At 45.0% G+C, this 115,343-nt stretch carries 104 protein-coding genes and 5 tRNA genes; 62 read left to right on the forward strand and 47 right to left on the reverse strand.

The features are described from left to right. A partial coding sequence (locus DN599_RS12215; RefSeq protein WP_162599204.1) for an IS3 family transposase occupies positions 1 to 352 on the forward strand: 352 nt, incomplete at its 5' end. Between the two features lie 110 nt (positions 353 to 462). Further along, positions 463 to 606, forward strand: a complete 144-nt coding sequence (locus DN599_RS18645) for a hypothetical protein (protein WP_162599205.1) — start codon at positions 463 to 465, stop codon at positions 604 to 606. A gap of 26 nt (positions 607 to 632) precedes the next feature. Here the strand turns inward: DN599_RS18645 and DN599_RS12220 are convergent, their stop codons facing one another. Then, positions 633 to 884: a hypothetical protein gene (locus tag DN599_RS12220; RefSeq protein ID WP_110457877.1), complete on the reverse strand. Its 252-nt coding sequence runs from the start codon at positions 882 to 884 to the stop codon at positions 633 to 635. A 144-nt stretch (positions 885 to 1,028) separates the two neighbouring features. Between DN599_RS12220 and DN599_RS12225 the strand changes: the two genes are divergently transcribed. Further along, positions 1,029 to 1,571 carry a hypothetical protein gene (locus DN599_RS12225; protein ID WP_110457878.1) on the forward strand — a complete coding sequence of 181 codons (543 nt, stop codon included), beginning with the start codon at positions 1,029 to 1,031 and terminating at the stop codon, positions 1,569 to 1,571. A gap of 151 nt (positions 1,572 to 1,722) precedes the next feature. Here the strand turns inward: DN599_RS12225 and DN599_RS12230 are convergent, their stop codons facing one another. From DN599_RS12230 to DN599_RS18940, 3 genes are all read right to left on the reverse strand, one after another. After that, positions 1,723 to 2,142, reverse strand: a complete 420-nt coding sequence (locus tag DN599_RS12230) for a hypothetical protein (protein WP_110457879.1) — start codon at positions 2,140 to 2,142, stop codon at positions 1,723 to 1,725. A gap of 1,850 nt (positions 2,143 to 3,992) precedes the next feature. Next, a complete protein-coding gene (locus tag DN599_RS12235; RefSeq protein WP_110457880.1) occupies positions 3,993 to 5,312 on the reverse strand; it encodes a tyrosine-type recombinase/integrase in 1,320 nt (439 codons plus the stop codon). A 275-nt stretch (positions 5,313 to 5,587) separates the two neighbouring features. Then, positions 5,588 to 5,869 carry a hypothetical protein gene (locus DN599_RS18940; RefSeq protein ID WP_239473301.1) on the reverse strand — a complete coding sequence of 94 codons (282 nt, stop codon included), beginning with the start codon at positions 5,867 to 5,869 and terminating at the stop codon, positions 5,588 to 5,590. A gap of 488 nt (positions 5,870 to 6,357) precedes the next feature. Between DN599_RS18940 and ccoN the strand changes: the two genes are divergently transcribed. The 11 genes from ccoN (at position 6,358) to ttcA (ending at position 16,291) form a co-directional block, all read left to right on the forward strand. Next, positions 6,358 to 7,785: a cytochrome-c oxidase, cbb3-type subunit I gene (gene ccoN, locus DN599_RS12245; protein WP_110457882.1), complete on the forward strand. Its 1,428-nt coding sequence runs from the start codon at positions 6,358 to 6,360 to the stop codon at positions 7,783 to 7,785. Positions 7,786 to 7,797: 12 nt separating this feature from the next. Continuing rightward, the gene (ccoO, locus tag DN599_RS12250) at positions 7,798 to 8,403 is read left to right on the forward strand and encodes a cytochrome-c oxidase, cbb3-type subunit II (protein WP_110457883.1); all 606 of its coding nucleotides are present in this window, start codon (positions 7,798 to 7,800) and stop codon (positions 8,401 to 8,403) included. A gap of 15 nt (positions 8,404 to 8,418) precedes the next feature. Further along, positions 8,419 to 8,586, forward strand: a complete 168-nt coding sequence (locus DN599_RS12255; protein ID WP_110457884.1) for a cbb3-type cytochrome oxidase subunit 3 — start codon at positions 8,419 to 8,421, stop codon at positions 8,584 to 8,586. Between the two features lie 2 nt (positions 8,587 to 8,588). After that, the gene (ccoP, locus tag DN599_RS12260; protein WP_110458172.1) at positions 8,589 to 9,557 is read left to right on the forward strand and encodes a cytochrome-c oxidase, cbb3-type subunit III; all 969 of its coding nucleotides are present in this window, start codon (positions 8,589 to 8,591) and stop codon (positions 9,555 to 9,557) included. 109 nt (positions 9,558 to 9,666) lie between these two features. After that, positions 9,667 to 10,146, forward strand: coding sequence for a FixH family protein (locus DN599_RS12265; RefSeq protein WP_110457885.1), 480 nt, complete (start codon positions 9,667 to 9,669; stop codon positions 10,144 to 10,146). Between the two features lie 7 nt (positions 10,147 to 10,153). Next, entirely contained in the window at positions 10,154 to 12,553 is a 2,400-nt protein-coding gene (locus tag DN599_RS12270) for a heavy metal translocating P-type ATPase (RefSeq protein ID WP_110457886.1), read from the forward strand. Beyond that, positions 12,550 to 12,732 carry a cbb3-type cytochrome oxidase assembly protein CcoS gene (ccoS, locus tag DN599_RS12275; RefSeq protein ID WP_110457887.1) on the forward strand — a complete coding sequence of 61 codons (183 nt, stop codon included), beginning with the start codon at positions 12,550 to 12,552 and terminating at the stop codon, positions 12,730 to 12,732. Before DN599_RS12270 ends, ccoS begins: the two co-directional genes overlap by 4 nt. After that, entirely contained in the window at positions 12,729 to 13,421 is a 693-nt protein-coding gene (locus DN599_RS12280) for a sulfite exporter TauE/SafE family protein (RefSeq protein WP_110457888.1), read from the forward strand. The genes ccoS and DN599_RS12280 overlap by 4 nt, the downstream gene beginning before the upstream one ends. A 55-nt stretch (positions 13,422 to 13,476) precedes the next feature. Continuing rightward, entirely contained in the window at positions 13,477 to 14,226 is a 750-nt protein-coding gene (gene etrA / locus DN599_RS12285) for an electron transport transcriptional regulator EtrA (protein ID WP_110457889.1), read from the forward strand. A gap of 94 nt (positions 14,227 to 14,320) precedes the next feature. Continuing rightward, on the forward strand, positions 14,321 to 15,253 hold the full coding sequence (uspE, locus tag DN599_RS12290) for a universal stress protein UspE (protein WP_110457890.1): 933 nt from the start codon (positions 14,321 to 14,323) through the stop codon (positions 15,251 to 15,253). Positions 15,254 to 15,337: 84 nt separating this feature from the next. Then, positions 15,338 to 16,291, forward strand: coding sequence for a tRNA 2-thiocytidine(32) synthetase TtcA (gene ttcA / locus DN599_RS12295; protein ID WP_110457891.1), 954 nt, complete (start codon positions 15,338 to 15,340; stop codon positions 16,289 to 16,291). Positions 16,292 to 16,420: 129 nt separating this feature from the next. On the opposite strand, the gene DN599_RS12300 is transcribed toward ttcA, so the two are convergent. Both DN599_RS12300 and DN599_RS12305 read right to left on the reverse strand, forming a co-directional pair. Further along, on the reverse strand, positions 16,421 to 17,050 hold the full coding sequence (locus DN599_RS12300) for a DUF2987 domain-containing protein (RefSeq protein WP_110457892.1): 630 nt from the start codon (positions 17,048 to 17,050) through the stop codon (positions 16,421 to 16,423). After that, positions 17,028 to 17,855 carry a glucosaminidase domain-containing protein gene (locus DN599_RS12305; protein ID WP_110457893.1) on the reverse strand — a complete coding sequence of 276 codons (828 nt, stop codon included), beginning with the start codon at positions 17,853 to 17,855 and terminating at the stop codon, positions 17,028 to 17,030. Before DN599_RS12305 ends, DN599_RS12300 begins: the two co-directional genes overlap by 23 nt. Before the next feature lie 133 nt (positions 17,856 to 17,988). Here DN599_RS12305 and yvcK point away from each other — a divergent pair, with 133 nt between their 5' ends. Continuing rightward, positions 17,989 to 18,894, forward strand: coding sequence for a uridine diphosphate-N-acetylglucosamine-binding protein YvcK (gene yvcK / locus DN599_RS12310; protein WP_110457894.1), 906 nt, complete (start codon positions 17,989 to 17,991; stop codon positions 18,892 to 18,894). A 124-nt stretch (positions 18,895 to 19,018) separates the two neighbouring features. On the opposite strand, the gene DN599_RS12315 is transcribed toward yvcK, so the two are convergent. From DN599_RS12315 to DN599_RS12335, 5 genes are all read right to left on the reverse strand, one after another. Then, positions 19,019 to 20,212, reverse strand: a complete 1,194-nt coding sequence (locus DN599_RS12315) for an amino acid aminotransferase (protein WP_110457895.1) — start codon at positions 20,210 to 20,212, stop codon at positions 19,019 to 19,021. Between the two features lie 297 nt (positions 20,213 to 20,509). Continuing rightward, positions 20,510 to 20,595: transfer RNA gene (locus DN599_RS12320), tRNA-Leu, on the reverse strand. 39 nt (positions 20,596 to 20,634) lie between these two features. Continuing rightward, a tRNA-Cys gene (locus DN599_RS12325) sits at positions 20,635 to 20,708 on the reverse strand. A 34-nt stretch (positions 20,709 to 20,742) separates the two neighbouring features. Beyond that, positions 20,743 to 20,818 (reverse strand) — tRNA-Gly (locus DN599_RS12330). A gap of 242 nt (positions 20,819 to 21,060) precedes the next feature. After that, complete coding sequence (locus DN599_RS12335) at positions 21,061 to 22,497, reverse strand: glyceraldehyde-3-phosphate dehydrogenase (protein WP_110457896.1); 1,437 nt, start codon at positions 22,495 to 22,497, stop codon at positions 21,061 to 21,063. A gap of 204 nt (positions 22,498 to 22,701) precedes the next feature. Here DN599_RS12335 and DN599_RS12340 point away from each other — a divergent pair, with 204 nt between their 5' ends. Together DN599_RS12340 and gap are read left to right on the forward strand one after the other, a co-directional pair. Further along, a complete protein-coding gene (locus tag DN599_RS12340; RefSeq protein WP_239473302.1) occupies positions 22,702 to 23,544 on the forward strand; it encodes a DUF2989 domain-containing protein in 843 nt (280 codons plus the stop codon). Between the two features lie 230 nt (positions 23,545 to 23,774). Then, the gene (gene gap, locus DN599_RS12345; RefSeq protein WP_110457897.1) at positions 23,775 to 24,785 is read left to right on the forward strand and encodes a type I glyceraldehyde-3-phosphate dehydrogenase; all 1,011 of its coding nucleotides are present in this window, start codon (positions 23,775 to 23,777) and stop codon (positions 24,783 to 24,785) included. A gap of 462 nt (positions 24,786 to 25,247) precedes the next feature. On the opposite strand, the gene DN599_RS12350 is transcribed toward gap, so the two are convergent. Together DN599_RS12350 and DN599_RS12355 are read right to left on the reverse strand one after the other, a co-directional pair. Further along, positions 25,248 to 25,523: a hypothetical protein gene (locus tag DN599_RS12350; RefSeq protein ID WP_110457898.1), complete on the reverse strand. Its 276-nt coding sequence runs from the start codon at positions 25,521 to 25,523 to the stop codon at positions 25,248 to 25,250. A 248-nt stretch (positions 25,524 to 25,771) separates the two neighbouring features. Then, the gene (locus tag DN599_RS12355) at positions 25,772 to 26,467 is read right to left on the reverse strand and encodes an SDR family oxidoreductase (RefSeq protein ID WP_110457899.1); all 696 of its coding nucleotides are present in this window, start codon (positions 26,465 to 26,467) and stop codon (positions 25,772 to 25,774) included. A gap of 167 nt (positions 26,468 to 26,634) precedes the next feature. On the opposite strand from DN599_RS12355, the gene DN599_RS12360 reads away from it, so the two are divergent. Both DN599_RS12360 and DN599_RS12365 read left to right on the forward strand, forming a co-directional pair. After that, entirely contained in the window at positions 26,635 to 27,657 is a 1,023-nt protein-coding gene (locus tag DN599_RS12360; RefSeq protein ID WP_110457900.1) for an oxidoreductase family protein, read from the forward strand. 221 nt (positions 27,658 to 27,878) lie between these two features. Next, complete coding sequence (locus DN599_RS12365) at positions 27,879 to 30,686, forward strand: efflux RND transporter permease subunit (RefSeq protein WP_420820866.1); 2,808 nt, start codon at positions 27,879 to 27,881, stop codon at positions 30,684 to 30,686. A 109-nt stretch (positions 30,687 to 30,795) separates the two neighbouring features. Here DN599_RS12365 and pgm read toward each other — a convergent pair whose 3' ends face one another. Together pgm and seqA are read right to left on the reverse strand one after the other, a co-directional pair. Beyond that, positions 30,796 to 32,463 (reverse strand): phosphoglucomutase (alpha-D-glucose-1,6-bisphosphate-dependent), encoded by a 1,668-nt coding sequence (gene pgm, locus DN599_RS12370; protein ID WP_110457901.1) that lies wholly within the window; start codon positions 32,461 to 32,463, stop codon positions 30,796 to 30,798. A gap of 210 nt (positions 32,464 to 32,673) precedes the next feature. Beyond that, a complete protein-coding gene (gene seqA / locus DN599_RS12375) occupies positions 32,674 to 33,258 on the reverse strand; it encodes a replication initiation negative regulator SeqA (protein ID WP_110457902.1) in 585 nt (194 codons plus the stop codon). 276 nt (positions 33,259 to 33,534) lie between these two features. Here seqA and DN599_RS12380 point away from each other — a divergent pair, with 276 nt between their 5' ends. The 9 genes from DN599_RS12380 to DN599_RS12420 all read left to right on the forward strand — a co-directional run bounded on the left by DN599_RS12380 (position 33,535) and on the right by DN599_RS12420 (position 41,127). Continuing rightward, a complete protein-coding gene (locus DN599_RS12380; protein ID WP_110457903.1) occupies positions 33,535 to 34,329 on the forward strand; it encodes an alpha/beta fold hydrolase in 795 nt (264 codons plus the stop codon). 147 nt (positions 34,330 to 34,476) lie between these two features. Then, positions 34,477 to 34,698, forward strand: coding sequence for a DUF2788 domain-containing protein (locus DN599_RS12385; protein ID WP_110457904.1), 222 nt, complete (start codon positions 34,477 to 34,479; stop codon positions 34,696 to 34,698). 12 nt (positions 34,699 to 34,710) lie between these two features. Next, a complete protein-coding gene (gene ybfE, locus DN599_RS12390; RefSeq protein ID WP_110457905.1) occupies positions 34,711 to 34,983 on the forward strand; it encodes a LexA regulated protein in 273 nt (90 codons plus the stop codon). Positions 34,984 to 35,035: 52 nt separating this feature from the next. After that, positions 35,036 to 35,563: a flavodoxin FldA gene (gene fldA / locus DN599_RS12395; RefSeq protein ID WP_110457906.1), complete on the forward strand. Its 528-nt coding sequence runs from the start codon at positions 35,036 to 35,038 to the stop codon at positions 35,561 to 35,563. A 132-nt stretch (positions 35,564 to 35,695) separates the two neighbouring features. Then, entirely contained in the window at positions 35,696 to 36,871 is a 1,176-nt protein-coding gene (gene earP, locus DN599_RS12400; RefSeq protein ID WP_110457907.1) for an elongation factor P maturation arginine rhamnosyltransferase EarP, read from the forward strand. A 44-nt stretch (positions 36,872 to 36,915) separates the two neighbouring features. Next, positions 36,916 to 37,476 (forward strand): elongation factor P, encoded by a 561-nt coding sequence (gene efp / locus DN599_RS12405; protein ID WP_110457908.1) that lies wholly within the window; start codon positions 36,916 to 36,918, stop codon positions 37,474 to 37,476. Positions 37,477 to 37,749: 273 nt separating this feature from the next. After that, on the forward strand, positions 37,750 to 38,964 hold the full coding sequence (locus DN599_RS12410; RefSeq protein ID WP_110457909.1) for a pyridoxal phosphate-dependent aminotransferase: 1,215 nt from the start codon (positions 37,750 to 37,752) through the stop codon (positions 38,962 to 38,964). 203 nt (positions 38,965 to 39,167) lie between these two features. After that, complete coding sequence (gene yfbR / locus DN599_RS12415; RefSeq protein WP_110457910.1) at positions 39,168 to 39,755, forward strand: 5'-deoxynucleotidase; 588 nt, start codon at positions 39,168 to 39,170, stop codon at positions 39,753 to 39,755. Between the two features lie 46 nt (positions 39,756 to 39,801). Continuing rightward, positions 39,802 to 41,127, forward strand: coding sequence for an anti-phage deoxyguanosine triphosphatase (locus DN599_RS12420; RefSeq protein ID WP_110457911.1), 1,326 nt, complete (start codon positions 39,802 to 39,804; stop codon positions 41,125 to 41,127). A gap of 205 nt (positions 41,128 to 41,332) precedes the next feature. Here DN599_RS12420 and DN599_RS12425 read toward each other — a convergent pair whose 3' ends face one another. Continuing rightward, positions 41,333 to 41,965 carry a YchE family NAAT transporter gene (locus DN599_RS12425; RefSeq protein WP_110458174.1) on the reverse strand — a complete coding sequence of 211 codons (633 nt, stop codon included), beginning with the start codon at positions 41,963 to 41,965 and terminating at the stop codon, positions 41,333 to 41,335. A 564-nt stretch (positions 41,966 to 42,529) separates the two neighbouring features. On the opposite strand from DN599_RS12425, the gene adhE reads away from it, so the two are divergent. Together adhE and DN599_RS12435 are read left to right on the forward strand one after the other, a co-directional pair. After that, on the forward strand, positions 42,530 to 45,130 hold the full coding sequence (gene adhE / locus DN599_RS12430) for a bifunctional acetaldehyde-CoA/alcohol dehydrogenase (protein WP_110457912.1): 2,601 nt from the start codon (positions 42,530 to 42,532) through the stop codon (positions 45,128 to 45,130). A 217-nt stretch (positions 45,131 to 45,347) separates the two neighbouring features. Further along, positions 45,348 to 45,968 carry a 2OG-Fe(II) oxygenase gene (locus DN599_RS12435; RefSeq protein ID WP_110457913.1) on the forward strand — a complete coding sequence of 207 codons (621 nt, stop codon included), beginning with the start codon at positions 45,348 to 45,350 and terminating at the stop codon, positions 45,966 to 45,968. Positions 45,969 to 46,183: 215 nt separating this feature from the next. Here the strand turns inward: DN599_RS12435 and DN599_RS12440 are convergent, their stop codons facing one another. The 5 genes from DN599_RS12440 to DN599_RS12460 form a co-directional block, all read right to left on the reverse strand. After that, the gene (locus tag DN599_RS12440; RefSeq protein ID WP_110457914.1) at positions 46,184 to 46,696 is read right to left on the reverse strand and encodes a GDYXXLXY domain-containing protein; all 513 of its coding nucleotides are present in this window, start codon (positions 46,694 to 46,696) and stop codon (positions 46,184 to 46,186) included. Then, positions 46,693 to 47,790: a DUF4401 domain-containing protein gene (locus DN599_RS12445; protein WP_110457915.1), complete on the reverse strand. Its 1,098-nt coding sequence runs from the start codon at positions 47,788 to 47,790 to the stop codon at positions 46,693 to 46,695. The genes DN599_RS12440 and DN599_RS12445 overlap by 4 nt, the downstream gene beginning before the upstream one ends. 2 nt (positions 47,791 to 47,792) lie before the next feature. Then, positions 47,793 to 48,815 (reverse strand): DUF2157 domain-containing protein, encoded by a 1,023-nt coding sequence (locus DN599_RS12450; protein ID WP_110457916.1) that lies wholly within the window; start codon positions 48,813 to 48,815, stop codon positions 47,793 to 47,795. 343 nt (positions 48,816 to 49,158) lie between these two features. Next, positions 49,159 to 51,207 (reverse strand): S9 family peptidase, encoded by a 2,049-nt coding sequence (locus DN599_RS12455; protein WP_162599206.1) that lies wholly within the window; start codon positions 51,205 to 51,207, stop codon positions 49,159 to 49,161. A gap of 270 nt (positions 51,208 to 51,477) precedes the next feature. Then, complete coding sequence (locus tag DN599_RS12460) at positions 51,478 to 52,995, reverse strand: fumarate hydratase (RefSeq protein ID WP_110457918.1); 1,518 nt, start codon at positions 52,993 to 52,995, stop codon at positions 51,478 to 51,480. Positions 52,996 to 53,125: 130 nt separating this feature from the next. Here DN599_RS12460 and pabB point away from each other — a divergent pair, with 130 nt between their 5' ends. Beyond that, positions 53,126 to 54,568 (forward strand): aminodeoxychorismate synthase component I, encoded by a 1,443-nt coding sequence (pabB, locus tag DN599_RS12465; RefSeq protein WP_110457919.1) that lies wholly within the window; start codon positions 53,126 to 53,128, stop codon positions 54,566 to 54,568. Continuing rightward, positions 54,549 to 55,133, forward strand: coding sequence for a CoA pyrophosphatase (locus tag DN599_RS12470; RefSeq protein ID WP_110457920.1), 585 nt, complete (start codon positions 54,549 to 54,551; stop codon positions 55,131 to 55,133). The genes pabB and DN599_RS12470 overlap by 20 nt, the downstream gene beginning before the upstream one ends. Positions 55,134 to 55,285: 152 nt before the next feature. On the opposite strand, the gene DN599_RS12475 is transcribed toward DN599_RS12470, so the two are convergent. Then, the gene (locus DN599_RS12475; protein ID WP_110457921.1) at positions 55,286 to 55,621 is read right to left on the reverse strand and encodes a hypothetical protein; all 336 of its coding nucleotides are present in this window, start codon (positions 55,619 to 55,621) and stop codon (positions 55,286 to 55,288) included. A gap of 384 nt (positions 55,622 to 56,005) precedes the next feature. On the opposite strand from DN599_RS12475, the gene asnS reads away from it, so the two are divergent. Next, positions 56,006 to 57,406, forward strand: a complete 1,401-nt coding sequence (asnS, locus tag DN599_RS12480; protein WP_110457922.1) for an asparagine--tRNA ligase — start codon at positions 56,006 to 56,008, stop codon at positions 57,404 to 57,406. A gap of 225 nt (positions 57,407 to 57,631) precedes the next feature. Beyond that, a complete protein-coding gene (locus tag DN599_RS12485; protein WP_110457923.1) occupies positions 57,632 to 58,051 on the forward strand; it encodes a secondary thiamine-phosphate synthase enzyme YjbQ in 420 nt (139 codons plus the stop codon). 108 nt (positions 58,052 to 58,159) lie between these two features. On the opposite strand, the gene DN599_RS12490 is transcribed toward DN599_RS12485, so the two are convergent. The 4 genes from DN599_RS12490 to DN599_RS12505 all read right to left on the reverse strand — a co-directional run bounded on the left by DN599_RS12490 (position 58,160) and on the right by DN599_RS12505 (position 65,274). Next, the gene (locus DN599_RS12490) at positions 58,160 to 61,372 is read right to left on the reverse strand and encodes a DEAD/DEAH box helicase (RefSeq protein ID WP_162599207.1); all 3,213 of its coding nucleotides are present in this window, start codon (positions 61,370 to 61,372) and stop codon (positions 58,160 to 58,162) included. A 339-nt stretch (positions 61,373 to 61,711) separates the two neighbouring features. Then, positions 61,712 to 62,926, reverse strand: coding sequence for an RsmB/NOP family class I SAM-dependent RNA methyltransferase (locus DN599_RS12495; protein ID WP_110457925.1), 1,215 nt, complete (start codon positions 62,924 to 62,926; stop codon positions 61,712 to 61,714). A gap of 327 nt (positions 62,927 to 63,253) precedes the next feature. Next, on the reverse strand, positions 63,254 to 64,669 hold the full coding sequence (locus DN599_RS12500) for a DEAD/DEAH box helicase (protein ID WP_110458175.1): 1,416 nt from the start codon (positions 64,667 to 64,669) through the stop codon (positions 63,254 to 63,256). A gap of 236 nt (positions 64,670 to 64,905) precedes the next feature. Further along, on the reverse strand, positions 64,906 to 65,274 hold the full coding sequence (locus DN599_RS12505; RefSeq protein WP_110457926.1) for a hypothetical protein: 369 nt from the start codon (positions 65,272 to 65,274) through the stop codon (positions 64,906 to 64,908). 388 nt (positions 65,275 to 65,662) lie between these two features. Here DN599_RS12505 and fusA point away from each other — a divergent pair, with 388 nt between their 5' ends. After that, positions 65,663 to 67,747, forward strand: a complete 2,085-nt coding sequence (fusA, locus tag DN599_RS12510) for an elongation factor G (RefSeq protein ID WP_110457927.1) — start codon at positions 65,663 to 65,665, stop codon at positions 67,745 to 67,747. Positions 67,748 to 67,835: 88 nt separating this feature from the next. Continuing rightward, complete coding sequence (locus DN599_RS12515; RefSeq protein ID WP_110457928.1) at positions 67,836 to 68,465, forward strand: 3'-5' exonuclease; 630 nt, start codon at positions 67,836 to 67,838, stop codon at positions 68,463 to 68,465. 214 nt (positions 68,466 to 68,679) lie between these two features. Here the strand turns inward: DN599_RS12515 and DN599_RS12520 are convergent, their stop codons facing one another. After that, entirely contained in the window at positions 68,680 to 69,369 is a 690-nt protein-coding gene (locus DN599_RS12520) for a DUF3334 family protein (protein WP_110457929.1), read from the reverse strand. A gap of 337 nt (positions 69,370 to 69,706) precedes the next feature. Here DN599_RS12520 and DN599_RS12525 point away from each other — a divergent pair, with 337 nt between their 5' ends. From DN599_RS12525 to DN599_RS12590, 14 genes are all read left to right on the forward strand, one after another. Continuing rightward, a complete protein-coding gene (locus DN599_RS12525; RefSeq protein ID WP_110457930.1) occupies positions 69,707 to 71,335 on the forward strand; it encodes a methyl-accepting chemotaxis protein in 1,629 nt (542 codons plus the stop codon). Positions 71,336 to 71,445: 110 nt separating this feature from the next. Continuing rightward, positions 71,446 to 71,835, forward strand: a complete 390-nt coding sequence (locus DN599_RS12530) for an ACT domain-containing protein (protein ID WP_110457931.1) — start codon at positions 71,446 to 71,448, stop codon at positions 71,833 to 71,835. 36 nt (positions 71,836 to 71,871) lie between these two features. Then, a complete protein-coding gene (locus DN599_RS12535; protein ID WP_110457932.1) occupies positions 71,872 to 72,129 on the forward strand; it encodes an HPr family phosphocarrier protein in 258 nt (85 codons plus the stop codon). Positions 72,130 to 72,142: 13 nt separating this feature from the next. Next, positions 72,143 to 73,849: a phosphoenolpyruvate--protein phosphotransferase gene (ptsP, locus tag DN599_RS12540; RefSeq protein ID WP_110457933.1), complete on the forward strand. Its 1,707-nt coding sequence runs from the start codon at positions 72,143 to 72,145 to the stop codon at positions 73,847 to 73,849. A gap of 67 nt (positions 73,850 to 73,916) precedes the next feature. After that, a complete protein-coding gene (crr, locus tag DN599_RS12545; protein WP_110457934.1) occupies positions 73,917 to 74,426 on the forward strand; it encodes a PTS glucose transporter subunit IIA in 510 nt (169 codons plus the stop codon). A gap of 280 nt (positions 74,427 to 74,706) precedes the next feature. Next, on the forward strand, positions 74,707 to 75,048 hold the full coding sequence (locus tag DN599_RS12550) for an ArsC family reductase (RefSeq protein ID WP_110457935.1): 342 nt from the start codon (positions 74,707 to 74,709) through the stop codon (positions 75,046 to 75,048). After that, the gene (gene dapE / locus DN599_RS12555) at positions 75,048 to 76,178 is read left to right on the forward strand and encodes a succinyl-diaminopimelate desuccinylase (RefSeq protein WP_110457936.1); all 1,131 of its coding nucleotides are present in this window, start codon (positions 75,048 to 75,050) and stop codon (positions 76,176 to 76,178) included. The genes DN599_RS12550 and dapE overlap by 1 nt, the downstream gene beginning before the upstream one ends. Next, a complete protein-coding gene (locus tag DN599_RS12560; protein ID WP_110457937.1) occupies positions 76,172 to 76,849 on the forward strand; it encodes a M15 family metallopeptidase in 678 nt (225 codons plus the stop codon). Before dapE ends, DN599_RS12560 begins: the two co-directional genes overlap by 7 nt. A 25-nt stretch (positions 76,850 to 76,874) precedes the next feature. After that, positions 76,875 to 77,711, forward strand: coding sequence for an alpha/beta fold hydrolase (locus tag DN599_RS12565; protein ID WP_110457938.1), 837 nt, complete (start codon positions 76,875 to 76,877; stop codon positions 77,709 to 77,711). Positions 77,712 to 77,825: 114 nt separating this feature from the next. Further along, positions 77,826 to 78,437, forward strand: coding sequence for a carbonate dehydratase (gene can, locus DN599_RS12570; protein WP_110457939.1), 612 nt, complete (start codon positions 77,826 to 77,828; stop codon positions 78,435 to 78,437). A 205-nt stretch (positions 78,438 to 78,642) separates the two neighbouring features. Continuing rightward, positions 78,643 to 79,827 carry an 8-amino-3,8-dideoxy-alpha-D-manno-octulosonate transaminase KdnA gene (gene kdnA / locus DN599_RS12575; protein WP_110457940.1) on the forward strand — a complete coding sequence of 395 codons (1,185 nt, stop codon included), beginning with the start codon at positions 78,643 to 78,645 and terminating at the stop codon, positions 79,825 to 79,827. A gap of 87 nt (positions 79,828 to 79,914) precedes the next feature. Continuing rightward, positions 79,915 to 80,985 carry a 3-deoxy-alpha-D-manno-octulosonate 8-oxidase KdnB gene (gene kdnB / locus DN599_RS12580; RefSeq protein ID WP_110457941.1) on the forward strand — a complete coding sequence of 357 codons (1,071 nt, stop codon included), beginning with the start codon at positions 79,915 to 79,917 and terminating at the stop codon, positions 80,983 to 80,985. 77 nt (positions 80,986 to 81,062) lie between these two features. Beyond that, positions 81,063 to 81,800: an 8-amino-3,8-dideoxy-manno-octulosonate cytidylyltransferase KdsB gene (gene kdsB, locus DN599_RS12585; RefSeq protein ID WP_110457942.1), complete on the forward strand. Its 738-nt coding sequence runs from the start codon at positions 81,063 to 81,065 to the stop codon at positions 81,798 to 81,800. A gap of 19 nt (positions 81,801 to 81,819) precedes the next feature. Next, a complete protein-coding gene (locus DN599_RS12590) occupies positions 81,820 to 82,050 on the forward strand; it encodes a DUF2897 family protein (protein ID WP_110457943.1) in 231 nt (76 codons plus the stop codon). A 67-nt stretch (positions 82,051 to 82,117) separates the two neighbouring features. Here the strand turns inward: DN599_RS12590 and DN599_RS12595 are convergent, their stop codons facing one another. The 5 genes from DN599_RS12595 to dapA all read right to left on the reverse strand — a co-directional run bounded on the left by DN599_RS12595 (position 82,118) and on the right by dapA (position 89,007). Then, the gene (locus DN599_RS12595; protein ID WP_110457944.1) at positions 82,118 to 82,444 is read right to left on the reverse strand and encodes a hypothetical protein; all 327 of its coding nucleotides are present in this window, start codon (positions 82,442 to 82,444) and stop codon (positions 82,118 to 82,120) included. 150 nt (positions 82,445 to 82,594) lie between these two features. Beyond that, entirely contained in the window at positions 82,595 to 85,693 is a 3,099-nt protein-coding gene (locus DN599_RS12600; RefSeq protein WP_110457945.1) for an efflux RND transporter permease subunit, read from the reverse strand. Then, the gene (locus DN599_RS12605; RefSeq protein ID WP_110457946.1) at positions 85,690 to 86,775 is read right to left on the reverse strand and encodes an efflux RND transporter periplasmic adaptor subunit; all 1,086 of its coding nucleotides are present in this window, start codon (positions 86,773 to 86,775) and stop codon (positions 85,690 to 85,692) included. The genes DN599_RS12600 and DN599_RS12605 overlap by 4 nt, the downstream gene beginning before the upstream one ends. A 228-nt stretch (positions 86,776 to 87,003) precedes the next feature. After that, entirely contained in the window at positions 87,004 to 88,119 is a 1,116-nt protein-coding gene (bamC, locus tag DN599_RS12610) for an outer membrane protein assembly factor BamC (protein WP_110457947.1), read from the reverse strand. 3 nt (positions 88,120 to 88,122) lie between these two features. Continuing rightward, a complete protein-coding gene (gene dapA / locus DN599_RS12615) occupies positions 88,123 to 89,007 on the reverse strand; it encodes a 4-hydroxy-tetrahydrodipicolinate synthase (protein ID WP_110457948.1) in 885 nt (294 codons plus the stop codon). A gap of 239 nt (positions 89,008 to 89,246) precedes the next feature. Between dapA and DN599_RS12620 the strand changes: the two genes are divergently transcribed. Both DN599_RS12620 and bcp read left to right on the forward strand, forming a co-directional pair. Next, a complete protein-coding gene (locus DN599_RS12620) occupies positions 89,247 to 89,801 on the forward strand; it encodes a glycine cleavage system transcriptional repressor (RefSeq protein ID WP_110457949.1) in 555 nt (184 codons plus the stop codon). Continuing rightward, positions 89,798 to 90,268, forward strand: a complete 471-nt coding sequence (gene bcp / locus DN599_RS12625; RefSeq protein WP_110457950.1) for a thioredoxin-dependent thiol peroxidase — start codon at positions 89,798 to 89,800, stop codon at positions 90,266 to 90,268. The genes DN599_RS12620 and bcp overlap by 4 nt, the downstream gene beginning before the upstream one ends. A 183-nt stretch (positions 90,269 to 90,451) precedes the next feature. Here the strand turns inward: bcp and DN599_RS12630 are convergent, their stop codons facing one another. Together DN599_RS12630 and DN599_RS12635 are read right to left on the reverse strand one after the other, a co-directional pair. Further along, positions 90,452 to 91,576, reverse strand: a complete 1,125-nt coding sequence (locus tag DN599_RS12630) for an AI-2E family transporter (RefSeq protein WP_110457951.1) — start codon at positions 91,574 to 91,576, stop codon at positions 90,452 to 90,454. A gap of 30 nt (positions 91,577 to 91,606) precedes the next feature. Continuing rightward, positions 91,607 to 91,834 (reverse strand): sulfurtransferase TusA family protein, encoded by a 228-nt coding sequence (locus DN599_RS12635; protein WP_110457952.1) that lies wholly within the window; start codon positions 91,832 to 91,834, stop codon positions 91,607 to 91,609. Positions 91,835 to 92,017: 183 nt separating this feature from the next. Here DN599_RS12635 and bepA point away from each other — a divergent pair, with 183 nt between their 5' ends. The 3 genes from bepA (at position 92,018) to DN599_RS12650 (ending at position 94,295) form a co-directional block, all read left to right on the forward strand. After that, positions 92,018 to 93,475 carry a beta-barrel assembly-enhancing protease gene (gene bepA / locus DN599_RS12640; RefSeq protein WP_110457953.1) on the forward strand — a complete coding sequence of 486 codons (1,458 nt, stop codon included), beginning with the start codon at positions 92,018 to 92,020 and terminating at the stop codon, positions 93,473 to 93,475. An 83-nt stretch (positions 93,476 to 93,558) separates the two neighbouring features. Continuing rightward, positions 93,559 to 93,906, forward strand: coding sequence for an arsenate reductase (glutaredoxin) (arsC, locus tag DN599_RS12645; protein ID WP_110457954.1), 348 nt, complete (start codon positions 93,559 to 93,561; stop codon positions 93,904 to 93,906). Positions 93,907 to 93,920: 14 nt separating this feature from the next. After that, complete coding sequence (locus DN599_RS12650) at positions 93,921 to 94,295, forward strand: DUF2069 domain-containing protein (RefSeq protein WP_110457955.1); 375 nt, start codon at positions 93,921 to 93,923, stop codon at positions 94,293 to 94,295. Positions 94,296 to 94,406: 111 nt separating this feature from the next. On the opposite strand, the gene DN599_RS12655 is transcribed toward DN599_RS12650, so the two are convergent. From DN599_RS12655 to dnaQ, 6 genes are all read right to left on the reverse strand, one after another. Further along, a complete protein-coding gene (locus DN599_RS12655; protein WP_110457956.1) occupies positions 94,407 to 95,294 on the reverse strand; it encodes an IS982 family transposase in 888 nt (295 codons plus the stop codon). A gap of 219 nt (positions 95,295 to 95,513) precedes the next feature. Next, positions 95,514 to 97,388 (reverse strand): cation:proton antiporter, encoded by a 1,875-nt coding sequence (locus DN599_RS12660; RefSeq protein ID WP_110457957.1) that lies wholly within the window; start codon positions 97,386 to 97,388, stop codon positions 95,514 to 95,516. 289 nt (positions 97,389 to 97,677) lie between these two features. Further along, positions 97,678 to 97,754, reverse strand: a tRNA-Asp gene (locus tag DN599_RS12665). Positions 97,755 to 97,811: 57 nt separating this feature from the next. Next, positions 97,812 to 97,888, reverse strand: a tRNA-Asp gene (locus DN599_RS12670). 110 nt (positions 97,889 to 97,998) lie between these two features. After that, a complete protein-coding gene (locus DN599_RS12675) occupies positions 97,999 to 99,270 on the reverse strand; it encodes a TIGR03503 family protein (protein ID WP_420820871.1) in 1,272 nt (423 codons plus the stop codon). Positions 99,271 to 99,316: 46 nt separating this feature from the next. Continuing rightward, on the reverse strand, positions 99,317 to 100,045 hold the full coding sequence (dnaQ, locus tag DN599_RS12680) for a DNA polymerase III subunit epsilon (protein ID WP_110457959.1): 729 nt from the start codon (positions 100,043 to 100,045) through the stop codon (positions 99,317 to 99,319). A 68-nt stretch (positions 100,046 to 100,113) separates the two neighbouring features. Between dnaQ and rnhA the strand changes: the two genes are divergently transcribed. Further along, the gene (rnhA, locus tag DN599_RS12685) at positions 100,114 to 100,593 is read left to right on the forward strand and encodes a ribonuclease HI (RefSeq protein WP_110457960.1); all 480 of its coding nucleotides are present in this window, start codon (positions 100,114 to 100,116) and stop codon (positions 100,591 to 100,593) included. Between the two features lie 13 nt (positions 100,594 to 100,606). On the opposite strand, the gene DN599_RS12690 is transcribed toward rnhA, so the two are convergent. Together DN599_RS12690 and DN599_RS12695 are read right to left on the reverse strand one after the other, a co-directional pair. Further along, positions 100,607 to 101,503 carry a LysR substrate-binding domain-containing protein gene (locus DN599_RS12690; RefSeq protein WP_110457961.1) on the reverse strand — a complete coding sequence of 299 codons (897 nt, stop codon included), beginning with the start codon at positions 101,501 to 101,503 and terminating at the stop codon, positions 100,607 to 100,609. Between the two features lie 4 nt (positions 101,504 to 101,507). Then, entirely contained in the window at positions 101,508 to 102,245 is a 738-nt protein-coding gene (locus DN599_RS12695) for a methyltransferase domain-containing protein (protein WP_110457962.1), read from the reverse strand. A gap of 172 nt (positions 102,246 to 102,417) precedes the next feature. Between DN599_RS12695 and gloB the strand changes: the two genes are divergently transcribed. Then, positions 102,418 to 103,197, forward strand: coding sequence for a hydroxyacylglutathione hydrolase (gene gloB, locus DN599_RS12700; protein WP_110457963.1), 780 nt, complete (start codon positions 102,418 to 102,420; stop codon positions 103,195 to 103,197). A gap of 89 nt (positions 103,198 to 103,286) precedes the next feature. Then, positions 103,287 to 104,825, forward strand: a complete 1,539-nt coding sequence (locus DN599_RS12705) for a LysM peptidoglycan-binding domain-containing protein (RefSeq protein WP_110457964.1) — start codon at positions 103,287 to 103,289, stop codon at positions 104,823 to 104,825. 200 nt (positions 104,826 to 105,025) lie between these two features. Here the strand turns inward: DN599_RS12705 and DN599_RS12710 are convergent, their stop codons facing one another. From DN599_RS12710 to DN599_RS12720, 3 genes are read right to left on the reverse strand one after another with little or no spacing between them, the layout of a single operon-like run. Next, positions 105,026 to 105,625, reverse strand: a complete 600-nt coding sequence (locus DN599_RS12710; protein WP_110457965.1) for a BsuPI-related putative proteinase inhibitor — start codon at positions 105,623 to 105,625, stop codon at positions 105,026 to 105,028. Further along, positions 105,625 to 107,451, reverse strand: coding sequence for an AsmA family protein (locus DN599_RS12715; RefSeq protein ID WP_110457966.1), 1,827 nt, complete (start codon positions 107,449 to 107,451; stop codon positions 105,625 to 105,627). Before DN599_RS12715 ends, DN599_RS12710 begins: the two co-directional genes overlap by 1 nt. 39 nt (positions 107,452 to 107,490) lie before the next feature. Further along, a complete protein-coding gene (locus DN599_RS12720; protein WP_110457967.1) occupies positions 107,491 to 107,985 on the reverse strand; it encodes a putative 4-hydroxy-4-methyl-2-oxoglutarate aldolase in 495 nt (164 codons plus the stop codon). Between the two features lie 203 nt (positions 107,986 to 108,188). Here DN599_RS12720 and DN599_RS12725 point away from each other — a divergent pair, with 203 nt between their 5' ends. The 3 genes from DN599_RS12725 (at position 108,189) to DN599_RS12735 (ending at position 111,751) form a co-directional block, all read left to right on the forward strand. Then, positions 108,189 to 108,503: a hypothetical protein gene (locus tag DN599_RS12725; protein ID WP_110457968.1), complete on the forward strand. Its 315-nt coding sequence runs from the start codon at positions 108,189 to 108,191 to the stop codon at positions 108,501 to 108,503. 904 nt (positions 108,504 to 109,407) lie between these two features. Beyond that, a complete protein-coding gene (locus tag DN599_RS12730; RefSeq protein WP_110457969.1) occupies positions 109,408 to 110,385 on the forward strand; it encodes an ABC transporter substrate-binding protein in 978 nt (325 codons plus the stop codon). A gap of 16 nt (positions 110,386 to 110,401) precedes the next feature. After that, positions 110,402 to 111,751: a sensor domain-containing diguanylate cyclase gene (locus DN599_RS12735; RefSeq protein WP_110457970.1), complete on the forward strand. Its 1,350-nt coding sequence runs from the start codon at positions 110,402 to 110,404 to the stop codon at positions 111,749 to 111,751. A gap of 38 nt (positions 111,752 to 111,789) precedes the next feature. Here the strand turns inward: DN599_RS12735 and msrQ are convergent, their stop codons facing one another. Further along, the gene (msrQ, locus tag DN599_RS12740) at positions 111,790 to 112,407 is read right to left on the reverse strand and encodes a protein-methionine-sulfoxide reductase heme-binding subunit MsrQ (RefSeq protein ID WP_110457971.1); all 618 of its coding nucleotides are present in this window, start codon (positions 112,405 to 112,407) and stop codon (positions 111,790 to 111,792) included. Positions 112,408 to 112,546: 139 nt separating this feature from the next. After that, complete coding sequence (gene msrP, locus DN599_RS12745) at positions 112,547 to 113,578, reverse strand: protein-methionine-sulfoxide reductase catalytic subunit MsrP (protein WP_420820867.1); 1,032 nt, start codon at positions 113,576 to 113,578, stop codon at positions 112,547 to 112,549. A 169-nt stretch (positions 113,579 to 113,747) separates the two neighbouring features. On the opposite strand from msrP, the gene rmuC reads away from it, so the two are divergent. Next, positions 113,748 to 115,253 carry a DNA recombination protein RmuC gene (rmuC, locus tag DN599_RS12750; RefSeq protein ID WP_110457973.1) on the forward strand — a complete coding sequence of 502 codons (1,506 nt, stop codon included), beginning with the start codon at positions 113,748 to 113,750 and terminating at the stop codon, positions 115,251 to 115,253. Positions 115,254 to 115,343 lie beyond the last annotated feature (90 nt).

The raw sequence follows: 115,343 nt of genomic DNA on the forward strand, positions 1-115,343 counted from the left end.
ATTAATGGCCATCTGGCGACGTTCACCGAAATCTAAAGTGCTGATACATTCCGACCAGGGAGTGCAATATACCTGCTCTGATTGGCGTAGCTTCTTAAAAGAGCACAATTTAGAAGCCAGTATGAGTCGACGAGGAAACTGTCATGATAATGCCGTCGCGGAAAGCTTTTTCTCGTTGCTGAAGAAAGATAGAGTTAAGAGAAAAATCTATAAAAACAGAGATGAAGCTCGCTCAGAAATATTTAACTATATCGAATATTTCTATAATCCAGTGCGTCGTCATGGTAGTAATAATGGACTGTCTCCTGTGCAGTTCGAAAAGCAGTACTTTGAGAAACAGTTAAGTGTCTAAGATATTAGGGGCTTACCAGTCAGGCCAAAAAGAGAGCCTAACCAAGCTCATCACCGACATTGATAAACGCGTAGTAGCGTTAGAAGTCAAAGAACGCGAGGGGGAACGCTATGTTCGACAATCTGCCCACTAACTTTGCCGTCGATGTAAGGACGCCCGACCCCGTAGTCGTTAAAGTACAGCCAAGCTCAGCGTTATTATTTATTCTGGGCGCACTGGTACTTGTTGCAGCTGGTTGGGTAAAGCGCCGTTAAAAATAAGCCCCAGAGGGGCTTTATAATTAAACAATTTCAATTATACATTTTTCAGTAAATGGGTTGAAATCATGAGTCATAGTCCAACCCATTGCTTTGATTCTACTATTAACAAGCGCCAAAACTTTTTCTCCCGCCGCTCCTGTAGATTCCAATGTTAAATCCATTCTTGCACAGCCAGACTGTTCAAGCTGCGGAGATAGTAGGTTAATGACTTCTTCTACTTCGCGTTCGATTAGCGGCTTGTGTGTCATAACAAAATCTGTCTTTCTGATCATTTTGATTTTTCCTATTTAAATTTGATTAACGTCATAATTAGATCTTGGGGCTTGGTGAAGATTTTCAAGGTATAACAAGCAATTATTACTTTTTTTGCTTTTACTAATTTGCTAAATTGACCACTTCTACTAGTAAGGACGCTTATGAATTTAGATTTCATTTTTGAAGAGTTGGATGGGGTTACTGAGGGCGTGGGTTCCGCAGCGTATGAAGCTGATGGGTATATGGTTATACCTTTCAAAGTTCACAACGAAAAGTTTATTTGCTACTTTCACGCTGTAAATTCTGAGTCAATCCCAGAAAATACACCTGAAGTAATAGAACAATTAACTGGTAGGGTACCCGATGAAAATGCCGTTGTAGTTAAGTTTTCTGCTTATATACCGATAAATGAAGATGACGAAGCAGAGCAAGAACATGCAATGCTTAAAGCTATAATTCCGCCAGAGCTGGCAAATGCGACAAATCCAGCCTTTAGAGCGGTAAAAGCAGTATTTGACTGTATCGTATTACACGAAAAAATAGCCGATGATCCTGTTTACATTTTTACCCCGATGACAGAAAAACATGGTAGCCTGTATTCCAGAGTTGCTGATCGTTATGCGGCTAAGTTAAACTATGTTAGAATTGTAGTTAATGAAGAAGAGTTAGGAGGGTGTTTGTATGTCTACGAAAAAGCAAATTGAAAACACTGAGACTCGACAAAATCTTAAGTTAAAAAAAGCTCATAAGCTAATTGACGCGAATAAAGCGTTATATCGAGCCGCAAAGAACGGCACGCTAAAAAAGATACAACCAGTCCAGATTTAGAAAAGCCGCCATTGTGCGGCTTTTTTATTACTTCCCAGAATGAAACCGCTTAACAAAATCGGGTTCTCTATCGCGCCAGGGCTTAAAGTTTCTCGGCTTAGCGATCAGTTTATCAGCAGCAGGCACACGATCTAACGTCTCGCACATTACATCAAGTTCCCATGCCTGGACCACATAACCCCCGGGCGTAACTAACGACCCCCCAAAGATAAAAAAGCCGTCCCAATGGTTATTGCATGGCATAAAACCGCTAGCGGCAATATCAAGCAACCGTAGCGCAGTGCTATTAGAGGGCTGTCCCGCCGCAATCCAGCGGTAAGCCGTGGCCTTTGTCACTGAAAAGTAATCACAAATTAAGTGCGGATCATCTTTGAATAACACTTTAAATTTGAGGCTATGAGAGTAGGTATATAAATAATTGTGCGCGTTCCTGAAATTAAACAGCATAAAAACTTCCTTTTATTATAATAATTTCACATAACAAATATCTTTTTGTTACGTTCTGGTTATAACAGAAAAGGACAGTAAAAATGAGATAATTAACGACTAGAGATGCTTTATTGTGAATAGTTTGCGATTTAACAACTAATGGTTTTAAATGCGCATTGTGACAGGGGTTTATATTTGGTCTATGTAAGTTACTGAAAGTCAATATCATTTCGATACTGTATTTAACATAATATACATTGTGCGCATCTAAGTGTAAGGCTGTAGAAATGGAATTGTGTAGTGGTAATTGGCATTACATTTTAAAAAAAGTCCATAAGTCATGGTTTAAATCATGAGTCGATAGATAGCGCCTTACCATATATAAACATCGGTCAGGCATAATTACCTTAACGCTATCGAGTCAAACAACTTTTATTGGTTTGGTTGTTGGGCTGCCAAGCGACGCAACATTGAGTGTTTAGATAGATCAATGCTACCGATAATTGTCTGTGACCATGACCATTAACCGAATCACTCAGTAGTAATCCGCTGGAATCACATTAGTTGAATACCGCAAATGAGCTATGAACACATCTAATGTCTAAGGCGTTTGGTCAATTAATTTCGTTTAACAGCATTTCTTGTCATCAACACTGTGGAGAACGTTAATCTGTTGGCCATCAACTGAGTGCCAAGACACATTTTCAACGCGTCGCTACGCGAAATCTAGCGTAGGTTTACCCACACAGATTTGTTTTATGCACGTAGCGACGCCTTAATTTTAAGCTATTACACTTATTTTTAAGCCACCAAATACGTTAACCTGTACTGAGCGATTAATGAGTGTTATCGTTTGACTATGACACTGGTAACACAATTAAGCTGATTTTATAAAAGGAATAAATAAAAATTTATTCATGCTTATATTACGATTTAAAATGTGATCGTTGAATCAATCATCATTTTTCACTGATATAGTAATAGCCACAATTTAATATTTTTAGGTTGATACATTGCAAACTAATATCAAAAATCATCTGTAATGTATTTCATTAATTATGACACTAATGTTCACAACTAAAGTGATTAATACAGATAACGTAATTAACGCTTACACATAGCCACCTTTACATTAGTAGTAAATATATTAGCAGTAAGTTTCTGACTTTTATTATTTGTTTTAATGAAAGATAGCTAAGTAGATTGAGACAACCACGGGATAATAGTGTTCCAATAAAGCCCCCTTAAATATTAACCTTTAGTGCCGATAATGATACTTATCGGCATTAAAACATCAGTTTGAATATTGAGTTAACTATTCTTACAACAAGTCCTAACTCTTGTATATCACTGATTAAAATGGCTGAATGAAAAAGAGATATACGATTTTTATGGCTTTATTTATTAATGTTTTATAAAGCAACCATTTTTAACAGCAATGCTGAATCTTGGCGTATAAAAGCAATACTTAATCCATAATAACATTTATATTTATGTATTTCAGTGCATACTCTCCTGCTCGCTATTATTTGCAAGCAGCCTTCATTTCTCGTGAAGGATAATAAGACTCTAAAGATAAACTCGGAAAGGTTAGACCGTTTTGGTTTGATGCGTTTTAATAACCTTAGTTGTTATTTATGACTAATAAGGCATACAAACGTATCATTGGACTGCCCTAGCCCTCTTTTGTAAAAATGAAATAAAGTTGGACTTTATTCGATGATAATCAAATTAATGGATGAAACAGCTCTCGCAATGTGCTCTAGATTACTACTCAAAATATCGGTGCCTATCAACCATAAGTGAAATAGCTGACTATGTTGATTAGGCCGTCTAACCTAACAACGCAGCTCCCCTCCTCATTTAGCTTATTTTATTCCCGATAAGGTATCTATCGGTTTATTCGCTGCACTTTGATGGCGATCCGATTGACTGGTGTGTAAATATTGCGATGTGGTATCAATACTTTCATGTCCGGCATCGGCTTGCACATGTGATAACGGTCTGCCGTGTAAATTAATATCGTGCGTGATCCCGGTATGACGTATGTTGTGCACACTTAATAATCGCATCGCTTTGGCATCTTCTATCATACCATCAGCTTCGGCGCAGTCGGCACTATACTCGATGATTTTTTGCACTTCCTCCCTCACCTGGCGAATACCAAGATTAGCGTTGATCAGTCCGCTTTCTCTACCTCGGCCAGCAGCGCGATGACGTACAAATAGTGGCGTTTGTTCATTAGAACTTGGTAGATCGCTTAAACCTAAATATTGCCTGTATTGGATTAATGCTGCGAGTAATGCATTGGATAAAGGCACCGAACGCTGTTTGCCCCCTTTGCTCTGCGGAATATTAAAGCGCCAAATACCCGTTTGTTTATTCTGAGTAAATTGCCCCATGATGGGGCTGTATCCAGCTCTTGCGCTGACATCTGATACTCGTAAATAACAGGAATAGATGAGTTTTATTAAAAATAAACTGCGTTGATGAGTCTCTGGTGAGGTTTGGGCAAGCCCTTCCACACTGCTAATGACATATGACCATTGCAGTTCGGTAAAAGCCAAGCTGTCGATATCGTCATGATTGACTAAAAATTTATGTTTTTTGGCAAATCGCGAGTGATTCAACCAAGCTTGTGCAGGATTACGCTCACAATAATCTTCGGCCATTAAAAAACCATAGTAGGATGATAAAATTGCCATTTTGGTTTTTAAAGCATTGTCACTCAACTCATAATTTTGTTCGACGCCAAGTTGCTTTTTACCGACAAAGGGTCGCCAAAGCGGATTAGGTAGACGCTGTCCCGTTGCTTTATCAAGTTTAAATTGCGCCACATTATAATAGCCAATAAGCGCTTTAGGTGGCTGTTGGCAATAGGCGACAAATTTGTCAATATCTCGGCGTGAAATCTGCGCGGGTGATTGTTTAACGACATCAAAACACCAATGTAAAAAGCAGCTGAGTTCACTACGATAGCTTTTATAGCTGTTTTCATTGTCACGTAGAGAAAATAATAGATCGCAAGAGAGCTCATAAATAAAGCCCGCATCTTCAATGCCATTAATACTCAATGCCGTGATATGTTGATTAATAATGGGATTGCCTTGTTCGAGAAAGTCTTTTGACTCAAATAAAGGCAATACGGTTGGCAATGATGTGATTGATTGAGCGTGATTATTTGGCATTAACAAATTACTTGAAGAGTGTAGCAAGTGTTACCGCTGATTTTATCATGAGTCATGCATTTAATATGCTTAATTTAATTAATCAATTAGAGTATTTAGATTAAACGGAAAACATCGAATCAAAGCTTTACACAGGACAATAAGCTTATCGTGCTTTACTTACCCAATATTAAATCCCAACAGCAAATTAGTACGCTGCTTACAGCGAACAAGGCCTGAGCTTATGTTTCGTCGTTAGCCGTACTCATGATAATGGTCAATCTACGAAACATGGCTTAGCGTGCATTATCGACAGGGTGATTGTCGGCCAAAAAGTCGAACATTACATGCTGTTGTTGTCCCTTAACGTTAAAGCTAACAAACATCCGCCAAACCATGTAATTACTACTACACGAGCCATAGACTAAGGTACCATTATAGCGACTTTCTGCGGTTTCAGTTAAATTTAACGGAATAACCCCCATAAACATGTCTCTACCTTCGACTCGAGCGCCCAATAATTGCACCGGTTCAGAAAAGGTTAATGATACCGTTAACGGTTTTTCACTGGGGGTCATCTCAGGTGTGATACTTAGGCTTATATCAATACCATTTATTGTTTGTTGACAAGGCGCTTGTGCGAATTGACACAAGCTATCGTCTATTGAAAATACTGAGTTTTTAGCAGCATTTTGAGCAATAACAGTACTATTGTCACCTTCAGAGCATGCCGTTAGTAGGACGATATTTAGCATGGATATAGTTGAGATAAAAATGCGAGTTATTTGCTTGTTTAGCACAATTTTTAACCTTCTGAATCATAGTGTTTACATTCTATACGGGGACTTTGATCTGGATCAATGTTGCATGCCGCATAATTCCTATCTTTTTTGATATTGCTCAAGTATCATTGCGATACTTAACATTAATTTGCATTAATGTTGAGCAACACGTTGACTCAATCAAGTTTGTTTCGTAGGAAACAGGCTTGTTAACGTCATTTTCTAACGGGTAAAGTGTCGCTTTACTCTAACAATAAGTACAAGTAATAAGCAGTGGAAGCAATATGATGAATCATTCCCAGCCTCAAGGCGCTGATTACAATTACACCGTTGTCCGCCAATTTGCATTAACCACAGTTTTGTGGGGAATCGTTGGTATGTCAATCGGTGTATTGATCGCGGCCCAGTTAATATGGCCACAACTGAACTTTGATACTCCATGGCTAACGTACAGTCGTCTTCGACCTCTGCACACAAACGCTGTGATTTTCGCGTTCGGTACTTCAGCACTTTTTGCAACATCTTACTATGTCGTTCAGCGCACCTGTCAAACCCGTTTATTTGCACCTAAATTAGCTGCATTTACCTTCTGGGGGTGGCAAGCCATCATTTTATCAGCCGTGATTACTCTGCCACTGGGCTTAACCAGTACTAAAGAGTATGCAGAATTAGAATGGCCTATCGATATCGCTATTGCCATCGTTTGGGTAACATATGCGATTGTATTCTTTGGCACCATCGTAAAAAGAACAACCTCACACATTTATGTCGCGAACTGGTTCTTTGGTGCCTTCATTATTACGGTAGCCGTGCTGCATATAGTTAACTCTATGGCGATACCAGTGAGCATGTTCAAATCATATTCACTCTACTCTGGCGCAGTTGATGCCATGGTTCAGTGGTGGTATGGACATAACGCGGTAGGTTTCCTACTGACAGCTGGTTTCTTAGGTATGATGTACTACTTCGTGCCTAAGCAAGCAGGTCGTCCTGTTTACTCATACCGTTTATCTATTGTTCACTTTTGGGCATTGATTGCATTGTATATTTGGGCAGGTCCTCACCACCTTCACTACACTGCGCTGCCTGATTGGACACAATCACTGGGTATGGTGATGTCGCTTATTCTATTCGCGCCTTCTTGGGGTGGTATGATCAACGGTATCATGACGCTATCAGGTGCTTGGCATAAGTTAAGAACCGATCCTATCCTACGCTTCCTTGTGGTTTCATTGTCTTTCTATGGTATGTCTACCTTTGAAGGTCCAATGATGGCGATTAAGACAGTTAACGCCCTTTCTCACTACACTGACTGGACTATTGGTCACGTTCACTCTGGTGCACTGGGTTGGGTAGCAATGGTCTCTATTGGGTCGTTATATCACTTGATTCCTTCTGTTTATGGTCACGGCCGTATGTACAGCACTCAGTTGATCAACGTGCATTTCTGGTTGGCAACTATCGGTACCGTACTTTACATCGTATCTATGTGGATCTCGGGTGTGATGCAAGGTCTTATGTGGCGTGCAGTTAACTCTGACGGTACCTTGACCTACAGCTTTGTTGAAGGTTTGGAAGCATCGTATCCATTCTACTTTGTTCGTTTCTTAGGTGGCGTGTTCTTTGTAACTGGTATGCTGTTAATGGCATATAACGTGTTCAAGACCGTAAAAGCACCGAAAGAATCTTTGCCAGCACTTGCTGAAGCATAAGGGGTAGATTAGATGAAATTTAATCATGAGATAGTTGAGAAAAACATCGGTCTGCTAGGCATCTTTACCGTTATTGCAATTAGTTTCGGTGGCTTGGTACAGATCACTCCTCTACTTTTTCAAAAAGATACCACTGAACCTGTTGATGGATTACGCCCTTACACAGCGCTAGAGCTTGAAGGCCGTGATATTTATATCCGCGAAGGTTGTGTTGGTTGTCACAGTCAAATGATCCGTCCATTACGTGCAGAAACTGAACGTTATGGGCACTACTCTGTAGCGGGTGAGTCAGTGTGGGAACACCCATTCCTTTGGGGTTCTAAACGTACTGGCCCTGATCTTGCTCGTGTAGGCGGACGTTACAGTGACAAGTGGCACGAAGTGCACTTAATCGATCCTCGTGCCGTGGTACCTCAGTCAAATATGCCTGGGTTCCCATGGTTAGCTGAAAACGTACTTGACGGTAAGTTAACGGCTAAAAAGATGGAAGTGTTCCGTGGTTTCGGTGTGCCTTACACTCAAGAAGATGTCGACAATGCTCAAAAAGCGGTTGAAGGCAAGACAGAGATGCAAGCACTGATCGCATACCTACAGTCGTTAGGTCACGCACTGAAATAAATTGGAGGCATAAATATGGATTACGGCACAATACAAGGGATTATCACCATTGTTGTTATGTTGACGTTTGTCGGTATTTTTGCGTGGGCTTATAGCGGTCGTCGTAAGAATCAATTTGACGAAGCCGCTAACCTTGTTTTCTCGGATGACGAGAAAAGCAAGGACTCAGGAGAGCATAAGTGATGATGAGTAGCTTCTGGAGTATTTGGATTACCGTACTCACAATCGTGGTAATCGCAGGATGTTTTATCCTATTAAGACTCGTCTCTAAAAACACCACGGGTGTTGAAGAAGGCAAGTCAATGGGCCATGCCTTTGACGGTATTGAAGAGCTCAATAACCCACTACCAAAGTGGTGGAGTTATATGTTTTATCTGACTATCGTCATTAGTGTGATTTACCTTGCCCTCTATCCAGGTCTTGGTAACTATAAAGGGTTACTCGGTTGGTCAAGCTCAAACCAAAGTATTGGTACAGAGAATGGCATTAAAGCTGATTCTGCAGCCGCGATTGAACTAGCAGTGAAAGAAGGCCGTTGGGTACAGTATGACCAAGAAGTGAAGCAAGCTGACGAAAAGTTTGGCCCTATCTTCGCTGCATACCTTGCAACCCCATTGGAAGAGTTGGTTAAAGATGAAGATGCATTGAAAGTCGGTGGTCGCCTCTTCCTACAAAACTGCGCACAATGTCATGGTAGTGATGCCCGTGGTAGTACTGGTTTTCCTAACCTAACAGATAATGCTTGGTTATACGGTGGTGATTTAGCCACTATCAAAACGACACTGATGAATGGTCGTCACGGTATGATGCCGCCTAAAGGGGGGTTACCTATCGATGATAGTGAACTTGAAGGATTAGCTGAGTATGTGGTTAAGCTTTCTGGTCGTGAACACGACGCCGCACTTGCAGCTCAAGGTCAAGGCTCATTCATGAAAGGCTGTTTTGCTTGCCATGGCATGGACGGTACCGGTAACAAGTTTATGGGTGCCCCTAACCTGACTGACTCTGCTTGGTTATATGGTGGTAGTCGTGGTGTGATAGTCGAAAGCATCAAAAACGGCCGTTCTGGTGTAATGCCAGCATGGAAAGACGTTTTAGGTGAAGAGAAAGTTCACGTGATCACAGCTTACGTTTATAGCTTGTCAAACAAGTAGTTACATATAGGTAACATCAAGGCCTCGAGATGCTCGAGGCCTTTTTTTTAGCTGTGCTTTTACTCAATTATCGGTAAAATGAGCTCAACAAATTAAACAGGTAGTTTTCATGAATACACCGCAAGTTTGGTATAAACAATTTTGGCCTTGGTTTCTTATTATTTTGCCCTTGTGCGCCGTCATTGCCAGCGTTAATTTGCTGATGGTCGCCATCGATACGCAAGACTCACTCGTCTCAGAGGATTACTATAAAGATGGTAAAGCCATCAATATGGATCTGCGTAAAATTAAGCACGCTAAACAATTAGGTTTGCAGTTTGAGATGTTAGTAAATGACGATGAAATCCGTATTGTACAACACGGTGGTGAGGCTTATTTGGCAGCATTAAGCATATCGTTTTTCCACCCAACCTTAAAACAACACGATTTTAGTCAAGTGGCAACAGCCGATGGCAATCAGGTTTACCGTATTAAGTTGGCAGAACCTATTTCTGGTGCATGGGAAGTCAGACTCGAAGGATTCGATCAAACCTGGCGTATTCAACAACGCCTTGACCTTAAAGACGATGCCCAATACTGGTTAAATTAGCTTTATCATGAATACCCCTGAGTGTTTTCATTGCGGTGAGCCAGTATTAACTGGCTCACAATTTATCTCTATGATAGATAATATGCCGCAACCTATGTGCTGCCCTGGTTGCCAAGCGGTATCAAAGGCTATCATCGATGCGGGATTGAGCAATTATTATCGCTATCGCACCGAACCGGGTAACAAACAAACGGCACTGGTGCCGGAAGAGTTAAACGTCAATTCAGCTTTTGATCTTAAAGAAGTGCAGCAAGACTTTGTCCACCATCAGGACAATATCAGTCAGGTTTCGTTAACCATAGACGGTATCACCTGCGCGGCTTGTGCATGGCTAATAGAGCATAAGTTAAAATCGGTCGATGGGATTGTAAGCATCGCGGTCAACACCACCACCGAACGCGCTTTTGTTTCATGGGATGATAACCGCATTAAACTCAGTAATATCCTTAATTTAATCAGTAATATCGGCTATCAAGCAGCCCCTTACCAAGTCGATGATGAAGAGATCCAAACCAAAAAAAATAGCCGTAAGTTTTTATTAAGACTCGGGCTAGCTGGCTTTGCCACCATGCAGGTGATGATGTTCGCCCTCGCCCTGTATTCAGAATACTTTACCGATCTCGATGTCGAATACCGTGACTATTTCCGCTGGGTAAGCATGATGTTTGCCGCGCCAGTGGTGTTTTACTCGGCGCAACCTTTCTATTTTAGTGCCATTCGGTCTATGTTATCGGGGCGGCTAAATATGGACGTGTCGGTGTCGATTGCTATTTGCGGTGCCTATATTGCCAGTTGTATTGCGACCGTCAGTGGTCAAGGAGAGGTCTATTTTGAATCGGTCAGCATGTTCACCTTCTTCTTGCTGTTGGGGCGCTACCTTGAACAAAACGCGCGACAAAAAGCGTCCGTCAGCTCCAACAACTTACACAAACTAATCCCCTTAACTGCGCATTTAGTGGATGTGGACGGCCAGCACAAGGAAGTCCCGGCGAAACGTTTACGCATTGGCGACATTATCCTCATTAAACCGGGGGAAGCCATCAGTGCCGATGGTGATATTATTGAAGGAAGCAGTAGTGTAAACGAAGCTATGTTAACTGGCGAGCAGATGCCTGTGACTAAACGTGTATCGAGCCAAGTATTTGCTGGCACAATCAATATAGACCACCCTATTAAGGTGCGTGTCACCGCCATCGGACAAGATCAATTAGTCGCTGAGATCATTCGACTGCAAGAAGCCGCATCCAATAATAAACCCACAGTCGCGCTACACGTTGATACCATCTCAAATTATTTTACCTGGACGATTTTAATCATCGCCTTGTTAACCTATTTAGTGTGGAAGGCCTATTGGCCTGAAGATGCTTTTTGGGTCACTTTATCAGTACTGGTAGCAACTTGTCCCTGCGCGCTTGCGCTCGCAACGCCTACCGCGATCACTTGTGCTACAGGATTATTTACCCGAATGGGAGTTGTGGCACGTAAACCTGGAGTGTTTGAAAAGCTGCCGCTAATTAATCATGTAGTGTTTGATAAAACCGGTACCCTCACCTGTGGCAGTCTGACGGTGGCTAACACTCGGTTACACAGTGACATTACCCAAACGCAAGCATTAGCGTTAGCGGCGGCCCTAGAGTCCACGTCACTGCACCCCATTGCCCGAGCCTTTGAACCTTATCGCGCCGATGATGTTCGGGTCGATAATGGGCGTAATTTTGCAGGGTGTGGCATCGAAGGGGCGATAAATCAACAGCACTTTATTATTGGCAGTGCTGATTTCATACACCAGCGTCTTGGTATTGACTGTCCCCCTAGCACACAGCAATGCGTATACCTTAGCCGCGATAATCAGCTCATAGCCAGTTTCGAATTGATTGATAACATTCGCCCCGATGCCTTGGTAACCGTTAACAAGCTACGTGGATCGGGCTGCAATGTGAGCATTGCCAGTGGCGATAGCTCGGCTCATGTTGATGAAATTGCTCAAGCCATGGGCATAACCAATGTGCATAAAGCGCTGAAGCCGCAGGATAAACTGCGCCTAATTCAACACTTGCAACAAACACAACAAGTGGCCATGTTTGGCGATGGCATTAACGATGCACCTGTATTGGCTGGCGCCAACTTATCAGTTGCCATGGGCAGCGGCGCAGCCATAACCAAAAACAGTGCCGATCTGATTTTATTAAGCGATCAACTCGCCCGCTTTACCGATGCGATGGCGATTGCCAAATTAACAGACAAAATCATTAAACAAAATCTCCTTTGGGCCTTGGGCTACAACTTGTTTATTATTCCGTTAGCGGTTACGGGTCACGTTTTGCCCTATATTGCAGCCATTGGCATGTCAGCCAGTTCACTTATTGTCGTGGCGAACAGCCTTAGACTATTGAAGGTACGAGTATGAGTATTATCTATGTGTTAATTCCCATTGCGATGTTGTTTGTGCTTATTGCCGTGGGGATTTTTTTCTGGGCAGTAAAATCTGAGCAGTTTGATGATCTTGATCGCCAAAGCGTATCGATTTTATTTGATGATGACGTAAAACCGTCAACGCCAAAAGACGATGAGAGCAAACCGCAGTGATCGATTTTACTGTTACTGGTGCCTTTTTGGTCGGGTTAATGGGCGCAGGTCATTGTATCGGTATGTGTGGTGGACTCGTGGGGGCGATATCACAGCAGATGCCCACGCAAACTAAAGGCAATGTACTGGTTGGTAAACTGCAATTTATTGTCAGTTATAATGCCGGACGTATCCTCAGTTATACCCTAGCTGGCGCCTTAATTGGTGGCTCGGCCAGCTTACTCAGTACCCTGTTTAGTTTAGATATCTATTTGCTGAGTATGCGTATTTTAGCCGGAGTCATGATGATTGCTACCGGATTATATATCGCCAAAATCTGGTCTGGCGTTGTGCAAGTCGAGCGGCTCGGAAAACGGGTTTGGCAAGTATTAGGCCCCATAGCTAATCGCTTACTGCCCATTAAAAGTTTAAAACAAGCTTTTGTGGCCGGCTTAATCTGGGGATGGTTACCTTGTGGTTTGGTTTACAGCACCTTGACCTGGGCAGTCGCGGCAAATTCGGCGCAACAAGGGGCGCTGATCATGGCAGCATTTGGACTAGGTACCCTGCCAGCGCTATTCAGTGCTGGTGTCGCGGCGCAAGTATTTGCCCAATTCGTGTTACGAAACTCGGTGCGTATGATCAGCGGCTTTTTGTTAGTTGGCTTTGGTATACACACTTTGTATATTGCAATTGCGCAGCTAAACTAGCTCACACTATTAAATTAGTTTAACATGGGCATAACTGTGAAATTCGAGAGACATTATGACGGATACCATTAAAAATCGTCGTTCGGCAGCCCCGGGATGCGCTATACATTGTCATGACTGTAGTATGGGTAGCCTTTGCATACCTTTCACATTAAATAACAATGAATTAGATCAGCTCGACGATATCATTGAGCGTAAAAAGCCTATCCAAAAAGGTGAGCAGATTTTTAAATCTGGCGACGCACTAAAATCTCTCTATGCCATTCGCTCAGGTACCATTAAAAGTTTCACCATTACCGAGCAAGGCGATGAGCAGATCACTGGTTTTCATTTGGCTGGCGACGTGATTGGTTTTGACGGTATTCACTCACAAATTCATCAGAGTTTCGCCCAAGCATTAGAAACCTCAATGGTGTGTGAAATCCCCTATGAAACCCTTGACGATTTATCTGGCACCATGCCTAAATTACGTCAGCAGATCATGCGCTTAATGAGTAATGAAATTCAAAGCGACCAAGAGATGATCTTACTATTGAGTAAGAAAAATGCCGAAGAGCGCCTCGCCGCTTTTATCAGTAATCTCGCAAACCGTTTTGGTAACCGTGGGTTCTCTCCTAAAGAGTTTCGCTTAACCATGACCCGCGGTGATATCGGCAACTATCTCGGCTTGACTGTCGAAACTATTAGCCGACTACTGGGTCGTTTTCAAAAATCAGAATTGATTGAAGTAAAAGGAAAATATATTACTATCATCGATTTTGAATCCCTTAATAAGCTAGCCGGTAACAATAGAATCGGTCGCTAAATAAGCGTTTTAATGGGTAAAGTTGATCTAAGACAAGGCAATTTACCCGTTATCGACCATTATTAAATTACAACGTCAGATAAAGGAATGATCTATGAAGGACTATCATAAAATCCTTGTTGTAGTGGACCCTACAAACGATGAACAACCTGCACTCGCAAGAGCGGTTAAACTTGCCATAAAAAACAAGGCCGCCATTACGGTATTCTTGTCTATTTTCGATTTTTCCTACGAGATGACCTCCATCTTATCGGGCCAAGAACGTGAAGCCATGCGTCAAGGCGTGATAGCTCAACGACAAGCCTGGTTAGCCGATATTTTGTTGCAATACAAAGACAGTGGTATCGACATTCAGAGTGAGGTTGTGTGGCATAACCGCCCGTTCGAAAGCATCATCCTGCACTCAATCGAAGGTAAGTTTGACTTAATCGTCAAAGGTACGCATCAGCATGATAAGCTTAAATCGGTGATCTTTACCCCAACCGACTGGCACTTAATGCGTAAAGCGCCCGTGCCCGTGCTGCTCGTTAAAGAACATGACTGGCCAGTGGCTGGTAAGATACTGTGTGCCATCAACGTGGCATCAGAAGATGACGATCATCAAACCCTTAACGGCAAGATAATCGAACACGCCCAAGACTTAGCCAAGAAGTTTGACGCTAAAGTGCACCTCGTTAATGGTTATCCCGGCACACCGGTAAACTTAGCGATTGAACTGCCCGACTTTGATGCACATACCTATAGCGAAACCATTCGCATGCAGCATGAACAACGAGTTTGGCACTTGGCCAGCCAATATGGCATCTCAACCGATTTCTGTCATGTTAAAGAAGGGTTACCTGAAGATGTGATCCCTGAGCTGGCTGAGCAACTCGATGCGGAACTGGTGATCCTTGGCACCGTTGGTCGTACTGGATTTTCGGCCGCATTAATTGGTAATACCGCGGAGCATGTAATCGACAGCATTAATTGTGATCTATTAGCTGTCAAACCAGATGGTTACAAGTCGCCGCTTGAAGATGAGTAACAACTAACGCACCGCTTCTTTAGACAATTGATTTAAGCTATACTACGCGCCCAGAATTTGATGATACTAGGCGCGTTTTTTATTATGTCTGATGATACTCTCTTAAAAAAACAGACCACACGGTTAAATAAGCTACAGAAGCGTCTTAGACGTGAAGTGGGTAGCGCTATCGCTGATTACAATATGATTGAAGACGGTGATACTGTCATGTGCTGTCTTTCGGGTGGCAAAGACAGTTACGCCATGCTCGACATTTTACTTAATCTACAGCAGCGTGCGCCGATCTCTTTTAAACTGGTCGCGGTCAACCTTGATCAAAAGCAACCGGGTTTCCCTGAAGATATTTTGCCAGCGTATCTCGATACGTTGAATGTGCCGTATCATATTCTTGAAAAAGACACCTTCTCTATCGTTAAAGATAAGATCCCTGAAGGTAAAACTACCTGCTCTTTGTGCAGTCGCTTACGCCGAGGCACCTTATACGGCTTCGCGCAGCAGATAGGTGCCAATAAAATTGCCCTTGGCCACCACCGCGACGACATTATCGAAACCCTGTTTTTAAACATGTTTTATGCGGGCAAACTAAAAGCCATGCCACCTAAATTACTCTCAGATGATGGCGCTAACGTGGTTATTCGTCCCTTGGCGTACAGTCGAGAGAAAGACATTGCCGAGTACGCAGGCTTAAAAGGGTTTCCTATCATCCCTTGTAACTTGTGTGGTTCACAAGAAAACCTTAAACGCGCGGCGGTAAAAGAGATGCTCAGCACCTGGGACAAACAGTTTCCTGGCCGTATCGAAACTATTTTTACCGCTATGCAAAATACCAGCCCATCACAGGGTGTCGACAGAGCACAGTTCGACTTTAGCTCGCTGACACGTGATCCAGACGCTCCGATGAAAGGCGATGTGGCCGAGTCAGATCTGCCCGCCTTTGATTTTCTCGATATTGCCAATAACGGTCATATCGACTTAGATGCGGCGAAGCGCAATACCGATGCTTTAAAAATTGAGGTTGTCAGTACATATACGCCTTAGCATTTAATGGTCAGAGCGTGACATAAAAAAACCTCCGATGGAGGTTTTTTTATGTCTGTCATTTTGAGCTGTTATCGAGGGTGAACTCTCTATAAAACAGCCAGTAAAGGGATGAATAACACCTATCTGTTATTTATCGCTAGAGCTTACCCAAGGGCTTACGACATCTGGGCGTCGATCGAAGCTAATGCTATCTAGCTGATTGATACGCTCTCGAGACAAACGAAAAACACCATCAAAGCCAATGGTTTCGCCATTAATCTTTACCGTCGCAGCTTGATCAAATTCAAAATTAAGTCCGCGAATATCGTCAGTAAAATAACGCATAGGGAAGCCTTGCATGGTATGCAGTAGATCATCCATTTGTGCTTGCAACATGACTAAGTCAGCTTGTTGATATTGCGGCTGCGTTTGCTTGGCGCGTATTTGCATGGCAATACCACATTGGCTAGCGTCATTTTCCATCTCTAAATGCACTAATGCCCTGTCCGATTTAAGCCTGTCATCATAAGGAAGAAAAATGCGCTGCGAGTCAGTAATGGTTAATGGGAACTGCTCTTTTTCGGTTGCAATATAGCCATTTTTTATCACACAGCCTTGTGCTTTAGGTACTGAAAAAGTTAACTCAATCAGCGGATAATGGCCTTTATTCACCTGTTTAAGACGTTGATAAAAACCCTGATATTCCAGCGATATCGGCGTTGCTTGGGCAGTCATACTGCCAAGTAATAGGCAACTAAACAGCAGAGCCTTGTTCATAATTTTCCACCAAAAATTGATTATTGTGACGTAACATATCGAGTAATTCTTCGATATAAGCTTCTTGCCGTTCAGAATAATTGAGCAAACCATACACTAATTTGTCAGCCCTAATGGGCTCCCCTTGTGCACGCAGATCGGCTCGGATAGATCGTAATAGCGAATAAGCAGCGTTCGAATTTAAATTACGCATGTAAGATCCAACAGAGTCATCGACACTGTTAAAAACGGCGACTTCATGGCTCATTCCTTCACTGCGTGATTGTGGCACTAGACCACAACCTTTTCTAAAGCACCATTGACCAAAAAAGTTGAGCCCTTCTTTGGCAAAGCGGCTACTGCCCCAACCTGTTTCATTGGCAGCCTGAATTAATACCAAGTCTTCGGGGATAATGTCGACCCGTCTAAGTAACTGATTAAGATTATTAACAGTCACGCTGCGCATACTGTATTGGTATTTACTGGCTAATTGCTGAATACGAAACAGCTCCGCTTCAGAAAGCACTTCACCATCTACGAGATGTTGTAGTGAGGCGAGCAGAAACTTGCGCTCTTCTGCAATAATATTGTTGTGGTGCTGTACTGCAGGGCGTAAGAAATCAAAGAAGGCTTTTTTCTTTTCAGCCACATCGGCAATCGCTTCAAAATCCGGGATCTGGCTGTATTGACGCTTATTTTTTAACAGCTGGCCTTGGCTGCCCTCTTCGCTTGGTTGCAGATCAACCAACAAGAGCTTAACCGCCAATAGGGACGCCACCACAACAGCCAACGCTATGATAACTTTATTCACACTACCTGTTTTCAAATTGCTAACTCTTTTAAGGGTTTAGGAGGTGATTATATGCGATCTATGCCACGAAACAAAACCACTATGCCCCAAGACATTATTCGCTATAATATGTGGCGATATATTGGGGATTCAGGAAGGAAAAACCCGCATGCACAACTATGCACTTAATCAATTTACAAATGTGGTTGCCATTGGTGGCGGTCATGGGTTGGGACGAGTGCTATCTGCATTATCATTTTTAGGCCCTAGGCTGACAGGCATTGTGGCCACCACTGATAATGGTGGCTCAACGGGACGATTAAGACAGCAGCAAGATTGCATTGCATGGGGAGATTTACGCAATTGTTTATCACAACTGGCATCGCGGCCATCTGTAGGCTCGCTATTATTTGAATACCGCTTCAGTAGCCAGCATGAGTTGAACAACCATAACCTTGGCAACCTAATTTTATTGGCGCTCGATGAACTTTGTGTCCGCCCTCTCGATGCGGTTAACTTGATCCGTAAGCTGCTCAATATCGAAACCCAAGTGATCCCAATGTCTGAAGAGCCCACCCATTTAGTCGCCATACAATCTTGTGGTACTAAGATTCTGGGCGAAGTGGAGGTCGATGGCATGCAGGAGTCGCCTATCGCTTTATCACTTGAACCAATGGTTGAAGCAACCGCCGAAGCCTGTGATGCGATAAAAGCCGCCGATTTGATTATTTTAGGCCCTGGTAGTTTTCTCACCAGTATCATGCCGCCATTATTACTGCCTATCTTAAGCGAAGCTTTGGCAAACAGTAACGCCAAGGTGATTTTTATCGATAACTTAACTGCCGAGCCGTCATCAACGGTGAATTTTAATCTCGAAAAGCGCTTACATTGGTGCGAACAAGTGCTAGGCAATAAAGTCGTCAATCATGTGTTATGTCATGGTGAACAGTGCCATACTGACGGTAATATCACCTATTTCCCGCTACGCAGTAAGCATCATGTAGGCCTACATGATCGCAGCGCCTTAGCTGAAGCTATCTCCTTTATCACTCAGCTTCCTGCGCTCGAATCTTAAGGGGTTAGCACCACACTCTCATATTCGCAAAAAACACCATACTGACGATAAAAAACGGTTAACGCATAAGGCGATAACCGTTTTATGAAGAGCACATGGGATCAGTACTTAGCCTTGCGCTAATTTACACCACTTGCGCGATAGCGTGACAAATTGCAGGCATATTGTCACGGGTCATCCCCGCCACACTGATACGGCCAGAGCCCACAATATAAATACCAAACTCCTCTCGTAAACGTTCGACTTGTGCTTTGTTCAGTCCCGAGAAGCTAAACATCCCATTTTGCGTCGAAATAAAGCTGAAATCTTGGCTAACGCCCACGCTTTTTAGGGTATCAACAAACAGAACCCTCATCTGGGCGATACGTTCACGCATCTGTTGTAGTTCAGCTTCCCACATCGCTCTTAATTCATTGTCACCTAAAATGGTGGCCACGATCAGCGCGCCATGAGCCGGAGGATTGGAATAATTACCTCGAATAGTGCTCTTCACCTGACTAAATGCCGTTTTAGCTGTGTCTTGATCTTTCGCTACTAACGTAACAGCACCGATACGCTCGTTATAGAGGCCGAAGTTTTTAGAAAATGAGTTAGCCACAATCAGTTCAGGAACGATATCGGCCACCAAACGTAACCCTTGGGCATCTTCTTCAACACCATCACCAAACCCTTGGTAGGCGAAATCAAATAAGGGTACTAATTCTTTTTGTAAACATAACTCAGCAACGGCTTGCCATTGGCTCTGATTAAGATCGATACCCGTTGGGTTATGACAACAGCCATGCAACAGCACTAAGTCCCCTGCTTTTGCGGTGGCTAAATCAGCCAGCATAGCGTCAAAATCCATGCTATGAGATGGCGCATCATAATAGCGATACTGTTTCACTTGCAGCTGCGCAGATTGAAAAATATTGTTGTGGTTCGCCCATGTAGGATTACTGACCCAAATGGTATTTGAGTCAGTATTACGTGCCACAAATTCAGCAGCCACTCGTAGAGAACCTGTACCGCCTGGCGCCTGCGCGGTCACGGTACGTTGTTGTTGCAATACTTGATGTTGCTCACCAAAAAGCAATGTTTGTACCGCGCTGTTATAAGCCTGTACGCCATCGATACCTAGGTAACTTTTACTTGTTTCATTATCAAGCAGTTTTTGCTCTGCTAATTTAACCGACTTAAGAATAGGAGTTTGACCTGACTCATCCTTATAGATCCCTACTCCCAAATTAACTTTATCTGAACGTGGGTCGGCTTTAAAAGCATCGGTAAGGCCAAGAATGGGATCGGCAGGAGCCAGTTCTACCTGGTTAAATATCATGACAGCATTCCTAAAAATTAGAGTAAATGTAGGGAGTTCGCCGCCATTTATACCATTGTCGACGACGGCTTCATAGCGGATTTTCATCAGCATCTGTTTTTTTGCGTTGCGATAAGGTTTATCTCATTTTTTTGGCTAATAACTATCGATATTTCAGTATATAGCCAAAATTTTTACGATCGGTTAATTGCCTAGCGATGACACTCTATCACTGTTTTCCATGGCATTTTATGGCTAAGCAGATTGACGCAAACAAAAAAGCCTCAACTAAGTTGAGGCTTTTTTGTCATCTTAAGATGGTACCCGTGGCCAGACTTGAACTGGCACGCTTATTCAGCGAGGGATTTTAAATCCCTTGTGTCTACCGATTCCACCACACGGGCAATGTGTGCGTTTTACCGCTATTGCGCTAAAACTTAAAGTGGAGGCGCGACCCGGAGTCGAACCGAGATCGACGGATTTGCAATCCGCAGCATAGCCATTCTGCCATCGCGCCTTATATCGAAGGCGTTAAGGCCAATCGTTAAGATTGGAGCGACATATCGGGTTCGAACCGATGACCTATACCTTGGCAAGGTATCGCTCTACCAACTGAGCTAATGTCGCAGGTCTTAATGCTTTCAATCTCAATCAAGTTCTAGTTAAGAAGCTTTCCCCTGACTGCGGAATGGCATTCTACCGATTTAAGCCCAAGAGTCAACGCTAAATTTTGCAATAATCGAGATTAATTAATTGGTTGCTGCAATATTGGTCGCTGTGGTTTTTTGTTAACCAACCCAAGTTAATAACCGCATAAAAAAACGCCTGAATCAAAGACTCAGGCGTTTTTATGATGCTTAACTAATGAGTTAAAGGTTAGGCAATGACTGATATTGTAAGCCCAACATCTTTTGCATTACGCCTACAACCTGACAGCTGTAGCCAAATTCATTGTCGTACCATACATATAAGATAGTACGGTTACCTTCGGCAATCGTGGCTTGTGAATCAACGACACCCGCGTAACGAGAACCAACCAAGTCTGACGACACAATTTCAGTTGACTCGGTAAAATCAACTTGGTTTTGTAATTCAGACGATAAGGCAACTTTACGAAGATACTCGTTCATATCTTCTTTGTTAGTTTCGCCATTAAGGTTTAGGCTGATGATCGCCATAGAGACATTAGGCGTAGGCACACGAATAGCGTTGCCCGTAAGCTTACCAGCTAAAACCGGGAGCGCTTTAGCCACCGCTTTGGCGGCACCTGTTTCGGTGATCACCATATTTAATGGTGCGCTGCGGCCACGACGGTCTGCTTTATGATAGTTATCAATTAAGTTTTGGTCGTTAGTATACGAATGGATCGTTTCAACGTGACCATTAACAATGCCGTACTTGTCATTGACCGCTTTGAGTACTGGCGTTATCGCATTAGTCGTGCAACTTGCCGCCGATACGATAGTGTCCTCATCTAAAATATCATTCTCATTGACGCCATAAACGATATTCTTAATGGCCCCCTTCGCGGGAGCGGTAAGCAATACTTTTGCCGCACCTTTCGATTTAAGATGAAGGCCTAAACCGTCTTCATCTTTCCAAATCCCGGTGTTGTCGACCACTAGCGCATTATTAATGCCATATTGAGTGTAATCAATTTCATCGGGAGAGTTAGCGTAGATGACTTGAATATAAGTACCGTTGGCAATAATGGCATTGTTATCTTCATCGACTTCTACCGATCCATTAAAAGGTCCATGAACTGAGTCACGACGCAATAAGCTGGCACGTTTTTCTAAATCGCCCTTACGACCACCGCGAAGCACAATAGCACGTAAACATAATTTGTTGCTCACACCCGTTCTTTCAATCAATAGACGCGCTAATAGGCGTCCTATACGACCAAAACCATACAACACCACATCACGCGCTTGCTGTGTATCTTCATGATCGATGGCACTTGCCAATTCTTGGCTCATATAGGCTTCAATCTGGCTTGCATCTTGGTGTTCACGCCAGTAGTTGACCGCTAATTTACCGATATCAACTTTGCATTGCTTTACAGCAAGCTTGCTAAGTGCTTCTACAAACGGGAAGCTTTCACGCAATCTGAGTTTTTCGCCAACATGACGGCGTACTAAACGATGGGATTTAATGATTTCGATAGTCGAAGCATTAAGAAGGGGTTTACCGTATAGAACGACTTCTACACCTTGATTACGGTACAGCTTACCCAACAGAGGCTGCATCGCCTCTGCCATTTCAAAACGTTCTTGCCAACTTTGTAGGTGTTTATCAGCGGTCATTTACAGATCCTTTATCTCACTTTAACTACTTTATTTGTAGAAATATTTGAGTAACAAAGAGAAAAGCCCAATAATCTAGTCTTATCAGTACAAAATCCCCCTTGTTGGTCGGCGCTATTGTAATGAAAACACGGCTTTCGATCTAGTAAGATATTTTCCGTAAACGTGTAATAATATTAGATAAAATCACCAAAGGAACTCGAATTGCGTATAAAATTTGTAATCATTACACCATTATTGTCGGTTTTAAGCGTTTTCACCCTTTTCGGCTGTGATAATGGTGTTAATACCACCACCATTTGTAAAAATAATCCTGAGCTTTGTGACGATTTACATCGCGATAGTTGGTGTAAATATGAAAAAGCAGACTTGATCAAGCAACGCTATGTCTTAAAAAACAGCCCGTCGCCCTCTGGTGAGCAAGTTTATCAACAGCTGATCAACCTAGAAAATTACAACAAATGCATCGAACTGGCTGCAGGTGTTCAACATATTTTGCATCCAGAGCGTACAAATGATCGCGCCAAAGCCTTTGGTGTCAGCGCGCAAAATCTCTCGCAACTGCAAGCCACAACCAAAAATAATCCCGACATCTATTTGTCGTTTTACCACTGGACCCGTTTAAGCGATGTACAGGCACAGGCACGAGTGATTCAGGCTGAGCGCGCAGGCAAAATAAGCGATCCACTGATTTTGGCGCAATTGGCCGCCTACTATCAAAAATCAGATAACCAAAAGGCAATGACGCTGTATTTTAATTTGTTAGAGACCACCAGCCCTGAGCAGTTTAATCCTGACTGGCTATTGGGACTCGCTAGCCTTTATCAGCAGCAAGGCGATTTAGAAAAAACCTACCTGTTTTCTAAGGCCAACGTCTTAATGACCGACAATACCGCCTCGGCGCAAAAAATGAGTGCCTTAGTTAATGGTAATAAACAGCTTGAGGCCGTCTTAACAGAGCAAGCACAAACCCTAGTTGTGCATCTTAACCGAGGCGACTACGCTTCTAGTGATATTCGACAGCAATTGCACCCTAATGCGCAATGAAAGGTGATAAAGTGACTTGTCGACCCGTTTTGTTGACAATATATTCGTAATATATAGTATTTTTTTTACAGGTTAAGCCCATTTTTCTGTAAAAAACCTGATCTTTGTATAGAAAACTGCGAAATTGTTACGCTATTTAACCGATATCAGCCGATATCGCTTGACGATAGCTGTCATTTTGGTAATTTTACTACCAGATTACTTTTATACATTTACTTGAGGGATATGAGATGACTATCCGCGTTGCAATTAACGGCTATGGCCGTATCGGTAGAAACATACTTCGCGCGCTTTATGAAAGCGAAAAAGACTATCCAATCCAAATCGTTGCCATTAACGATTTAGGCGATGCTTCTATTAATGCTCACCTCACCAAGTACGATTCTGTACATGGCCGTTTTAATGCCAAGGTCGAGCATGATGATGAGGCTATCTATGTAAACCAAGATAAAATCCTCACCTTCTCTGAACGTGATCCAGGCAAGCTACCATGGGCAGAGTTAAATATCGATGTAGTATTTGAATGTACAGGTATTTTTACGTCTAAAGAAGCGGTGCAACCGCATCTAACTGCGGGCGCGAAGAAAGTGATTATTTCTGCCCCAGGTAAAAATGTCGATGCGACTGTCGTATACGGCGTCAATAATGACATTATTACTCCAGATATGACGGTAATTTCCAATGCGTCTTGCACCACAAACTGCCTAGCACCTTTTGCTAAGCCGTTAAATGACGAAATTGGTATCGAGTCGGGTCTGATGACCACAATTCACGCTTATACCAATGATCAACGTTTATCAGACGTGTATCACACTGATTTACGCCGTGCCCGTGCTGCGGCTATGTCGATGATCCCAACAAAAACGGGGGCAGCGGCGGCTGTTGGCCTTGTAGTACCAGAATTAGCAGGCAAATTTGATGGACTCGCAGTGCGCGTACCTACGGTAAACGTATCATTGGTCGATCTGTCTTTCATCGCAGCCCGTGATACCACGGTTGAAGAGATCAATGCCATCATCGAAAAAGCAGCCAGTGTTGCACCAATGAGTGAAGTATTAGCGGTTAATCATGAGCCACTGGTTTCTATCGATTTTAACCATAACCCTTACTCATCTAATTTTGATGCAACGCAGACTCGCGTAAATGGTCGCCTAGTCAAGGTAATGGCTTGGTACGATAACGAGTGGGGCTTTAGCAACCGCATGTTAGATAACGCCGTTGCCCTGATGAATGCCAAGTGATAAGTAAGCCTCACTAACCGCTATTGGGATTAAATAAGTTAGGGGTTAGATAAGTTAATAAACATATAAAAGGAGCCATTAGGCTCCTTTTTCATTTCATGCATTCTGACAACCGATCCACCAGCCAAGCGTTTCGCAAAGAGTCACTGCTCATCATTTGATGAAGCTACTTAATATCAGTTACCTAGCAGATCGTTACTTTAGTGGCGAAGAGACAGATGAGTGTATGGCTTTTGTAAACGTTATTCAGCCAGTATAGATGAGGCAATATATAGAGTTACTGTAACGATTGAGCATACATTGAATTTAGATAAAAATTGCACTCGAAAATAAACCGGCCGAGGGGGAAATGGGGGCCGATATCCCCGTTGATCAACCTGCGCCTCACAATCTTATCGGTAGCGATTAACCAATAATAATTTAAAAGTCATGACCTTAGCAGTTGATAAGGTTTAAATGTATTTAAAAGCGTTTTATCCGCACGACTTTCATCACCTCAAATTCCAGCCCAGCAACTGTTTCAACCTCAGGGTAGTAGGTCATATTCACCTTCTGTCCTTGTAAACTACGGTATTTTTTAGTGCGCTTAAATTTAAACGGTGCATCGCAGCCTTCAATCATTACCGTATGTTGTACCCACTCGTCGGTTTCTCTTTGAGTATGAGAAAGAATTTTCACTCCTTCTGAATGCACTAAACCATCATGTTTATCGAGCATTTTATCTACAACATGTTTCATAACCAGACCTTTTTACGATGAGAAAATGTAAACCTACGAAAATGACAATAAAAAATTATATAACATCTCATCCAAATTGCATGCGGTCCTAAATTGTACCAAATCTAGAGCGTTAACAATACCTCTACCGCCCAAGACTTAACAAGCGAAGCTTTCAATGCCCTACATTGACTCGCATATTGAATGTATGGGTTGATGCCCGGCTGAGCTTTACAGCATCGCCATCTCAGCTCGTGTGTATAACTTGCTTACCAAGGCAGTGGATTACCATCATAATTATAAAAGCCACCACTACCAGTTAATACTAACTTGTCGATACAATGGCTTAAGCCCGCGACAGAGTCCTTTACACTGATAAGCGCATTAGGGCCTCCCATAGCGGTTTGTACCCAGCCAGGATGATATACAGCACAGGCGATACCATCAGCATGCAAATCAATGGCGAGACTTTTTACAGCGGCATTAAGCGCCGCCTTAGATGAGCGATACAGGTATGCCCCGCCACTATTATTATCGGCAATACTGCCCATTTTAGAGGAGATGAAAATCACTTTACTCTGCCTGCTTTGCTTTAATAACGGATAACAGGCTTGTGTCAGCATGATGGGGGCGATGGCATTAACTTGCATCACCTTAAGCCACTCTTGCTCGTCACAATGGCCAAATGTGACCCCTTTAGGACCATAGTCACCGGCATTATTAATCAGCAGATCGATTGGTTCTCCAACAAGGCTATCAATAAACGCATTCATCTCGGCTTTAACGGTAATATCCAGTCTCACCAAGCTTAATTGTGAATACTGTTGACTTAAACGCTGCAATGCATCGGCGTGTTGCGGCGCACGGCAACACGCGGTGACACGCATGCCTTGTTTGAGGTAATGGTTAACAAATCCTAATCCAATGCCTCGATTGGCGCCGGTGATCACTATATGTTGACTCATATGCCCTTCCTTATGCTGTCTACTTTTTCACGTTGTGGGTTTCAAAAAAACGCCTTATGACATTTGGTATTTACCAAGATGCTATCTAATTTAGCGTTAACGCCTCTGTTAACCTAAAGATGTTTTTGCCACAATAAGCCTCTTATTTTTTTAGATGGTCCTCTGTTTTGGATATTTGCCAATATTTAGCATCGACATTAGATGCCACTCAAGTGGTAAAAGTGGCGAGTCTACAAACCTTATGGAGTGGTTATGGTGAAATCGCCCGTTATCAACTGCAGATCAACGCAAAACCACGCAGTGTCATTGTAAAGTATATTAGTCCCCCGCTTGACGTTGACCATACCTATCAGTGGCATAATGCGATCGCTCACCAACGTAAGATGCACTCCTATCAAGTTGAAGCAGATTGGTATCGACACTGGGCGCACTTGTGTGGGCCAGCCACGCCAATGCCAACTTATATTGCCCACTACCAAGGTCATAATACTAACGAGTCGGTTATGGTCCTCAGTGATTTGGATAGCAGTAATATAAGGACTGCCGGCTATCCACTGCGTTATCAGTCATTAACGGTTACACAAACCAAGGCGGTGTTAAGTTGGCTCGCGGCGTTCCATGGTCAATTTATTATCCATAACCCCACAAAGGAGTGGCCAGCAGGGTTATGGCCTCAAGGCACCTACTGGTATCTGGCCACACGTATGCAAGAATATGCCGCTATGGATGACGGCGCGCTTAAACAAGCAGCGCACGCCATTGATGTTCGGCTCAACCAAGCTCAATTTCACACTTTAGTGCATGGCGATGCCAAAGTGGCTAACTTTTGCTTTCGCAATGATGCCGCTGAACACGGTGCAAACGTGAGTGTTGCCGCCTTAGACTTTCAATATGTCGGTAAAGGTTGCGGGGTTAAAGATGTTATCTACCTCTTAGGCAGCTGCTTGGACGAAGCCATGCTCTTTACACATTATGACGAGCTCATGGAACATTACTTTAGTCAATTTCGCAAGTCAGCTAGTGCTACCTTAACGGGGGCAGTGATCGATGCAGCTATCTGTGAATGGCAACAACTATTGCCTTTTGCTTGGGCTGATTTTGAACGATTTTTAGCAGGCTGGGCACCATCACACCATAAGCGACATCGTTTTAGTGACATGATGACCCGCCAAGCGCTGGCTCTGTTGTAACCATTCTTGTCAAGCTGAGGCTATTGATCACAATAATCTAGTTCTTACTCTGCATCGTTAAGCCGCCACATATTGAGCCAGCTGAACTGCTCAGTCATAGTTGCCAACTTGTTACACACCTGTTTACATTATTAGACTTTATCAATTACGCCATTAGGCTAACATTCCAACCTTAAAGTTAATACGTCCGTATCATTGTCTTCTTATGGAGACAAGATGGCATGGAGCGCCCACGTGTTGAGCGCATCAAGTTAAGGCAAGAGGTGTTTTACATCAGCTTGTATGGTGACGTTTCACCTAAACAATTAAAAGAGCTTGGTGAAAAAATTCACGATGAGCTGATGCAATTGCCGCTGGTTAATATCACTGATTTTTATGGTGGTTTAGGCTATGAAGTTGCCATCGAGGTCAGCAAAGATAGGCTGCGTGAATATAACCTGACCTTTAACGATGTCGCAAGCGCAGTGCGCGGTTATTCGCGCAATATGTCCGCTGGGCAAATTAAAGCGGAAAACGGTTATATCAATCTCAGGGTACAAAATCAGGCGTATGTGGGCTATGAATTTGAAAACCTGCCGCTGATCACCTTAGAAGATGGCACTAATGTGTTGCTTGGGGATGTGGCCACCGTTATCGACGGTTTTGAAGAAGGGATCCAATACTCAAAATTTAACGGCAAAAACTCGGTCACTTTCTTTATTGGCGCATCAAACGATCAGAGCATGACCGATGTGGCCAAAGTCGTTAAGCAATATGTTAACGATAAACAGCAAACCTTGCCAGGAGGGCTCAAGTTAGAAACTTGGGTCGATATGACCTACTACCTTGAGGGCCGGCTCGACCTGATGCTCGACAGCATGAAGAGTGGCGCCGTCTTGGTATTTATCATGCTGGCGCTGTTTTTACGGGTACGTTTAGCGTTTTGGGTCATGATGGGGCTGCCGGTGTGTTTCCTTGGCACTTTACTATTTATGCCCATGGCGATGATCGATGTCACCATTAATGTCATTAGCCTCTTTGCCTTTATCTTAGTGCTGGGGATTGTGGTCGATGATGCCATTGTGATGGGAGAAAGTGCCCATACTGAATGTGAAAAACATGGGCAAAATATCGACAATGTGATCCGCGGAGTGAAACGGGTCGCCATGCCTGCAACCTTTGGCGTATTGACCACCATTGCGGCATTTTTGCCTATTACGCTCGATGATGGCCCCTCCTCCGCATTTGGCCAATCTATTGGCTATGTGGTGATCTTGTGTCTGCTATTCTCTCTGGTGGAGTCTAAGCTCATTTTACCCGCACACTTAGCCCGCATGAAACCTAAAACCATTGTTAACCCCGGCTCTAAAAAGCCGCTCGACTTGCTTAGATTGGCGGTCAACGCGCTGCAATCCCGAGTCGATAACGGCTTACAATATGTGATACGCCATTGGTATCATCCATCATTAACCTTAGCAGTAAAGTATCGCTACGCCGTCATCATGCTGTTTATCAGTTTTATCTTAATCTGCGCTGGGCTCTACTCTGGTGGCATTATCCGCTATGTAGGTCAGCCTAAGATCCCCCATGATTTCCCGCGGGTCAATGTTGAGATGAATGTTGATGCCTCGGAGAAAGCAACTCTGGCGGCCGCGCTCGCTATCGAACAAGCCTTATATGATGTGGATAAAGCCATAGAAGCCGAATATGGGCAAAGAATGATAGCCGATATGCAGGTTGATCTTGAAGGCCGTACCAGTGCCAATATCATGACCAAGTTGGTCGACCCTGAACTGAGGCCAATGGATACCTTTGCCCTTGCCGAGCGTTGGCGACAAGCCATGCCCACCATTGCCGGGGTCAAGTCCTTTACCATACAAGATAATTTATTTGGTGGCGGCCGTGATGACGGTGACATTAGCTTTCGTTTAGAGGGGAAAGATGACGCGCAGCTCGTCGCAGCGGCCTTGGCGTTAAAAGCGAAATTGAACACCTTAAAAGGGGTCGGCGATGTGAATGATAGCCGCCAATCCAGTGCTAAAGAGGTGCAGTTTAAGCTTAAACCCCTCGCTAACAGTGTCGGCTTAACGTTAGCTGATATTGCCGCCCAAGTGAGTGCCAGTTTTTATGGGATGGAGGCACAGCGGATTTTACGTAACGGCGAGGAGATAAAGGTGATGCTGCGCTATCCAGAGGCGCAACGTAATGCGATAACCCATGTGACAGAGGTGATGATCCAGACGCCCCAAGGCGCAGAGATCCCGCTATCAGAGCTGGCTGAAATCGAAATCACTCAAGGGGTGAATGGCATTCGCCGCGAAAACGGTAATCGCACCATCAATGTGTGGGCTACCGTCGATGCTGCGCAGGCTGAACCCTTTAAATTAGCGCAAGATATTCGTGATAACTTTATTCCTGACTTATTGAAGCAATACCCAAGAGTGAAGAGTGAAGTGTCAGGTAATATTCAAGAGCAGATGGAAAGCGCCAGTACTCAGCAACGCGACTTTGTCATTTCGCTCTTGGTGATCTACAGCTTGCTTGCCGTGCCGTTAAAGTCGTACTTGCAACCCTTTATGATCATGTCGGTGATCCCGTTTGGGGTAATTGGCTCAGTTCTGGGGCATATGATCTTAGGGATAGATTTAAGTGCCTTGTCACTGTTTGGGATTATTGCCGCCGCTGGGGTGGTGGTTAACGACTCTTTGGTGATGGTGGATTACATCAACCGCTCACGCCAAAACGGCGTGGCGATGAAAGTCGCGGTGATCAATGCTGGCTGTCGCCGCTTTAGGGCGATTTTACTGACCTCGCTGACCACCTTTATCGGCTTAGTGCCTATCATGACAGAGACCAGCATGCAGGCGCAGATGGTGATCCCTATGGCGGTATCCTTAGCCTTTGGGGTGTTATTTGCGACCGTAGTCACCTTGATATTGATCCCCTGCCTTTATCTGATGATTGAAGATATTAAGGCGTTATTTCAGCCAAAATCGACAGGAGATACTGCAATGTCACCCACAGTTCTACAGCCTGAGCCACAATCTTAAAGGATTTAGGCAAGTCGATGACGGTTTAACGACGCAACAAAAAAGCCAGCGAGATGCTGGCTTTTTTTATGTTGACCGCCTTTTATGTGACCGTCTTAAGCAATGGCCGTTATGCCGACAGCATAGTCTCTATCATCAGCTGCGCTTGCGCTAATAGTTGCTCAAGATGCTCGGCCGATACAAAGCTCTCACCATAGAGCTTAAACAAGGCTTCGGTACCCGAGGGGCGCGCAGCAAACCAGCCATTCGCCGTCACCACCTTTACCCCCCCAATTGGCGCCTGATTGCCTGGAGCATAAGTTAAGATAGCGGTAATGGCATCGCCCGCCAAGGTATCACTTCCCAATAACTCACAAGTGACACTTTGGGTGATTAATTGATTAAATTTGGCTTTGCGTTTGGGCGTTACTGGCGAATCGATGCGCTGATAAAAACTCTCGCCGTGACGCTCAACCATCTGCTGATAACGCTGCGCAGGTGTCTGCCCCGTTACCGCTACGATCTCTGCCGCCAGCAAGGCCATAATAAAACCATCTTTATCACTACACCAAGTGCGGCCATCACGTTGCAAAAATGCCGCGCCAGCACTCTCTTCACCGCCAAAGGCCAATGTGGACTCACTCAGGCCATCAACAAACCACTTAAAGCCCACCGGTACTTCACACAATGGTCGACCTAGCTCAAGGCATACCTTATCGATCATCGCGCTGGAGACCAAGGTTTTGCCGATGGCTAAGCTGTCAGCCCACTGCGGACGATGGGTGAGTAAATATTCGATTGCCACCGCGAGGAAGTGATTAGGGTTCATTAAGCCGGTGCTCGGGCACACAATACCGTGACGATCATAATCGGGATCATTACCTACACAGATATCAAACTCATGTTGATGGGCCAGCAAGCCTGCCATGGCATAGGGGGATGAGCAGTCCATACGGATCTTGCCATCTTTATCTAGCGGCATAAAGCTAAAGCTGGGATCGACCTTGTCATTGACCAAGGTAATATCGAGTTGATAGCGCTTAGCAATTTTGTCCCAGTAATGAATCCCTGCCCCCCCTAATGGATCGACACCAATTCTAACTCCTGCACGGCTGATGGCCTGCATATCGATAACATCGTCAAGGCTATCCACATAAGCCGTCATAAAGTCGACAGGCTGAATTAAACTGGTGTTGGTCGCCAATGCATAGGTGAGCCGTTTAACGCCCTCAAGCTGTTTAGCCAGATACTGATTCGCGCGCGCTTCAATCCAGGCGGTTATCTCACCTTCTGCAGGCCCCCCATGGGGAGGATTATATTTAATACCGCCATCTTGTGGCGGGTTATGGGATGGGGTGATGATTAAGCCATCGGTTAATGCCGCGCCCGGTTTTGATTTAGCGCGGTTCGCCCGAACAATCCCATGGGATATCACCGGCGTTGGCGTAAATTCATCATGGGCTGCCACTCGTGCGGTTACCGCGTTGCCGCTTAACACTTCTAAGGTGGTCACAAACGCCGCTTGTGATAACGCATGGGTATCGATGCCAACTAACATGGGGCCTGTTATCTCAGCTTGTTGACGATAATCGACCACAGCTTGAACTATGGCCAAAATATGCTTTTCATTAAAACTCTTAGCAAAGGCGCAACCACGATGGCCTGAGGTACCAAAACTAACCCGTTGTGAGTCGATATTGACGTCGGGAGACAATCGATAATAATGGCTCATCAATTTAGGGATATTAACCAAGTCCATTTGTGCTGCAGCAAGTCCTGCCCGTTTATCTATCGCCAAAATTGAATCCTGTTTCTGATCTTTGAGGGTGAAAATACGATGCCAAGCTTCAAGCTCACTATCTGTATTGCTATGGCAATTCACTGAATTAATAAGATATTAATTTACAAACGGTAATACACAAGCTTGAGCCAACTAAATATATCCGATGATTTTAAATGCTTTACGATGTTATCGCAGATAAGCTGTCAAACGTGTAAAGTGTAGCGCTTAAATTTGGTTCACAATCAGTTCAACTTGCTCTGGGTCAACCCCGAACTGAGTTAATACTTCACTTAAAATAGTGCGTTTTTTAGCAGTATTATTATTGGTGGTTACCCAAAAACCGCTTTGGCCGATCTCTTTCGGGTTGGCTGACTTACTGGCTTTAAGCAATGACGCCTTAGAAGTGGCAAAATAGAGACGGTCGCGGCCTTGAATTTGCAACACTTGATCAAATTGCTGTGGCATTGCTTTATAAACGGTTTCTAAACTAAATAAGAAGCGACCCACAGCACCTTTTTGTTGCGCTAACGCCTCAGTATCCGTTAGTTGGTTAACCAAGGTTGATAATGAGATAGCCGGTACCGTGGTTTCATCAACACGCGCGGTAGCAGAGCTGGCCATTTCTTGTTGTCTGTCCATGCCAGGTTGACTGATCTTTTCAGGTGGCGGCGTAGCAACGGCTTCAACATTGACGCGCTCAATATCTAAGCCCAGTAGTCGACGGAGGATCTCTGAAGCACTCTCCCCTATGCGCTCAGTTTTGCTTGCGATATGGCGATACAACTCTTCATCAATCTCAATATATTTCATGACCAAAATCTTCCTTAAACAGTGAAAATTAACCCATTATTATTGTTTGCTTATCGATCCATACACCCATTTGTCAGATCCTCTCAAGTGTATGCTATCTGCCCTCAGGGAATAAAGGCCTGTGTGGCTAAATTTGATCTATATAGCCAGTTACACTGCAAATTGTCGCCCAATCGGTGAAAAACCATGCAGCTAAGCCAAGCATCACGGGATAGTGCTGTTATTTAACCCCGTTTGCAGGCACAATTTGGTGCAAATTTTCAACACCGCACACTTATGTCTACTGTCAATTATGTCGTCACTGGCCAAGGGTCTCCAGTCATCCTTATTCATGGCCTGTTTGGTAACCTCGATAACCTCAAAGCATTGGGGACAGCCTTAGCTAATCATCAAGTGATCCGCCTTGATGTGCCGAATCATGGCCTCAGCCCCCATTGGCAGCAGATGGATTACCTCAGCTTGGCTAAGGCGATAGTTGACCTATTGGATGAACTATCTATTGAAGCGGCTCATTTTGTTGGCCACTCGATGGGCGGTAAAATTGCCATGGCAACCGCACTGCGTTATCCCGAACGCGTTATCAGTATGACCGCGGCCGACATTGCCCCTGTGGCCTATCAACCTCGACATCAGAGCGTGTTTGCCGGCTTAACAAGCCTAGATGTAAGCCAATTAACCAATCGGGCCCAGGCGTTGGGGCAATTGACAGAGGCTGGCATTGACGAAGGTACCGCACTGTTTTTACTGAAAAACTTACAAAAGTCTGATGTTGGATTTAGTTGGAAGATGAACCTTGCCGGACTGCAAGCCTGTTACGCGGAGCTTATTGGCTGGCCCTTTAATGATTCTGCATCAGCAAATACTCTGCCCGTCCCCTACACAGGGCCAAGTCTGTGTATTCGCGGCGCAGATTCAGATTATGTTTTAGCCGAACACAGGCAAGCCTTTCTCAATCAGTTCCCTGCAATTCAAGCCAAAACTATCGCGGGGACGGGGCATTGGTTACATGCACAAAAACCGGCCATTTTTAACCGTATTGTTAGTGAGTTTATTGCTCAAAATGATCACTAATCATAAGAGCATTAACCACATAACTGCGATGATTGTAAATTAAGAAGTCAGTAATAATTTTCAAATGGCGTTGCGTAAATCGTATAGCAGGCCGTCATTAACTATGGTATATTCGCGCCTCTTTTTTTAACCTGAGGGAACGCAGCAATGTTATCTCAGTATATGGAACAGATAGAGGCTTTAGGCTTAAATCTGTTCTTTGCAGCGATATTTTTCTTCATAGGTATGGCGATACATGATGTGCTAAAACAGGGAAAGGTCCCGAAGTTTGGCCGTTATATTGTATGGCTGGTTTTGTTTCTCGGCTGCGCCGGATTTATAGCAAAAGGATTAATACAGATGTCCTGGGAAGGCTCAGGCATTGGTTAACATGTAGTTTCAATGGCAAAAGAATCATCTGACAGAACAACGATAGACCTGTTTGCTACTGAAAAGCGTCGAGGTCGTCCTCGCAGTAATCCGTTATCCAGAGAGCAACAGTTAAAGGTCAATAAGCGCAATCAAATTCAGCGCGACAGGGCTAATGGTTTAAAACGTATAGAGTTAAAGGTGTCACAAGATTTGTATGACGCCTTGAATGAAAAGGCATTGGCCAGTAACATCAGCCGCAGCCAGTTAATCGAGTCAATTTTGCAGCAGCAGGTTGATCGCTGAATACATTGCAAATTTGCATCAATAAATTAATGAACTAGATAAAGGAAAGACAATGGCAACTGTAGGTCTTTTTTTCGGCAGTGACACAGGTAACACCGAAGCCGTCGCCAAAATGATCCAGAAGAAACTGGGTAAAAAAATGGTCGATGTTAAAGATATCGCCAAGAGTACTAAAGAGCAGATCGCCGATTACGATCTCCTCATTTTTGGTATTCCCACTTGGTATTACGGCGAAGCACAATGTGATTGGGATGATTTTTTCCCTGAATTAGAGCAAATTGACTTTGACGGTAAGCTGGTGGCCATTTTTGGTTGTGGCGATCAAGAAGACTACGCCGAATATTTCCTTGATGCGATGGGCATGGTTAACGACATTGTTGAAGCGCGTGGCGCAGTGGTGATTGGTCATTGGCCAACCGACAGCTATAACTTTGAAGCCTCTAAAGGCTTAGCCGATGATAAACATTTTGTGGGTCTTGGCATCGATGAAGACCGTCAACCTGAATTAACCGAAGAGCGTGTTGATGCTTGGGTTAAGCTGATTTACGAAGAGATGTGCCTGGCTGAATTAGAAGATTAATCCTGCCTTAGCGGGATAACGGTAGATATGTAAAAAGCGGCTTATAGCCGCTTTTTTGTGCATGACTATTGATAACAACAACTGCAATTTCAACCGACACATTTTCTGGTAGATAGCTAAGACAACGGTAAGATGGATAACAATAGCACACCTCAACATTGGGATATCTTTTGCGCTGTAGTCGATAACTATGGTGACATAGGTGTCACTTGGCGCCTTGCTAAGCAATTGGCGGCAGAATATCAACTTGAAATTAATTTGTGGGTCGATGATCTGCACAGTTTTTCGCATATTTTACCCAGTCTAAACCCAACTCTGGCGATACAATCTTTTAATGGCGTCACCATCAAGCAATGGCATCAACCCTTGGATCTTGAGTATCGCTGCGGCGCAGTACTGATTGAAGCCTTTGCCTGCGAGCTGCCCGATACGGTGATTGATACGATCACAGCTTGCCATCGCAGTAGCCAACAAAGCCCGCCAGTTTGGCTTAATCTTGAATACTTAAGCGCAGAAGATTGGGTCGAAGGCTGTCATGGGCTGCCATCTCTGCAACATAGTGGTTTAAAAAAGTATTTCTACTTCCCAGGCTTTACCGCTAAAACTGGTGGGCTCATCTGTGAGCGCAGCTTATTCACACAAAGAGATGAGTGGCAGGCAGATCCACAAAATAAACTGGATTTGTTTAACCAACTGGGACTCAGCGGCATTGCAGCCCAAGACACTGTGGTGAGTATCTTTAGCTACGAGACACCCTGCCTCAATGCCTTATGCAAGTTATGGCAGACATCGGCACAAAAGATCCATGCGCTTATCCCCCTAGGGCGCAGTTTAAACAGTCTTAGTCAATTGTTACCTGCATTGGCAAACGCCCGTGCTGGCCAGCAATTTGAATTAGGTGATCTAACGCTGCATATCCTGCCGATGACTGAGCAAACTGGCTTCGATCGATTGTTATGGAGCTGCGACATCAACATCGTTCGCGGCGAAGACTCGTTTTTGCGGGCTCAATGGGCGGCAAAACCCTTTATATGGCATATTTATGCCCAAGAAGATGATTATCACCTAATAAAATTACGAGCCTTTTTGCAACTTTATTGTCATAATCTGCCCCCTGAAATAGCCAAGGGCTATACAGCATTGAATTTGGCCTTCAATCAAGACGACACCACCACATTGATTGAACAGTGGCAAACACTTAATTTAGCCAATAGGCCGATGATGCGACACGCAAAACAATGGCCTATTGACGCATTAAATGACACAGATCTTGCTTCGCGACTAGTTCAGTTCGTTAAAAATAGCTAAGATACTGCGTTGAAAATAGAAAAACCTAAAATAGGAAAAGTAAAATGAAAACTGCTCATGAAATCCGTCCTGGTAACGTGATCATGTTAGATGGCAGCCCATGGGTTGTGCAGAAAACTGAAACAACTCGTTCTGGCCGTAACGCGGCTATCGTTAAGATGAAGTTGAAGAACGTGTTGCAAGATTCTACAACCGAAACCACCTTCAAAGGTGAAGACAAGATGGACGATATCATTCTAGATCGTCTAGATTGCACCTACTCTTACTATGCTGATCCTATGTATGTATTCATGGACTCTGAATACAACCAGTACGATGTTGAAGCGGATAACCTAGGTGACGCAGCAGCTTATATCGTCGACGGCATGGAAGATATTTGCCAAGTGACCTTCTACGAAGGCAAAGCGATCTCTGTTGAACTACCAACGACTATCGTACGTGAAGTAACTTACACTGAGCCTTCTGCTCGTGGTGACACATCAGGTAAAGTGATGAAGCCTGCAACTATCGCTGGCGGCGCGACACTGAGCGTAGCTGACTTCGTTAAGACTGGCGATTTAATTGAAATCGATACTCGTACTAACGAATTCAAAAAACGCGCTTAATCTTATTTAAACGTGTAGCAATTAAGCCAGCATAATATGCTGGCTTTTTTATTATATGCTCGCCACAAACTAGATAAAAACTCCACTATTTACCACCAACCAGTACAATCATCTAAATGATCTATTCAAAAATCGCATAAACAGCAGTGTGTGCTGAGTTTTGCGTGTCTTTTTGCTTTTAGCCCCTTTCAAATCAGTGATTTTTTCGTTATTGTTCGCAGACTTAAGCTAGTACCACATTTTTAATACGCTGTTAGCATTGACGAGGTTTAGATGCGCCCAATCATTAAGTCCAACAAACTCGATACCGTCTGTTATGACATTAGAGGACCGGTACACAAAGAGGCTCGTCGCCTTGAAGATGAAGGTCATAGGATCTTAAAACTTAATATCGGCAACCCAGCCTCATTTGGTTTCGACGCCCCAGAAGAGATCGTCCGCGACGTGATCCTCAATTTACCCAGTGCTCAAGGCTATAGCGAATCTAAAGGGTTATTTTCAGCCCGTAAAGCGATCGTCCAACATTACCAAAGCCAAGGCTTATTCGGCGTCGACATCGAAGATATCTACATAGGCAATGGTGTGTCGGAACTGATTGTTATGGCCATGCAAGGCTTGCTTAATAGCGACGATGAAGTGTTAGTGCCCTCACCCGATTACCCATTATGGACCGCCGCGGTGCATCTGTCTGGCGGCAAGGCGCAGCATTATCGATGTGATGAAGAGTCCGATTGGTTTCCCGATCTTGATGATATCAAGGCCAAGATCACGAGTCGCACCCGCGGCATAGTGTTAATCAATCCCAACAACCCAACGGGCGCTGTGTATTCAAAAGCCTTGCTACTCGAGGTGATTGAGTTGTGTCGTCAGCACGACATCATTTTATTTGCCGATGAGATATACGACAAAATTTTATATGATGGTGCGGTGCATATTCCAGCATCCACTCTCTCTGATGATATCCTCACAGTGACCTTCAATGGCTTGTCAAAATCGTATCGCGCAGCCGGTTTTCGAGTGGGTTGGATGATGTTATCGGGTAACCTTAAAGCGGCGAAAAGCTATATTGAAGGCTTAGATATGCTCGCTTCGATGCGCTTATGCTCTAACGTACCCAATCAGCATGCGATTCAGACCGCGCTAGGGGGCTATCAAAGCATAAACGAATTAGTGGCGCCTCAAGGGCGACTGGCTGTGCAACGTGACATCTGTTACGAAATGCTAAATCAGATCCCTGGTGTGAGCTGTAAAAAGCCCCGCGGTGCCCTGTATGCCTTTGCAAAATTAGATGCGAAAAAGTTTAATCTACGCGACGATGAACGCTTGGTATTAGATTTACTGAGAGAGAAAAAAATTCTGCTGGTACAAGGTAGCGCCTTCAATTGGCCTGAGCCTGATCATCTCAGAGTGGTCTTCTTGCCCCACAAAGAAGATTTAAGTAAAGCCATTACTGAACTGGGTGATTTTTTAGCGAACTACCGCCAATGATCACTCCATACTCAGCTAATAACTCTAACAAGCCTAAGTGAGATCTCTAAGCGCATAGACTATGCTAAACAATACCTTACTTGGCTGAGTCCATCACTTAAAAAGCGATCGATATGATCGCTTTTTTTATCACCTTCCCTCTACGTTTTAATCCATTGGGTGTGTTAATGTAATCATCCAAGTCGTAGAAAATAGATTGAAGTATGAGCCATTTATTTGCCCATTTAGCCAGAATGAAATTAATACAGCGTTGGCCGCTGATGTATAACGTCCGTTCAGAGAACGTGCAGGAGCACTCGTTGCAGGTTGCCATGGTGGCACATGCCTTGGTCGTTATCAGCAATAATAAATTTGCCACAGACTTAAGCCCAGATCGCGCCGCCACCGTGGCGATATTTCATGATGCCAGCGAAATATTAACCGGTGACTTACCAACACCAGTTAAGTATTTCAATAAAGAAATTGAAGCTGAATACAAAAAAATTGAAGCCATTGCTGAACATCGACTGTTAGAGATGGTGCCCGATGATTTTAAAGATGACTATCGTGATCTACTCACAAGCGACAACATAGACCAGCAATATAAACAGATAGTTAAGTCGGCAGACACCTTATGTGCTTACCTCAAGTGTTTAGAAGAGCAACGAGCAGGTAATCACGAGTTTAACACAGCCAAACGGCGTTTATCTGAGTCACTTGCGCAAAATAACGACCCTGCTGTGAAATATTTTATCGATACTTATATACCCAGTTTTGAACTGAACCTAGACGATATCAATCGCCTATTGTAGTGATTGCGCTAAAGCGTGAATAACACCGGCTTAATAAGGAACCAGTATGACGTCAGGCCTTTGGCATGAGCGACGTTTAGGCGAGGATAAACAGCGCCGTAACGATCACCGCAGCCCATATCAACGCGATAGAGCCCGTATATTGCATTCGGCGGCATTTAGGCGTCTGCAAGCCAAGACTCAAGTATTGGGGGTTGGCATGAATGATTTTTATCGAACCCGACTCACGCACTCTTTAGAAGTGTCGCAAATCGGCACCGGGATCTGCGCCCAGCTAAAACAAAAATACCCTGAACTACTCTCGCTACTCGACTCTATGAGCCTGATAGAATCTTTGTGTTTGGCGCATGATTTGGGCCATCCGCCCTTTGGCCACGGTGGTGAAGTCGCGCTGAACTATATGATGCGCAGCGACGGCGGTTTTGAGGGTAACGGCCAAACTTTTCGCATTTTAACCGCATTAGAGCCTTACACTGAGCACTACGGCATGAACCTATGTCGGCGCACATTGCTGGGAGTATTGAAGTACCCAGCCTGTCATAGCCAACTGTATCAGTCACTGCCCAAACCGACGGTAAACAGTTATCGGCAACTCAAGCCGTCACAATGGCAGCCTGTTAAGGGCATTTTCGACGAAGATAAGCCCATTTTAGATTGGGTACTCGCGCCCTTATCAAATAATGATGCTGCGCTGTTTGTCTCTAATACCACCTTAGATCCTAATCAGCACAAACGCACCTTATACAAGTCACTCGACTGCTCCATCATGGAGTTGGCCGATGATACCGCTTATGCTATCCATGATCTTGAAGATGCCATCGTGATGGGCATTGTCACTCAAGCCATGTGGCAAGAGGATGTGGCCGATAAACTCGCGGCAAGTGATGACAGCTGGATAAGGCAAGAGTTTGTTAATATTGGCACTAAGTTATTTGCCTGTGAACACCATCTACGTAAAGATGCTATCGGTACCCTAGTCAACGGCTTTGTCACTGCCATTGAGATTAATGACAATTCCGATTTTAATGAGCCTTTGCTGCGTTATAACGCGGTATTAGAGCCGGCATTTCAACACGCGCTGGATATACTCAAGCAGTTTGTCTACCGACGGGTGATCCGTAAACCAGAAATTCAGATGTTAGAATACAAGGGGCAGCAAATTGTGATGGAGTTATTTGAAGCCTTTGCCTCAGATCCCCAGCGCCTACTGCCACTCAATACCCAAGAGCGTTGGCAAACTACCTATGATAATAACGGCAATGCACATCGCGTCATTGCCGATTATATCTCGGGTATGACAGATGAATTTGCCGCAAGGCTGCATCAACATCTGTTTAGTGCACGTGCGGGCTCGCTTATCGATTTACAGTAAATGCTGGTTGTCATTTAGCTGCTTACTATGCATGCTTTACTCAATAAAAAAACGCGCCGATGCGCGTTTTTTTATTGAATGGAATCTCTGGCGAGCGATAGTCACTCAAGGGTGACGTCGCTGCATAGTGGTATTTTGATGAGTGAACAGTACAAACAAGACTGGAGTCATGGCTAATGCCTAATGCCTATCCAACCCTTTTCCATTAACCCATCAAAGTGGGAAATAAGCCTTTAAAACCTGCGGCAATCACTTCAATACCGATAGATAACATTAATAGACCCATCAAACGGGTGATAACGTTAATCCCTGTTTTACCTAAGACTTTAAAAATAACTGGCGCCATTCTAAATAAAGCAAAACTGACCAGACCAAAAATAATCACAGTGATCCCCATGCCGATGTGTACCATGAAGCTATCGTATCGCGCCGAAGTGACAATCACCGAACTAATTGCACCAGGACCGGCCATCAAGGGTAAGGCTAACGGCACAACCGCAACCGACTCCATGCCCGAAGCCTCGCGATCTTCTTCTTGGTTACGTTTAACTTCACCCAATTTACCTTGTAACATCGACATGGCAATTAAGGCTATCAGTGATCCACCGGCTATCCTAAAGGCTGACAATGAAATGCTGAACATATTTAAGATATGTTGGCCGGCAACGATAGTGACTAATAAAATCACCACTACGGCAAAATTAGCCACTTTGCCCGTATGATTGCGTTCAGCTTCAGTCTGGTGACTGGTTAAGCTAACGAAAACCGGTAACAGGCCAATCGGATTGATAATCGCGACTAAACCAAGAAAAAATTTAACATAAAGTGTTAAATCCAATGCCATGTCCTCAGTGACTTTTAACTAGGTTAAAAAGGTTGCTGGTAGAAAAGGCGCTACTGTACATGATCCGTCAGATTTGCCAAATGAGATTTTCTAACGTGTTTCACATCTTTATCAAAATATCGCGATTTTTTGGCTTTGATACCCCTATCTACGAACTGTCGGCACCATAATCAATCATATCGATAAGCAAGTGTCACTCTAATGTAGTCGTAAATAGTACATATCGCTAGCCAAGATAATGAAGCTATATCTTTGATCTTATTGCAAGCTCATCATTCTATATAATGTGATGCCTAGCGTTTAACGGGGATACCCTCTTTACACACCTAAGCCCTTCTACCTCATGCATACCTTATTGATCAGTTCTTGAGTCCATGGTTTTTATGGTGCCGATTTAACGGCCATTGCTCAAGCAGTCGTCAGAGCTGTTATTTTATTACGAAAACAGCTTAATTGTGGTGATGATCACTGTGTTTACAAGCTTATTGATGTAATTTTTATTCACAAAGAAGTTTTAGCAAAACCACATTTTTGCTAAATTTTCTTAAGGAACTCACTATGACGGTCAACAATCAACAGGAACTCAACTTACTGGTGGCAAGGGTCGCTAAGGCCCAAGCCCAATATGCCAACTATAGTCAGCAACAGGTCGATCATATCTTTCGCGCTGCGGCGCTTGCCGCTGCCGATGCGCGGATCAGCTTAGCCAAAATGGCCGTGACAGAAACAGCGATGGGAGTGTTAGAAGATAAGGTGATCAAAAATCACTTTGCCTCTGAATATATTTACAATAAATATAAAGATGATAAGACCTGCGGCATCTTAGCCGAAGATCCAACCTTTGGCACCATCACCATAGCCGAGCCCGTGGGCTTAATTTGTGCAGTGGTGCCCACCACAAACCCAACGTCTACCGCAATTTTTAAAGCCTTAATTAGCCTTAAAACCCGTAACGGTATCATATTTTCGCCCCATCCACGCGCTAAAGCCTCCACCATAAAGGCTGCAAAAATGGTATTGGATGCCGCCATTGCTGCAGGTGCCCCGGCCGATATTATTGGCTGGGTTGATGAGCCCAGTGTCGCCTTATCAAATCAACTAATGACCCACGATAAGGTCAACCTTATTCTTGCCACCGGTGGCCCGGGTATGGTGAAAGCCGCCTACTCTTCGGGTAAACCCGCTATCGGTGTCGGTGCAGGTAATACCCCCATTGTGATCGACGAAACCGCCGATATAAAACGCGCCGTTAGCTCAATATTAATGTCCAAAACCTTCGATAACGGTGTGGTATGTGCATCCGAGCAAGCAGTGATTGTGGTCGATGCCATTTATGACAGTGTCAAACAGCGCTTTGCCAGCCATGGTGGATATATCTTGTCAGTCAAAGAGACCAAAGCGATGCAGAAAGTGATCCTTAACAAAGGCGCGCTCAATGCCGACATCGTCGGCCAAAGTGCGGCAACGATCGCAGCCATGGCCAACATTAAGGTGCCAGCATCGACTAAGGTGTTGATAGGTGAAGTCAGCGAGATCTCGGCATTAGAAGCCTTTGCCCATGAAAAACTCTCTCCTTTACTGGCCATGTATCGCGCCGATGATTTTAATCAAGCGATGGATAAGGCTGAAGCCTTAGTGACGCTGGGCGGCATCGGCCATACTTCTGGGCTGTATACCGATCAAGATACGCAAGATGAGCGAGTCAAAGCCTTTGGTTTTAGAATGAAAACGGCGCGGATCTTAATTAACACTCCGGCATCACAAGGCGGAATTGGCGATCTGTATAATTTTAAATTAGCGCCATCATTGACCTTAGGTTGTGGCTCATGGGGAGGCAATTCCATTTCAGAGAACGTCGGCCCAAGTCACCTGATCAATAAAAAAACCGTGGCTAAGCGAGCTGAAAATATGTTGTGGCATAAACTCCCCTCATCTATCTATTTCCGTCGTGGCAGTTTACCGATCGCCCTTGAAGAACTGAGCGATAAGAAACGCGCCTTAATCATCACAGATAAGTATTTATTTAATCATGGTTACTGCGATGAAACCCTTAAGATCCTTAAAGCTCAAGGCCTTGAAACCGAAGTATTTTATGATGTCGAAGCCGATCCGACTTTGGCGATTGTGAATCAAGGCGCCAAGATGGCACAAAGTTTTCAGCCAGATGTCATTATCGCTCTGGGCGGTGGCTCGCCTATGGACGCCGCTAAAATAATCTGGGTCATGTATGAGCATCCTGATGTGGATTTTACCGATCTTGCGCTGCGCTTTATGGATATTCGTAAGCGTATCTATAAATTCCCGACATTAGGCAAAAAAGCCATGATGGTCGCTGTCCCCACGACCTCAGGCACAGGTTCAGAAGTGACCCCCTTTGCGGTCGTCACCGATGAGAAAACCGGTATGAAATACCCCATAGCCGATTATCAACTCACCCCAAACATGGCCATCGTTGACCCTAATTTAGTAATGGATATGCCAAAGTCGTTAACCGCCTTTGGGGGGATAGATGCGATCACCCATGCATTGGAAGCCTATGTCAGCGTGATGGCCAATGAATATAGCGATGGTCAAGCACTTCAGGCGTTAGCGCTGCTGTTTGAACACCTTCCCGACGCCTATATTTTAGGTGCGGACGCACCAATCGCACGTGAAAAAGTGCATAACGGCGCGACCATAGCGGGTATCGCCTTTGCTAACGCTTTCTTAGGCGTGTGTCACTCTATGGCCCACAAATTAGGCGCTGAATTTCACTTAGCCCATGGATTAGCCAATGCACTGCTGATAAACAATGTGATTCGATTTAACGCTACCGACTTGCCCACCAAACAGGCCGCTTTTAGTCAGTACGATCGTCCTAAGGCCCTTTGCCGCTATGCCAAGGTGGCTGAACATCTCAAATTAACCGGTGATAGCGATGCGCAAAAAGTGGAAGCTTTGCTCGAGAAAATCAGTCAACTTAAGAAGACGATTGGCATTCCTGATTCTATCCAAGCAGCGGGCGTCAACGAAGCCGACTTCTTAGCTAAACTTGACGAACTCTCCGAAGCCGCATTTGACGACCAATGCACGGGAGCGAACCCAAGATACCCATTAATTAGTGAAATCAAGCAATTGTTTATTGCTAGCTTTTACGGCAAAGACTATCAAGATAACTAACGTAACAAGACGCGCGTTAACTTCATTTAATGCACGGCACACGATTTTTATTTAGCCATTAGGCGCCCTTACTTAGGCGCCTTTTTCATGTGAGAACTACTGATTAAAATTTTTTGTCTACACTATAAAAATTATTCAATAGGTAAATAAGCGTAACTGGTCTATAACGCCTTACCGCGTCATACTGAAACTTGAATCATTGAACTCACAAGCCAACATGCAACTGCCCCCAAATATTTTTGACGACATCTGCGATAACATCGCCGCTAAAGGCTACGTTGTATTGCCAGACCTGTTCCCCTTGACGGTACTCACCCCCTTGCTGGACAATTTAACCCAACTAGACACCAGTGCGTTTAAGCCCGCGGCAATTGGTCGCCATAAAACACAACAGGTGATAGACACCATCCGCGGCGATAAAATCTGCTGGTTAAATAAATCCATGAGCTTCGCCTCGACCTATTTCGATTGGTCAGAACAACTTCGCCAAGCGGTTAATCGCTATTTTTTCTTAGGCTTGTTCGATTACGAAACCATGTTTGCCTATTATGAACCGGGCGCATTTTATAAGCGTCACGTGGATGCCTTTAAAGGCCAATCAAATCGAAAACTGACGTCAATTCTCTATTTGAACCCCAACTGGCAACCAGGGGATGGCGGAGAGTTGCTAATGTACCAAGCCGATGAAACCACACCTTTTGAAACTGTAGAACCCCGCTTTGGCACCATGGTGATTTTTTTAAGTGAACGTTTTCCTCATGAAGTGCTGCCATCCCATAAAGACCGTTACAGCCTAACCGGTTGGTATCGAATTAATGAAGGCATACCGTTAGATTGATCGTCTCACTATTCAGCATAGGGCTTTAAGTCGTCAGATAACTGGGATAAGGTGCACCATACGTTTAGCGACTAAGCTTTGCTGTCGACTTCCCTCGTCTCCCTCAATCCCCATGGGAAAGATAAACAACCAGCGACAACACGCACTTTAAATAAGTTATAATGCCTATCCAGAGGGTTAGAGATAATACATCCCTAACCTCACTGTGGTTCAGCTTATAACTTTTGTAAATGTTGATCGAGCAAGGCATCGAGCAGCAGCTCGCCATTATGGTTGACTCGAAACTCGCCGTATTTCGCCGCAGCAAAATGCTTACCTTTGCCCTCTTCAAAAAAATAGGCATTGGTGGCCAATTTTACTTGGCCGTGGCGCACTCTCACTTGCAGTAACAACTCGTTATCCGCTAAGGCCGTCTTATCGAGATAGCGGGTTTCAAAGCCGATAAACTGTGCCACCAAATTAGGATCACGCCTAACGCGCACATAGCCATTGAGGTTTTGTTCAGCCGTAGCAGTGCGGATCGGAGCCGTGATCTGATAATTCAGCGTCATATAGTCACCCTGCATTAACGAGCGAGGATCGACAGGCGCAAGCTCGAGACGCACCACTTCCCCTTTAGCAAGCCAAGCTTCGCGCGTAATAATATCCCAGTTTACGAGTATGAGTAGGCTAGCACTTAACACCGCCACCAGCGCAATATTCCATTTAACTCGATTGAATGATGTCATAACGCCTCCTGCGTGATCAGTCTCGTAGACCGTGAGAGGTAACGATTTACGCCCCAGCGAGCAAACAATAACACCACACCTAATGCCATTAATAATAGGGATTTTTCTAATAATGAAACTGTAAGAGAATAGTAATAAGCACAAATAAACAGCGGGATACTGACGAGAGCCAAACTCGTAAACACCCGATTATGCAGCTGCAAACCCAGCAACAAAAATAGCACTGCACTGCTTAACCCCGATAGCGGTATGGCCAAAAAACCAATGAATAAAACACCAACCATTGCAGCGTAACCCGCTGGCGTTCTTAATGACGCTTGCCTTTTATTGAAGATAGACTTAACGATAACAACACTCGCAAACACACTGACGAACCAAGGCAGCAACCAAGCCCAAATCGATAACTCACTAATCGCATCATTAAAAAAATCGACTTGCGACACGCCAAGAATAAGTACACCTTGTGTCATTAAGGTCCAGCATATCAACCCGTAGCACAAATAACAGATACGGCCATAATATGCCCCAAAACGCTCTAAACTCAGGCACAATATTATCGCAAGCACTAACATCACCAACGGCAATAGGTTCATCCATTGCCATTGATACAAGATACCTGTGATACACCCACCAATACCTATGCCATTAAGCAGCACGCTCAAGCGATTATTGATAAAAAGACTATGAATACTCAGCAGTGCACCGAAACTGATAAACCAAGCCAGCCTATTGTGATAATCCAGTACTTCCCATAGCCCCCAGCCTATACAGAGTAAACCGCATAAGCCTAACACCAAAGCCAACTGTGACATAAACACCTGCTGGCGAGTCGATTGACGATCAAAGAAGAGGCCCAACAACACAAAGACGCTCCCGATAGTCAATACTCCTGGCGCTATGCTTTCAGTCACCACGAGTGCCATAAAACTGCCCACAAAGCCCAATAAAAACATGGCAGCTATCCATCCTGCGCCCCCTTCTAATAAGGCGAGGTACCAAGGGGACATAAACGGATCCTTTGGCATTGGCGTGTCCACATTGACACAATTAGTCTGCTGCAGTGATTGCCATAATTGTTCCTTTGCAGTTGTCATTTTCACGCCTCCTGACTCGACTGCACGCCATTAAATAATCCACGCACCTTAGTCAACCAAACCGATGCCATCGTAGTGCAGCCGACAACATATAGGCTTAGCAGCAGAAACATATTCATTTCATCATTCGCTCCTATAAACAGCTGCGTGGTGAGCCATACCGTGCTGACTGCAATAGCACTAAAACACACTATGGCTAAGGGAAATAATTGCTGTAATACAAAACGCGATAAGACCAATATCGCTAGGGCATATAACCAATAAAAAGCGAACGAAGCCTTGTTTGTCATATCGGCAGCTTGCCAACAGCCATACCAAGTGAGTGCGCTCAATGCGATGACCACAGTGAGTGATTGAGTGATAGGAGCATTACAGCGACTGAAGCCCAAGGTGGTTGCGCCATAGAAAAAGAGATAGCCTAAGCCGTTACAGACACTGATCACCACTAAAGGGAAAATATCAGCATCGAACCACCATAGCGTTTGCGGCCAGGTCGAAAAATACAACGCCACACTGGCATTGCTCAAGAGCAACAGCTTTAACCAGAGCAGATCAAAGCCCGCCAACCATACCAGTGGCAACAGACACAGTGACCAAATCGCAAACAGTTGCCAAGGATCTGCGCCAGTTTGATAGGTTTGCCCAACAAGTGCGAGCAAAGCGCCAATCATAAAACTTAATCCCAGTAAGCTCGCGTTGGCTTTGGTTGCCCCCAAACCCTCGGCGTGAGTGTCTCGTTCTTGCCAGCGAAACCAACCGTAACTACACGAACAAATCAGTAGCAGCGCTTGTACCAGGGCAAACTTGCCGAATTTACCTAAGTTTTGCCAATTAAAAGCCAAGAAAATGATCACTCCGACAGCCAAAAACAGCACGCCAAACCAAAGTAATAATTGGCTTATCTTCTCGCGCCAGTCGACCGCAGCGTGGGACTGTCCCGCCAACATTAACGCCTTAGGCATCTGCTCTGCAGCAATCTCTCCTTGCACATACCAACGCCACACTTGCTCACGCAAATTACTCATTTGAATCTCCTTATCAGGGCTGAGTTTACCAGGCGACTTAGTTCGATAATAACAATCCGATAATACCGCTTATTGGTAGTGGATGTAATAGTAAAATCATTGAGTTAATGATTGGCGAAGGGATAATATATTCATCGCATGCAGCGAGTAGCGGCAAGCTCAAGGCCCCCCTATGGGGATACCCAAGCTAAACGATGGATAAGCTTTTTTGATGCCAAGCCATCAGCACAATGATATCTGGGTACGTCATCCAGAGCCATTTTTAAGGCTTAGGCTTGATTAACAATAGATATAATAAAGCCAGAACAGATGTTCTGGCTTTATTGTGCACGGGCTCAAAAGGTTACTTTTGTGTCCAGCGATCCATCCAACCTAATACATTCGCGTACCATTGCTCTAGATTGTCCGGGTTTAAGATCCAGTGATTTTCATCAGGATAAATCAGTAGCTCTGACGGGATACCTTTACGCTGCATAAAACTAAATGCCGCTAAGCCTTGTCCATAAGGGACACGGAAATCTTTTTCACCGTGAATAACCAGCATAGGAGTCTGCCAGTTATCGACATAGTTCACCGGATTAAACTTCTCATACAACTCTTTATTATCTTGGTAAGGGCCACCGAATTCATATTCGGGGAACCACAGCTCTTCTGTCACATAGTACATAGAGCGCATATCAAATAAGCCCGCGTGGTTAACGAGACACTTGAAACCGTCATTCCAGTTGCCTTGGATCCAGTTCATCATGTAGCCGCCGTAGGAGCCGCCAAGTGCACAAGCCTTATCGGCATCTAACCAAGGTTGCTGCTGGGTGACCGCCGCGAGTCCTTTTTGCAGATCTTCTAACGGTTTACCACCCCAATCCTGTGTGATTGAGTCGGTAAAGGCCTGCCCATAACCGGTAGAGCCGTGGAAATCGATCATCACCACGCCATAGCCCGCTCCCGCCCAAAGCTGTGCATTCCAGCGGCTGCTGAAGCCATTACCAAATGAGCCTTGTGGACCACCATGCACTAAGAAGGCGATTGGATATTTAGTCCCCGCTTTGTAATTAGTCGGTTTTATCCAGTAACCGTAAACATCTTCATTGTTCCAGCCTTTAAAACTGAACTGCTGATATTCACCAAATTTAATTTTCGAGAGCTTAGCCTCGTTAACTTGTGTGAGTCGGTTAAGTTGCTGCCCGTCGAGTGCCACGCTATAAAGATCGCCCGGCTCCACTAAACTTTTATGATTAAAGACGATGCGATCTGATGTCACACCAACTAGGCTGTTGCTGCCTTCGTTGTAGATAGTCTTAACATCGCCAAACTGAGTATTTACCTCAAAAATACTTACCTGACCCACATCCTGAGCTGTCACATACAGGGTGCGATTGTCTGGAGCAAAGGTTAATGAGCTGGGACTACGATCCCACAGTGGCGCGACCTCTTTCTCTTGATTGGTCACCGTATCGCGTAACATGATGCGGTAACGGTCGGCTTCAAAACCCGGTTTGCTCATGGCTAGATAAGCCATATAACGGCCATCGGCCGAGAAGGTCGGCTGCGCATCCCAGGCTTTATTCGCCTCGGTCAGGTTTTTTGCCTCACCGCCAGACACTGGCACTTGCCATAAATCGTAGTTGGTTTGCCATGCTTGAGATGAGCTTGGCGCTTTAGCGCTATAAACCACAAATTTACCGTCAGGGGTAAAGGTCACCTCTTCCATACCTGAAAAAGGTTTAGGTGGTGTTTCGGTATCTAAGCCTTGGGTCACATCGATAGGCGCCGTAATGGGCTTACCATCGAGTTTAGCCACAAATAGGTGGCTACGGGTATGGTCGCCCCAAGTATCCCAATGACGCACCATCAACTGTTTATACTCGCGCCCTGTCGAGCTGCGTTCAGCCTCGGCGGCCAACTTATCGGCCGTGCAACTTAGCTGTTCACATTGTGGAAATACACGCATATTAAGCACGACTTGCTGGCTATCTTGCGATAGCTTAAAGCCTTCAACATCCAATGGTAATTTAGAAATCTGTTTGGCTTCACCACCATCAAGCGCAAGCTCATATAGCTGTGAACTACCATCACGGGCAGCTAGGAAATAGATTTTTTTATCGTCGTGACTAAAAGCAACGCTGTGCTCTGTACCTGGCGCCGAGGTCAGCTGCTTCACAGGCTGAGAACCGTCTAACGATTGAATGTAGAGGTCTGATTGTGCCTCACCCTTTTCATCAATTTTTTTAACAGCATAAACGATTTTAACGCCATCATTAGACAAGGCAGTCGAATGCAGTTTATTCATTTTGACCAGATGTTGAACCGTAAAAGGCTCTGGTGACGCGGCATTGCTGCCAAATGTCATGCCGGCAGTTGCTAAGGCTAATATGAGTGCAGTTTTTTTCATTGTTATTATCATCTTTTTCAAATGAACGCCGGAATTAACCCGACCTGAGAATGTATATGCGCAAGCACACTAAACAAAAATGGGGGATTAGGCAAGTTGCCTACCCCCCATTTTTAGTTACTTGGTTAATACAAGTGACTAACACAAGTGACTCGCACCTGTAGCGAATCTGTACTTAATGTGCCTAACGATGATCAATAAGTACCGCGAAAAACTAACACTGGCTTGACACATTGATGCTGTGACATAAGCTGGCGTTCGACTCTCCTATTAGCTTAACTTGACTTTCCACATTGCCGGGCCAGTTTCGTGGGCATTGACACCATCACTGTCCACGGCGACAGTGACAGGCATATCTTGCACATCAAATTCATAGATGGCTTCCATCCCTAAATCTTCAAATGCTACGACTCGTGACTTCTTAATCGCTTTGGATACTAAATATGCTGCACCGCCCACCGCCATTAAATAAACGGCTTTATGCTTCTTAATCGACTCAACGGTTGCAGGGCCACGCTCAGCTTTACCTATCATGCCCATAAGCCCGGTTTTATCCAGCATAAGATCGGTAAATTTATCCATGCGGGTTGCGGTTGTGGGTCCTGCTGGGCCAACCACTTCGTTGCCAACAGGATCGACTGGGCCAACGTAGTAGATAAATTTACCGGTAAAGTCGACACCTTCTGGCAAGCCTTCGCCACTTTCTATCAATGTTTGAATGCGCTTGTGTGCCGCATCGCGACCAGTAAGCATTTTTCCGTTGAGTAAAAGCACATCACCGCTCTTCCACTGCTCAATATCGGCTTGGGTCACGGTATCAAGGTTGACACGGCGCACATCTTCGCCCGCTTCACGGGTGATCTCTGGCCAATCGGCTAGTGATGGCGGCGTGAGCTCTGCAGGGCCTGTACCATCAAGATGAAAGTGCACGTGGCGTGTGGCGGCGCAGTTTGGGATCATCACCACAGGTTTTGATGCCGCATGGGTTGGCGCCGATTTAATTTTAATGTCGAGCACTGTGGTTAACCCGCCGAGCCCCTGCGCGCCGATGCCTAACTTGTTAGCACGCTCGAAGATCTCAAGGCGCAGCTTTTCTTCGGTGGTTTCGGCGCCGCGCGCCTGTAACTCATGTATATCGACCGGATCCATTAATGATTCTTTGGCCATCACAGCGGCTTTCTCGGCGGTGCCACCAATGCCTATGCCAAGCATACCCGGTGGACACCAGCCAGCGCCCATGGTCGGTAAGGTTTTTTCGACCCATGCGGCGATATCATCCGATGGGTTTAACATCACCATCTTAGATTTGTTTTCCGATCCACCGCCTTTAGCGGCAATGGCCACTTCAACATGATTGCCAGGTACCATATCGATATGCACAACCGATGGGGTGTTATCACGGGTATTTTTACGGCTGCCAGCAGGATCGGCCACTATCGAGGCTCGCAGTGGATTGTCAGGATTGGTATAAGCACGGCGAACGCCTTCATCGACCATCTGCTGCACTGTCATGTCGGTCTTGTCCCACTGAACGCCCATGCCCACTTTAACGAAACAGGTGACAATACCCGTATCTTGACATAGTGGACGTTTGCCTTCGGCCGACATACGAGAGTTAATCAAAATCTGAGCGATCGCATCTTTAGCCGCCGCGCTCTCTTCTTTCTCATAAGCCTCGGCCATGGCATCGACAAAGTCTTTTGGGTGGTAATAAGAGATATATTGCAATGCATCGGCGATGCTTTCGATAAGATCCGCTTGCTTAATGATGGGCTGTTCTATACTCACAGACGTTTCCTTGGTTGCAGTTTAGTTATTCATGCCCTGTGACAGGGTCGGCTATTTTTTTGAATCCAGTCACAATATGATACTCTTTCGCGACTTTTAGGGGAACATCACATTTTACAAAGGTTAATTGATGGTTTATTCGTCTACTCAAGGTGTTGCAGTAAAAACCTTACCGTGGAAATACGCTACCACCGAGGTATTTAGCCATTTTTCTCAGCGTCCTTGGGCCATACTGCTCGACTCGGCCAATGCCGAACATGTCGATGCCCGTTACGACATCATTTGTATCGATCCTATCGCCACCTTAGTCACCCAAGGCGACACCACGCTTATCACTCATTTACCGCAAACCAGCGCTATGCAGCAGCCACAGTTTAAGAGTGAACCTGGTGTAGAGCACAGCAATGCCGATCCCTTTGCCTTGCTTAAGCAGCTAATTAAACGGTATTTTCCCGAGTCTAAAACCTGCCACTTGCCATTCAGTGGCGGCGCCGTCGGCGCCTTTAGTTATGATTTGGGCCGGCGCTTAGAATCCTTGCCCAACATTGCAGAAAAAGATATAGACCTACCTGAGATGAATGTCGGCATTTATCCTTGGGCGCTGATTTTTGACTCTCATACCCAACAATGGTCAATGGTGCATTATTACGGTGAGGCGCAGCTACAATGGCAACTAGCTCAGATTGAGCAAGCATTAGCCAGCATGCCAAGCCACGCCCCTTTTGCGCTGACGAGCGACTGGCAAGCACAAATCGATGTAACGGACTACCACGCTAAATTTAATGCAGTGCAAGCTTATCTACACAGTGGTGATTGCTATCAAATTAATCTTACCCAGCGCTTTATGGCCAATTATCAGGGGGATGAGTGGCTAGCCTACCAAACCCTGCGCCAAAGCAATGGTGCGCCCTTTTCAGCGTTTATACGCCTAGCACACCATGCCTTATTGTCTATATCGCCTGAGCGTTTTATTCAACTACGCGAAGATCAAATTCAAACTAAACCCATTAAGGGCACCTTACCCCGAGCAGCCGATCCCATTGCTGACCGTGATGCTGCGGCGCAACTCGCCAACTCAGAGAAAGATCGCGCCGAAAACCTAATGATTGTCGACCTGCTGCGCAACGACATAGGTAAAGTGGCCAAACCTGGTAGTGTTAACGTGCCGAGCCTGTTTGCCATCGAAAGCTTTCCGGCGGTGCATCACTTAGTCAGCACAGTCACTGCAACACTCGATGTGGGCTATCATGCTAGCGATCTGCTGCGCGCCGCATTTCCGGGCGGTTCGATCACTGGCGCGCCCAAAATTAGGGCGATGGCGATCATTGAAGAACTCGAACCCTCAAGACGCAGCCTCTACTGTGGCTCCATCGGCTATCTGAGTCAAGATGGGCAAATGGATACTAGCATCACCATTCGCACTTTAGTGGCTGAACATCAGCGTTTATATTGCTGGGCCGGTGGCGGTATTGTGGCTGACTCGCAAGTGGATGCCGAATATCAAGAGAGCTATGATAAGGTAAGTAAGATCCTCCCTGTTTTAGCGAAGAGTCATGACACTGGACGAGTTTAAGCAGCGCTACGCCCTGCAGCTGTTGCCCGAAGATAACGCCCCAATAATCACTCGCTCGCTGCGTGAAGCGGCGGTGTTGGTGGGGCTAATCGAAAAAGAGCACGAACTGCACCTTATCTTAACTAGGCGCCCGACTCACCTGCGTGCCCACCCAGGACAGATCAGTTTCCCCGGCGGAAAAGTAGAAGCGCAAGATGTGGATTATACTGCGACTGCGCTGCGCGAAGCCTTTGAGGAGATCGCCCTGCCACAAGATAATGTGCAAGTGTTGGGGCAATACCCCATGTTTAATACTTTAACGGGTTTTACCATCGCCCCCATTGTCGGCATTATTAAGCAAGAGTTTGAGATTATTTTAGATCCGGGCGAGGTGGATGAGCTCTTTACTGTGCCGCTGTCATTCTTATTAAACCCAGATAACCGCGTCATGAAGCGATTTACTCGCCGAGGGATAAGTTACCCAGTGTATTTTATTCCCTATAATCAGCATATGATTTGGGGAGCCACTGCGGCGATGATTGACAAAATGTGTCGTCAGCTTAGTAACGATGAAATGGGATGCTAGGTTGACTGACTACTGAATTCACTCACCGCTGAACTCAAATCCGCTCCGATTGATAATCTCTTACTTAACAGCATAGACGCTACCATAAGTAATAAAGGCTGCACATCTGCAGCGTTATGGCGTTCACCTCAGCAATATAAAATCCACCTTGGTTAAATCATAAAGCTTAGGTAAAGCCCTGCCGCAGTCGACGTTAGCAGCAATAGCGGAATATTAAACCAGTACCCCATGCGACTACGATTCGCCACATAAAAATTAAAGCCTAAATTAAACAGACTAATGGCGGCGCAGATCCAAATCACATACTCGAGTCGTAAGGTGATTTCAGGATCCCAACTCAAACGCACGCTTGCTCCTTTACTGATAAAGTAACCAACCGCGCGATCAGGCCTTGCTGCATCAAACAACAGCAGCGCATAAACGGCCAGCGACCAGCCAAGGATCGACAGTGAACCTAATAATATTTGGAAAACCTTAATTTTTGTCATTGAGTCGCCTTTTTATCTGCCATTAACAGTGCTTATGGATATCCATTTATTCCATCGCGTGAGCAATCGGCTAATCTTGAGTCTAACTCATTCAATCACCAATGAAAGATAACGATGCACTTTATGACATCATTTATCGGATGGTGGTATTTTAAGCCTAACAATTTTTGCCCTTTTACACCATTGGATGCCATTAAGATGGCTTAGCCGACTACGGGGTATGGTGATAATTGCACAGACTTAACCCAACCTAACGGCTAAAGGAGAGATTATTTACTGTCAACTGTGTTTATATGTGGTTTTTCCCTTGAGAAAAGCCGTCAGCAAGGTAATATAAACCTCCAAAATTTTTAATAAAACGATTCGTTGGAGAACTAAGCAACAATGAGCATTGCATCTGTCGCTTCTGTATTTAAAGGTGATTTTGCGGTTGGTTCGCAAGTTACTGTGCGCGGTTGGGTAAGAACTCGCCGAGATTCCAAAGCCGGCATCTCTTTTCTTGCCGTTTATGATGGTTCCTGTTTTGACCCAATCCAGGGCGTGGTGCCAAATAGCTTAGCCAATTATGACGAAGAGGTTCTTAAGCTGACCACAGGGTGTTCTGTGGTCATGACTGGTGACGTCGTAGAATCGCCAGGCCAAGGACAAGCATTTGAGCTGCAAGTATCCAATATTGAAGTCACTGGTTGGGTGGATGATCCTGATACCTACCCCATGGCAGCAAAGCGCCACTCCATCGAACACCTTCGCGAATTAGCTCACCTGCGTCCGCGTACCAACATTATTGGTGCTGTAGCGCGCGTGCGTAACAGTCTGTCGCAAGCTATTCACCGTTTTTATAACGAAGAGGGCTATATCTGGGTATCGACTCCACTGATCACCGCATCAGACTGTGAAGGCGCTGGTGAAATGTTCCGCGTTTCCACCCTGGATATGGAAAACTTACCCCGCACCGATGACGGTAAAGTCGACTATAAAGAAGACTTTTTCGGTAAAGAGGCCTTTTTAACGGTATCGGGTCAGCTTAACGCTGAAACCTACGCAAGCGCCTTGTCTAAGGTCTATACCTTTGGCCCTACTTTCCGCGCGGAGAATTCAAACACCAGCCGTCACCTTGCTGAATTTTGGATGGTCGAGCCTGAAGTGGCCTTCGCCGATTTAGATGATGTGGCCGGTCTAGCCGAGCGCATGTTGAAATACTGTTTCAAAGCCGTACTTGAAGAACGCCCTGATGATTTAGCCTTTTTCGCCCAACGTGTCGATAAAACCGTTATTGAACGCTTAGAAAACTTCGTTAATAGCGACTTTGCCCAAGTTGACTATACCGATGCCGTTGAGATCCTTAAAAACTGCGGTAAAAAGTTTGATTTCAATGTTGAATGGGGCATTGATCTGCAATCTGAGCATGAGCGCTATCTGGCTGAAGAACACTTCAAAGCCCCAGTGGTTGTGAAGAACTATCCAAAAGATATTAAAGCCTTCTATATGCGCCTTAACGAAGACGGCAAAACCGTTGCCGCGATGGACGTATTGGCGCCAGGCATCGGTGAAATCATCGGGGGTGCACAGCGTGAAGAGCGTTTAGATGTGCTCGATATGCGTCTTGCTGAAATGAACCTGAGCAAAGAAGATTACTGGTGGTACCGTGATCTGCGTCGTTATGGCACTGTGCCACACGCAGGTTTTGGCCTAGGTTTTGAGCGTTTGGTCTCTTATGTGACGGGTGTGTCTAACATTCGCGATGTGATCCCTTTCCCACGCGCACCCAAATCAGCCAACTTTTAAACGACAAGCGATTAGCTTGCTGATCAAGACAAACGCCCCTAAGAGTTAATTTTAGGGGCGTTTTTTATGGTCTTTATTGTGCGATAAGTTGTAATAGCAATTGAGAAAACATTTACGATAGCCATCAGACAGTGGTTGAGAATCGTCATTTACGACTGCAATGAGTTAGAGTCTGCAATGGTGATGACAAGCAAACATCTGAATACGATGAGGAGATAATGCCCCATGTGGATACAAAAACAGATAATCTTAACGCGTAAGCCACGCGGATTTCATCTGATAACCGATGAGATAATGGCTGCCGTGCCAGAACTGCGCAAACTTAATATTGGTCTGGCCCACCTGCTATTACAGCATACCTCGGCCGGACTGACCCTGAACGAAAATGCCGATCCCAGCGTACGCGAGGATTTTGAACAATATTTTAATCGCCTCGCTCCAGAAAATGCGCCTTACTATACCCACACCTATGAAGGCAGCGATGATATGCCCGCGCACCTTAAGTCGTCCTTGCTAGGAGCTCAGCTGAGTGTCCCCATCACCCTCGGCCAGTTTAATTTAGGCACTTGGCAAGGGATCTACCTGTGTGAGGCGAGAAACCATGCCAGCGAGCGCACGTTACTCATCACCATACAAGGTGAATGAGTCATTGTGACTTAGAAAGTAACAGCCAAGTGACTAAAACCAAGTAACTAAAACCAAGTAACTAAAACCCAAAATAACGAGCCAAGTGACAGACCAATATTGCCAATACTAACTCGGTGGCACATCATCAATAGGTTGCAATAACGCGAGCCAATCATCACTGTTCATCTCAGCTACCGACAGGCTCTCTGTTTGGTACATGCTTTGCGCTAATGCTTGTTTGGATTGCTGCAGCTGTTGAATACGTTCTTCGACAGTATTTTGGCAGATCAACTTATACACAAACACGGGCTTTTGCTGACCAATACGGTAAGCGCGATCGCTGGCTTGCTCTTCGGCCGCAGGATTCCACCATGGGTCGACATGAATAACCACATCTGCCTCGGTCAAATTGAGCCCCGAGCCCCCCGCTTTAAGGCTAATAAGAAACACATTGACCTCACCGCGGCGAAACCTGTCGATGCTTTTATCTCGATGGCGACTCTTACCCGTTAACATCTCATAATCGATCCCTTGCTGGTTTAGCTGGGCGGCGATGAGATCGAGCATGGTGGTAAACGATGAAAAAATAAGGATATTACGCCCATCTTCAATCATGTTAGGTAATTTATTGGCAAGCCATGCCAGCTTGGATGACACTTGTGGCCCGTCATCTGTCAACTCAGCTAACTGAACAGCTACGCTGGTAAGTTTGGCCTCGGCGGCCTCGCTAGCGCCGCTGTCATGGCCTTTATCAAGGTATTCCACCTCTGTTGGCTGACGAGTATCAGACACATTACCAAGCTTGAGCATGGCGGGATGACAACAGACTTGCCGCAGTTTTAACAGTGCATTGCTTATTGCCAACCGATTAGCCTTGGCCCCGGTTTGCAGCAAAGCCAGTTGCAACTGCTCTGCGACCGTTAACCGAATCGTTTCATACAGATCCGCCTGTGTTTCGCTAAGTTCAATCAGGGTATTTATAACGGTTTTCTTTGGCAGTTCGGTCGCCACTTCCGCTTTAGTGCGGCGCAACATAAAGGGCGCGATCCGCTGAGCTAACTTACGCCGCGCGGTATCGCACTGATCTTTTTCTATCGGCAGCTTAAATTGACGTTGATATTGGGCGGCAGTGCCCAGAAAGCCCGGCATCAAAAAGTTAAATAAAGACCACAGCTCACCCAAGTGATTTTCCATCGGTGTCCCCGTGAGGCACAGCCGATGTTGGGTCTTTAACTTATTAACCAATTTAGTCACTTGGCTGCGGCTATTTTTGATGGTTTGCGCTTCATCTAAAATCACTTGATACCATTGCTGAGCTAACAGCAACTGTGCATCTTGAGCCAAGATCCCGTAACTGGTGATCACCATATCCACCTTATTAAGCTGAGATAGCTGCTCATGCCTAGCTCGTCCACTCCAGACTAAGGTCGTTAATGACGGCGCGAAGGTCGCCGCTTCACGTTGCCAGTTACTCAGTAAGCTGGTGGGTGCGATAATCAGCACAGGCGCGGTTAATAGCCCCTGTTGTTTATCTAGCAGTAAACTGCACAAGGTCTGGATGGTTTTGCCTAGCCCCATATCATCGGCCAAGATCCCGGAAAAATGGTGCTGTTTTAAAAACTGTAACCAACTGACGCCTTGGGCCTGATAAGGCCGCAGCTCAGCCTGTAACCCTGCCGGTGCACTGAAGGGGGCCGCTTTGGGGTTAGCCCGTAAATAGGCGGTCAAGGCCTGCGCTTGTTTCTTCAGCCAAGTGGCACCGAGCCATTTAAGGGCTTTAGTGCGCTTGTCAGTTAAATCTTGGCGCATGGCATCATCTAACTGAGGTAATCGCGCTAACTGGTGACGCGGTAAGGCTAAATGTTGTGCTTCATTAAGCGGTTGCTTGTCAAATAACTCACCCAGCACGCTTAAGATCCGCGCAACTCGGGTTGCAGGCAAGATCAAAATTTCACCCGACTCGAGCTCCAGTGATACTGGCTCGCGCCCCGCTTTATCGGTTAACTTGCCTTGGCGAATAAGATTAATGAGTAAGGGGAGAATATTGACGCGCTCGCCATCCACCTCAACGCCTAAGCTCAGCTCAAACCAATCGGCATTTGGGGTATTAATTTCGGCGTACCAAGTATTGGCCGCTAATTTAACAAAACGATTTTTAGCGGCAAAATGAACATGCCACCCCGCCAATGATAACTGGCGAAAGAAGACGGCATGTTCGCTAACATCATCGGGGATCACCCGCGTGCCCGCTTGCACACTCATGGCGATGGGTGGCTCAAAACAATGGCTAACTAGCGGTAACGCATTAAGTTGCAGTTGATACTGAGCGATTTGACCTAATAAGGGCTGGTGATCACAAGCGATATAAAGCAGTTGCGCTAAGGAGTACGCTACGCCGCGATGCACCATAGTAAATACCGCCACATCTAACGGCTGCATCGCCTGCATTTGCCAGGGAAAATCGATACTGTGGCGCACCACTTCGATACAGGGCTGCCATTCTCCGTCACGGTCAATGTGTTCAAGCAGTTGCTGGTTTAGTTCTGCATTTTGACGCTCATCAATAACGATTGTGCCGCTTACTGGCTCGACATACACCTGATCACTGACAGGGACAAGAAAGTGAGTATCGACATAATCTTCATCATAGTGAACATCACAGCGCAGAGGTGACTTAGTTAATGTTTGATAAAAACTGCGGCCACAGGCACAGAGTAAGCGATAAAAATCACTCGTTAATCCGTGCGGTAATGTTAAGTCTATCTGCTGGAACTGCGCGAGTATCTCATCGCCACTGAGCTGGGCTTTTAACAGTGACAATAACTGTTGGTCAGTTTGGCTAACATACTTAGGCAATGGCGCACTACCAATGATGTCAAAACCTAACGTATCCCTTAGCTGATAAGTGCCATTTTTATTCAAATAGCCTTTATGAACACTTAAACGCAGCGCACCTTCATCGCCATAAATTACATACAATACCCTGTGACGAGCCATCGCTGGGAACGGGTCAAACTCTTGATTGGCTTCACTCTTAAATAAGCGAATTGCCGTATCGATGCGTCGGCTGCGTTCATTGGTATTATTGCTTTGCTGTGCAAGGTGTTCGATGGCCAAAGCGGCGATATGTGTACAGTTGGCAGCTTGGCAGCTGCAATGGCCGCTAAAGCGATCACTGGGCACAAGTGAGAGATGAGCGGCGTAGTGCCCTTGCTCGGTTGTAAAGTGCCCTGCTATCTCAGTGGCGGACAGCTTAACGTCGTTAAGTTGCCCCGCTAATAGCAGTTGTAATCCCGCGAAAACTTGTTGATGGGCAAAAACCTGGGTTAGTGCAAACAATGACATCTTCCATAGCCCAATAATCAGGCCATTAATCTTTCGACAAAGGCCAAATCATAGCATTATTTGCCCACTTTCCCTAGCCGATAAACACCCCATTTCGCCGCAGGGGATAGATATCAGACCTTTATCGCTAGGCTAAGCTCAATCTTGAAATAAAACAGATAGAGTAAGCATGAGAGTATGCGCTCGGAGCGTGAAAATTAAGCCTTCGACTTAAGCAATAATACTGAGCCTTGGATAAACAGGACTGCACAACGTTATAACGATAGGGTTAGTTGTTGTAGAAGCTGCACTGACACACCTTCTACAAAAACCAATAAGATGTTTTAAACACGCTTATTCAGCAATACGCTGCATTCTTGCTAGGTAAAAACCATCGAAGCCAGATTCAGCCACACTGATGGTCTCATCATCCATAAAGCTAAAGTGAGGGTTGGCTGCCAAAAAAGCATCCACTTGCTGACGATTTTCTTGTGGCATTATCGAACAGGTGGCGTAAATCAATATGCCATCGACTTTGACCATGCGACTGTAACTTTGCAAAATATCTTTTTGCAGTTGCACGAGTACGGGTAAACGCTCTGGAGTGTCACGCCATTTGGCATCGGGATTACGTTTTAGTACCCCAAGGCCAGAACAAGGCACATCGAGTAATACTCTGTCGGCGGTCAGTTTTAAACGTTTAATGGTTTTGCTGCTGGCAATGAGTCGGGTTTCGATATTGTGCGCGCCACCGCGGCGAGCGCGTTGCTTAAGGCTGTCAAGTTTCCACTGCTCGACATCCATCGCTAACAAGCGTCCCTTACCTTGCATTTGTGCGGCGATCGACAGGGTTTTTCCGCCAGCACCGGCGCACGCATCGATGACGCGCATACCAGGTTTAGCATCCACAGCTGCCGCAACCTGTTGTGAACCGGCATCTTGTTGTTCAAACAATCCTGCTTTAAAGCTATCGGTACGAAACAGTGCCGAGTCGGATATCACTTGTAACGCTGTGTCTACACCATCAACCCGTTGTGTTTGCACCCCTTCGCGTGCCAATTTTTGCTGTAACTCTTCTGGCTGGCACTTTAATAAGTTGGTTCGTAAAAAGCGCTGCGGCGCCATAGCTAGTGCCGCGCGCTCAGCAGGCCAAAGGCTGCCCATTTGTGCTGTGCCGAGTTCGTCAAGCCACTCAGGACAGCCATCAAACAGCGGTAAGTCAAGCTTGGCCTGCTCTAAACGCTGGTCAAAATCGTCTTGCTCTATCGTCAAGGTATATGGCAATTTTGGCAGCTCGAGCCCATGGAACATATGCCAAGCATTGAGTAAGCGTGAACCTAAGCGCTCAATATCTGCTGGCGCCATATCTGCTAAATAACAATATAGGTTTAACCGACGTAATAGATCGCCCGCCACTGTGGTGATCCTTGCCTGTTCTGAAGGCGCTAACTTTAGCCCAGAGAAATGATGCGAATAAGCTCTGTCTAAGGGTTTCCCCTCATTGAGCACCATAGTGAGTACATTAATAACTAATTCGGTTGAACTGGGTGATAGTGACGCGTTTAGCATGATAAAGCCTGTTAATAAAAATCCGGAGGATCATAGGAGTTAGCGCGTGATTACGCAAGTACAACGCGCATAGTTCGAGTTAGGTAGAGATAAATAATGTTTATCAGAGCTTCGGCTTAACGTGGTAGGGGTTAGCGCTGGCGGCCGTATCATTGCCCTTAGCATTGCCATTCACACCGTATATTGAGCATCTGTCTGTTAGTCACGACTTGTATTAAGTGCTAGCTGCTAGCAATTAACGGTATCAGCAATCTTTGGCTCAAGCATAACCTTGAGCCAAGTTGACGCCGGTGACGTTAAAGCAACGCCTTCAGTAGGCGTATTATATTAAGATTTATCGGTCCACGGGTTAAAGCCTGGCACTGAAGTTGGCTTATCCACTTTATTGGTAGACTTAGCCTTTTGAGTAGACTTAGCTTTGCTGATGCTCGATTGATAAGATGCAGAGCGTGAGTCAGCATTATTGTTATCCCCTTTAGCGCTGCGCGTTGCTCGTGCCTTACCCTTTGGTGGCTTTTTTTGGCCCTCAACGGGCGATGTTCCCTCTTCAATACGCTGTTTAGGTCGGTAATTTAAAATTGAGGTTGGCACGGCCTTACGCGGTGTGAACCCTTCAATTTCGCGACGTTCCAGTAAATGACCCAAGCGGCTCTCAATCATGCATAAATTTTTAAAATCATCTTTAGAGACGAGTGATATCGCCTGCCCTTTAGCACCAGCACGACCGGTACGGCCAATTCGATGGACATATTCATCGGCAGGAAAAGGCAAGTCATAATTAATCACCAAGGGAAGGTTATCAATATCAATACCACGGGCAGATATTCCCGTGGAGATAAGATACTTAATCTTACCCGCCTTGAAGTCCGCTAAGATCTGCTCTCGGATCGCCTGAGCACGGCCACTGTGAATGCAATCGGCTGCTATGCCCCGCTTTTCAAGTTGGCTAACTAATTTAGCCGCGCCATGCTTGGTCTCGATAAAGATCAACGCCTGCGGCCAGTTATGCTGTTGAATAAGATGACTCAATAAAGCCGACTTTTTATCTTTATCCACAGTGGTGATCCACTGCTCAATATTAGGCTTAGCGGATTCATCTTTAGTCACCGACAAGTGAATTGCGTTAGGAACCGTCTCTTTTGCCAATTCGCGAACCTGACGCGATAGGGTCGCGGAAAACAACAGGTTTTGCCTATCTTGAGGCAAGCTGTCGATGATCTTAGTAATATCTTCGATAAAGCCCATGTCGAGCATCCTGTCGGCTTCATCCAGTACTAGCACCTCGATTTCGTCAAAATGAATGGCGCGTTGGGTGTAAAGATCCCTTAAGCGACCTGGGGTAGCCACCACAATATCGACACCATCGATGAGTTGCTGCTTTTGCGCCGCTAACTCAACACCACCATAAATCGCCATCGATTTAAGATTAAGGTACTTACCATATTGAGCAATGCGGTTATCGACCTGCAAGGCAAGCTCGCGCGTCGGAGTCAAGATTAATGCCCGCGCTCGCTTTTTACGTTGCGTATCACCGTTAGCTAAACGGCTCAGAATAGGCAATACAAAACTGGCCGTTTTACCGCTACCTGTCTGCGCCGCGGCAATCAAGTTTTTGCCTTTTAAGGCCAGTGGAATGGCTTCGGCTTGGATAGGCGTTGGGGTCGAATAGTCTAATTCGCTAAGCGCGGTAAGGATGGCAGGGTCTAGCCCTAGCGTAGAAAACCCAAGTGTAGAAAATGACATGTAAAATCTCAGTGTGAGTCCTAAACCTGATTTTAAGGCACCTTGCAAGGCAGCATTAAACGCAAAATGGGACAAAAATTAGCTAAATAGATTGTAGCCCTGCTAATTAATCAACAAGTCTATCAAAACGGGCATCACAATCGTGGCGCTGATTATAACAGAACTCCAGCAAGTGTATAAAACCCTTTACTGCCAATCACTCCACAGGGCGTAACTGAGCCAATCATAAAATCGACTTAGTGCCCCTGATTAATGGCAATCAACCGGGTGATAAAACGCGTTAATGCGGCTGCATCGGTAAATTTAAACCCCAAACCATAATGGATACCGTTAAGGCTTTTCTGTACCCGCTTAGGAAAACGGGTCATCTCACTATGGTGTACAAATCCTGCTTTATGTTTTACCCCATCAAGGGCGGATAACTCGGCAAGAAACACTTCATAGGCGGGGCGAATAACCAATAGACAATCTTTGTCAGCCCCATAGAGATAAAAAGGCTCTTTTAACTCGGGCAGCATATATTCGGTCATTTTTTTAACGGTAAAATTGGTTCTGCACTTAAGCGTGCTCAATAGCCCGGTGATTTCACTGTGTTCAATTGCCACGCTAAATACTCCTGATAAGTGACACCCTTGCCTTTTATTGTCTAGGCAGTGAGATTGCCCGCTATGGTAGCAGCGGTTGGCACAATCTCCTACAGACACCTCCTATTCATGCAGTATCACAGTTACCCACATAATGTTCAGTGCTGAAAGTGGCTTACATTTAAACAAAAAAATATAAGTGATAACAACCGCGGCACTAAGTGAATAAAAAGTCGGCAACACAAGGCATGGCAAGGCCTGTAGCTGGTGACAAACAATTATGTGAAAGGGTAAAGTTGACCTAATTAGGCAAAATTGAATGATTTTAAGAAAAATCTATAAAACAATTCTAAAAGTATTGATATACTTCCCCCCGAATTTTAGAACGTAACTCCAATAGAGTAGAAAAATGACTGATTTATCAAAGTACAGAAACATTGGTATCTTTGCTCACGTTGATGCGGGTAAAACTACTACAACTGAGCGTATCCTTAAGCTAACTGGTAAAATCCATAAATCCGGTGAAACTCATGACGGTGAATCTACAACTGACTTCATGGAACAGGAAGCTGAGCGTGGTATTACCATTCAGTCTGCTGCTGTAAGTTGTTTTTGGAAAGACCACCGTTTTAACGTTATTGACACCCCTGGCCACGTTGACTTTACAGTAGAAGTATATCGCTCTCTTAAAGTACTTGATGGTGGTATCGGTGTATTCTGTGGTTCTGGTGGTGTTGAACCACAATCAGAAACCAACTGGCGTTATGCGAACGAATCAGGTGTTGCTCGTATCATCTTCGTAAACAAGTTAGACCGTATGGGTGCTGACTTCTTACGCGTTGTTAAGCAAACTAAAGACGTACTAGCGGCTACGCCACTAGTTATGGTTCTACCAATCGGTATCGAAGATGAGTTCAAAGGTGTTGTTGACCTACTGACTCGTAAAGCATGGGTATGGGACGATTCAGGTGAAGCAGAAAACTACACCATCGAAGACGTACCAGCTGACATGGTTGACATGGTTGAAGAATACCGTGAAATGCTAATCGAAACTGCTGTTGAGCAGGACGATGATCTGATGGAAGCGTACATGGAAGGCGAAGAGCCGTCTATTGAAGAGATCAAGCGTTGTATCCGTAAAGGTACACGTAATCTTGACCTATTCCCAACATACTGTGGTAGCGCATTCAAAAACAAAGGTATGCAGCTCGTTCTTGACGCAGTTGTCGACTACCTGCCAGCACCAACTGAAGTTGATCCTCAGCCACTGACTGATGAAGAAGGTAACGAAACTGGTGAAGTTGCCCTAGTTTCAGTTGATGAGCCACTAAAAGCGCTTGCATTCAAGATCATGGATGACCGTTTTGGTGCCCTAACCTTCGTACGTATCTACTCTGGTAAGCTTAAGAAGGGTGACACCATCCTTAACAGCGCAACCGGTAAGACTGAACGTATTGGTCGTATGTGTGAAATGCACGCAGATGAGCGTAACGAACTTGAATCAGCACAAGCTGGTGACATCATTGCGATCGTGGGTATGAAGAACGTACAAACTGGTCACACACTATGTGATGTTAAGCACCCTTGTACTCTTGAAGCCATGGTATTCCCAGAGCCAGTAATCTCTATCGCTGTTGCACCAAAAGATAAAGGCGGCAGTGAGAAAATGGGTATCGCTATCGGTAAGATGATCGCTGAAGATCCATCATTCCGCGTAGAGACTGACGAAGACTCAGGCGAAACCATCCTTAAAGGTATGGGTGAACTTCACCTAGACATTAAGGTTGATATCCTTAAGCGTACTTACGGCGTTGACCTAATTGTGGGTGAGCCACAAGTTGCTTACCGTGAAACTATCACTAAAGAAGTTGCTGATAGCTACACGCACAAGAAGCAATCTGGTGGTTCTGGTCAGTTTGGTAAAATTGACTATGTTATCCGTCCTGGTGAGCAAAACTCTGGCTTTACATTTAAGTCATCAGTTGTTGGTGGTAACGTACCTAAAGAATTCTGGCCTGCTGTTGAGAAAGGTTTCGCCAGCATGATGAATACTGGTACTGTTGCAGGTTTCCCTGTGCTTGACGTTGAACTAGAACTTACTGACGGTGCTTTCCACGCAGTTGACTCGTCAGCTATCGCGTTCGAAATTGCAGCTAAAGGTGCGTTCCGTCAATCTATGCCTAAAGCCGGTGCACAACTTCTTGAGCCTATCATGAAAGTTGATGTATTCAGCCCAGAAGACAACGTTGGTGATGTGATTGGTGACCTTAACCGTCGTCGTGGCATGATCAAAGACCAAATGGCTGGTGTAACTGGTGTTCGTGTTAAAGCTGACGTACCGCTATCAGAAATGTTCGGTTACATTGGTTCACTACGTACAATGACATCGGGTCGTGGTCAGTTCTCTATGGAGTTCTCACACTACTCACCATGTCCAAACAGCGTAGCTGAAAAAGTGATCGCTGAAGTTAAAGAAAGAAACGCTAAGAAGTAATTTTTGACTTTTTAGGTTAATTCTTAAACTTAAAAACCCTGACGATGTAAATCGTCGGGGTTTTATTTTTTAATGGATAAACAATAAGATGAACAGTGCAAATAGCGTCGTGGTATTGGATTTCGAAACCACGGGTCTCTCCCCTACTCAAGGTGATCGCGCCATCGAAATTGGTGCAGTGAAATTACAGCAAGGTGTGATTGTTGACCGTTTTCAGCAGTTGATTAATCCAGGCTTTAGGATCACTCATTTTATTGAGCAGTACACAGGCATTACCAATGCCATGTTAAACGAGGCTCCTAGTAGCCACATTGTGATGCATGACTTTGCCGACTTCATGGGTGACGCTAACCTCGTCGCACATAATGCCAGTTTCGACCAGCGCTTTCTTGATGCTGAATTGGCACGGATACACCGCCACTATTCTGGCCGTTTTGCCTGCTCAATGTTGGTAGCTCGACGCATTTATCCCGATGCAAGTAATCATCAACTATCCACCTTAGTGGCCCATAATCGTATCGAGCAGCAAGGTGACTTTCACCGTGCATTAGCCGATGCAGAGATGACGGCATTGTTATGGCAACATATTCTCGACACCTTATGCCAACGCTGGCAGTGCCAAGCGCCAAGTTTTGCTATGATGGCGGCATTACAGAAGCAGCCAAAAGCTAACCTTGAGCGTTTCTTTGCCAAATACGCAGACAATCAACCGAGTTGAGCACAATGGGGTTATACAGTGGATAAACAGGAATAATAATGAAGCACCATATTCGAAGCGCCATATTCTATGGACTAAATGCTTAAGCTAAATAGACTTAAGCATACACACTAATTTAGTCAGCCCCCCGAAAGGGTTGATGCCTTTTTTAGCAATGCCGCTTTGCTGTTAGCCAGCAAGAGCATTTACTTATATCGGTTATCACTAGCGTCAATTAAATACCTAGCTCTTTCATTAAGTCATCGGCGTCATCGTCGACCACCACGGCTTGATTTACCGATTTAGCCCAAGATGCCGAACCACCAGGACTATGTTGTGCTAACAGCGCATCGGGATCATGCTCTTCATCCTGTTCAAATTCGGTCAGTTTAATAAACTCGGTTTTATCCATCGCAAATTCAAGATAAAAAATATGATGTTCTGCGGTTTTAAACGCCACGCGTCTTGCCACAGCTTCATCCAAATTAGTGTCAATTGAGATGGTCAGCTCTTTATTAATTGTGAGCATTTTAGGCTGGCTTTGATTAATCGAGGTTTGTAGCTCTTTATTCATCTTGACGATAAAGTCGCCTAAAATCTGATTCATCAATTCGCCCATAATATCGGCCACCTCATCTGATGTGTGCGAAAAGGCTAAATCTGATTCTGGCATCCCCATCTGTTTCATATAGGCTTGATAAATTTCAATCGCAGCCTTGGCAGAGAAGTTGATCACCACTAAACCAGAAAATCCCCCATCAAAAATAGAGAAACAACCTAGATCGGGTTTTAAGCAGGTCTTATTAATACTTTGTATCATAGCCGCATGTGATATAGGGCTGGATGTGGTGCTAGATAGTACATGAGAAACAGAGTGGCAAAGCTTTAATAAAATATCATCGGAGGTGATCACTTGAGGTGTCATCGTTATGTTTATTCCAAAAAAAATCAATGCTTAATTCTGCGCGCTAATGCCCTAAAAATCAAAGCTAAATCATAATTTAGCGCCACAGGGCTTGTACAGCATACTTTTGAGCCTTAAACCATTGAATCACCTCATATCATTATCTTGCTGCCAGTTCAGTTTGAAGGTAAAAAGTAAAGTATACCTTGGTATAAAATCGACTAACCTTGCCAAAAATGCGTGAGCTAGATCAATTATTTACTAATAATAAACCTATAAACAGGCTATTGATTTTATTCAGATACATGACGAGGTATATTGGCCATAAAGAACAGTTCGCAACATAATAAGGGATATCATGCTCGCGATTCTTAGACGATTTACGATACTACAACGGCTTATATTTATGTTAATACTGGCCGCCATTGGTACTTTCGTTTTTGCTAGTTTTTCGATTAATGAGCAACGTAACAACCTGATTAACGAGAAATGGGTACAAAATGATGCCCAGCTCTCAACCATGCTTAGCATCATTAACTCGCATCACATTCAAGTCCAGCAAGGTAAAAACAGCACTATGGCTGCCCAAAGCGAAGCCGTCGAGCTGATTAATAATGCCAAATATGGTCAACATGGCTATTTCATCTTATTTGATGCAAATAACACAGTTATTGCTCATGGAGCCAATCCAGAAAAAGCGGGGCAGTCTCTGAGCACGCTTGGTGCTCCTGCCGTTTTTAAACAGCTAATAAGACAAGCCCAGCAAGGAGAATTAGCACAACATATTGTCGAAATGCATGATCCTAGCAATGGTGAACAAGCGCAAGCACTGGTGTCAGCCAGTGCATTTACGCCATGGGGCTGGACCTTGGTTACGAATGCTTATATGAGCGATGTTAATGACACGACCATTAGCGTGATGTATGACTATTTGGGCATTATGCTGCTAATCTCAGTCCCCATATTTGCCTTCTTCTTGGTACTTAATCACTCGATCAGCGCGCCGTTAACGCAAGCGATCGATGCCATGAATGACATCGCCCAAGGGGAAGGTGATTTAACCAAACGCTTGCCCACAACGGGTAACGATGAGGTAGTTGCACTGGCTAAAGCATTTAATGTTTTCGTAGGTAAAATTAACCATATGGTCGCAGAGCTGCAGCCCGTTGGTCATCATCTTAACCAAGATGCCGATCGTTTACTCAATGCCGTGAGTGAGTCCAATGCCAGTGTCGATCATCTGCATCAAGAAACCAGCAATGTTGCCACCGCCATTAATCAAATGTTGTCGACTACACAAGAGATGGCCAGTAATACCCAGCAAGCCGCCGATGCCGCAAACAGCGTTAAGCGACAAGCCCTTGACAGTAAAACTCAAATGGATAGTACTGTAAATAATACCCATAAGCTGGTAGAAGAACTGCGCAGTGCCGAGGTGATCACCGAACACCTCGGGGTCTCATCCAAACAAATTGGCAATATTTTAGAAGTGATCAGGGGCATTGCAGATCAAACCAACCTACTTGCACTTAATGCAGCCATTGAAGCCGCTCGCGCGGGTACCCATGGGCGCGGGTTTGCCGTGGTCGCCGATGAAGTGCGCGCATTAGCTAACCGCACGCAAGACTCGACCAATGAGATCCAAAAAATAGTTACCGATATTCAAACCGGTGTCGCGAGTGTGATCGCCAGTAACAATCAAAATCAAGGGCAATCGGAGCAGTTACAAACCCAAGCACAGGCGGTTGGCGACTCACTTAACGCCATTTTAGAGTTAATCGCCCATATCAGTGATATGAATACTCAACTTGCTAGTGCAACAGAAGAGCAATCTTTGGTGACAGAAGAGATTAATCGCAACGTCTGCAGCATAACTGAATTATCTGAGGTCTCTGTTAAAGCTAATGAAAGTAACCGCCTAGCGGCCGAATCTCTTAAGCAAATTAGTCAGACGAGCACCCAAATTTTAGGACAGTTTAAAGTATAAGGCTAAAGCCAATATCTGTTAAAGGAGCGCTATTTAGCGCTCCTTTTTTTTAAGTAAACTGTGATAAACTTAACGCTATAGTTATTTCCCCTAAAGCGAGAGCTAGGATTATGGCGCGCATGACGTTGGCAGTTCACCCGCAGCTTTACACTATCCACAGCTTTAGTCCCGACACAATGCTTAATCCCGACGTGTTACGTCAACCGATGTTTTTTATTGGAAAAACCAAAGATGAATTGTCTGTAGTGGTTCCTGCCGCATTAGTCCTAGATAGCCTTGAACAAGAAAGAGATTGGCGCTGCTTAGAAGTTGTAGGGCCGCTAGGCTTTTCCATGACAGGTATATTGGCAAGTGTATCGACCACCCTTGCTAACGCCCAAGTCAGTATTTTCGCCATTTCAACCTTCGATACCGATTATGTGCTTGTTAAAAAGGAGAAGCTTGAGCTGGCCATTGGTGCGCTCAAAAAAAACAATTACCAAATCATTCATTACCAATGATCTATCGCTTTATTTCCTCGGTTAAAGAGTCTATTTATGTACCAAAGAACAGTCACAATATTGGCAGAGCATGGTATTCATACCCGTCCTGCAGCGTTATTAGTAAAAGCGGCGAAACAATACGATTGTGATATCCTCGTCGAATGCCAAGGCAAACAGGCCAGTGCCAAGAGTTTGTTTAAGCTACAAACATTAGGTTTATATAAAGGGGTATCTGTTACTGTCACAGCTGACGGTGAACAGGCACAACAAGCGGTAGAGCATGTCTCTGAACTGCTAATCACCTTAAGTTAACAAGGAGTTCGAGATGCGCATTAAAGGGATAGCCGTGGCGGGAGGAATCGCCTTTGGGCAAGCAATAGTGGTTACCCCTTATCACAGTCAGCTCGATTACCATCTTATACCCCCTGCGCAGCTGGGAATAGAACAGGCTCGACTCGACAAAGCACTCGCTTCATTAATTCAGCAAATAAAACACAGTGCGCAACATCTCGATCCTAATAGTGAGCATTACCAATTAATTGAGGCAGATTTACTACTGTTAGAAGACGCTGATCTGCAGGCTGAGCTTCGCGCAGCGATAACTGAGCAACAGTTTTCTGCGGCATTAGCGGTAGAACATACCTTTGCTAAACAAGCCCAAGCACTGCAGGCGATGGACTCACCTTATTTAGCCAGCCGCTCTGATGATATATTAGCTTTAGGTCAAAGAGTTATAACCACCCTGCTCACGGGTAAATGCAGTACATTAACCGAGTTACCCCGCAATAGCATAGTGATCGCCAAAGATATCACCCCAGCTGAATTTGCCCTGTTACCGCTAGAAAACCTCGCAGGATTAGTGTTGCAAACGGGGGGGATCACCAGCCACAGCGCTATTTTAGCACGCAGCTTCGATATCCCCACCCTAGTGGGCTGTGAATGCAATCTTAACGATATCGTCGATGGTACACCCGTTGCTATCGATACCCTAAATGGTTTGCTGTTTATTGATCCCGATGCTGAGCAGGTTGCGCGACTGACACTGGCACAGCAACAAACATTACTACGTAAAACTGAGTTACTTAAATTTAAAGATCACCCCACTCAAACTTCAGATGGCCACCCCATCGCCCTACTCGCTAACGTAGGCTGCATTAGCGAAATCAATCACCTTAGCTCCGTTGGTGGTGAAGGTGTGGGGTTATTTCGCACCGAGTTTATGTTGATGAACCGCCAGCAACTGCCCGATGAACAGCAACAATATCAACTTTACTGTGATGCATTACAGCTACTTAACGGCAGAATACTGACAATTCGTACTATCGATATCGGCGCCGATAAAGAGGTGCCTGCTTTAGCAATGCCCGTTGAGGAAAACCCAGCATTAGGGCTACGTGGTGTACGATATACCCTTGCCCACCCGCAACTGTTTTGTGTACAGCTAAAGGCCATTTTGCGTGCTGCCAATCAGGGACCGATTCGATTAATGTTTCCTATGGTCAATCAAGTCGAAGAGCTCGAGACGATATTGGCACTTATCGAGCAGTGTAAAGCAGAGCTCATTGAGCAAGAGAAGGGCTATGGTCCACTGTCAATGGGGATCGTCGTCGAGACCCCCGCAGCAGTATTAAATTTAGCATCAATGCTACCTTTACTCGACTTTATCAGCATAGGAACCAATGACTTAACACAATACACCATGGCTGCAGACCGAGGCAATCCAGAGCTCATTAAGCGCTATCCAGTGCTGTCTCCGGCGCTCATCAAACTCATCAGTCAAACCATTAACCAAGCCCACGCTGCCAAAGTGACAGTATCTTTATGTGGTGAATTAGCCAGTAATCCGCGCGCTACTGCCCTATTAGTTGGTCTTGGCATTGATGAATTAAGTGTTAGTGTGGCAGCCTTACTTGAAATAAAACAAGAGCTCAGCCGCTGGACCTACATAGAGTGCGTCGAACTGGCGCAACATGCTAAAGTGATTTCACGCATAGAGACACTAAATGAGTTGTTAACATGCTGTCACTCTTGATAATTATTGAGTATGCTATCGAAAACGTATTCATCGTTCAGCTGGGCATCAGCATAGGGGCTAATTAATGGGATTTTTGAGTCGAATTCGGCGTTTAGTGTCAGGCCAACCGCCCATCAGTGGTGGTATAGATGTGTTCGCCCCCGTGTCGGGTGAGATTGTTGCCATTGAAAAAGTACCCGATGTGGTATTTGCTGAAAAGATTGTCGGTGACGGCATAGCAATCGCCCCGAAGGGTCACCAAATGTTAGCGCCAATCGATGGCACTATCGGCAAAATATTTGAAACTAACCATGCCTTTAGCATTGAATCTCCCCATGGTTTAGAGCTGTTTGTCCATTTTGGTGTTGGCACGGTCGAACTGCGCGGCAACGGCTTTAAGCGTTTAGCCGAAGAAGGCCAGCAAGTAAAGATGGGCGATCCCATATTGGAATTTGATCTCGATTACCTCAAAACCCATGTAGAAAGTTTACTTACTCCTGTAGTGTTGGCCAATATGGAGGATATTAAGCGTATTGATAAACATCAAGGCTCTATCGAGGCGGGTAAAGACATTATCTTTTCAGTGCAGTTATAGAAATCGTCTTAAGCGTCACGCTTAACTCTTGATTTAGGGTTTAGGGTTTAGCGATTACTTTTTAATGCTGAACTTCATGATCTATATACAAGTATACAACCAACACATTATTGCGCCTAAATGGCGCAATAATGTCATATCAAACGTTACCCAAAATCAACGTTTTTTTGAGCATTTATTATCGGCGCCTATCGTAACACTTGAGCCGGACAAGACTCGATGACACAATGCAAATCATAGCGCAGTAATAGCGCACCTCATCCAGTAAGGAGACCCCATTTTGACCCTTTATGGCATAAAAAATTGCGATACCGTTAAAAAAGCCCTTAAGTGGCTAGAAGAACATCAACAAACGGTTGTTTTTCATGATTTTCGTGATGATGGTCTAAACCAAGCCGATTTAGAAGCCTGGGTCGAGACCTTAGGTTGGGAGACGTTATTTAACAAACGCAGTACTAGCTTTAGAAATCTCAGTGATGACGATAAAACCACCATAGACAAGCACAAAGCTATCGAATTGATGCTTGCTCATCCTACCTTGATTAAGCGGCCGGTATTAGTGATTAAAAATAAGGTATGGGTTGGCTTTAAGGCCGAACAGTATCAGGAGATCTTTAACTAATGACAGACGCTGTGTTAACGCTGGCACAAGATCTGATTAGCCGTGCATCGGTTACCCCACTCGACGAAGGGTGCCAGCAGGTCATGGCGGATCGCCTCGCCGCAAAAGGCTTTACCATTGAATCTATGGTGTTTGAAGACACCACCAATATGTGGGCTAGACGAGGCAATGATGGCCCGCTGTTTTGTTTTGCAGGTCATACCGATGTAGTACCGGTAGGCGAGCTTAACCGCTGGCATACCCCCCCTTTCGAACCTGTGGTGATTGACGGTTATCTGCATGGACGTGGCGCAGCAGATATGAAAGGGTCGCTCGCCGCCATGGTGGTTGCCACCGAGCGCTTTGTCGAGCAACACCCTAACCATAAAGGCTCAATCGCCTTTTTGATCACCAGTGATGAGGAAGGCCCATTTATCAATGGCACGCCACGTGTCATTGATACACTCGAAGCCCGCAACGAAAAAATCACTTGGTCGTTAGTGGGTGAACCCTCATCGACCCATAAGTTAGGTGACATAGTCAAAAATGGCCGCCGTGGGAGCCTCACTGGAAACTTGACAGTCAAAGGGATTCAAGGCCATGTCGCCTACCCTCACCTAGCTGATAACCCGATCCATAAGGCCGCACCTGCACTGGATGAATTGGCGCGCATGATTTGGGATAAAGGCAATGAGTTTTTTCCGCCAACCAGTTTCCAAATCGCCAATATTAATGGCGGCACCGGCGCATCGAATGTTATTCCCGGGGCGCTTGAGGTGATGTTTAATTTCCGTTACTCGACCGAGGTGACCGCCGAGATTTTAATCCAGCGCGTACTCAACATTCTCGATGCACACGGCTTAGATTATGACATTAGTTGGATCTATAACGGCTTGCCATTTTTAACTGAAGATGGGCCACTACTGCAAGCCACCAAAGAAGCCATTAAAGAGATCACCACGCTCGATACCGATCCGCAAACTTCTGGTGGCACCTCTGATGGCCGTTTTATTGCGCCTACTGGCGCCCAAGTCATTGAAGTTGGCCCTGTAAACGCCACCATTCACAAGGTGAATGAATGCGTTAAGGTCGCCGATATTGAACAGCTTGCCTTGGTATATCAGCGGATTTTGGAAAAGCTACTGTGCTAAACACTGGCTACCTTTATGGCCTTGAAAATAATCAGCTTATTGATTTTCAAGGCCATCAATTACAACGTGATACCGCGCAACAATTGATGTTGATGCAAACCGCGGCCGCCAAAGACAATATCTCATTACAAATTTGCTCCGCTTATCGTGATCTTCCACGGCAATTAGCCATATGGAACGCCAAAGCCAAGGGACAACGCGCGGTCCTCGATGCACGCTCACAGCCTATCGATATCGGACACCTTAGCGAGGATCAATTAATCGATGCCATCTTACTTTGGTCGGCACTGCCCGGCACATCGCGCCATCATTGGGGCACAGATATTGACGTATATGATGCACATCAGATGTCTCGCAAGCAGTTACAACTTATACCCAGCGAGTATCAAGCCGATGGCCCCTGCCATGCGCTGCACTCTTGGCTCACCCGTTACTGTGGCGATTTTGGGTTTTATTTTCCGTTTCAGGCGGGCTTAAGTGGCGTCAGCCCTGAGCCATGGCATTTGAGTTATTATCCCAAAGCTAACGATTATCTTGCTGCGTTTGATCCTCAAAGCCTCGCCACCATCTTGTCGCAGCAACCCATAGCATTAAAAAACGCGATATTAGCTAGACTCGAACACTTAGTCAGCCACTATGTGTTCCATGTTGCCCCCTCTCCGGCGGGCTAATCTTTATACTTTATATTGAGTCAACATGAACCAACAATTAACACAACACACCCAGATTATTGACGGTCATACGATGCACTATCTTGACATAGGTGAAGGCCCGGTATTGTTATTCGGCCACAGCTACCTATGTGACAGCACCAGCTGGCAGCCACAACTGGCCGAGCTTAGCCAACATTATCGCTGTATCGTGCCAGATCTGTGGGGACATGGTCAGTCAGATAAGCTGCCTGCCTCTTGCCGCTCATTAAAGCAATTAGCTGAACAATATTTGGCTTTACTTGATAGCCTCAATATCGATAACTTTTCAATGATTGGTCAAGGGATCGGCGGCATGTGGGGCGCGGAGCTAACCTTGCTCGCGCCGGCTCGGGTCAACAGTTTAGTCATGCTGGGCAGTTTTCTCGGTTTTGAACCGGAAGTGAGCCGCGCCAACTATTACGCCATGCTCGATGAAATAAACCAGACTAAATCAATCTCTGCTGACCATATAAACCAGCTTGCAACGCGTTACTTTAGTGCCTCAGCAGAGCAAGATAATCCGCAGCTAATAAAAGCCTTTAAGCAGCAATTGAGTGGCATTGCACCTGAGCGTATCGACTCGCTACACCGCTTAGGCCGCATCCTCTATGGCAGACGCGATATCATGGAAGATATTGAGCAATTAACCTTGCCTTGTCTTATCATGACAGGCGCGGATGATCGGTTGCACCCTATACTCGAAGGTTATCTAATGCACGATGCCATTGATGGCAGTCAATATATCCACCTGCCACACGCTGGACACATGGCCAATCTTGAGCAAGCAGACCTAGTTAATCAACACCTGTTAGCATTTCATACTCAGCACATAAAAGGCTAATAAGTACCTAAGATGAAACGTTTTACAGTATTTAGCACTGAATAGACCAGCCAAGGTGTGATTAGGTGCTAAAATTTCCAGCGAAAATCTTTTAAAAGACATTAATGTTATAAAATGAAACTACTTAAACCTCTGTTTGACAACAATCGCCGCTGGGCGGGCCGCATTCTCGAAGAGAATCCTCATTTCTTCCAACAACTGGCTCAGCAGCAGAGTCCAGAATATCTTTGGATCGGCTGCTCAGACAGCCGAGTGCCCTCTAATCAGATAATCGACCTCATGCCTGGTGAAGTATTTGTGCATCGTAATATCGCCAATATGGTCATTCATACGGATCTAAACTGCTTATCTGTGCTGCAATACGCGGTAGAAGTGCTCAAAGTGAAGCACATCATGGTGGTGGGACACTATGGTTGCGGTGGCATAAAGGCCTCCATGGGCAAACAACGCTTAGGGCTAATTGACAACTGGTTAGGCCATATTCGAGATATTCATCGCCTGCATGATTCAGAGTTAGCCATACTTGACGACAAAGCCCGTTTCGACCGCTTATGCGAGCTTAATGTGATTGAGCAAGTGGGCAATGTGGTCAGTACTAACATAGTGCAAGACGCTTGGGAGAGCGGCCACAATGTCGCAGTACACGGCTGGATTTACGGCGTTGAAAATGGCTTGCTGACCGATCTTGACGTTACCGTAGATAAAGAGATTATCAGTCGCCGTTAAGCGCAAGGCTCAAATCACGCAAAATATCACTGCGCATGATTACCCTATCGTGCGCTTTTTATATTCAGTCTTATCCAAGCGATATAAAAAAATGGCTAATTGCGATAAATATTACTGAATAAACATCGCAGTCCCCCCCTCATCCCAGTTATAATTGAGCATATTTTTCGCGCCCTGCGCGCAATGAACGCTAAGGAAACTTTCGATGCCTGGTTTTGAACTATTTGGTCCTGAAGAGAAGCAAGAAGTTGCAGATGTTATGGAAAACGGCTTTACCTTCCGTTATAACTTTGACCACATGCGTAATGACCGCTGGAAAACTCGTGAGATGGAAGCGCTGCTTTGTGAGAAAATGAACGTTAAGCATGCTCACTTAGTATCAAGCGGCACCGCAGCACTGCAAACGGCAATGGCCGCAGCCGGCATTGGCGCTGGTGATGAAGTCATAGTGCCGCCATTTACCTTTGTAGCATCGGTTGAAGCCGTATTCATGGCTGGAGCCGTGCCGGTTTTTGCCGAAATCGATGAAACCCTCTGTCTATCACCAGAAGGGATTGAAGCGGCAATAACCCCACGCACTAAGGCGATTAATTTAGTGCATATGTGCGGCTCTATGGCAAAGATGGATGAAATTAAAGCCATCTGCGAGAAACACAACTTAGTGATTTTAGAAGATGCTTGCCAAGCCATTGGTGGCAGTTATAAAGGCCAGGCCTTAGGCACCATTGGTGATGTCGGTTGTTATTCGTTTGATTCGGTTAAAACCATCACCTGCGGTGAAGGCGGTGCGGTGATCACCAATAATGAAACCATTTATAACCATGCACACATGTTCTCAGATCATGGTCACGATCATATCGGTAACGATCGCGGCGCAGAAGGCCACCCTATCATGGGGCTTAACTTCCGCATCTCAGAAATGAACTCGGCGATGGGACTCGCTCAACTGCGTAAGTTAGACACCATCATCGAGATCCAACGCAAGAATAAGAAGATGCTAAAAGATGCCATGACCGAGATCCCTGAGGTTTCGTTCCGCGAAATCCCCGATCCACAAGGCGATTCAGCAGGCTTCCTAACCTTTATGATGCCAACAGAAACACGTACCATTGAAATCAGTAAAAAGCTGGCTGAAAATGGCGTTGACGGTTGCTTCTACTGGTATGTCAACAACTGGCACTACCTGAATAACTGGAAGCATATTCAAGAACTTAAATCGCCAGCAGCCTTGCCCATTACCCTCATAAAAGATAAGCCTGATTACACTAAAGTTGCCGTGCCTAAGTCTGATGCTATCATGAGTCGTACCATCTCTATGCTGATCAAACTCTCTTGGACCGAAGATGAGATCAAACAGCGTATCGACAACATAAAACGTGCTTTTGCTTAAATCACCTCGTATGCCCGCCGCGCAGTAACCCTAAATCCACTGCGCTGGCCTGCTCTTACAGTACTAATCTCAAAGGAGAATGTGGTAATGAGTTTTAAAAACTTTAAATGTGTTCCTAAGATGATCTTTGGTCGGGGCTCATTTGCCGAGCTTGACAATGTGCTTGATACGGAACGCCAGCACGCCGATGACTTTGTGGTGTTTCTCGTTGATGATGTTCATCAACATAAACCCCTTGGTACCCGCGTGCCAGCAAAGGCACAGGATTTAACCATTTATGTCAACGTTGATGATGAGCCAACCACGGCACAAGTCGATGCTTTAACTGAACAAGTCCAAGCCTTTAATCCTAAGCTTCCGGTGAGCGTGGTCGGCCTAGGCGGCGGCGCCACCATGGATCTGGCTAAAGCGGTCTCTTTGATGCTAACCAATCCTGGTGGTTCGGCCATGTACCAAGGCTGGGATCTCATAAAACACCCTGCAGTACATCATATAGGTATCCCTACGGTTTCGGGTACGGGCGCCGAAGCATCGCGCACCGCCGTATTATGTGGGCCAGTGCGCAAGCTGGGATTAAACTCAGACTATACGGTTTTTGACCAAATCATTATGGATTCTGAACTGATCGACGGCGTACCGACCGATCAGTGGTTCTATACGGGCATGGATTGTTATATCCACTGTGTCGAGTCATTACAAGGTACTTATCTGAACGAATTTGCCAAAGCCTTCGCTGAAAAATCGATGGATCTTTGCCGCGAAGTCTTCTTAGGCGATCACCCAGAAAAAGATGACAAGCTGATGATGGCATCTTACATGGGTGGGATGAGTATCGCTTACAGCCAAGTTGGCGCATGTCATGCCGTGTCTTATGGTCTAGGCTATGTATTAGGCTACCACCATGGCATAGGCAACTGTTTAGCCTTTGATGTACTTGAAGAGTTTTACCCTGAAGGCGTAGCAGAATTCCGTCAGATGATGAAAAAGCACAATATCGTGCTACCTAAGAACATTTGTAAAGATCTTCCTGATGAAACCATCGCTAAAATGGTCGCCGTCACCAAGAGCATGGGACCATTATGGGACAATGTGTATGGTAGCGGATGGGAAGAAAAAGTCACCGACGAGATGCTCACTAAGCTGTTCCGTCGTATTTAATCCCAGGCTTCTCGAATAAGGCTCTCTATGAGCCTTTTTATCTTGAGGCCACTTACTGATAAAAATAGGTATCTATAATGAATGTAACTCTGTTAATCCCTGCGCGCTATGGTTCTAGCCGTTTTCCCGGCAAACCGCTAGCTCCGATTAACGGCAAGCCAATGATCCAGCACGTATATGAACGCGCCGCATTGGCAAAAGGATTAACTTCCATCTATGTGGCCACCGATGATGAACGCATTAAAGCTGCGGTGGAATCATTTGGCGGTAAAGTGGTCATGACAGATGAAAATGCGGCATCGGGTACCGACCGCATTGAAGATGCTATCACCCAATTGGGGCTAAAAGACGACGACTTAGTCATTAACCTACAAGGCGATCAACCGCTTATCGACCCTATCACCATTGAGCAGCTCATCAGCTTATTTGAGCGTCATCCAGGTGAATTTGCCATGGCAACCTTAGGCGTGCAGATCACCGAAGAAAGTGAATTAAACGATCCTAAGCATGTCAAAATGGTGTTCGATAACGATTATAATGCCTTATACTTCTCCCGCGCACGTATCCCCTATGGCCGTGATACCAACGATTATCCTGTCTATAAACATTTAGGTATTTACGGTTACACGCGCGCTTTCATATCAACATTTGCTAAGCTGCCTCTTGGCCGTCTGGAAAATTTAGAGAAATTAGAACAACTTCGCGCCCTAGAATACGGTTATAAAATCAAAGTGGCGATTAGTGCATTCGATTCACCAGAAGTTGACACACCTGAAGACATTCGCATCTGCGAAGCACGTTTAGCCGTCGACTAATAATAACCAGAGGTGAGTCATGTCGAGTCTAGAAACTTGGATAATTGTCATCATAATCATCGCTGTGATAGTCAGTAATCTTGCTGTGCTCAAGTACAACGCTAAGTTTAAGATGCATCAATTTGGCAAGGGGCACCCCCAAAAGCCCAAACCTAAGTCTAAGGGCCTGCAGAATGAAAATGACTCGCCTCAAGTGGAACCGCCAAGCGCTAGCGATAACAGCGATACTGATGGTAAGCCAAAACCTTAACACCGATATCATGACTAAAAAGGCTTACCTAAGGTAAGCCTTTTTTTGTCACTTCAAGCCATCGCTATCATTGCTGCCCTACTAATAGTGCTATCCATTGTTGTGGATCACCGACAATAAATTGATATTGACTGCCATCTTTTAAGCTGACTTCGATACCGTTGGGGGTTATAGGTAATATCCCAGCACCTTTACCCCAGCAAGTATCGACCTTAACGATATCAACCAAAGCTAATAAGGTGGGGCCAATGATGGAGGACGTATCAAAAGGCTCAAACTGTAAATGATAACGAGTCTTGCTGAGTCGACCATCACAGTGAATCGCTCCTTTTTGCGCCGTCACCGGCGCAGATATTGTCCCCCCTGATGTCAGGTTCACTATCTCAGTTATCATCGCAACTAACTCCCTTATTACATCGCCATTGACGATAAAAAATCCTTGTTACGTTAAAGATACAACACCTTATTGACGTTGTTAATTAGCAAAACGTCATAGATAAAAAAAGCCAACCGAATAAGGTTGGCTTTGTATTCACCACTTAGACTAATTAGGTTGTTGCAGTTCTTGGTCGAGCTGCCTGCTAATCGCTTCGGGTGAACTGGTATTTTGCGCCAGCAATGAGTAGGCCACGGGGATCACCAGCAGTGTAAAGATAGTTGCAAGCACAATACCTGACAATACCACAACCCCAATCACAAAACGGGTCTCAGCCCCTGCGCCTTGCGCCATCACCAAGGGGATAGCCCCTGCCGCTGTCGTGATCCCAGTCATTAAAATGGGGCGCAAACGCTGGCTTGACGCTTGTACAATCGCCTCTTTAAATACCAACCCTTTGTCACGTAACTGATTAGTAAATTCAACAATCAAAATACCATTTTTAGCCGCTAAGCCGATCAACATAATAATGCCTATCTGACTGTAAATGTTAAGGCTTTGCCCTGTAAGCCATAAGCCAACCAGCGCGCCTAATGTGGCTAGCGGTACCGTCAGCATGATCACTACAGGATGAACATAACTCTCAAATTGCGCAGCCAGCACCAAAAAGACAATTCCCAAGGCGAGTAAGAAGACAAAGTACATTGAACTACCCGACTCTTGATAATCCAGCGACTGCCCTTTATAACTAATCACCGCCTCAGCTGGCAGATAGGTGTAGGCAAGCTCGTTAAGGTAATCTAACGCCTCGCCTAAGCTGTAGCCATCGGCCAAATTAGCCTCAATGGTGATTGCCCGCATTCGGTTATAGCGATTAAGCTGGCTTGCATCGGCAAACTCCTCCACAGACACTAAGTTAGCTAACGGGATCAACGCCTGAGTACGGTCTGAACGAACATAGATATTGGTTAAATCATGGGCGGTATTTTGATTGTCGCGCTCACCCTCGATGATCACATCATACTCTTCACCGCCTTGCATAAAGGTCGTCACGAGTCTTGAGCCTAACATCGACTCCAATGTGCGACCTATATGCGAGATTGATACCCCAAGGGCAGCGGCGCGATCTTTATCTATGACCACCCGCAGTTGTGGCTTGGTTTCTTGATAGTCGTGATCTAGGCCAATAAGGTTAGGATTATCTTTGGCTTTTGCCAATATGATGTCACGCCATTTAGCGATCTCTTCATAACTTGGGCCGCCCAAGACAAACTGTACCGGCTTGCCTACCCCTCGGCCAAATGCTTGTCGCATGACAGGAAAAGCTCGCACACCGGCGAGATCGGCCAATCGTGCCCGCACATCACCTATGATCTCAAAGGCGCTGCGTCGCTGCGACCAATCCTCTAGTACAATAATCGCCATCCCATTAGAGAAATCGGCACTACGACCAAAACTGCGCGGCGCCCTGATAAGCAGACGTTTAATATCACCGCTATCAACCAAAGGCATCAGGCGCGACTCAATTTCGTCCATATAGGGAGTAATATATTCAAAACTGGCACCCTGCGGCCCGTTGACGATTAAGAACATCGAGCCTCTATCTTCACGGGGAGCAAATTCTTGTGGCACTTGAGTCATTAGCCAGCCACTCATTCCCAGCGCAATAACCACCAGAGAGGACACCACAAATGGATGCTGCATCGCCTTGGTGAGCGTCGCACGATAAAAGAGTGTCAAGCTGTCCATTCCTGCATCAATTTTTTTCACCAACCAAGATTCCTGACCAGCAGGCTTGAGCAACTTGGAGCACATCATCGGACTTAAGGTTAAAGCCACAATGCTTGAGAACACCACTGCAGAACTCATGGCTACGGCAAACTCTTTAAACAGCTTACCTAAATCGCCCTCTAAGAAGGTGATGGGCATAAAGACGGCCACTAACACTAACGTGGTCGCGACGACCGCAAACGCCACCTCCCGTGAGCCTAAATAAGCGGCTTTTAAGGGGGAGTCGCCCTCCTCTATCCGCCGGTGGATGTTCTCAAGTACCACAATGGCGTCATCAACGACCATACCAATGGCTAAAATCATCGCCAGTAGGGTTAACAAGTTGATGGTATACCCTAAGGCATAAAGCACGATAAACGTGGCCATTAACGATACAGGCACTGTCAACGCTGGAATTAACATGGCGCGCACACTGCCCAAAAATAGGTAGATCACCACTATCACCAAAAACATGGCGATAAACAGTGTTTGATACACCTCCTTGACCGAGGCTTCGATAAATACCGAGCTGTCGTATGAGCGCTTAATCTCCATTCCTGCGGGCAAGGTAGGATTGATTTTATCGACTAGGGCATTGGCTGCCCGCGCCACATCTAAGGTATTTGCAGTCGATTGCTTAGAGACGCCAAGGCCTATCATCGACTCTTTATTGCCTCTAAAGGTGATGCGTTCCTCTTCTGAGCCCACTTCGACTCTCGCCACATCACCTAACTTAATCAGGTAGCCATCATCACCTTCAGCCAAGACTAAATTGGCAAAATCGTTGGCATTTTTAAAGCTACGCTCTAAGCGTACCGTAAAATGACGATCTTGAGATTCGACAGAGCCTGCGGGTAACTCGACGTTTTCTGAACGCAGCACTCGTTCAATATCGGCAACGGTCAGTTTTCGCGCCGCTAAGGCTTGACGATCTATCCACACTCGCATGGCATAGACTTTACCGCCACCGATGCGAATATTGGCCACACCATCGAGAACAGAGAAACGGTCAACTAAATAACGACGAGTATAATCAGTCAGCTGCAAAGTGTTCATCTGATCCGAAACCAGATTAAGCCACATGATCACTTCATCGCCGCCATTGGCCTTTTGCACTTCTGGCGGATCGGCTTCCTCAGGTAAATTGTTGAGTAACCCCGAGATGCGATCTCTGACATCGTTAGCGGCCGCCTCGATATCTCGGCCGACATCAAATTCTAACGTCACCGACGAACGTCCATCTTGGCTCGATGAATTAATATTACGGATCCCCTCGACGCCACTGATACGGTCTTCAACCAGCTGAGTTATCCGGCTTTCAACTACCGCTGCGCTTGCACCGCGATAATTAGTTTGAACCGACACTATCGGAGGATCGATATTGGGGTATTCGCGCAGGGGCAACTTATCAAATGCCACTAAGCCAAATATAATCAACAAGATGCTAATGACGGAAGCAAAAACCGGTCGCTTTACCGACAAATCCGTCAAGATCATACTAGGGGCTCCACCTTAGCCTGCTGAAGAAAACTAAAGTTTTCGCTCAGCTGCACTTTCACTTCATCACCTGGGCGAACCTTTAAAATACCGCGGGTCACCACTTGCTCACCCACCTGCAACCCTTCTACAATCTCCACCCAGCCACGTTTACGAATACCAAGTTTAACTTGGCGTTGCTCTATCACATTGTCATCGTTAACGAGATACACAAATTGATCACGCTGGATAGGAATAATCGCCGCTTCAGGAATAATTAAGGCTTCACGGTTTTGCTTGATAAGCTTGACCTTCATCAACATACCAGGCAATAAACGTAAATCTTGATTGGGCAAAGCCGCTCGCACGACAACCGCGCGAGTGGTGGGGTTAACTCGGCTATCGATGGATATCACCTTACCGCTAAACAGTTCACCATCGTAGGCAACCGCACTGGTTTCTACCGTCTTACCCACTTTAAGCGACTGCAAGAAGCGCTCGGGTACGGAGAAATCTAATTTAATAGTGGAGATATCATCGAGCGTGGTTATAACTGTACCTGGAGTCACCAAACTACCTTCACTGACTTGACGTAAACCAAGGCGGCCTGAGAACGGTGCAATTATGCGTCGGTCTTTTAATGCTGATTCTGCTTGCTCTAACTGTGCTTTGGCGGTATCGATTAAGGTTTGTAGTCGATCGCGTTCTAGTGCGGCTACTGTTTGGCTGGTCACTAGTGAGCTAATACGTGCAAGCTCTCTCTTGTGATCGTTCATCTTTACTCGAGCGACAGTAACACTGGCAATCTGTTCTCTGTCTTGTAAACGCACCAATAGGCGGCCTTTCTCGACAATGTCCCCATCTTCAAAATTCAGCTCGGTGATCATATCAGTCACTTTAGGCGTAACTGTGATCGATTCATTGGCTTTGCCCGTGCCTAATGCTTCAACTTCATCACGAATAGGCTGCATTTCAACCTTGGCAATAACCACATTAGGTATCGGCCTTGGCTTAATACTTAGCTGACTGCTAGATGGGTTGTTATAATAATAGGCGCCAGCGATTGCCGCTAATATCATTAAGATTATTATAGTTTTTTTCATCAATCTTCCGAATGGCATCAATTTGTTAACGGTAGTTTACCTAGGATTTAAGACGCATCAAGGGGTTTTACTTTTGGTTACAAACTTAACGCAAACAAAACACTGCTGCAGTACGCCCAAAATGGCTAAAGCGATCAATTGCGATTGACTGTGGGGTAAATCTTAACGATAACGCATAAAAAAAGAGGCTATACGAGCCTCTTTTTAACTTCATGACTGAATGTGAATTTAGCGCATTTTACGATCTTCTTGCATGAGATCGGCTAATGTCTGGTAGACAGTTTCAATCATCTCATTACTCAAAGGCTCGTCATTCATATCGTTAAGGTAAATACGCGTATTAGTATTATCCCTATCTTGTTCGATACGTAAACGATAGCTACCTTGTTCTAACGGAAGCTTGTTATCATTCCATAACGAACTCCAGAAACCAGAGTCGTCATTAACACTGATAAAATAGAGCCCTTTGTTACTGTCCATGTCGACAACTTCAAAGCCCATTTCTGGTAAGACAATACGTAAACGATCCCATGTGCGATTAAACGGCGCTTGGGCTAACCAATAACTCGCACCAGGCTCGGTATCAACGGTAGACTCGGCCTTCACTAGACTTACATCGATACCTAGACTCTGTTTCAGTCGCTTAGCCTTAATTAATTGCGCACGTTTAACACTCATAAATGCAATAGTGTTATTAAGCATATCAACCGTATAACGGCGTTTATCTTCACCGCTTAAGATAACATCTTGATCTTGACCGTCAAAACGCTCTTCATGATCAATCAGCTCAATAGCTAAATTACCACTACGGCCATGAGGACGCACATTAACGGTAAAGCGATAACGTTGACGCACTAAATAAACGTCATCTGCGCCCCATAAATTGGAGTCGATTAGCTCTTGGTTCTCTATCCAATCCGTTTCAATAATTCCGGCTTCATCATCTTCTTTAACCATCTTAATTGACTTGCTATTAAGATAGGCCTTAAGAATATCAAGCATCTCGGATCTTAAGTCGATATCATTATCAATCGATTCGACTACAACCTTAATACTGTCGCTCGATTCTTCAACGTGAGTACCTTCAGCCATAGGCAATACTTGTAATGGTGGACGAATATCCAGCTTTTTACCCACAAGGCTAGTATCGACCTTGTTACCAACGGGTGGGATATCATACTCACTGCTGTATTTAGGTTGATTAAGCCCTTGGGGTATCACCAACTTGGGCTGAGACTCCAATAACACATACTCATCGCTACCATTAGCCTGACGTCTATCAATGGGTGAACTACAGGCTGAAACAGCTGCAATCAGTAAAATTGGGGTGACTTGCTTTAGCATCTATTATTGAACCTCTATTCGGGCATTTTTCATCGCTTCTAGCAACAGACCATGAAACTGGGGGGAAAGTTCCGTCAAAGGTAAACGAATATGACCGTCATTTATCAAACCCATACGGTGAGCGGCCCATTTAACAGGAATAGGATTGGCTTCGCAAAATAGAGCACTAAACAGAGGTTTAATTTGCTCTTCTATCACAATCGCGGTGGCCATATCCCCGTTTAATGCGGCAGCACACATCACTTTAAACGCTTTAGGCACTATGTTGTTGGTCACTGAAATGACGCCGTCACCACCTAAACTAAGAAACTCTCGAGCCGTTGGGTCATCGCCACTATAAAGTTTAAAGTCGTTACCACACAGTTCACGTAACCTTGCGACGCGGCTGAGATCACCAGTCGCTTCTTTTACGCCAATAATGTTAGGCACAGACACGAGTTCAGCCACGGTTTCAGGTAACATATCTACCGAAGTACGGCCTGGTACATTGTATAAAATTTGTGGAATGTCGGTTGAGGCTGCAACCGCCCGATAATGTGCGATAAGCCCTTTGGGTGTCGGCTTATTATAATACGGTGTGACACCAAGCATGGCGGCAACGCCACTGTTTGCCTGTGCCTTGGTCAGCTCTATCGCTTCCGCCGTTGCATTGGCGCCATTGCCACCTATGATAGGTAAGCGTCCGGCTGCAAATTTAACCACGTGTTTGACCACTTCAATGTGTTCAGCCATGGGTAAAGTAGCAGACTCGCCAGTGGTACCAACCGCGACAATAGCGTCCGTACCCTGTTCAATATGGTATTCGACCAGTTTCTCTAGACTTGCATAATCGACTGAGCCATCACTATTCATTGGTGTGATTAAGGCTACAATGCTTCCGTTTATCATGTGACTTCCCCAAGGATTCAGGATTGGCTATGGTACTGATGCTAAGCGTTAAAAACAAGCATAACTCTCGCCACAGCGCGAGAATTTCACCTCATAGGCACACTGATTATTTGTTTGAGCGTTTGTTAAGACAGGGATCGCAAAATCACTAACATGTGTTAGCATGTCGTGCTTCAAAAAAACGTTATCGTTTAGCGGCGTTTTTTTGTACTATTTTCACAGCAACACGGGGGAATTTCATGTCTAATCATCTGGTCGTCACCGCACTGGGGGCGGATCGTCCCGGTATCGTCAGTAAGTTTGCACGCCTTGCGAGTGAATGTGACTGCGATATTGTCGACAGTAGAATGGCCATTTTCGGCAATGAGTTTACCTTGATCATGATGATTTCTGGTTCCTGGCCTGCCATCACTAAGATGGAAGCAAATTTGCCAGCATTAAGTGTCGAGCTGGGGCTTTTAAGCGTGATGAAACGCACCTCAAAGCACACACCACGCCATTATGTGTCACGCCTACAAGTCTCTTTTAATGGTCAAGATCAGCGTGGCACCATGAAACGCTTAACACAATTTTTGGCCGACCGCTCACTGGATCTTGCAGCCGTACGCTCACATGCTGAAGAAACCGCTGACGGTGAGCCAATACAAAATGTGTTTTTAACCATTAATGTGCCAGAGAAAGTGGATATCGAACAACTCGAACAAAATATCATCGAACTGGCCGACGAATTGAACCTTAGCTGCAATATTGAACGTATGCAGGGGATCGACAGCAATCAAAAGGAAAGCGAATGAAAACCTTAGCCCAAGGGGATGTAGCCCCAACCTTTACCTTAAAAGATCAAAACGATGAAGCCATTTCACTCGAAGCAGCATTAAAAGACGGCCCTGTATTGGTTTACTTTTATCCTAAAGCACTGACACCTGGCTGCACTGTACAGGCTTGTGGTTTAAGAGACAGTAAACCCCAACTTGACGCCAATCAGATCACAGTCTTGGGTATCAGCCCAGATCCTGTCGCTAAGCTGGCGCGTTTTGCCGATAAACATCAACTTAACTTCTCATTATTAAGTGATGAAGACCATGCCATTGCCGATGCATTTGGCGTGTGGGGCGAGAAGAAATTTATGGGCAAAGTGTATGATGGCATCCATAGGTTGAGCTTTCTTATCGGTCAAGACGGCAAAATCCTACATGTGTTCGATAAATTTAAAACCAAAGATCATCATGAAGTTGTTATGAAAGTTATTGATAGCCAGTAAGCAATAACGCATTAGCTAACAAAAAAGCCAGCTTAGTTGCTGGCTTTTTATTATCAAAATGATTGTTACAACATAAGTTATTACCGCGAAACTGGGCTTAACGCCCTATTCTACTGCGCTTAATCCGCACAGTCTTACCTGCCATGACCTTGCAACTCTTAGTACTTAAAAGAAAGAATACACTTAGTTCGATGGTGTAGCTGATGTCTGCTTATCAGCGGTTTCATCTTCAGGCTTATCTAACGTTAACGAAGCCGAGTTCACTTGCGGCCAAGCATTGATCACGGCTTTCACCAAAGACGCCAGCGGGATAGCGAAAAATACCCCCCAAACGCCCCATAGTCCACCAAACACCAACACGGCAGCAATGATAAATACAGGGTGTAAGTCAACGGCGTCGGAAAACAGCACAGGCACTAGCACATTGCCGTCGAGTGCTTGAATGATGCCATAACCTAACATCAAATAACCAAACTCAGGGCTCACGCCCCACTGAAAGAACGCCACCAAGGCAATAGGCAGAGTCACCAATGTAGCCCCAACATAGGGGATCAATACCGACAATCCGGTTAACACGCCCAATAAAGCGGCGTAACGCAGCTCCATAATGGCAAAAAACAGATAGCTGACCACGCCAATGATAAAAATCTCAATCACTTTACCGCGAATATAATTAAAGATTTGTTGATTCATCTCTAACCAGACTTTACGAGCTAAGTCACGATTAGACGGGATAAAGCGCTTGCTACCACGAATGAGCTGCTCCTTGTCCTTCAAGAAAAAGAACACCAATAATGGCACCAAAATGGTATAAACCATTAACACCAATAGTGAGGCTGAATAACCTATGAGCTGTTTACCTAAGTCCAACAGGTGCTGGGTATCGAGTAACTTTTTAAGCTCACCAACGGTCGCATCTAGCTGCTCGGTACTTAAGAACTGAGGATATTTTTCGACATACGCTTTGATGGTGATAAGCCCTTTATCAAGCATGGAGGGCAAATCTGTGACTAAGCCGAGCCCTTGTTTCCAGAGGCTGGGCACCAAACCGAACATCAGCAATATCATCATACCGATAAACAGCACCAAGACTAATGAAGCACCTGTGGTGCGATTGATCCCAATACGGCCCATTTGCGCGACAGGCCACTCAAGCAAAAAGGCTAATACTAAGGCAACCAACAGCGGCGCCAACAGCCCGCCAGCAAAATAGAGGGCCAGCGCAATACCCACAATGATAAACACTAGGGTTACCGCTTGGGGATCGCTAAATCGGTCTTTATACCAATTGCTTAATAAGGATAACATTCACACTTCCTACTCAGTCATGCATTACAATTACGACCCCGCTGTTTTAACTACGGCGAGCACTAATACTTGGTCATTATTTTGCTGTTCGGTGTACAGATAACCTTGTCGTGTTAAAAACCGCGGCGCATCTTGGCGTGAGCCTTTATCTGCAAGACTCACCAGCAGTTGCTCGCCATCACTCATCTGTTTAAGCGCCAACTTAAGCTTAACTAAGGCTAAGGGACATCGATAAGAGGTTAAATCAATAAAAGTCATAATCAACTTGCTAAAGACAAACTCCGGCTATTATCCTAAGTCTCTGACTAAACCACAAGTTATCAATTAAGTTGCAGTATACTTTGCTTTTATTACAAGGTGTCACTCGACATAAATGAACTAATTGTGCTCTATTCACTCTAATAATCAACATGATATGCTGATAGCCCGCTAAGGATAAGTTTGAGTAAAATTAACACAGCCAAGTCCCTCCTTGCGGGGGCGATGTCACTGGCCTTGTTTGCTGTAGCCCCTTTGGGTTTTGCTAATAATGACCTGCCGGATCTCGGCACGGCCGCGGTAAACACCTTCAGCTTAGAAAAAGAAAATACCTATGGCGATGCTTATATGCGCGTCATACGCTCATCTGCACCGATTCTTAACGATCCTGTCTTAAATCAATACATGACGGAACTAGGCAATAAACTGGTGGCTCACGCCAATGGGGTCAAAACCCCCTTTTACTTTTTTTTGCTGCGCAATGATGAGATCAACGCATTTGCGTTTTTTGGTGGTCATGTCGGTGTTCATACAGGCCTGTTCCTCAATGCAGATAATGAAAGCCAACTAGCATCGGTTATCGGCCACGAAATCACCCACGTGACTCAACGTCACTTGGCTCGCTCAATTGAAGCCAGAGATAAGAGCTCAACAGCCACCATGGTGGGTCTACTAGGAGCCATTTTGTTGACTATTGCGGCGCCGCAGGCGGGAATGGCGGCAATGGCCACCACTCAGGCTTTGGCAACGCAATCACAGATTAACTACACCCGTCTCCATGAGAAGGAAGCCGACCGAATTGGGATGCAAATATTAGTCGATGCCGGTTTTGACCCTAATGGCGCCGCCGACTTTTTTGCAAAACTGGCGACTCGCTACCGTTTTACCACTACACCGCCACAAATGTTGTTGACTCACCCACTACCTGAATCACGGATCAGTGAGGCACGTAATCGCGCCGCCCAATATCCGCATCGATATATCGCCGATAACCTCGATTTTCAGTTAGCTAAAGCCCGTATTCAAGTGCGCTTCTCAAGCTATAGTGAAGAGGCCGCATTAAGCCTATTTCAAAATCAGCTGAAAAAAGGCCAATATGAATATAAACAAGCTGCCGAGTACGGCTTAGCCTTAGCGCTGCTGCGTGCAAAGCAAACTCAACAAGCCGAAAAGATTATCGATGAACTACTGGCTCAAGCACCCAATAATTTGTTTTATATAGACACCAAAACTGACTTACTGCTGGAGCGCAAACAACATGACCAAGCAATTGCTATGTTGGAGAAACAGCGGCAACTAAAACCCACCTCTCAGGTGATCAATGTCAATTTAGCTAATGCTTATATTGAACACAAACAACCACTAAAGGCGATTCCTATTTTGGAGGAGATGATTTTCCTCGATAAACAAAATCAGTTACCTCTCTACCTACTCAGTGACGCCTATAAAGAGGTCGGCAATCAATCGATGGAGCATTACATTAAAGCCGAAGCAATGGCTTTAGCAGCAGATTACGACGGTGCGATTGACCAGCTTAATTTTGCCTATCGCTTATCAGAACAAGATCCACTACAACTGGCACGTATCGAAGCCCGTATTCGCCAATTTAAACAATCGAAGAAAGCGATCGAACAGCTGTAACATGGAGGTGAGCGAACTCTTTGTGACTCCGCTCACCTTTTACAGTAGAATATCGGCAACTTTTGACAACCAGCAGACAACCTATGACGCAAGTAAGTATTATTCATAACCCTCGCTGTTCAAAAAGCCGTCAAACCTTGGCGTTACTTGAAGAAAAAGGCTGTGATATTCAAATCATAGAATACCTTAAGACTCCTCTCACTCAGCTTGAGATCCGCGGCATTCTCGATAAATTAGCGATCACGCCTCGCCAATTGATGCGCACGAAAGAAGATGAATATAAATCCCAGGGGCTAGCCGATATTGAAGATGATGAACTGCTTATCCAAGCGATGGTAGACACTCCTAAACTTATCGAACGCCCCATAGTGTTAGCCAATAACCGTGCGGCGATCGGGCGCCCTCCCGAAAACGTATTAAGCATTTTATAAGGCGTCAATGGCCCATGAGCTCAAATAAGCTATTTCAAATCAGTCGAGCCTGCTACTTGGCCTTGTTGTTATTGATGACAGCCTGGTTTGGTAATCAAGGGCTAAGTGGCGAATATTCGCTAATTTTTAGTCTGTTATGGATATTGCCCTTACTGGCACCATTAAAAGGCATTTTAAGCGGCGATCCCTACACCTATGCTTGGGGCAGTTTTATTATCTGCCTGTATATGCTACACGGATTAACCTTACTGTATGTGACCGACACCGCCTTGGTATTTGCCGCGATTGAAGTGCTGTTACTGGCGATATTACTGATCACATTGCCATTTTATGCGCGAATTCGTGGCCGTGAGTTAGGGTTAGGATTAAAGAAGAAAAACAAGCAGTGAGCTAATACCTTTACTTGCTTACCCACGCCCAAGTTCACACAAAAAAATAGCCCTATGATTAACGCATTAGGGCTATTTTTATGTCAAAGTATTAGTTAACCTCAGATCGGTTTAACGTAACACTGAAATCACGTTGAATTCTGCTGATGTAATATTGAGTTGTGGCTTATTCTCTTTGAGTTGATAAGCCACTAAACCTCCTATCACATTAAGCATGAAACCATGTACGCTGCGGTGCCGCGTATGCTCTATTTGTGAGATGTTTTTTAGCTGGTCATTGATTGTTTCTATAATAAATCGTCTAGAAAGCATGGCTCTATCCCATAATGATAAAGCCTTTGCTTTCATATTTTTACGCACGTTATTAACGATAGTAACCCCACGTTCTAATAAGTCGCCTGCTAACGCTTTGCCGATATACCCCTTATCAGCATAGAGTTTATCCATTGATTCAACGACCATATCTTTTACGGGTTTAGTGTCATGCACATTCGCAGGTGTTATTTTGGCTGCAACGATGCCGCCTTGATGGTTCACAATAAGATGTAGTTTAAAACCATAGAACCAGCCCATCGTGCCTTTTCCTCGGCTGGCGAGACCTGCTAGCGTTTTATGCCTTGGAATTCGCAAATTATGACAAACNTTAATGCTCGTTGANTCAACGAACTCGATGCCTGTCGNTTCGCTTTTTAAAGAGGAAAAATAACTGCACATTGGAATGACGGCACTCGGCATGACTTCAAGAAATCGAGTGTAGCTAAGCAAGTTTGAAAAATCAGATTTGTAGAAACGAGCCAGATATCCAGTGTAAAAATTCTTGAAGTCACGATGATTAGACATATGAAAGGCGATGATAATTGTCATAATTTCACTCATCGTCATTCTGCCAGCGCGCTTACGCTTGCGAGTTCCATCGCTTAGACACTGTTGTTCCCATTGAGGAATAAAAACATTACAAAAATCATCGACATCACAAAATACATCCACTAAATTATTCATATGCCCTCTGCGTGATTGATTAATCTTGGTCGAGAGATCTGATCACAAAGAGGGCTATTAGTTCAATTTCTTATCCCGAGTTCAGGTTAGTTAAAACTACCCTATTACATTACAAGCCCATCAGGTTAGATAAGTCCCCTCTTTGTTGATGAGCGCATAATGGATGCAACAATAGATCTGATGTCAGGTGTTAAGTAGCAACTAAATGATTTACAACCCTTAACTATCACTATCAGTATAGTTATCAGCGGGCTTAGACTTAGCCTCTTTGACCTTTTTCGCTTTAGACTCGTCGCTAAGCTGAGTATCACTTAGGGCTTCGGCAGATAACAAGCTTATCAACTCAATGCCCACAGGTAAGTCTGTGATCGCCTCGGTAATAAGCTTCACTTTGCCCTCTTGCAGATAAATAAGCGGCAAGGCCATTTCACCGTAACGACGTTTAAAATCGGTAAACGTGAAGTTATCGGTAATGCTGGTTACCTTTATCACGCCACCTTTCGCCATGGTTGTGGCTAAACGGGTATAGGAAACTGACTCACCAAATAAACATAACCGTTGCTGATAAGATTCTGACAGCTTATGGCGGGCGCTGTTGCCCTCATTATTATTTAACCCAAATACTTTATCTTTGCCCAGTACATCTTGGTAATGAAAGGTCACTAATGGATTTAGCTGTCGATAAGGTGATAGCACTAATAAGCGGCCAACTCCACTCATATCGATCGCGTTTTCAGCATGCTCTGAAGCAGGATTACCGAAATACACCGGAATATTATCCATACGCGATAATCGAATGTTATCCCAATTATTATCGGCAAGGATCACCGGCACATTTTTACTCAATAAGACTTTGGCAAGTGCTCTGGCAAACTTTGAGGCCCCAAAAATAAGTAAACCTTGTGATGAGCCTGATTTTACTCCCAAAAAACGGGCCCAGCGGCTGGCTGTAAGGCTCTGTGCCACCACGGTGCCAATAATAATAAGAAACACTAAGGGCACTATCTGTTCGGCGCCGGGTAAACCTTGGCTTTCCAGTTTAATGGCAAACAATGATGATACCGCAGCGGCTACAATGCCTCGTGGAGCCACCCAACTTAAAAACCATTTATCTGCTCTGGCTAAAGAGCTGCCTATGCCGCAACACCACACACTAACGGGCCGTGCGATAAACATCACCACACACAGTAATGCAATACCTTGCCAGCCTAAATTCAGCAATGCTTGTGAGTCTAAGCGCGCCGCAAGTAAGATAAACAGGCCCGAAATAAACAATACCGTGAGGGTTTCTTTAAATTCGATAATATCGTCAATATCGACGCCGCGCATATTCGCCAGCCAAATACCCATCACAGTAACAGTCAGCAAGCCTGACTCTTCTTGCACCAAATTTGACAACACAAACACGCCCAGCATGATGGTTAATACGGCAGTATTTTTCAGGTAATGCGGCACGAGCGCACGACGGATCACAATGCCAATGGCGTAGCCTGCACTCGCACCTAAGCCGATACCAATACCTAACATATAGACTAAAGAGTGAAGCACATGGGTCGTTGGATCGGCAGCCACGGCAATGTATTCAAACACCAACACTGCCAGCAAAGCGCCAATGGGATCGATGACTATGCCTTCCCAACGCAAAATGCTGGCTAATTGTGCTTTAGGCTTGATACTGCGCAGCATGGGCACAATCACAGTTGGGCCTGTAACCACCACTAAGGCACCAAATAACATCGACAAATCCCAGCTGAATCCCATGATAAAATGGGTCGCACAACCTATGATGGCCCAAGTAATTAAAGTACCTATACTGACAAGGTTGGTCACCATCCGGCCGTGTTCGCGGATCTCAGAAAAGTTAAGTGTCAGCGCCCCTTCAAATAAAATCACCGCCACACCAAGAGAGATGCTCGGAAACAGTAGGTCACCAAATACAGCATCGGGGTTGAGAATCCCAAAGCCTGGCCCGACGAGCAGACCACATATCAATAGCGGTAAAATGGCTGGTAAACGAAGCTTCCAGCCTAGCCATTGGCAAAGAATGGATAAAATACCGACCAGTCCTAACATGGCAGTGATCTGTTCAACCATTGATATGTCCTTTCGTTTTAATCAAAAATATACACTCTACAGCATGCGTGACCCATGCATACTTGTCGATTTTTTTTCTAATTCCATCAATTGTTCGGTGCATAACCATGGCAAACATCAGCCATATCCCACAATGACATCAAGAGAATCAATGTGCGATGATAAGCAACAATAAAGCCATAGGGGAATGTGGGCGCTGTGAACTCGGCCGCAGTGGTAATGACATGCATGAGTATAAAAAATGTAAATTAAAAAAGCCCTAGCATCACTGCTAGGGCTTTTTTTAATTTGGCGGAGCGGACGGGACTCGAACCCGCGACCCCCGGCGTGACAGGCCGGTATTCTAACCAACTGAACTACCGCTCCAAAAAGGTCATGTAATCTTAAAACAACTAATATTACATTTTAAATTAGGCACTTGATTGGCGGAGCGGACGGGACTCGAACCCGCGACCCCCGGCGTGACAGGCCGGTATTCTAACCAACTGAACTACCGCTCCACATCAAGTTGCGATGCATATTACTGAGGCGATAAACCCTCGTCAATCATTATTTTAAAAAAGCGATTTGATTAGTTAAAAAATCACCAACTCATGTTAAATCGATTACTTTATGGCTTATTCGCAGGAAGATCTTCTGGCATTGATAAGTCAATTTCGTCCAGTGTTGGCCCTATATCTTGAGTCCGCTGCTGGGCTAAACGCGCTTCAGTTACGGCCAAAGCACGGTGCAAATTTTGCCGTTTGCGCCACACGGCTAAACCAATGAGGCCAAGTATCAACAAGGTTCCGTTAATGGTCATGATCCAAAATAAGGCATCCTCTTTCGCTTTTGCTTCGGCAATGGCGGCTTTTTGGGCGGCGATGGCGGCTAACTCTTCTGCCGTTGGCGTAGGTGCTGGCGGCGGCACTAAATTAAAAAATTGTTCAGGCAGTTTAAGTACCACTTCACGTCCACTTAACGTGGTGGATACCGCCGAGCCCTTAATACGATAACTACCAAATTCGGTGACTTTAGGCAGTTGCAGCTCAAGCGTTTTTTGCGTGATACTCTGCAGCGGTAAGTTTACCCTCATCCCGGCGGGGCCGGCCAGTTCAAACTCAAAATGGGTCGTCTCTAACGCCAACTGGCTATCATCAACAGCCAATTGCAACTGCCAACGCCCATTGAGATGATCATCTGGCTCCATTATCTGCAAGGTGATGGGCATAGGTGACAACACAAAGTTACGACGAAACTCGCGGTTGAAAATATTATTTTCTGCCGTTACTTGAAAGCTGTAATGGCCCCAAGGGTGGGTTAAATTGATCTCGCTGGTAAACACCCCATCATCGGGTTGCTCATCAAATTGTTCGCCATTATCTCTATAACTGCCCACGATTAAGGTGCCTTCGGCAAAATTTGCGTCGCCAGGGCGATGTTCACTGACAAAACGTACCGTCCAATTGACGAGATAATCAAGCCCAGGCATGCGCATGCGCTGCTCATCGCCCATTAATTTGGCGACAATTTTAAGGCGCTCTCCTTGATAAACCGGCTGTGGTAATGGCTGTACATCGATATTCAGCTTGGAGACTTGTTCAACTGTAGACCCCTGCGCCACCTGCCCTAAGAGTTGCCATGGGCCGGGCATGGGGTCTTTGATGCTGATGATGTCACCACTTAAACCATCGGCCCATTTAACAGACTCAGGATGACGCGACTGATACCATTTAGACCCATCGGGTAGCACCACAATCACAGGTGAGCTGCCGTACTCACGTTGTATAAATAAGGTTACCTCATCGACCATATGATCAATTCGAAAGCGATTTTTTAATGCTTTAGCATAAGTCGAATCGACCACTTGAGCGCCAACATTGATGCTAGCGAACCCCAGCATCAATGTCACACTGATGGATATTAACCAATTTTTCATAGGATGACGCTTATCCTCGCCAAATACATTGCCCTGATTTTTCAACTAAATCTAACCTTTGTTCATGCATAGTTAGTTCATCGGCCGCAGCGGCGATCACTTTAAGTTTTGCGCGATCAGGCGCTAAACGTTGGATCCCGCCACCTTCTTGGCCCAGTTTTTCATTGGACAACTCAAACTTAGTCTGACCACCCGTCATGATGAGGTAAACGTCGGCCAAAATCTCGGCATCGAGTAATGCGCCATGGAGATCACGGCGAGAGTTATCTATGCCATAACGTTTACATAATGCATCTAGGTTATTTTTTTGCCCTGGATGTAAAAACTTGGCCAGTTCGAGCGAATCGAGGATCTGACAAATATCGCTAGTCTTGGGCCCTTTTGGCTGTAATAACGAAAACTCATGATCCATAAAGCTAACGTCGAAGTTAGCGTTATGTGCCACGATTTCAGCGCCAGCAATAAAATCGATAAAGGATTGTGAGATTTGTGCAAATACTGGTTTATTGGCGACAAATTCATTGGTGATGCCGTGAACGGCTATCGCCTCTTCATCAATCGCCTGCATCGGATTGATATATTCATGGTAATGACGCCCCGTGAGCTTGCGGTTAATCACCTCAACACAACCAATTTCAATAATACGATGACCAAAATAAATGGCACCTGCACCTTGGTTCATACCGGTAGTTTCGGTATCGAGAATAACTTGGCGCTTTGCGCTAGAGATAAGATTCATGTTTAAGACCGCTTTTATCTAACATTTTTGGGTATACTGCCCAGATTATTCGCTATGGTAGCAACTTGATGACTGGACTGAAACAACTGTTAATCTTCACCGATGGATCTTGCTTAGGAAATCCCGGCCCCGGTGGGTATGGCGTGGTAATGAAATATAAGGCCCATGTGAAAGAACTTGCCGATGGTTTTGCCCTCACCACCAATAATCGCATGGAGCTACTGGCGCCGATCATCGCTCTAGAAGCACTGCATGAGCCATGCAATATTATCCTAACCAGCGACAGCCAGTACATGCGTCAAGGCATCACCCAATGGATCCACGGCTGGAAAAAACGCGGCTGGCTCACCGCCAGTAAACAGCCGGTAAAAAATATCGATTTGTGGCAACGCCTGGATACTGCCACTCAAGCTCACCAGATTGAGTGGCGCTGGGTTAAAGGCCACGCTGGGCACCTAGAAAACGAGCGCTGCGACTCTTTGGCACGTCTTGCCGCCGAAGCCAAACCCACGCAAATAGATAAGGGATATATCGAAAACGCCCAGTGATCAGCAACCTGCATCAAGGGGCGATTTTTAAAAACCGCTGACTAAAATGATCAAATGCATCACAAAGGGCACTCGGGTTACGGCTCTTGTGCCTAATGCGATAAAACTGCCGTGCTAGGGTCAACCCATTGACTTCAATCACCGCCAGCTCTTTACGATTTAGCTCTTTCTCTAATGTCAGCTCTGACAATACCGCGAGGCCTGCACCTTGTCTGACCGCTTGTTTAATCGCATCTGGGGTAGAAAAACTAAATTTTTCAATCGGCTGTAGATCGAGCATATTCGCCGCATTGATAAAATAATCGCGCGTCCCCGAGCCAGATTCACGCATCACCCAATGCTGTCCACGCACCTGCTCAGGTTCGACCTGCTGCCCAGCCAGTGGGTGCGCTGAATGACAAAATACCAAGAGTTTATCTTTATGCCATGCCTCGACCTTAATACGGCTGTCTAAACATTGCCCTTCGATAAAACCCACTTCAACGCTAAACTCCAATACCGCTTTGATTACTGCTTGAGTATTGGTGATATTGAGATCCACCATCGATGAGGTAAATTGCTGGCAAAACGCCACGGCACTTTTCGCCAACAAATAATTACCTATGGTCGAGCTGGCAGCCACATTTAAGGTTCCGCTCAAAGTGGCTTCTGGCGACGAAAAAAGTTGTTCAATTTGTTCAACTTTTTGTAAGGCTTCAGTCGCTAAGGGTAATAACAAACTGCCTTGAGCATTAAGGCGTAATCGATTTCCGACCCGTTCAAACAGGCGCGTATCGAGCTGCTTTTCCAGTTCGGCCAGTGCCATTGAGGTCGCTGGGGCCGACAAATTAACGAGCTCAGCGGCTCTTGCAACTTGACCACTGCGTGCAACTGCCTCAAAAATCATCAGCTGCTTTAAGGTGATTCTCATTTATTCACTCTTTATCATTATCATAAACCCGCAAAGGCCCATTACGGCCAGCGGTTGGTGCTGCCGACCAATTGGGTTGGCGCACTCGCTGACGATCGGCGATGGGAGTCAAAGGCGTTTCTAATTTACGCGCCACTAGAATGTACACGGCGCCGCTACCAGGCAACCAGGCCTGCAGAGCGTGCTGCCAAATGCTTTCATCTGTGATATCTGTCATCAAATGGTGATAGGCTAGGCGCTCATCACCGACCACTTGGTAACCCAGCAATCCCAGCCAGTCTTTTACCCGCGCTGGAGTAAAAAATCGGCCAGACCAAGGCAGCCGCTCTTGATAACGGGGCAGTATTTTCCCCAAAATAGCCGGACTTAACGGGTTAAAACCGACAATAAACAGATAGCCACCTGAAATTAATACACGATCGGTTTCGCGCAGCACGCTGTAAGGGTTAGTTTCAAAGTCGAGTAAAAAACTGCACACCGCTGCATCAATAACCCCATTTTGGATCGGTAATTCACTGTAATGACCAGTCAGCGATGCCTTGCCCTCGGGCGCGATAGAAAATGTTTTGCCAACGGGTAAATTGGGTTTATCTATCCCGGCGCTAAGTGGACCGAGGTTGAGCAGATGATAGCCAAACACTTTAGGCCACCATGGCGCCAGCTTCTCTTCAATGGCTTCTTGCAACCATTGACCATTTGGCAGATCTTGCCATCGCTGTGGTTTACTGGCCGTTATAAACACAATGCGCTCCCATTTTGCAACAAGTGGTATCGATAGGGTAAGTCTTGCCGTTTTATTAAATGCGATGTTTAAAAATCAATATTTTGTATTAAATCGTTAAAGGGCTATACACGCAATAGCCTCGCTCATTAAACTACTCAAGCTGACACACTTTTTTGAGGCACCCATTATTATGATCTCTGTTACTCCTATTTTAGCTTTTAACGACAACTATATATGGCTGATCAAATCGCCAGACTCACGCCATTGCTATGTGGTCGACCCTGGGGATGCCCAGCCTGTTATCGCGTATTTAACCGAGCATCAACTTGAATTAACAGGTATTTTGATCACTCATCATCACCATGATCATACTGGCGGTATTGCTCAATTACAGCAACACTTTAACCAGATGTTGAAGGTTTATGGCCCCGCAAGCGAAAACATCGCGGGCATAACTGACAACATCACTCAAGCCACTAGCGCGATCACCTTAGAGGGCGTTAATACACCGGTGGCAATTTTTCACTTACCGGGACACACTTTAGGGCACATCGCCTACCATATAGGTTCGCACCTGTTCTGCGGTGACACCTTATTCAGCGGCGGGTGTGGTCGGTTATTTGAAGGCACACCTGAGCAGATGCTCAGTTCGTTAACCTTACTCGCTCAGCTCGATGGCGACACCCTTGTCTATCCGGCCCATGAATATACATTGGCTAATTTACGCTTTGCCTTGACGGTTGACCCAAGCAATATTGCGTTACAAACCTATGTTCAACAAGCACAGCAATATCGAGCAGTAAATCGCCCCACATTACCCACCACTATCGCCCATGAAAAGGCTATAAACCCCTTTTTACGTGCCGACGCCCCCAAGATACAGCAATCTCTCAACAAGCAATTTCAACAACCTATCCAGGATAAAACCATCAGTTTCACGCTTCTTAGGCAATGGAAAGACAACTTCTAGGAAATCATTTACAATAACGCGCTAATTAAGTCCCCCCCCTACTCATCCGAGGTACGATACTGGGACATATCTGTAAGGAATAATGTTTAATGCGCTTACCACTTGTCCTGATGGCGGCAGGGTTCTCCCTGCTTGCTGGTTGTCAGCACTTAACCGTACAACCCGTAACACCGCTACCATCACAGGTCGAAACGCCTGCAACCCCGCTGGTGAATCTCGCCGAAGAGCAACCTGAGCCTGTCGTGGTCACCGATGTCTGGCAACGGATCCGCTTAGGGCTCACCATGCCGGTGCCAGATCAAAAACTGGTTAATCAATATCGCGATTGGTATATCAAGCATCCACAACACCTAGCTCGCGTCTCTGAGCGTGCTGAACCCTTTATGTACTTGATTGTTGAAGAAATCGAAAAGCGTAACTTGCCTATTGAGCTCGCCTTATTGCCAATAGTGGAAAGTGCGTTTGACCCCTTTGCCTATTCCCATGGCGCCGCATCTGGCCTATGGCAATTTACCTCGCCAATGGCTAAATATTTTGGCTTAGAGATGAACTGGTGGTACGACGGCCGACGTGATGTGCCAGCAGCGACTACTGCGGCACTCGATATGATGGAATACCTGTACCAAAAAACTCATCAAAATTGGTTATACGCCATCGCGGCCTATAACACTGGCGAGGGTCGAGTGCTTAATGCCATTAAGCGCAATCAACGTAAAGGAATATCCAGTGACTTCTGGTCGCTTGATTTACCGCGTGAAACCGAACGTTATGTGCCACAGTTAATCGCCTTAGCCGATGTCATTAACAACGCCGAAGCATACGGCATTGAACTACACCCAATCCCCAACCAACCACAACTTAAAGTGGTTGAAATAGGTAGCCAAATCGACTTGGCACTGGCGGCGAAAATGGCAGATATGACACTTAATGAACTGCATTCGCTTAACCCAGGTTTTAACCAATGGGCCACTGCGCCACAAGGGCCACACAAATTAGTGTTGCCAATCGATAAAGCCGAAGCCTTTGAAATAGTGCTTTCCCAAAGTGAAGCCACAGATCGGCTTTCATGGCAACGCTATAAGATAAAATCAGGAGACAGCTTAGGCAAGATAGCCGAGCGCTACAACACCACACCAGCGGCATTGCGCGCCGTTAACGATATGCAAAACAATACGATCATTGCTGGTAAACATCTGTTGATCCCCGTCGCGGCGAAAGATCCCTCGCAATACTTATTGTCGGCAGATCAGCGCTTGCAACAACAGCAATCTCGCAGTGGTAAAGGGATCAAGCTTAACTATACCGTTAAACCTGGTGACTCTTTTTGGAAAATTGCCAAAGCCCACAAAGTTAAGGTATCAAGCCTCGCCAAGTGGAATGCGATGACACCAAAAGATCCATTAAAATTGGGTAAAACCTTAGTCATTTGGCAACAAAGTAATAAAAGCAGTGTTACTCGTACCGTCAACTATATCGTTCGCAGTGGCGATTCATTGGCCAAAATTGCCGCTAAATTTAAAGTACAAGTTAATCAATTAGTGCAGTGGAATAATCTCTCTGGGAAAAAGTATTTACAGCCAGGCCAAAAGTTAACTGTGCATGTTGATGTCACCCGCTCCAGAGCCTAATTAAACAAAATAATGCATACAAAAAAGCGATGCCTTAGGCATCGCTTTTTTACTTTATCAAGCTTAATGACCCACTTGATTGTCTGGTTACCGTGAGTCTTGACTTACTATTCTTAAATTAGCATCTAGCATCACGAATAACCTAAGTGCACTACATCTAATGCTTCACATCTGAGCATAAATCAACTAAGGCTTAAACCCTATCGAGTTAATGGTGCGCTAATATCCACCAATGCCACCTGTTGTTCGCTCGATTCGGTGGCGACACCATCATAACGTGCTAGAAGCATCGCATCTGCTGGAAATGCCACTAACTGCGACTCTGGGATCATAAAATTAACCTTAACCTGCTGATGTGGCGCAATAACGACATCTCTTAACGCTTGAGTAAACATCATCTCATCAGACCATGCCCACAAGCGTTTACCATCGGCATCGACAACCCATAGATCCGCCGTCATCCCTGAACGATATTGAATTGGCACGCCATAATCATTGGGGTTACTCACCGTTAGGGTCACTTTAAGGCCTTTATCGACTAACGATGACGTCAATTCACCTTTAAATAAACTCTTTTGCGGCATTTGAGGATCCATTGGTCGCTCAGTTGTGGGGTGGTCAATCGCCTTGCGATCGGCAAACGGAGACTGGCCTTTCACTACGTTGACACTGTCACTGTTTGCCTGCTCGATTGCACGTACCTCTGTAGAGACGGCAGCTGGTTTAACAGGCTGTTCAGCATAAGTGCAGCCCGTAATAAAGAGTAACAAGGACAAAGATGTGACCGAAGTCTTCAGCATTAGGATCCTCCTAGCTTTTTAAGCAGTTCATCTTTGAGCTTGTCTTTCGCTTTATCGGTTTCTTGTTTTAATTTGGCATCAAACAAGGCCGCCGTATCAAGTTTAAATTCCGGCTCGCTCATGGTTCCGGTAATCGCAAAAGGAATTTCGACACCATATAAGGCATCACGTTCATTCCCACCTTGACCTTTAAGAGAGCCGACCACAGATGTCGTCAACTTATAATCTAGCGCTTGGGTAATAATATTGGCATCACCTTGACCACCGAGACGAATAAGGGGTGAGGCCATCGCCAGGTCAGGGTTATTGAACACCCCTTTTGCCAAGGAGAAACTCCCCGTTAGGCTGGTGAAGTCGGTTTTTTTCTCACCTGTCGATGTGGCATTGAGATCGCCGCTCAACTTTGCTTTAGCATCACGCAGCATCTGCGGAATATTCACTCCATAGAGCGCACCGTCGGTCACACTAAATTGACCTTTAGCCATTAGATTACGTTTAATATTGTCACTAATTAAACTTTGTCCGTTACCCGTAATATTAAAGTTGGCGGTACCCGCTAATAAATCAACCTCGGCAGCGTCGGTCAATAACGGCAGTACTTTCACGCCAGAGATCTTACTGTCAAAACGATAGTTGGCCACCGCTTGACGTCCATCTAGACGTGCCGATGAGGTTAAGGTGCCTTGATAAAGCTCAGCCGATAGCTGCTTAACATCTAATACCCCCTCTTTTAATACCAGCTTCATTAGCCAATTATTGGTGGTCAAATTATTAACCACAATCGATTTGATACTCAAATCTAAGGCTAAGTTAACCGCTTTTAGGCCAGTAAGATCGGGCTCCTCTTGCTTAGTCTCTGTTGCTTGAGTCGCCTCAGTAGCTTCAGCCGCTTCACTCTTAGGTAGCAAGTTATCTAGGTTAATATCATCAAATGCCAGTGACGCAATGACATTAGGCACCGCTGCACCATAATGAATATCGAATTTACCGCTCGCGGTAATTGAGTCGATTGCTAAGCGCTCAAGCATAAGCGCGACTCGTTGATCTTGGGTATTGACCGTCACTTGAGTCCTTAAATCAACGGTCATTGCTTTATTGGGGATACCTTCGCCTTTGATGGTATTGCTGATGGCAAAATCACTTAAGCTAATCTGCTTAAGATCCTCAGACACTGTTAATTGACCAATCCCTTCGCTAACGAGTTTCACATCAGGCATACTGGCACTAAACTTATAGGACAAATCGGCTAACTGCCCTAATGAAAACACACCTAAATTAAGCTCATCAAGGCTGAAGACCTGAACCTTACCACTTGCCTCATCATATAAATTAATTTGAGTATTGGTAATCGCGATGCCACCAATATTAAGACGACTCAGTTGCACATTGGCTGGAGCCTGTTCGTTGACCGCATCATCGGCTTGCTTATTCTTAGTCGAAGTTAAACCATCAAAACTGCTACGACCATCTTTGTAGGTATCAAGGTTAACGGTTAAACCGTCTAAATTCAGCTGCGCGATATCCACCTCTTTACTGAGCAAGGGCAATAGTGCAACCTCAGCCACAATGCCATCAACACTGACCATGGTTGAGTGTTCAAACCCTTGCGGATTAGACAGCGTAATATCACCCAAAGAAATACCTATGGCAGGGAAAAAGGTCCAGCTTAAATCTTGATTGATGAGTAAATCCCGCCCCGTTTGTTTTTTTACCGCATCGACAATTTGCGGCTTAAAATCATTAGGGTCAAATATCACGGTTAAATATAGGGCCAGTGCAATAAATAATGTAACGACAGCAAGTAGCAACCATTTAATAAATTTCATAACAGGTTCCATCTGGTGAATGAATAGACAGCGATACGCTTAACACTCTAGAGGTAATTCGAGTCGTTTTAACGACACCGCAATACCATTATCATCGGCGTATAGCATCATGCCAGGTTTAATTATAACGCGGTCTATCTCTAATGGGACATTAACATCCCCTATGTCGCGTTTATCCGTTTTTATCGGATTAGCTCCTAATGCCTGGATCCCTATCGGCATCTGTTTCAATGCCGCCACATCACGAACATATCCATTAATGACAATGCCACTCCAGCCGTTATCGACTGCACTTTGGGCTATCATATCCCCCAATAACGCACGTCTTGTGGATGCACCACCATCAACTACTAATATTTTCCCCTCACCGCCTTGGGCTAATATCTGTTTAACTTTTGAGTTATCCTCAAAACATTTAACGGTCACCACCTCACCCCAAAATATGGATTTTTGACCAAATTGTCGATAATGAGGTGAAAGTAATGATAAATCCGACTCATAAAGGTCGAAAAGATCGGGCAGTAGGTCAAGCATATACGCCTCCGTGCATCAATAAAATGAATAAGTTACTATAGCAAGGCAAGATTAAAATGAACATGAGATAAATTTACAATAAGTGGTTTTAGAAAACCTATTCTCAATCTATAATTAGTCGCAGATCCTATCTCTGTGCCATATTCAGTTATAGGATTGTAGAGAAATTGATTTTACTTTCCTATCGACCTACTTGAGATAACATGACTGATAATTTTGATTTACAAGATGCCATCTCGGCTCTCGACGAATACGGCTACGAAAAGAAGCAAACTAGCGGATTGGAGAACGCTCGTAATGCTAACCAAATGGAAACGTACCTTAAATCGCTTAATTATAATTTACGCCGGTTAACCACGTTACAAACAGTGGTCAATAAATTGGTCGATGAAGAAGAATATAAGCAGGCACAAACAGAAAACATCCAAACTTATAAATCCAAAATCATTAATCTATCACGTCAATACGACCTCTCATTTGATGATGTTATAGAGATTATGCGCCAGCAGAAGAGTTAACTATGCTCTCAATCCGCAATCATCACGGTAATTAACATAACCGTGATGCGAATGCATGCAACATACTAACTGATGCCTTGCTAAGGTAAAAATGACTAAAACCTAAGAGGACCCAATTACTCAGAGTCGTGACATTAAGAGCACTGAATAAGTGTACTAAATAAGAGTACTAAATAAGAGTACTAAAAATGAGCTTACTAAATTGCCAAACTGCAATTCTGCTTAAATTGCCAAACTGCAATTCTGCTAATAACCTAATTAATAATTGTTATTATGTTAATGCTCATTATGGTTACCTACGATTATTCACCATTCATCCCAGTTATTACTATTATGTCCAGCTCTCGATCTCATCTGAGTCGCCTCTTCCTTACCCCATACATGAAATGCTATGAGAATCGCATATCAATAAGTCTGTCACCATGATAGTAAGCCCGCTTAAAACCATAATAAAACGCCCTATTGCCAGCACATAAAGTACGTATCGATTAAGTCCTATCCACACTAGACAATATGCCTATTACATTTGGTAAATCGTTATGTTTGTGGCACAGGGCACTGCGGCATTTCCCCATCCATTGATGCCACCCATTATGTTGTGTTGTGTTATCTGCTTAATTAAGGTTAATGGCTAATCAATTTTGCAAGGCCATGACTGATCATCAGTGCATCGACTACTTCATACAAAGGTCTATCGCCAGGGCTGTTTATCGCCCGCCTCGACTCAAGCGTTAAACACCAGTGAGATATTTTTTACCCCTTTAGTTAAACCTAACTACACTTACTTGGATTAACGGTGATATCGATCCGTTGTGATACGGCGACGCAACATTACCACTGAGCGCTTAAATAATAAAAACATCGCCATAATAATATTCGATAATATAAAGGTTGAGACTGCAATATGAAGCCAACAGGAATAATTATAGCGTTAGCACTTTTCGTGGGCATTACCCTACCTTTGTTCTTATCCAACACCGCCCCATCACCTCAAATAACAACGATTCGAATCGCGATATCAACCACGCCCCTCAGTGCTCCTCTAATTATTGCCAAGCAACAAGGACTATTTAATCGCCATAATGTGAATGTCGAGTTGCAGCCCTTGCCTGGGGGGCACCTGTGTTTTGATGCCATGATAAATGGCGATGTAGATTTAGCCACCAGCTCTGAGTCTGTGGTGATGTTTAATAGCTTTACGCGTCAGGATTTTCGTTTACTGGCTAGCTTTGCCGAATCCGATAACGACCTTAAACTGCTCACACTTCATACTGATAAAAATCGTAATATTGCTCAACTTAAACATAAAAAAGTCGGCATCGTAAAAGCCAGTGCCAGCGAGTTTTTTACCGATTCATTATTCATCGTCACAGGACAAGAGGATATAGAGTTCAAAAAAATCTACATGTCAGCCCAAGCGTTAGGTCCAGCTCTGTTAGCCAAAGAGGTTGATGCTATTGCCGTATGGGAACCCTATGGCTATCGACTATTTGAACAGGCTGGAGAGGATATTTATCAATATCCTAGTAAAGGCACCTATAATTTGTCGTTTAATTTAGTCAGTAACGAGATCAACAGCTCACTGCACTTTGAGCAACATGTGAATATTCTTAAAGCACTCAATGAAGCACAAGCATTTATTATCCAGTCACCAGAACTCGCCAAACAAATTGTTAGTGACTATCTCAATATGTCCATGGCCGCTGTTGAGTGGTCATGGAACGACTATATCTTTAGGTTATCGCTAAATAACTCTTTATTATCAATGCTGCAAACCCAAGCGCGCTGGGCTGTTGCCAGTGAAGCTGTATCAAAACAACCCTTACCAGACTTTAGGTTATACCTAAACGATGCAGCGCTGGTAAAGGCCATCAATCACTAGCGGAGCTTGTCGCAAAATGATGATCACGACACGATTAAAGTCTATGTTAGTCTTAAGTTTGTGCTTAACGACCCTGATTATTATCGTATTTGCTGGCTTAAAATTTTTACAACAACAAAGCCTAGATAAATTAACCTACATCACTGAACTCGATGAATCAGTTGAAGTTTTACGCAGCCGCTTGTGGGTATTGCAAGAGTTTCGAGATAGTGATGCTTTAATGCAAACCGAAGCGACTCTATTACAACTCAAAAAACAATTGACTATCGCTGAACCTATGCAGCCAAGCAACAATATCTACGTACTCAACCTACGCAGAATGGTCAATAACTTAAGCTCGCTATTGGCCATTGCTAGCGCTGATATTGTTTCGCAACCTCATCAAGGCATCACCTCAGCCAATGGCATGCTCACTGCCCGCTTTAATATCACCATACAAACCATGAGTGAAGAGCTGACTAAACTGCAACGACAAGTACTCGACCAATCAGCCAAGCAACAAGCTTTCATTTTGCTCATCGCGGTGATCGTATTACTCATAGGCTCAGTGGTATTAGTATTATTAACCATCTCAACCTTGAACAGTTTTAATCAAAGTTTACAAGGCTTAACCGCTGGCATTGTTCGCTTGACCCAAGGAGACTTAGGTAACGAGATTAAAATTAACAGTAAAAACGAGTTAGCAACCGTTATCCAACAATTTAACACCATGAGCAAACGGCTCTTTGAAACGACGGTAAAGAAAGATGCGCTTCAACAAGAGGTTTATGAACAAACAAAGCAACTTACATTGCAGACAGAACGATTAAAATATGTCGCAGAACATGATGACTTAACAGGGCTTTACTCGCGCAGTGCGTTTGAGCGCCAAATTGATACTGCCTTAGCAAGATGTCAACGAACTCACTCTTTAGCAGCAATGCTGTTTATTGACTTAGATAAGTTTAAGCAGGTTAATGATACCCTTGGCCATGATGTCGGCGACTGGGTATTAGTGACAGTTGCTAACCGTTTACAACATACCTTAAGGAGTTCAGATATATGTGGTCGTTTAGGTGGAGATGAATTTGTGGTCTGGCTTGAACCTATCAATGGGATAGACGAGATACAGATGGTCACAGAGAAAATAATTGACCACTTATCACCTACTATCCTCTATGAAGAAACAGAGGTCAACCTGACTGTAAGTATCGGCATTGCCGTATATCCTAACGATGACATTGGCCGACTACGCTTAATTAGAGTGGCTGATGAAAATATGTATTCGGCCAAAAAAGTCGCAGGCAATAGCTTTTGTTTTAGTCAGTTTGTCAGTAAAAAATTAATTAATCTTCACCTAGAATCATCCGATCGGCTTCAACCTTAATCCCCCTTTTTTATCTGCACCACGCGAAACAGCTAAGCCTAACTGGCTCGCACCTGAAAACGTTTTTTTAATTGACGCCAATTTAGCCTAACGAAAAGTAAAGCTCCAAACAGGATGAGATAGATACTCGGCTCAATAACCTCTGACTTCACCGACCAATAAAAATGAATCGGCGCTAATATCGCAATTAGATAAACCCCATTATGTAAGGTTTGCCAGCGGCGACCCATTTTGCGTTTCACGCGATTGACCGAGGTAATGGCCAATAACAACAGCAATACATACCCACTGGCTCCCACAAGAATATAGGGGCGCTTAACCACTTCACTGGCAAGTAATGACCACTCAAACAGTAAGTCTAAACTGATAAATGCACAGATATGCAGCGTTGCATAGGCAAATACATACAGCCCCAATAAACGGCGAGTTTGAATTAATACTCCGAGCTTAAAGCGTTTGGCAACGGGGCTGACTAATAACACCGCCACCAGTGCGTTTAATGCCCCCATCCCGGTAAAATGAATAATGTACTGTACTGGATCGCCACCCGCTCGCCCAGCCAATACCGTCCACACCAAATACCCTATAGGCAGCAGAGCCAGTAGATGAAATAACGACTTAATTGCCATCACATGGCTGGCTTTTAATCTCAACAAACAACCCTCCAGGATATATCACGGCTAACATTTGATGTTTAATATGCTTGCCAAGCCCTCACTGTGCTGTGCCATGACAAACAACCACCGAAGGGCTAAGCTATTGCATTACTAAGTCACAAAGTCGTAAGCTACAAAATTAATAGTACTGTTTTAAATCCATATTCTTATAGAGGTGGGCGACCTGCTCACCATATCCATTAAAGGGTAATGTGGCGATACGCGTCGCCGAGAAGAGCCCGCCTTCCCCAATACGCCGCTCAGTCGCTTGAGACCACCTTGGATGATCGACCGCGGGATTCACATTGGCAAAGAACCCATATTCATGGGATGCCAGCTGGTTCCAACTGGTTGGCGGTTGTTTATCCATCACCCGAATACGCACCACAGACTTAATGCTTTTAAAGCCGTATTTCCACGGCACCACTAAACGAATGGGCGCTCCATTTTGCGCTGGTAATGTTTTGCCGTAAAGACCAACCGCCATAAAGGTGAGCTCGTTCATCGCTTCATCTAAGCGTAATCCTTCGACGTAAGGGTAATGAATGCCGCCGCCCATTAAGCGGCTGCGTTGTCCCGGCATTTGATCAGGATCGAACAAGGTTTCAAATGCCACATGGGTCGCGCCCGCCTTAACCCCTGCCTTTTTCAGCAATGCCCCAAGCGAAAATCCAACCCAAGGGATCACCATAGACCAAGCTTCAACACAACGAAGCCGATAAATACGCTCCTCTAACGGCAACAAGCGTGTCAAATCATCGAGATCGAGCGTTAATGGTGTATCGACTAACCCCTCAATTTTCAACACCCAAGGGTCAACTTTAAACCCCTGTGCATTATCAATAGGATCGGTTTTACTGGTACCAAATTCATAAAAATTATTATGTGAGATCACCTTCTGCTCAGGGGTTAATACTTCCCCTTGGCCAAAGGCTGTATTTGGGCTAAAACTCAACGGACGCGTCACAAAGGGGGTCGAGGATCTTGTCTTACCGAACAAGTCAAAAATCCCCGCCTGCACCTGTCCAGGGATACTGGCGCCTATCGCGCCAAGGCCCAGTGCTTTAATAATGTTACGTCTGTCGTTAAACACCGCCTCGGGTGTCACATGAGCCGCTTTTTCATTCCAGCTTGGGCTAGCTGCACCTTTAATTGTTTTATTTATGGCCACCAGAAACCTCATCAATATGTGCGTTGTTATCCATTAGAAAGAGATATGCGCAAAAAAATTTCAATTAAACATATTTAACCACTATTTGTTAATCATTTAAGCGCAACATACTTGAACAGCACTGCAGCTCGTGAGAGGCTTATGGCATCGATAAAGACAGGTCTCCCTTATGCCAACAGCCATCCCATTCACTCTACCCGAACTCATTGTTTTAGCAGCAGTAGCATTCTTATCCCTATTGATTGGTGCATTACTCAATCAAAAATTAACCCGCAATAAATGGCAGGCAGTAAAACAACAATTAATCGATGAGCATACCCAAGAGATGCAACATCGTCAGCATGAGCTCGACTATATGCAAGCCAGTCTCGACGACAAACAAGATCAACACAATACGCTACAGCAAAAGTTAGACCATCAACTCAGCTTACTGGGTATGAGTCAAGCTCAGGCTCAGCGCGCCAGCGAACTGGAAGTGCAGCTGCAACAAGCTCAACGTAAACAACTTGAAACCCAGCTGGCATTATCAAAAGCCAATGCGATGCAGCAGACTCTCACGGTTAAATTTGAAACCGAGCAACAGGCACTGGAAGACAAGATAGCTCACCTAGATAAGTCAGAAGCACGATTAACGCAACAGTTTGAAAACCTAGCCAACAAAATTTTTGATGCTAAATCACTCAACTTGCAAAATCAAAGCGAACAACAGCTTTCAAATGTACTCTCCCCATTTAAACAGCAGCTTGAAGGATTTAGAAAGCAAGTTCAAGAATCCTATACGGTCGAACAGGCAGAGCGTAGTGCTTTTAACCATCAACTGGAATCGTTAAAAGCCCTCAATCTACAAATGAGTCAAGATGCAATCAATCTGACTAAAGCCTTAAAAGGCGATAATAAACAACAGGGTAATTGGGGCGAAGTGATCCTTGAACGAGTGTTGCAAGAAAGCGGCCTCCGCGAAGGACACGAATATGAGACTCAACAAGATCTTAAAAACGATCGAGGCCAGCGTTTTAAACCCGATGTGATCGTACACCTACCGGAAAATAAGGATGTGGTGATCGATGCAAAGATGTCTCTTGTGGCATATGAGCGCTACTTCAATAGCGACGATGAGCTAACTAAAGCTGCCGCCATTAAAGAACATTGCAACTCGATTCGAAATCACATCAAGGGATTAAGTCAAAAGGATTATCAACAGCTACACGGATTAACAAGCCTAGATTATGTGCTAATGTTTATTCCACTAGAGCCTGCATTTTTACTCGCGTTAGAGCATGAACCCGCGCTTATCAACTATGCTTTAGACAATAATATTATGCTGGTCAGCCCAACCAACTTACTGGTTGCCCTACGTACCATTAATAATATTTGGCGCTATGAGTATCAAAATCAAAATGCACAACGTATTGCTAAACAAGCGGGCAAAATATACGACAAATTATGTGGTTACCTTGAAGATATGGAACGTATTGGTCGTAGCATCGAATCATTAGACAAGAGCTATAATAACGCCATGGGTAAACTCAGTACGGGTAAAGGCAACCTGATTAGGCAAGCACACCAGATGCAGCAGCTTGGCGTAACCACCTCAAAACAGCTAGATAGCCAGCTACTCGATAAGGCGCTTGACGAACATTTAAGTGTCCCTAATGCCGAAATGAAGCTCAATTAATCTAAGATCCTAGCTGACATCAACAAGCACCAGCGTGGCATAGTTTGAATGATAGCAGTTAACCTTGATTAACAGTGACGAATAACAGTG

It is taken from the genome of Shewanella algidipiscicola, assembly GCF_900380485.1.
Classification (GTDB): Bacteria; Pseudomonadota; Gammaproteobacteria; order Enterobacterales; family Shewanellaceae; genus Shewanella; species Shewanella algidipiscicola.

What these genes read in the sequence shown, in the direction of transcription:
- DN599_RS18645 (WP_162599205.1), top strand. Translation starts at nt 463, where the DNA reads ATGTTCGACAATCTGCCCACTAACTTTGCCGTCGATGTAAGGACGCCC.
- DN599_RS12220 (WP_110457877.1), bottom strand. Translation starts at nt 884, where the DNA reads ATGATCAGAAAGACAGATTTTGTTATGACACACAAGCCGCTAATCGAA.
- DN599_RS12225 (WP_110457878.1), top strand. Translation starts at nt 1,029, where the DNA reads ATGAATTTAGATTTCATTTTTGAAGAGTTGGATGGGGTTACTGAGGGC.
- DN599_RS12230 (WP_110457879.1), bottom strand. Translation starts at nt 2,142, where the DNA reads ATGCTGTTTAATTTCAGGAACGCGCACAATTATTTATATACCTACTCT.
- DN599_RS12235 (WP_110457880.1), bottom strand. Translation starts at nt 5,312, where the DNA reads ATGCCAAATAATCACGCTCAATCAATCACATCATTGCCAACCGTATTG.
- DN599_RS18940 (WP_239473301.1), bottom strand. Translation starts at nt 5,869, where the DNA reads ATGACCCCCAGTGAAAAACCGTTAACGGTATCATTAACCTTTTCTGAA.
- ccoN (WP_110457882.1), top strand. Translation starts at nt 6,358, where the DNA reads ATGATGAATCATTCCCAGCCTCAAGGCGCTGATTACAATTACACCGTT.
- ccoO (WP_110457883.1), top strand. Translation starts at nt 7,798, where the DNA reads ATGAAATTTAATCATGAGATAGTTGAGAAAAACATCGGTCTGCTAGGC.
- DN599_RS12255 (WP_110457884.1), top strand. Translation starts at nt 8,419, where the DNA reads ATGGATTACGGCACAATACAAGGGATTATCACCATTGTTGTTATGTTG.
- ccoP (WP_110458172.1), top strand. Translation starts at nt 8,589, where the DNA reads ATGAGTAGCTTCTGGAGTATTTGGATTACCGTACTCACAATCGTGGTA.
- DN599_RS12265 (WP_110457885.1), top strand. Translation starts at nt 9,667, where the DNA reads ATGAATACACCGCAAGTTTGGTATAAACAATTTTGGCCTTGGTTTCTT.
- DN599_RS12270 (WP_110457886.1), top strand. Translation starts at nt 10,154, where the DNA reads ATGAATACCCCTGAGTGTTTTCATTGCGGTGAGCCAGTATTAACTGGC.
- ccoS (WP_110457887.1), top strand. Translation starts at nt 12,550, where the DNA reads ATGAGTATTATCTATGTGTTAATTCCCATTGCGATGTTGTTTGTGCTT.
- etrA (WP_110457889.1), top strand. Translation starts at nt 13,477, where the DNA reads ATGACGGATACCATTAAAAATCGTCGTTCGGCAGCCCCGGGATGCGCT.
- uspE (WP_110457890.1), top strand. Translation starts at nt 14,321, where the DNA reads ATGAAGGACTATCATAAAATCCTTGTTGTAGTGGACCCTACAAACGAT.
- ttcA (WP_110457891.1), top strand. Translation starts at nt 15,338, where the DNA reads ATGTCTGATGATACTCTCTTAAAAAAACAGACCACACGGTTAAATAAG.
- DN599_RS12300 (WP_110457892.1), bottom strand. Translation starts at nt 17,050, where the DNA reads ATGAACAAGGCTCTGCTGTTTAGTTGCCTATTACTTGGCAGTATGACT.
- yvcK (WP_110457894.1), top strand. Translation starts at nt 17,989, where the DNA reads ATGCACAACTATGCACTTAATCAATTTACAAATGTGGTTGCCATTGGT.
- DN599_RS12315 (WP_110457895.1), bottom strand. Translation starts at nt 20,212, where the DNA reads ATGATATTTAACCAGGTAGAACTGGCTCCTGCCGATCCCATTCTTGGC.
- DN599_RS12335 (WP_110457896.1), bottom strand. Translation starts at nt 22,497, where the DNA reads ATGACCGCTGATAAACACCTACAAAGTTGGCAAGAACGTTTTGAAATG.
- gap (WP_110457897.1), top strand. Translation starts at nt 23,775, where the DNA reads ATGACTATCCGCGTTGCAATTAACGGCTATGGCCGTATCGGTAGAAAC.
- DN599_RS12350 (WP_110457898.1), bottom strand. Translation starts at nt 25,523, where the DNA reads ATGAAACATGTTGTAGATAAAATGCTCGATAAACATGATGGTTTAGTG.
- DN599_RS12355 (WP_110457899.1), bottom strand. Translation starts at nt 26,467, where the DNA reads ATGAGTCAACATATAGTGATCACCGGCGCCAATCGAGGCATTGGATTA.
- DN599_RS12365 (WP_420820866.1), top strand. Translation starts at nt 27,879, where the DNA reads ATGGAGCGCCCACGTGTTGAGCGCATCAAGTTAAGGCAAGAGGTGTTT.
- seqA (WP_110457902.1), bottom strand. Translation starts at nt 33,258, where the DNA reads ATGAAATATATTGAGATTGATGAAGAGTTGTATCGCCATATCGCAAGC.
- DN599_RS12380 (WP_110457903.1), top strand. Translation starts at nt 33,535, where the DNA reads ATGTCTACTGTCAATTATGTCGTCACTGGCCAAGGGTCTCCAGTCATC.
- DN599_RS12385 (WP_110457904.1), top strand. Translation starts at nt 34,477, where the DNA reads ATGTTATCTCAGTATATGGAACAGATAGAGGCTTTAGGCTTAAATCTG.
- ybfE (WP_110457905.1), top strand. Translation starts at nt 34,711, where the DNA reads ATGGCAAAAGAATCATCTGACAGAACAACGATAGACCTGTTTGCTACT.
- fldA (WP_110457906.1), top strand. Translation starts at nt 35,036, where the DNA reads ATGGCAACTGTAGGTCTTTTTTTCGGCAGTGACACAGGTAACACCGAA.
- earP (WP_110457907.1), top strand. Translation starts at nt 35,696, where the DNA reads ATGGATAACAATAGCACACCTCAACATTGGGATATCTTTTGCGCTGTA.
- efp (WP_110457908.1), top strand. Translation starts at nt 36,916, where the DNA reads ATGAAAACTGCTCATGAAATCCGTCCTGGTAACGTGATCATGTTAGAT.
- DN599_RS12410 (WP_110457909.1), top strand. Translation starts at nt 37,750, where the DNA reads ATGCGCCCAATCATTAAGTCCAACAAACTCGATACCGTCTGTTATGAC.
- yfbR (WP_110457910.1), top strand. Translation starts at nt 39,168, where the DNA reads ATGAGCCATTTATTTGCCCATTTAGCCAGAATGAAATTAATACAGCGT.
- DN599_RS12420 (WP_110457911.1), top strand. Translation starts at nt 39,802, where the DNA reads ATGACGTCAGGCCTTTGGCATGAGCGACGTTTAGGCGAGGATAAACAG.
- adhE (WP_110457912.1), top strand. Translation starts at nt 42,530, where the DNA reads ATGACGGTCAACAATCAACAGGAACTCAACTTACTGGTGGCAAGGGTC.
- DN599_RS12435 (WP_110457913.1), top strand. Translation starts at nt 45,348, where the DNA reads ATGCAACTGCCCCCAAATATTTTTGACGACATCTGCGATAACATCGCC.
- DN599_RS12440 (WP_110457914.1), bottom strand. Translation starts at nt 46,696, where the DNA reads ATGACATCATTCAATCGAGTTAAATGGAATATTGCGCTGGTGGCGGTG.
- DN599_RS12445 (WP_110457915.1), bottom strand. Translation starts at nt 47,790, where the DNA reads ATGACAACTGCAAAGGAACAATTATGGCAATCACTGCAGCAGACTAAT.
- DN599_RS12450 (WP_110457916.1), bottom strand. Translation starts at nt 48,815, where the DNA reads ATGAGTAATTTGCGTGAGCAAGTGTGGCGTTGGTATGTGCAAGGAGAG.
- DN599_RS12455 (WP_162599206.1), bottom strand. Translation starts at nt 51,207, where the DNA reads ATGAAAAAAACTGCACTCATATTAGCCTTAGCAACTGCCGGCATGACA.
- pabB (WP_110457919.1), top strand. Translation starts at nt 53,126, where the DNA reads ATGGTTTATTCGTCTACTCAAGGTGTTGCAGTAAAAACCTTACCGTGG.
- DN599_RS12470 (WP_110457920.1), top strand. Translation starts at nt 54,549, where the DNA reads ATGACACTGGACGAGTTTAAGCAGCGCTACGCCCTGCAGCTGTTGCCC.
- DN599_RS12475 (WP_110457921.1), bottom strand. Translation starts at nt 55,621, where the DNA reads ATGACAAAAATTAAGGTTTTCCAAATATTATTAGGTTCACTGTCGATC.
- asnS (WP_110457922.1), top strand. Translation starts at nt 56,006, where the DNA reads ATGAGCATTGCATCTGTCGCTTCTGTATTTAAAGGTGATTTTGCGGTT.
- DN599_RS12485 (WP_110457923.1), top strand. Translation starts at nt 57,632, where the DNA reads ATGTGGATACAAAAACAGATAATCTTAACGCGTAAGCCACGCGGATTT.
- DN599_RS12495 (WP_110457925.1), bottom strand. Translation starts at nt 62,926, where the DNA reads ATGCTAAACGCGTCACTATCACCCAGTTCAACCGAATTAGTTATTAAT.
- DN599_RS12500 (WP_110458175.1), bottom strand. Translation starts at nt 64,669, where the DNA reads ATGTCATTTTCTACACTTGGGTTTTCTACGCTAGGGCTAGACCCTGCC.
- fusA (WP_110457927.1), top strand. Translation starts at nt 65,663, where the DNA reads ATGACTGATTTATCAAAGTACAGAAACATTGGTATCTTTGCTCACGTT.
- DN599_RS12515 (WP_110457928.1), top strand. Translation starts at nt 67,836, where the DNA reads ATGAACAGTGCAAATAGCGTCGTGGTATTGGATTTCGAAACCACGGGT.
- DN599_RS12520 (WP_110457929.1), bottom strand. Translation starts at nt 69,369, where the DNA reads ATGACACCTCAAGTGATCACCTCCGATGATATTTTATTAAAGCTTTGC.
- DN599_RS12525 (WP_110457930.1), top strand. Translation starts at nt 69,707, where the DNA reads ATGCTCGCGATTCTTAGACGATTTACGATACTACAACGGCTTATATTT.
- DN599_RS12530 (WP_110457931.1), top strand. Translation starts at nt 71,446, where the DNA reads ATGGCGCGCATGACGTTGGCAGTTCACCCGCAGCTTTACACTATCCAC.
- DN599_RS12535 (WP_110457932.1), top strand. Translation starts at nt 71,872, where the DNA reads ATGTACCAAAGAACAGTCACAATATTGGCAGAGCATGGTATTCATACC.
- ptsP (WP_110457933.1), top strand. Translation starts at nt 72,143, where the DNA reads ATGCGCATTAAAGGGATAGCCGTGGCGGGAGGAATCGCCTTTGGGCAA.
- crr (WP_110457934.1), top strand. Translation starts at nt 73,917, where the DNA reads ATGGGATTTTTGAGTCGAATTCGGCGTTTAGTGTCAGGCCAACCGCCC.
- dapE (WP_110457936.1), top strand. Translation starts at nt 75,048, where the DNA reads ATGACAGACGCTGTGTTAACGCTGGCACAAGATCTGATTAGCCGTGCA.
- DN599_RS12565 (WP_110457938.1), top strand. Translation starts at nt 76,875, where the DNA reads ATGAACCAACAATTAACACAACACACCCAGATTATTGACGGTCATACG.
- can (WP_110457939.1), top strand. Translation starts at nt 77,826, where the DNA reads ATGAAACTACTTAAACCTCTGTTTGACAACAATCGCCGCTGGGCGGGC.
- kdnA (WP_110457940.1), top strand. Translation starts at nt 78,643, where the DNA reads ATGCCTGGTTTTGAACTATTTGGTCCTGAAGAGAAGCAAGAAGTTGCA.
- kdnB (WP_110457941.1), top strand. Translation starts at nt 79,915, where the DNA reads ATGAGTTTTAAAAACTTTAAATGTGTTCCTAAGATGATCTTTGGTCGG.
- kdsB (WP_110457942.1), top strand. Translation starts at nt 81,063, where the DNA reads ATGAATGTAACTCTGTTAATCCCTGCGCGCTATGGTTCTAGCCGTTTT.
- DN599_RS12590 (WP_110457943.1), top strand. Translation starts at nt 81,820, where the DNA reads ATGTCGAGTCTAGAAACTTGGATAATTGTCATCATAATCATCGCTGTG.
- DN599_RS12595 (WP_110457944.1), bottom strand. Translation starts at nt 82,444, where the DNA reads ATGATAACTGAGATAGTGAACCTGACATCAGGGGGGACAATATCTGCG.
- DN599_RS12600 (WP_110457945.1), bottom strand. Translation starts at nt 85,693, where the DNA reads ATGATCTTGACGGATTTGTCGGTAAAGCGACCGGTTTTTGCTTCCGTC.
- DN599_RS12605 (WP_110457946.1), bottom strand. Translation starts at nt 86,775, where the DNA reads ATGAAAAAAACTATAATAATCTTAATGATATTAGCGGCAATCGCTGGC.
- bamC (WP_110457947.1), bottom strand. Translation starts at nt 88,119, where the DNA reads ATGCTAAAGCAAGTCACCCCAATTTTACTGATTGCAGCTGTTTCAGCC.
- dapA (WP_110457948.1), bottom strand. Translation starts at nt 89,007, where the DNA reads ATGATAAACGGAAGCATTGTAGCCTTAATCACACCAATGAATAGTGAT.
- DN599_RS12620 (WP_110457949.1), top strand. Translation starts at nt 89,247, where the DNA reads ATGTCTAATCATCTGGTCGTCACCGCACTGGGGGCGGATCGTCCCGGT.
- bcp (WP_110457950.1), top strand. Translation starts at nt 89,798, where the DNA reads ATGAAAACCTTAGCCCAAGGGGATGTAGCCCCAACCTTTACCTTAAAA.
- DN599_RS12630 (WP_110457951.1), bottom strand. Translation starts at nt 91,576, where the DNA reads ATGTTATCCTTATTAAGCAATTGGTATAAAGACCGATTTAGCGATCCC.
- DN599_RS12635 (WP_110457952.1), bottom strand. Translation starts at nt 91,834, where the DNA reads ATGACTTTTATTGATTTAACCTCTTATCGATGTCCCTTAGCCTTAGTT.
- arsC (WP_110457954.1), top strand. Translation starts at nt 93,559, where the DNA reads ATGACGCAAGTAAGTATTATTCATAACCCTCGCTGTTCAAAAAGCCGT.
- DN599_RS12650 (WP_110457955.1), top strand. Translation starts at nt 93,921, where the DNA reads ATGAGCTCAAATAAGCTATTTCAAATCAGTCGAGCCTGCTACTTGGCC.
- DN599_RS12660 (WP_110457957.1), bottom strand. Translation starts at nt 97,388, where the DNA reads ATGGTTGAACAGATCACTGCCATGTTAGGACTGGTCGGTATTTTATCC.
- DN599_RS12675 (WP_420820871.1), bottom strand. Translation starts at nt 99,270, where the DNA reads ATGCTGGGGTTCGCTAGCATCAATGTTGGCGCTCAAGTGGTCGATTCG.
- dnaQ (WP_110457959.1), bottom strand. Translation starts at nt 100,045, where the DNA reads ATGAATCTTATCTCTAGCGCAAAGCGCCAAGTTATTCTCGATACCGAA.
- rnhA (WP_110457960.1), top strand. Translation starts at nt 100,114, where the DNA reads ATGACTGGACTGAAACAACTGTTAATCTTCACCGATGGATCTTGCTTA.
- DN599_RS12690 (WP_110457961.1), bottom strand. Translation starts at nt 101,503, where the DNA reads ATGAGAATCACCTTAAAGCAGCTGATGATTTTTGAGGCAGTTGCACGC.
- gloB (WP_110457963.1), top strand. Translation starts at nt 102,418, where the DNA reads ATGATCTCTGTTACTCCTATTTTAGCTTTTAACGACAACTATATATGG.
- DN599_RS12705 (WP_110457964.1), top strand. Translation starts at nt 103,287, where the DNA reads ATGCGCTTACCACTTGTCCTGATGGCGGCAGGGTTCTCCCTGCTTGCT.
- DN599_RS12710 (WP_110457965.1), bottom strand. Translation starts at nt 105,625, where the DNA reads ATGCTGAAGACTTCGGTCACATCTTTGTCCTTGTTACTCTTTATTACG.
- DN599_RS12715 (WP_110457966.1), bottom strand. Translation starts at nt 107,451, where the DNA reads ATGAAATTTATTAAATGGTTGCTACTTGCTGTCGTTACATTATTTATT.
- DN599_RS12720 (WP_110457967.1), bottom strand. Translation starts at nt 107,985, where the DNA reads ATGCTTGACCTACTGCCCGATCTTTTCGACCTTTATGAGTCGGATTTA.
- DN599_RS12725 (WP_110457968.1), top strand. Translation starts at nt 108,189, where the DNA reads ATGACTGATAATTTTGATTTACAAGATGCCATCTCGGCTCTCGACGAA.
- DN599_RS12730 (WP_110457969.1), top strand. Translation starts at nt 109,408, where the DNA reads ATGAAGCCAACAGGAATAATTATAGCGTTAGCACTTTTCGTGGGCATT.
- DN599_RS12735 (WP_110457970.1), top strand. Translation starts at nt 110,402, where the DNA reads ATGATGATCACGACACGATTAAAGTCTATGTTAGTCTTAAGTTTGTGC.
- rmuC (WP_110457973.1), top strand. Translation starts at nt 113,748, where the DNA reads ATGCCAACAGCCATCCCATTCACTCTACCCGAACTCATTGTTTTAGCA.